Below are 104,973 nucleotides of genomic sequence, written 5' to 3'. Positions count from 1 at the left end.
AGAGACAGGGCGGCGGCACTGGCGGCGGCGGAGCTATCTACTACCCATACGAAACAGTTTACGGCGATGTTTGTACAACTCAAGAAGCGACTCCTGGTTGCACATTCTTGGCGTCTGATGGAACTCGTATCACTGTAACTAGAGATCCAGACTACAACAGCCAAGGTTACGGTTCTGATGACCTTTGGTATGTAAAGTTCGATGCTAACGGTGAAGCCGCTGTTTACAACGATCTTGGTCAATTCCAATACTACGCTGACGTTTCTGAATTCGCGGGTTATGTGGGTGGCACATCTATCGGTGTAGGTACAACTGGTTTCTTCTGGGAAGACATCCGTAACGGTACATACTGGTTAGGTAAAAACGGTGTTCTATACAATGCGAACACAGGTGAGTCTAACTACGGTCAAGCTATCAATGACAAAACTTCTTCTTCAGCTTCTGATACAAACTTTGCGGCTTTGAACTCTGACGCGAACAAACAACTTGTTAAAAGAGCTTCTGAGAAATTGATGAAAGAATACGGCTTCAAACAAGACAAAGCGGTAGCGGTAGCTTCTGCATTGAACTCTTGGGCGGTTGCAGCTGCGGAACGCGGTACAACTTCTGAAAAAGACATGGACAAAACTTTCAAAGCTGTTTTCGGTGTTCAGTTCTCTGACGCTTTGGCAGCAGCAAAAGATTTGGCTTTGGGTGACTCTGCAGGAATGCAAGACATCACAAACAGATCTGCTTCTGAACTTGGTTTGAAACCTCACCAAGCTCAAAAGTTCATGAAGGGCATGTACAAAAAAGCTCTTGCTAACTGGGGTTACGACGTAGACTCTTTCGGTTGGTAATTCCTGGCCGATAATAGAGTTTCAAAAGCCCGCGCTTCTAAGCGTGGGCTTTTTTATTTTAAGCCACCTGCTTAGCCGAAAAAAGGGACGCCAGGCTTTTGAGGCAATCTTGATCCAAAAGACTTTGTTTGGTTTCATGTAATCGGGCGATAGCCGCGGCTCCATCCAAGGGCACTTCATTATCTGGATTCTTCAGCGTCAGGGTGCAAAACGCATCTGCCGCAGAGATAATTCTTGTGAGCGGATGGATCTTCTTCTTATCGATTCGACGGGGATAGCCCGTTCCCATCAGATCCTCGTGATGCTCGTAAGTCATTTGAATAACATCAGTAGGGATGCCTTTAATGGACTCTAGGATTTCTTTTCCCCGAGCCGGGTGCGATTCAATCAGCATGCGTTCTTCTTTGCTGAGTTTAAAACGACTTTTTTGTAGAACATCCTGAGGCAGTTCTTTAAATCCAATATTGTGAAACAAGCCCGCCATCGCCAGCTTAAAAAGAGTTTGGGGAGAGTTGATTCCCATTTTTTTTGCGATCATCACCGAGTACATGCTAACACCTAAACTGTGCGAATAGAGGTAATCGTTATGATCATTCAATTGATCTAAAACGGTCATTGCGTCTTCGGACTCGGTGATGACCGAAACACTCGATGAAAGAAAGTCTTTGGCATTATTGAATAAAGCTTTATCTGTGCCCTGTACAAAGGCCTGCTGTACAATCAAGCCCCCGGTGTACTTTACGAAACGCAACTTTTTTGAATCGTCGACTTTTTCACTCGCGCTGACCACTCTGGATATGTGGACCGTAAAACCCACGATACTTGAAAAGTCGGCCTGCTTTACGTATAAGAAGTTAACACCTTTTTCTTTAAAGACGCGCAGTTTTTCTTCTGCGATCTTTCCACCATGATGGGCGATCTTGATGTATTTGTTGGAAGCGACTTTGACGAAGATACCGAACTGCGTGTTTCTTTCCGTAAGAAAGTCTTCGACAGGTAAAGAACAAAAGTCTTCATCTTTACCGTCATCAATCTTCCATTGAGAAGCGCCTGCTAACAAATTATTCAGCTTAGAAAGAAGCTCCGCGGACTTAAAAGGTTTAGGGATGAAGTCTTTGGCCCCCAGTTCGTGTGCGCGTTTCGTCTCTAAAATCTCTGAAAAACCAGTCATTAGTACAACTGGAATCTTTGGCCTGTGTTCGCGAACCCACTCTAAAAGCTGGATGCCGGTCATTTTTGGCATTTTGATATCTGTAAGAATGGCATCAGGATCTAGATTTTCATTTAATAGGTTTTGCGCGTGAAGTCCGTTTTCGGCTTCGTGCACTTCATAAGTCTTACCGAGGAAGTCCTTAACGGCCGACCGAAAGAATTCATCGTCTTCAACTAAAAGAATTTTCTTCATCATATAATACCTTCTAAAGAAAGATCTTCGATTTGAAGATTCTGCCGTTTAGGAATTTCAATTACAAAGCTCGTGTTCACATGTCCCGGATCAATAAAGAGTCTTCCGTTATGTCCCTTGGCGATTCCCATCGAAATACTTAGGCCAATACCCGTGCCTTTTCCTACATCTTTCGTCGTGAAAAAGGGCTGAAATATCTTGTCTAAAACCAACGGGTCAATCCCCGGGCCAGAATCTGTCACCCTCATTTGAACGAAATCAGGCGTTTGCGAGACGTTGAGTTCGATCCATTTCTGATCTAGTTTGCCAACAGCATCTAACGCATTTCCCATTAAATTCAGAAGAACTTGAGTGATTTCCACGGGACGGCATTCGATTGGAATTGTTTCGGCGGGAATTTCCCAACGAAGTTCGACTCCTTCGGTGTTAAAACGGTCTCCGCATAAAATCATCGCATCTTCGATTGCTTCTTGAACAGAGTAGGGCTGGAAAGGATCCGTCTCGCCAGAGCGAGCGAACGTTCGGAGTCCTTTAATAATTTTAGAGATGCGGTCGATGGTTGCGTCTGATTTATGGAGGTAACCTATAAGAGTCGAATTATCGGCTTTGTTGTTTTCAATTTCGTAAAGCGCTTCTGATAAGAACATTTTAATGGCCGCTAACGGCGTATTGATTTCGTGAGCCATGCCGGCAACCATTTCACCCAGCGCCGACATTTTCGCCGACTGCAAAGCAATGGTCTTTTGTTCTTGCAGCTCTTGAGATTTGCTTTCAAGTACAGCGATCGTTTGAGCGGCGTGTTTTTGGCTCTCTAGATAAAGATGGCACAGTGAAATAGCGACGATAGAGCAAAGTGCAACCAAAAGACAAATGACGTCAAATAAATGGTTTAAAAACGACTCCTTGTGAAACAGGCTTGCCGTGAGTATCGTAAAAATGAACAGTGCAACAACAGTGATTAAAGCATTAGGATGAATACGACGAAGCTGTGGAACTATGGATCTCACTGGGTTCACATCCGAAAGAAACTCTTTCATCTGGGTATAACCTCTGTCATAACTTTTCGGATTGTTTAGTTTGTTCTCAATACGATTTCGTAACTGATCCCATTTGTAATGTTATTACGAGTTTATTCTATATACCTTACTACAAGTGAAACCGATAAGAATCAGGTAGGATTTTTTACCTTTTGAAAGTGAATCAAATGCTTCCACCCAAAGATGATCCCCGCTGGCGAAGTCTTGTTGTCGATCAAAACGAAGTCCCGTTACAGGCTCTTGCTAGCAAAATGATTCTGACCCGTGTGAGGCGCTTGGTCCAAGGAAACCCGTCTTCCGATAAAATCGGTGAAGCAGTGACTATTGCCTATGAATTTTTTAAGAAAAATGAACACGCAGTTTCTGAAGACATCCAATGTATCTTTGGAAAAGGAAGTTAATTTGAAGACACTCTTTAATGTAAAAGAAGTTAGCGCCATGATCCAGGAAGGCAAAAAGCTTCTTCTTGCGGGAAACGATTCGTTAATGAGTCAGCTTCCTCGCGGTGCTTGGGTTGGTGGAACCATCCCGTACTTCATGTCGGAGTGGGGAGGCATCGATACGTCTGATATGATTCAGGTCGTTGAGTTGCCGGATTTTGTTTCGAGTCAGACTTTGATCAGTTATGGCGCGAAAGAGATTCAACATATTCCTAAAGATTATAAAGACAATGGTGTTTCTTTTATTATTATTCCCGCTTTTTCGGAAGTGCATAAGGTATTTGCCAAAGAATGCATGAACTTTTCGGGCCTCTTTGACAGCCCCTTGTTAGGATGGGTGAGCGGCTATCATTTACAGCAAGACTCAAAGAAGGTCGCTAAAGTTTATGATGGCTTCACGGGACAAGCCTATTCTGATCGAGCTGTTGTTCTTCATTTAGGTCTGGCTAAACACAAGTATGGCAAAGTGAATATTTTGAATCTGTTTAAACAAGGATACGGGGACGTCGTTCGTTTTCAATCCACAGGCTTTGAGGCAACGACCTGCCTGGTGAACGGGGAAAGTAAAAACTTATTTGAATATATTAAAGAACGTGGGATTGACACGCAATTGCCCTTGGTAGCGAACTATTCAGGGGCCATGATCAACGTCAGCGTAATGTCACTGAATGAAGCGAACAAGTCCGTTCAGTTTTATGCTCCGGTTTTTTCGGATGTCGACTATAAGTTTGCGAATCCAGTTATGGATTATGAAGCCGAGTTTGAAAAAGTTATCAAGAACTCGGATATGAAAAATCCTACATTCACGTGTAACTGTATTCTAAATTTTCTATACGCGAATTTAGAAGGCAAGAAGACAGCAGATATCGTAGGCCCGATGACCTTCGGTGAAATTGCCTATATGCTTTTAAATCAGACAATGGTGTACCTGACGTTCGAAGACCGTTAGCGGGCTGTGCCAATCCTTCGGGCTTCGAACTTCTCTTTAGTTGTTGTTTGTTTTTGAAGCTGATAATTTGCGCACCCATGTCACCAGCTTTATTATCCGTCCGTCATCCCGTTTTTATTATGTCTATCGTTATTCTCATGCTGACGCTGGGAATGATTTCGCTCAAAGGTCTTCCGATCGATCTTTATCCTGATGTGAGCTTACCAACGGTCGTCGTACAAACAACTTATGCCGGTGCGGGCCCTCAGGAAATTGAGACGGAAGTTTCTAAAATTCTTGAGGATGAAGTTTCAACGATTTCCGGCGTTCAAAAAGTGTCCTCTCAAAACATGGAGAGCGTCAGCATTTTGACAATCGAGTTTTCGTTAAAGACGAATCTGAACTTCGCTGAACAAGAAGTGCGCGCCAAAGTATCAAATGCTTTGCGCGAACTTCCAGATGATATTGATGCGCCCGTGATTCGGAAGATCAGTCCTTCCGATGCGCCGATCATGTATATTTCCCTGCAGGCGGATATGGACGACGCAAAACTTTACGATTTAGCGAAAGAGGTGATCTCTCCGCAGTTCGAGCAGGTTTATCAAGTCGGTCAAGTGGATATCTTAGGCGGCCGTAAAAGAGAAATTCATGTTTCTTTGGATCGTGATCGTCTTAATGGCACTGATATTTCGGCAACGGCCGTCGCTGAGGCTTTGCGCAGTGGGGGACGCAACGTCCCGGCAGGGAAGATCGATGTAGGTCCCACCCAATATTCATTTAGAACTTTAGCGCAGTACCAATCCATCGAAGAGATCGGTTCATCTGTTCTTCGTCTGGCCGACGTTTATCATCCGATCACAATTGCTTCTGTGGGTAAGATTGAAGACACATTAGAAGATGAAAAAACGCGCAGCCGCTTGAACGGCAAAAAGGCGATTAACTTTAGTATCTATCGGCAATCAGGTGCGAACTCGGTGAAAGTGGCGGATGACGTTGCCGCCAAAGTTAAAAAGATCAATGCGGATTTCAAAGCCAAAGGCATGAATGCCGAAATGAAGATCGTTCAGGATACCAGCCGTAAGATTCGTGCGAACGTATTTGACGTTTATGAGTCAATCTTCTTCGGGGTCCTACTGACGGTCTTAGTGGTTTATTTCTTCTTGGGAAGTATGAAGTCCACCTTGATTACAGGCTTCGCTCTTCCGAACTCGCTCTTAGGGGCGTGTATCGTCATGGGCATCTTTGGCTTTTCTATCAACATCATGAGCTTGCTTGCGATGAGCTTAGTTGTGGGGCTTTTGGTCGATGACGCCATCGTGGTGCGCGAAAATATCTTCCGTAAACTAGAGGCAGGGCTTTCACCTAAAAAAGCCGCGATCGTGGGTACAAACGAAGTGACCTTGGCCGTTATTGCCACAACACTGGCAATTCTTGCTGTGTTTGGGCCCATCGGAAACTTGCAAGGCATCGTCGGGCAGTTCTTCAAACAGTTCGGTTTGACGATTTGTTTTGCGATGATTGTATCCTTGTTCGACGGTTTGTTTGTGGCGCCGGTGCTATCGGCCTATGTGGCAGGGGAGCATTCACACAAGCCACCGACGTCTCGTTTTGGTCGCTGGAATCAGAAACTACTTAAAGACTTCGATCGTTTTCAAACTTGGCTAGAGAAAATTTATGTCATCACATTGCGCTGGGCTTTGAATCATCCGATCAAAACGATATTAGGTTCGGTGTTTATTTTCTTCTTCTCTTTATTTATCGCGACGAAAGTTCCGTTTACATTCTTGCCGCCGCAAGACAACGGCGAGTTTTACGTGATGTTCGAGCTTCCTCCAGGGGCGAGTTTGGACGGGACGGATGAAGTTGCTAAAGAAATTGAAGCTCGCACGCGCAAGTTTAAAGAAATCGAGGATGTATTAGTTTTCGTGGGCTCAGCAAATGGAGAAGCGCATAAAGGTAGTGTCTACGTTCATCTTGTTCCTTCTAAACAAAGAAATAAGAACACCACACAGATGAAGGATGAGCTTCGCAAGGCTTACACCGGATTAGAAAAATACAATATCATCGTGACGGACAACCCGGGCCAACAAAGCAGCCGGGCCTTCAACTTAAACGTTGTTGGTCAAAACATGGATGAACTGATTCAGTATTCTGAAAAGTTATTAGCAAAGCTCAAAGAAAATCCAAGTTTGCAACAAGTGGATAGCAGCTACCGTGCGGGTAAGCCAGAGTATCAAGTAAAACTGAAGGGCGACGTCGCCAAAGCGTCCGGAGTGACGGTTACGGGCATTGGTATGGAGCTTCGTACATTGATTGAAGGTCTTACGCCTGCAATCTATCGTGAAAACGGCGTGAACTATGATGTGCGGGTGCGTTTAAAGCCTGACCAACGGGATCTTCGTGAAGAGTTCGCCCACTTGCGAGTACCCAACTTAAGCGGCCGTTTGGTACCACTGCAAAATGTGGCTTCTTTAAAGGAAGCTCAGGGGCCGTCAGTTATTCTACGCGAAAATCGCAACCGCTATATTCAGATCTCTGCCGATCTTACTCCTGGCGGTAAAGGTTTGGGTGGCGTGATGGCGGAAGTCAACGCCTTAGGGCAAGGCGAACTCAAAGCTCCTCCGGGTGTGACATTTAGTTTTGTCGGGGAAGCCGAGCGTTTCGCAGAATTGATGACCAATATTATGGTTTCTATGGGACTTGGTGTGATGTTCATCTATCTGGTTTTGGCGAGCTTGTATGGATCATTCATTACGCCTTTCACTATTATGGCCGTGATTCCGCTGGCAGCTTGTGGCGCCTTCTTTTCGCTCTTCATTACACGTTCTAGCTTCGACTTGTTTTCGATGATTGGTTGCGTGATGTTGATGGGTCTTGCGACGAAGAACTCGATCTTGTTGATCGACTCAACAATGGAGCGTCAAAAAGAAGGTCAGTCTCGTTACGATGCTTTGATCAAAGCCGGTGAAACGCGCCTTCGTCCGATCATCATGACGAGCTTGGCGCTGATCGCGGGGATGGTGCCCGTGGCGATTGGTCTGAATGAGGCTTCAAAGTCTCGTACATCACTAGGTATTGTCGTTATTGGTGGAACGATCAGTTCAACACTGTTAACTCTTTACGTGATTCCGGCCGTGCACTTATACATTGACCGATTCCAGGTCTGGTTCATGGGTAAATACCGTAAGATCTTCGGACACGATGAAACGGTGGTTTAAAGAAAAAGGAGCAGATGTCTGCTCCTTTTTTTGTTTTTATAAACCTGCATCCTTCAACAACGTTTCATCACTCCAACCGTAGGTCTGCATTTGATGATTCCAGCAAGCTTGATGAAGAAGAGCGGCTTCCTGCCAGGTGCTGGCACTTCGCAAAGCGCCTTTTAGATACCAGTAAACGCGAGCTCTCTCGAGGTAAGTAAGATCGCAAAAACCCGTATCGACGTAGCAGCTCACATGGCTGTGCATGGCCTGTTTATGAAGATCATTGCACGAGGCTTCTTGCGAGACCTGCTGAACGCGTTCTTGCAGGCACAGACGCACATCCTTCAGCCACACTTGAGTGCGTGGGTAAAACTGCTGTTGATCTTTTAAGAAACTCTCACAATAAGGATGACCGAAGTTCATCCAGTAACCTTCAGCCCCACATTGTCGTTCTTGTTCTTTGCATTGATACAAATCACAAGAGTTTTCACTCGGAAAGCAGTTCCCTTGTGCAACTGAAGTCAGTGGAAAAAGCAGCGCTAAAAAAATCAGATAACGTGTCATGCCCGCAATCTAAAGAGAGCGAGCTGTCTTGTCTATCAGACCGGGAAGGACTTCGAATTATTTTACCGATCGTCGTTTTTCTAACAGTAAACTACGTAAGTTTACCGAGAAATCAGGGAAATTTCTGAGTAAAAATCAAAAGCGGAAATTCCTTCGCGTTATTGATTCACCAATTGTCTTTCCTGCAAAGACTGCAACGTGCCCCAAGGACCCGCAATAGGAAGTGCATCCAAAAATCGCTGCCATCCGGTGCGTGTGATATTAGACTGTGAATCGATAAATGAAAAGGCACTTGTCGAACAGTTATTTGAAAACAACGCATACACATCTTGCATGCGTTGCGTGTCGCTTTGTTGAACGCCCTTCAAAAAAATCTTCCCTGCGGTTTCAGTTGGAATTTTAAGCTCCACAAGTTTCAAGGGATGGGCATATTCGGCGATCCAGCGAGCGAATTCATCACCCGTGACCAAGCGGTGAGCCAATAAGAAGTTTCCGAAATAAGCTTCCATCAAAGTATACGGATGATCTTTGGGTGGTACGCCTTCTGAAGACAGAACCAAAGAACGGATGGGAATCGCCGCTTTCTGCTGATTTACCTGACTGAGTAAAATAATGTCGGGGGCCTTTTCATCCAAAGTGAATTTCAAAACGACGTGGGAAACACCTGGCAAAAACTCCTCAAAACCCATTTCGACCTTGGCGAGGTTTTGCAGGGGGATGCTCGCTTTATAGTAGCCACCTAAATGCAAAATATTCCCAACAATGAGATGGGAAGAACTTTCTAAAATACGGGCAGGTCGAAAACGACAAGAGTCGATGCATTGGCCCTGGAATTTTCCGTAGTTAAAACTTTGGGGTTCTTCTAGTGGGTCTTCGATTTCAGAGGAACAAGCGCAGGACTTATTTGGTGCCGTCAAAGAAAGAGTTTGAGCAAATGCGAGCGGCGAAAATAGGAGCAAGAAGAAAAGCAATCCAGAGGGCTTCATGCGACATCCTTTTTTTAGAATCAAATACTAAAAAAAAGAGGGCTCTACAAGAGCCCTCAACGCATGATTCGGTTAAGATTTTATTAGAAGTAGGCAATAATGCCGGCAGTAAAGGCTAAGCCCGTGATCGTGGCATCCCCACCCACGCCGCCAGAAACTTTTTGATAGATATAACCACCATCAAGACGGAAGCCCACGCCTGTTCCTGTCGGGAACCACTTTGCAAAAGGGCCCACAAAGAAATCCATGACATCAATTTTGCTTCCAGTGCCGCTATCACGTTGTCCCATAGTGGCATAACCACCCAAGCCATAAATAAAAGCTTCGCCCGGAGTATTGGCAATCATATTGTAATCACCGAATCCGCCGAACTTATAAGTCGTCGTAGTGACACTGCCGATTGCCGTTGATGAATAGCTAACCATAGGTCCAACTTCGAAAGTGCCGTAGTTCCAACCAAACTTTGCCAACAAGTTGATGTCCGTTTCGTTTTCCGCTCCAGAAGTGTCGGCTTTGGTATTTTCGAAATTAAAGCTCAAGCCTACTAAGTATCTACGTGATGTCGAAACGGCGGAGGATTCACCAAATTCGTCTGGAGCCAGCTCATAGACGTTTCCAGGTTGCAAAGAGCCGCCAGAAAACTCAATCACGGCTTGATTGCCTTTCACTTTACGGACTTTAATTTTTTGCGCAAATGAGGCCGACGAAAAAGTCAGAATAGATACAACAAGGAGCCACTTTTTCATAAAAACCCTTCCCAGATTCAAAGCTGTTTCAATGTGATTCACTTTCATTGAAAAGTCTTTCAATCACGCAACAAACTGTCAACCGGAAGTTGACTCAAGATAAGACGATAAAATTTCTCTTATTTAAGTTTTACGTCTTAATTTCCGAAAAATGAAAGGTAAGGGGAGAAGGGAGCCATATGTCGTCTTCCTGGGGTGACATTCCGCCGTGGGCTTATGAAGCTGCACAGGCCTTAATGCAATCATTGAAAGCTGTAGACCCAGCGACGTATGCGCATTGTTGCAGAGTCGGTGAGATGTCGCGCAAACTCGCGCGTGATGCCGGCTTAAACGAATATCAGCAAAAGCTTGCTGAGTTTTCGGGCCTTTTCCACGACATCGGTAAAATCGGTGTTCCTCAAAGTATTATCGCTAAACCTGGTAAGCTTGATGATCAAGAGCATTTGGTCATGCAGAGTCATCCGGTGATGAGTGAAGAGATCATTAAACCATTAGCCAGACATCCCTTCTTTTCTGAAATCCTTCCTGCGATTCGTGGTCACCATGAACGTGTGGATGGAACAGGGTATCCCGATAAAAAGCGGGGAGACGAAGTTCCGTTGCTTGCGCGCATTATTTTGGTTGTCGACACTTATGATGCCATGTCGGAAACCCGTGCTTATCGCAAGGGCCTTCCTTTGGACGTGGTCTATGCAGAGTTGAAACGTTGTTCGGGCACTCAATTTGACCCGCAACTAGTTCAGACATTCTTGCAGGCCCACAAACATTGGGGCCAGCAAGAGGCGGATAAAGAGACGTTTGATAAGCTTATCAAACGTGTTGCTTAGTTGACCTTGTTTGTACTTTCAAAAATCTTGTCGGCGGATTTCGCGACAAATCCTTGATACAACTTACCGTTCGCAAGTGGATAGCGCTTTGCGAACTCGTAATAGCAGCCAGGAATATTGTGAGTGCTGCCGTCGTCAAACTTCACAGGAATTTCTGACGCCATTGTAGAGCTTTGCTCTAGGTAGTCCGCAGGAGTTCCCTTCACTTCACCGCCAGCCTTATTCAAGGTGTAGCCTTTGCTCTTGATGAAATCATTCAACTGGACGATGTCCTCAAACTTTTTAAGTTTGTTGATATTCACCGTGAAGTGATTCGGACGGAAGCCATAGGCCGCCACCCAAGAAGCGTATTCACTTTCTTTGGCCAACTGCGAATACAATTCAAAAGAAGTCTTCCAAGGACGTCCGCACATAGGGAAGGATTCGCTCTGGATTAAAGAATCCGGCAATTGTTCGACCAGTTTATTCACAGTTTCGCGAATGAACGGAGAAACTTTTTCAAGCTCAAGTTCGCTGATGAAGATTTTAGGCATGTCCTCATTGGGGTGCTCATAGTGTTTTGCGTAAAGCTTTTTTTCAACGAAAGTGTATTCACCCTTTTCGACATAACCATATTTTTTAAAGTGCTGAGCCAAAGACTCGATGCCTAAGCGGGGATGATTGAAGGTGCGAAGGGCAATGTGGTCATTAAGCACATTTTCGCCTTCTTGAGTGAAAATGTCATGAATACGTTTTGCGGCAGGGTTGAGTTCACAATAGTCGACCCACATTTTTTGAAGCAGAGTTTCTAGACTCATCATAACTTGTTCTCCTGATAAACGAAGGTTACTCTTCTTAGAATCGAGGTGCAACGCTCGTTCAATGGCTTCGAGCGTTAATCATGGAGGCTTATGACCACACTTCCTGAAATTCAGCAAATTGAAAAACGAATCCAGGATTTGGGGACGGCCGTCAAATCAGAAATTCTTGCCTACAGCGAAGATCAGTCTTTGCGTTTTCCAATTTATAAAATCACTTTTGGCAGTGAAGATCCCCAAGCTCCGGTCCTTGGATTTGTGGGCGGCGTCCACGGCCTAGAGCGTATCGGTGCCCAGGTGTGCGTGGCATTGATGAATTCTTTGGCGGAACTTGCGGTCTGGGATCAAACTCTGCAAAGCACCTTAAAAAATATTCGTGTGTTTTTCATCCCGACCGTGAATCCCATCGGCATATATCGCAAAACAAGATCCAACCCCCGCGGAGTAGACTTGATGCGAAACGCCCCCGTTGATGGTGAGCAGCCGGCTCGCTGGGTGGGCGGTCATCGTGTCAGTTCTCGTTTGCCTTGGTATCGCGGAGTTGAAGGCGCACCGATGGAAGTGGAAGCGCAAGCGATGGTGCAAGCCGTGCAAGAAGAGATTAAACACAGCCCTTTGGCACTCACTTTGGATTTGCACTCGGGCTTCGGTTTTCAAGATCGACTTTGGTTTCCCTATGCGAAAACAGTGAAGCCATTTCCGGATTTACCGATGACCTATTCCCTTAAAAATTTGTTGGACCGCACATACCCCCATCATTTTTATCGTGTCGAACCTCAGGCGCAAAGTTACACGACTCATGGGGACTTGTGGGATTATATTTACGACGAACACTTAAAAACTGCTGCCGGCCATCAGAAATATCTGCCGTTATGTCTAGAGATGGGTTCGTGGATGTGGGTAAAAAAGAACCCATGGCAAATCTTCCGTTCTGACGGGCCTTTTAATCCTTTGAAAGGACATCGTCATCGTCGCACTCTTCGTCGACACAATACCTTGATGGAGTTTTTGATCCGCGCAGTGGCTTCTCCGCAGGCGTGGGCTAATATGAATGGCGAACAAGAAAAAGAATGGGCGTTGAAAGCTCAGGAGCTTTGGTATGGCACAAAATAGAAATTGGATTTTATTGCGTGGCTTGGCTCGCGGAGTAGGGCACTGGGGATCTTTCGTCGACAAAATGAAAACGAAATTTCCGCAGGACAAAATCGAACTGATTGATCTTCCCGGAAATGGCACGCGCTATAGTGAAAAAAGTCCGTTAAAAATTTCCGAATACGTGAAAGATCTGCGGGCGCGTTCTGAGTTTGTAAAAAAAGGCGAGTCCTTTAATATTCTTTCTGTTTCTTTGGGTGCCATGGTGACTGTTGAGTGGATGCGAGAGTTTCCGCACGAAGTGAAGAAATCCTACTTGTTCTGTACCAGTTCGTCGGCGCATTCGCCATTTTATCACCGTTTTTATCCCATGAATTTCTTGCGTGCTTCAAAACTTCTGGCGGCTTCGAACAATGAGGCCTTGTGGGAAAAAACTATTCTGGAGATGGTGACCAACAGTCATGAACGTCGTGAGGCTGAAATGTTATCACTGATGGCTTTCACCAAAAACAATCCCATGAATATGGAAAACGTCTTCCGCCAGCTGTTGGCGGCTTCAAAGTACAAATTCCCCAAAGAGGCTCCCGGAGATATTCATCTTTTCGGAAGTCATGGCGATCGGCTGGTATCCCCGCAATGCACTTTGCGGATCGGCGAGAAGTGGGGTCTAAAACCCACAATGCATCCTTGGGCCGGGCATGATATTCCCATTGACGACCCGCATTGGATTCTAGAACACTTACTCTAAATCGAGGCCGTTCCTGGTATTTTTTTAGGGGTAAGATTTTCAATTAAGGCGACGTTTTTTTACCCTGAGATCCTCTATATTCGAGAAGAACCCCCTCGACACTGGGCTCCGTTGACTCTTGAGCCCTTTTCTTATTCTCTATCGACTGGACTAAAAGCCAGAGGCGGACGTGAGGGTAAGAAGCTACCTTGCTGCGGTGCTGACGAGCGTTGCGGTAAACACACATGCGAAAACTCAGACCCTGAACTTGAAGAATCTTCAAGCTGAGGGAGTCAGCTCTATTGAAGAGCCGAAGCGTTCCACGCCTGCGCAAGTCTATGGTCAAATCCGCATGGAGGGAATGCAGTACCTCACACCCATTCCTGAAACTCCGAACCTCACATACAGTCAGCTTCTTTCCGCGCGACTTTCCGCCCTTAAAGAGACCTCTTGGGTCGACATGGTAGCCGATATCTCTGGCGGTACTTTTTTCAGTCGTGGACAGTCTCATTTCGTCGTGCATGAAGCTTACATCGCCAATCACGGAAACACGCCGTTGAAGGTCTATGCCGGTCGCAAAAAAAACGGCTGGAGTGAAATGGATCGCCGCTGGCAAATGGGGTTGTGGCAGCCGAAGTTTGCCATCGACACTCTTCGTCCCGACGAGCAAGGTTTGACCGGTCTTTTTGCAGATTACAATATGCGTGGCTGGGAAGTCGTGGCGTTTGCAACGCCTGTGTTTATTCCTAGCATGGGGCCTGACATCCGTGAGGAGGGTGGGGGCTTGGTGGCCGACAGCCGCTGGTACCGGGCTCCTTCCAGAGATTTTGCTTTAAATAACCGCGTAAACAAGATCGTCTATGAGCTCGATATTCCGGAAACTGCAAAGCTCGTAGGTAATGGCGCTGTCGCTATGATGGGACGCCTTGGAAGTAAAGATCGCGGTCCTTGGGTTGTTGCCAGTGCCGGTCATCTTCCCGTCAACGAACTGATTCTAAAACGTAAAATTCAAATGGACGCCTCAGAAGGCGGCGTGGATGTGACGGTTTCACCAGATCTGACATATCACGATCTTTACTCAGTCGATATGGGGTACGCCTTCGAGAATGTGAAGACCTCTGTTTCTTATCTTCAAGATGAACCTACGGAAAAACGTCCCGACGCCGATTGGGCGATCCAAAAGCTTATGCCTTTGAAAGCTTATTCTGCGGCGATTGATTTTTCATTGAACAATATTCTGACTCGCACTTTGGCTTTCCAACTTGAATACTTGAAAGTCGAAGGTGGGGGCATTGTGGATATCCGCAGCGATGGAAAGCCCGATGACTTCACGCTGTTCGACGCTCGTTTGAAATTCACCAATGCTCTTTCATTCCGTGTGGAAGGCCAGTTGGCTTCGATCTTCCGTCGTCCATTTGTGACTCGTTTTAAATATCTCTATGACTATGACCAACGGGGTTCTTTGTTGAATACCGAGTTCCTTTATTATCCCAATCAGAAGTGGGCCGTTGTCCTTGGTGGAGACGTACTGGGAGTGCAGGATGAAAATCACAATCCTTCAAGCTTCCTGAACCAGTACCGCGCCAATGACCGTGTCTACGGGGGCATGACTTATGTTTTCTAAAAAATGTGTGCAGCTTATCACTGTGGCCGTTATGGCAGCAGGGGCCTTTGTTGGCTGTGACTCAAAAGTCGGTGAAGCGCCACCTCCGCCAGAGAGTCACGAATTGGGCGGCACGAAGTGCTTAACGGAAGTGAAGCCTGTCGTAAAAAACTTTATCGACGGAACGGCGACGAAGGCTGAAGTTGCTGCGGGTTGGGATTGTGCTGAAACCGCGATTGAAACTTTCAAAAGATATGTGCGCGGGAACTCTTCAGATCGCTACACGTCTCAAGAGCTTGCGACGTTTTTAGAAAAAAACTTCCTTGATGCTTCCAAAAACGAAACCATTCCTGTCGGCCTGCAAGTCGAAGTGATGAAACTGAAGCAGATCTTCGTCGGCGGAAGTGCTGAGTATATTTCAAAAGGTGAGATCGATAAGATCATTAAGCTTTTTGGAAGTTTCCGTGAAATGACGGTGAATTTAACTCCGTACATGCGGGTGCTGTCGTTGAATTGGACAGTATCTGAAGCGAACAACATCCAATCAGACGTTCGTTATTTCGAAGATGCGAATAAAGAAATTCAAAGTGCTGCCCGCACATTGGCTTCGTTGATCGAATCCAATGGTCGTAGTTATAAGCTTGCGGACTTCGTTGTTTTGATGGAGCAAATGGGTGTCTTCTTTAATGAAAAGTGGGACTTCCCAAAGACCATCGCGAAGTACATGCCCGTCGTTCTAAAAGTTAAAAAGGCCTTGGCTGGTGGCGATGAAAACTATGTAGCGCCCAGCGAATGGCGTCGTTTTGCTTTATTGGGCGCGCGTGGTTATATCCAATATCTTCGTTATTACTACTTCATCAAGTCAGTGCCTGAAACGGGGACGGGGTACCGTCTTTCTTATCTTTCCAGAACGGTCGAAGACGTCTTGTCCGTATTTCAGGATCTGGTCGCTGAAAAACCCGAAGGCGTGGTCTCTCGTGACGAGGTCAATGATCTTTTAAAAACCCTGCAAGTGGTGTGGCCCGACTTCAAAGTATCAAACAATCTGGTTTTTGAAGCGATGAAAGTGAAGCAGCTCTTCTTTGGTGGAAGTGTCGATTCCTTTACGACAACGGATTTTGAAACGGCCCGCCTGAAAGTCAGCCGCATTAAAATTCTCATCGAGCGGTTCCTGCCTTATTACTCTATTTATGGACGTGAGTGGGAGCCTGAGCTTTACGAAAATGAAGAAGCGCAGAAGCTTTTCATGGAGTCTCAATTCGTTCTCGAATCCACGGTGCGCGAAGCCGGGGTGCTATTTGAGGGGGCTTATGACCTTCAAGATCTCGTACCTTTGATTCGCGAAATAGAAGCACTATATCCGCCAAAGGGTGAAAGTTACGCAGACATGATCAAGGACTACATGCCAATGATCATCGACGTGAAAAACATGATCCTGGGTGGAAACGATTCTTCTTTAAGAAAAGCCAACTGGAGCGTTCTTCTTGGATTTGCCGCGCGGTTTTACTCTGACTTCCTTTATTACGATTATTTCTTGAAAGAGCAGTCGTTCCAGAAGCCGTTGACGATCAGCTATCTTTCCATTTTTGCAAATCAAAGTATCAACATCGCTCGTGATCTTTTAGCCGCAAAAAAAGAAACTCAGTTTTCTCGTGCCGAGATTAATAAAATAATCCAGCACATGTCCAATTTAGGAGTTTTGCCAGAAGGTCTGAAGCCGAAGTCCATCGATCAAGTCGTGGGCGTTGTTTTGAACAATATCTTGACTGCCCCAGAGCGCCGCTTGGAAGGCCATGTCCCCGATGCGTTGAACTTATCTTCTTTGGAAGTTCTGCGTAACGAACTTCAAGTGTGGTTGGACACCGAGCTTTTCATCGCTCAAACGACTGAAAATTGGCGCGAAGATGAGGGCTATTCAGCGAAAGAGCTTCAAGAGGTTTTAAAGAAGGCCTCCGTCTCTACGATGTCGAGACAGCCCTTGGCTTCAGGTCTTTATGAGCTTCTTTTGACTGTGCAAAGTCCGGTGCCGCTGACAGTGGACAATGAGTCGCGCGTTTTGATCTCGAACAAGCTGCAACAGAAGTACACGGCGAAAACGCTTCGCCAATTGAATCTATATCGTGCGATCAGTCGATTGGCTGTTCGTTCATTTGCAGGGACGGCGGATCGAGTGAACACCTATAAGGGTGTGAACCTTGAAGAAGTGCAAGGCGCCTTTATGGCTTTGCGTCCAGTGTTGGTGGAGGCGGGAATCCTCGACTCTAAAAATACGACGTTTGCATCTTCACGTTTCCGTGAAGCAAATATTTTCGTTCCTCATTCCGATGGCAGCACGTTGGCTTCTTATGCTGAATTGACAGACCTCATCGGCATGATTTGGTCAGGTTTAAACATCAATTCGATGTTGCGTGAAGAGCTTATAAAGAAATGCTTTAACGGAAATACCGATGTGAAAAACGATGCGCTTGTCAGCTTAAGCTGTGCTCGAGCGTCTTATAAAGATTCTTTGCCTGCGGCTGCGATCTCCATGCCTGAATATGTGAAGTTTCAAAAGGCTGCGGATAAAGACTCATGGGCTATTTACATGAACAATATCTTTAAGGCTGCGGGCTATGTTCCCAACGATAAGAACATGGCGCTGCTTGAGGATATTTCGCTGGCTCCGCACGTGATTCAGTATATCGAAATGATTTATGCGCGTTTTGATAAAAACAAAGACGGCGTGATCAATACACCGGAATCTTTGAACGCCTTCCCCGCATTTAAGGGCATCCTGCTAGAGCTAGCTAAAGAACAGATTGAAAGTGGAACGATCAAAGAAGCCGATCTTCTGGATCTGTTCACTTACATCCTTCGCTATGGAAAACCGCCAGAGACGATCAAAGAAAAGCTTCGCTTCGTCTTAAGCTGGAAGGGGAAACGTGAAAAATGGGATGTCTGGGCGGATCGTGTTCAGTTGTCAGAAATTTTAGGTTATATCGCGGATCAGGTTACTAAGTCCGCGAAGGCGAATAAAACGACAGAAGGTGGTTTGGTTAATCCAATACTTTCTGTAAATCAACCCGTGCAGCAGTCACAGTAGAGTTTTGAATAATCAAACCCACGAAGCCGCCACCACCTGTTTGCGTTGGCAGAGAAGATACCAGGTCGCCCGAGCGATCGGTATCAACATCGGCAGCCGTCGGGGAATAAGTAATCTGATCACGACGCCAGATCAAAACGCGCGCTTTTGAGTTCACATTGTGAACTTCGACAATCAAATCCAAAGCCGTTGGAACCAAAAAGGTCAAACGAGAAGAAGACACCATCGAAGAGTTTCCGTTAATGGAAATCTGCGCGGTCACGCTAGCGCCTGAGCGGGTGAAAGTCACTGCCACACCATTCGTGCTAGGAATCGCGGCATTAGACGAATAGAATACCGTCGATACCCAGCTGCTTGAGACATTGTCTAAGGATGTTTTTAAGGCCAGAGAACGGCTTGAAGAAACGGGAAGAACCGTTGTAAAACGAATCGTACCGATACCTTGAATCTTGTTGGCATCGTATTCCTGAAAAGAACCACTGATAGCCGTATTAGAATCAATACCGGACACATCGGTGACTTCAGCAGGCGAACAAGCAGCGATCGTTAGAAAACTTAAAGCTAGAAACGATTTTAGAATGAGTTTTTCCACATCATTGACTCTACTGGAATGGGTTTCTTGTCATTATACTTCGCTGAAGGCTTAACGTTGTAAGACGTTAAAATATCGCCCTTCACTTCAAAGTATATCAACTGCCCAATCGGCATGCCAGTATAAACACGAACCGGCTGTTTTACCGAAATTTCCAGAGTCCAATAATTGCAGAAACCAACGTCGCCCTTACCCGCCGTAGCGTGGATATCAATACCTAGGCGACCGACACTCGATTTACCTTCTAAAAATGGGACATGCTTCAGAGTCTCAGTATACTCCAAAGTCACGCCAAGATAGAGGGTGTCAGGCATAAGGACATAACCCTCTTCAGGAATTTCAAAGGTGCGAATCTTGTTATGCTTTCTTGCGTCCAGCGTCTTCTCTTCATAGACAGCGAGTGTTTTACCCAAGTGAACATCATAAGAGTTCGTTCCTAGGCACTCTCTGCGGAAGGGCTCTACTTTAATAGACCCTTGTTCCATACATTCGAGAATCTGCTGATCCGTAAGAATCATTACTTAGTTTCTCTGTGAACTGTGTGACGTTTCAAGTTTGGATTGTATTTCTTCTTTTCAAGACGACCTGGAGTCTTAGTTTTGTTCTTAGTCGTAGTGTAACGAGAAACAGGTTTGCCTTCAGCGCGAGCTTCAGTGCACTCAAGAGTGATGATGATTCTTCCTGACTTTTTTGCCATTGCAATGCCCCTTAATAGAACCTTTTAAATCATTTGTACTGCCATGCGTAATATGGAAAAAATGACAATACCTTTTCAAAGGGGCTCAAGGTATCAAAAGAAAAAGGAAACTTCAACAGGCAAATTCACGTCTATTGACGATCTTCGAGGAGTATTTATGAAGACTTGGAGCCTTTTTCTGATCTCCATCCTGATGTCGGCCTGCGCCCATGCCCAATCTGAAGGCATTTTGCGGGGAAGCGACCTAGCTCCCATGACTTTGCAAGAATCTGTGGCTTCGGTCCGCCCTGGCAGCATTGTTGTTATCGGAGAAAACCACGGATTTGTTCAACACCGTGACCAACAGGTCGCTGTTATGCAGGCCCTGCGGACTCAAGGTTTGAAGGTCTCTGTGGGACTGGAATTTTTTACATATACTCATCAGCACTTAGTTGATGCCTACCGAGCAGGAACAGTGACCGAGCCCGAGTTTCTAAAAGCTATTCAGTGGGGAAGCCCCTCTTATGATTATTATCGCTCTCAGGCTTTATTTCCGAACTTAACGGAAGGCGCTTTAACTTTGGCTTTAAATGCTCCGCGCAGTGTGACGAGCTCTGCGGCAAAGAAAGGCCTTGAAGGACTTTCAGCGGACGAGAAGGCGATGCTGCCTCCAAACTTCACTTTGGGGCGTGATAGTTACAAACGTCGCTTCTTAAGCATGATGCCTCATTTGCCAACGCCAGAAGCAGGGGAGCGCTATTTCGCCGCTCAGTCCATTTGGGATGATACGATGGCCTGGAAAGCGGCCGACTTTATAAAGACTCATCCCGATCAAGTCCTGGTGATTGTCGTTGGCGAATTTCACGTCCAATACGGCGGAGGCCTTCCCGACCGTTTGCGTGCTCGCTTGCCGAACACACCTATTGTGACATTCTCCCAGATCAATACTCTGGGAATGGAAGAGGACGAGATCGCGGTTGAAATCCAACCGTCAGTTCAAGACGGACCTCGTGCAGATTACCTGTGGCTTGCACCAGCACAAAGTCTAGGGTTGTAAAGATTCTTTGAGATTCCTGTGAGCTTTTCTAAAATGGGAAGAGCTTTACAGGAGTCCCAACTATGTTTCCTCTTGAAACCCGCATTTTAGTTATCGACGACATGCCGTCCATTCGTGATCTCGTGAAGAATACACTAAAAGCGATGGGCTATAAAAACATCCAAGAAGCTGGAGACGGCGAAGAAGGTTTGAAACTTCTTTTACAACACAACTCTCCAGGAACTCAATTTCAACTGGTTATTTCTGACTGGAATATGCCGAAGATGAAAGGTCTTGATCTGCTGAAGCAAGTTCGTGCGACAGCAGAGTGGGCGAATCTTCCGTTTGTTCTTTTGACGTCGGAATCAGAACGCGATCAAGTGACAGAAGCCGTTCTTGCCGGTGTTTCTCAATACATCGTGAAACCGTTTTCAGCGAAGATTTTCGAAGATAAGCTGAAAGCGGCTTATGCTAAGCACAACAAAGCTTAAATTCTTTAAGACCTCAAGCGACCTTGAGGTCTTTTAGTTTTCTTTTCGAGGAAAACTCCCAACATTTTTTCCCCAATCCGGGGGAAATGTCTCATAATAACTTCATGAAAAAACTGTTCTCATTTTTCGTGGGCTTTTTTGCATTTTCAAATTCCTTTGCTCAAGACTGGCGAACGGCTACCCGTGATAGCGCCGGCATTGCGCCAGATCCTCACTCTGAAAAACGTGCGGTGGTGCAAGTGTATGCCGCTCGCACCGTGGATTGGCGCGGTTATTTTGCCGTGCACTCTTGGATTGCGACGAAAGCAAAAAATGCGAACGAGTATACGACTTATCATGTGATTGGCTGGCGCGTGCGTCGCGGGCAAGAAGCGGTCGTCGTACAAAAAGATATTCCGGATCGCCACTGGTTTGGGGCGCGCCCTGAATTGCTGGAAGATCTGCGCGGAGAAGAAGCGGAAAAAGCGATTCCACAAATTGCCAACTTAGCCGCGAACTATGCATATAAAAACACGTACCGAGCTTACCCGGGCCCCAACAGCAACACTTTTATCTCGCACATTATTCGCAATGTGCCGGAATTGAAAGTAGAGCTTCCACCGACCGCTATTGGAAAAGACTGGATTAATCAAGGTGACGTCGTGGGTTGGAGTGAAGCCAAAACCGGTGTGCAATTTTCGTTGTTCGGCCTATTTGGTTTTACCGTCGGCTTGAATGAAGGTGTGGAGTTGAATCTTTTAGGACTTAACTTCGGCGTCGATTTTCTTCGTCCCGCTTTAAAACTTCCTATGGTGGGAAGGGTGGGGATGAAGGACAAGGCCTTTTAATAATCCGCAATTTTCGGCCCGTCTTAAAGCGGGCCCGACTCGTCTTTCTTCAGAAATATTCTATGTTTTCACTCAGAAAATTTTGAAAAATTTGAATGCCTCCCATGGGTGGTGCAGGATGGGCTCAACCATCTCTCGCAAAGGAGGATGATATGAAATTACTAACAGTCTTAGTGGCTACGGCCATGATGGTTTCGGGCTCTGCCTTTGCAGCCGGCTCCGGTTCGGGCTCAAGCTCAAGTACCGGTTCGTCGACGGGCACAGGTTCAGGCGCTCATACTGATACGGCAACATCAGGATCGGGAACAGGCACGTCTGATTCCGCTGACATGTCGTCAAGTTCATCACCATCTGGCTCTGTGGCGTCGGAAATTGAACGCCAAGAGCGAGATAAAAAGAAAGCCAAAAAAAGCTCTAACAGAGCGGATGCAAGTGGTTACGAAAGTGAATCCACAGGCAGCATGAACAGAGGTACTTCAGATTCAACAGGATCTGCCACGGGTTCTGGCACTAGAACGGATTCTAGCGGCTCTGGAACTATGGGCACAGAAGGCACAACTGAGTAACTCACACTCAGATACGAGACCGAGCAATAAAACGAACTTGCTTTGGGCCTGGCTCAAAGCAAGTTCTCTGTCACTCTTAAAGGAGTTTGTATGAAGACAGCAATCACGGCCGCGGTGACGGCGTTGTTATGTTCATCGGGATGGGCCATCGACGAAGGTGCATCTTCTTCATCAACGACACAGACGGAAGCCACTCGTTCGTCAGAGGCGAAAAATAAACCTAAAAAAGGCTATGACGCTCGTACGACGAAGACTCAAGCAGAAACGGATCCCAACAGTCCAAGTTCTTCAGGACATGAAAGAGATTCTATTGGCGAAAGTCGCCAGACAGGAACTGGCACCGCCGGTGGAGGCTATCAAGATCCCACAACGCCAGATGCAAAATCCAAAACAGCTAAGAAGAAAAAGAAAGTTCCTGGTCCCACCACTTCACGTGCAGAAAGTTTCGACGAGAAAAATAAAACACCCGCTGAAACCGGCACCGGAATGGGACGCGAAAAAGGAAACACGGGCAACATGGGTTCAGAAGGTACTGTTGAATAGAACTTCGTAGGCGGAGCAGTAAAATGACAAAAACAAGGGCCGCAACAAATGGCGGCATTGGAAATGCATTTAGACTGACATACAAATAGCACCTCTTAAGGAGGTGTTCTTTGTTTAAGTCTTTTCTTTTTTTATCTACTATAATCGCATCCATTTCGGCTCACGGCCATGTCTCTTTCGAAGTTCCGAGTGCAGCGGCGGGTAGCTACTATAAAGCAGTGGCGCGTGTTCCTCATGGTTGTGAGGGCTCACCCACGACGGCGGTCCATATCTCGATTCCTAAAGGATTTGTAACTCCGAAACCTATGCCTAAGCCAGGCTGGAATGTCGAGACTGTTCAAAATGATTTGGGACAAATTGAAGAGATTCGCTTTTCTGGTGGACGCTTGGCCGATGCTCATTACGATGAATTTGTTTTTCGTGGAAAAATCATGGCGGCAGCAGGAAGCACTCTTTATTTCAAAGTTCTTCAAACCTGTGAAAGCGGACAAATTAATTGGGCGGACGTTCCTGTACTGGGTCAAGACGAACATTCGTTACTGGCACCCGCGCCGTCATTGAAAATCACCCCAGCGACCGGCGCTCATTAAAATTGGCTCGTGCTGAAAACAAAAAAGGCATCCGTGCGGATGCCTTTTTGTATTTGATAGTAAGAACTTTTTAAGCTGCTGCTGGAGTTTTGCGAGTGTCTTTTTTGAACTCCGTGATGTAGGGAACTTCGACAAAGAGGGTAGAGCCCACTCCCACTTTCGATTCCACCCACACGCGACCTTGCAGATCTTCTGCCGCGACTTTAATAGCGTCCATGCCCACACCGCGACCGGAAATATCTGTCACTTGTTCGCGAGTTGAAAACTGGCTATCAAAGATGTGCTGAATGACTTGTTCATCGGTTTTGTTCTTCGTATCCACTAAGCGCTTCGCCAATTTTTCACGAATCTTTTGTGGATCAATGCCGGCACCGTCATCTTGAATTTTGATCAAGAATTTCGGTTGAAGAGGGTGAGGTTGAATTTCAAAACTCACTTCGACCTGGCCCTCTGCAGGTTTGCCGGCGTCAATACGCGCATCGGGAATTTCGATTCCATGATCCACAGCATTTCTGAAAGCATGAACCAGAGTAGCAAAGAGCGAGTTGTAAATTTCAGGAATGACCATAACGTTGCCATTGTTGATCTTCAATGGCGCCATCATCTTATCGATTTTTTCGGCCAAGCGGAGCATCACATCGTTGTAAGGTTCAACGAAACGAGATACAGGCTCCATCGCCAGTTCTAAAAGAAGTTCCTGCGCGACGTGTCCGCCCCCAGGCAATGAACCGACTTTACGAGCAATATCATTCAACTTACTGATGGCAATTTCAATTTGACGTTCTTCAGGAAGGGCCGAAGACCCCAAGATTTCTTTTGTTTCGTCTAAGAACTTAAAGAAATACTCTTCGATCTCAAAACATTTTGCACGTAATGAAATAAAGGCGGGATGAGTCCAGTTGTCTTTAAGTTCAGCCAGCAACGTTTCACCTTGATGACAGGCTTCGGCCACTTCTTTAATGGAAAAGAGCGCCGCGCCTCCCTTCAGAGTATGAAGATGGCGGAACAGAGTTTCTGTATCATAAGGAGCTTGGTCCTTAGAGACCTCTTCTCGCACCGAGATCAACAGACCTTGTGCTTCTTGGATAAAGCGATGGATTTCGCGTTTCGACTTGATCATGTTGATGATCAGTTTGGCGTGTTCTTTTTCTGTCTCTGCTTGTTTTTGCGCTTCAATCAGTGAAGTGATATCGGAAGCAACAACAACGACACCTTCCATCGCTCCTTCGCTAGAACGAAGCGGGTGGTATTCTAAGGCAATATTGCGGTTTGCAGAGTGCGGGTAGGTCGTTGGACCCAACGGAGAAAGATCTTCAAATGGCAGCATCTCCATGAACAGGGTTTGCATCCACTTCTTGAAACCTTCGACTTTGTTTTCTGGAAGTTTTAAAACATCCCAAATAAGCTGACCATCAGGTTTGCATTCCACCGTGCTTTCGCAGGCTTTTGAAGAGACATCCAAGATTTTTCCATCGGCATTAAAGATAAAGAAACCTTGGCCCAAACTGTCGAGTAAGGCTGACATGGTCTGATTCAAACGGGATAATTCACGGGTGCGGTCTGCAACCATTTGTTCCAAGTTTTTACTGTAGTTTTCAAGTTGCAACTTGGCATCTTCAAGGGCTTTGATGACATCTTCTTTTTGTTCAAGTTCAGCCCGGTATTTTTTCTGCAGACGTTCTTCTAGTGTCACGTCACGCACGAAAACAATCCAGTTTTTATCACCCATTGAATCAAAAATAGGTTGCAGAGTGATTTGGATTTTTCCTTCGCCACCTTGAGAGCTTTTGAAATTCACTTCTTTGTAGGGAGTGGCATCACAGATTTCAATGAGCTTGTCTAAACCATCAATCGGCTCGCTAAAAGCAAAGAGTTCACCAAACTTCATCCCGCGTGTGATTTTGCGAATAGAAAGGCCGGCGACAATGGCTGCCGTTTCATTGCAATAGACGACCTTTTGTTCGGCATTTAGAACAAACACGGGTTCTAACAAAGTATCGAAGAGAGAGTACTGAATCTTCATTTTACAAAAGTCTCGTTCTTCTGATGGTAAAGGGTGAATTCACGTTTTGATGCCCACTCGGAAGCTTCAGAGTCTGTTTTGGACTCTGCACGCACACGCCAATAGATTTTGCCTAGCGGTACGCGGTCTTTGATAAGGTAACGATTCCCGTCGATAGATTTCGCAATTAAAGTGCGAGAGAAATCAGCCTTGTCAGAAATTTCAATACGATATGAAGAGGCCCCTTCGACTTTTTTCCATTCAAGCCAGATAAAAGGCTCCATCTCGGTTTGCAAGAAGATCGAAGCGGCATTGAAAGGTTCCATTAATGTCGGCGCCACCAACGGGGCACGGAATGTATAAAGCACTTCTTCAATATTTGAAAACTCGGTCAATGGCTGATTCGATTCATCCATCGCTTGCACGCGCACGTTGTAGCGACCTGGATCATTTAATGTCAAAACACCCGCATTGGACGAATATTCCAAAAGCTGTGGAGCAGAGAAGTCTTTATTCTTATCCACTTGAACTAAATATGATTTCGCAAATGGGACTTCGCTCCAACTTACAGGAGTTTCTTTGGGGCCCGGTGCCTGGCCCACGGCATTGATGGTTTTAAGAGGATCCAGAGTCAAACCACCCACAGAGATTTCCAAAGTGCCGGTTTCGCTGGGCTCACTGATTAAACCATTCAGTCCACGCGCATAAACACGATAGAAGTATTTACCGGGGCGATACTGAGACCACGCGGCTTGAGTTTGCGTGATGTCGTATTTTTCGGCGTCTTTAAAGCTGGCGTCCTTTGCGATTTGCAAATGATAGTTTTTTGTCTGTAAAACAGGTTTCCATGCTAACTTCGGTGCTTCTGGTGAAGCAGGGTTGCGATCTTTGCCTGTTGGAGCTTTGAATTCAATTTTCTTTGTAACCAAGACAGGGCGGTCAGGACGCTCTTCTTTATGAGCGAGCAAGTTCAAAGTGAAGGACACCGGCTCGGACCAAGGCGAAACCTTTTGGCTTTCCGTTTGTCCTTGCACGCGCACCCAATAAGTTCCTGAAGGAAGTTTGGGGGTGACCGCGGCTAAGTTCGTCGTCTGCTCTTCTTTTAGAATAGTCTGGAACTCAGGATCTTGGGACACTTGCCAAGTGAAGTTTTTAAGCACTGGTTGAGCGCGCCACTGAACTTCTGTTGTTGTCGCAAGTTCTTCCTTTGGCTTTACTTTCAATTCTAAATTGATTTGCGCTGCTTGCGTCGGGGTCACGATTTGTGGACCCGCCAGATGCGTGACCTGCACGTTCTGAACTGGAGAAACTGCACTGACCTGACCATTGTGATCGAAGGCTTTCAATCTCCAATAGTAAGCGCCCGGTTCTAAAGGTTCAGTGACCGCAGTTTTTGTTTCCGACGTGATTTTAGAAACCGCCACCGTGCTGAAATCTTGCGCTGGAGAAATTTCTAATTCATAGCGAGAGACCGGGCCTTTCGATTGCCACTCAAAGGGAAGTGGATCGTCCGGATTCATGCGCAGATAATTGACATTATTGGCTGTCGTTAAACTTAACTGAGGTTTTTCCACCTGTTTAACTTCGCCTTTTTTATCAACGGCCACGACAGTGTTTTTAGGTAAAGCCTTCACGGCTTTCTTTTTCTTATCAACGTACTTCACATCACCCGAAATAAGTTTTAAGTCGACCGTGCCGCTATGAGCTTTATTGAATTGAATTTTTGGTTTTTCCGCGGTGCCCGGAGTGGATTCAAGTTTGAATTCCTCGGTGCCAGATTTCACCGTTAAAGAAGAACCTTGTGCCAGTTCACCAACCAAGTTTCCGTAACGCAAATCCAGATTCATTTGACCGTTTTTTAGATTCAAAGTGATCAAAGAGTTGGGTTCGATGCGAATTTGAGTTCCATCTTGCAAGCGGATCGTAGCTTCAGAGCGATCTCCCGTAAAGATGGAGTCGTTTTGATAAACAGAGTCTTTGCGAGAAGCGGGAAGCCAGCTGAAGGTGTCTAAATTTTTTCGGCGCACGTCGTTTTGAGAGATCGCCACGTCACCAATCAGTTCTAATTTTCCGTTGTTAGCTTTTGGGAAGAGTAAAGAGTCGTCGTACAGAAAATACGAGAAGGCCACCAACAAAATGAGGGCTCCAACAAAGATGATTTTTTCTGTTTGTCCAAAACGTGACATAACACTCCTGCTTGAGGGCTTATCGGCGGGAAATGGCTAATCATTTACGGACCTTAGGCTAAGTTAAATCAGAATTTCTTTTCGGGTTTCCTGTTAACGGGCATACTGAACTCGTGAAAAAACGTGGCATATCAATAAGATATAAGATTCTATTGCTTCTAACTTCGCTGCCTTTGATTACATTATCGGTGTATCTGGTGCTGGCTTTACAAATTTTTGAAGACGATAAGATCGCCTATGTCTTTGATTCTTCAAGCAGTATGTCCGGAACCATGGCGGCTCAAATTAAGACACAGCTCAATGGTGTCTTAGGAACGACGAAGCCGATCTTTCAAGATTATCTGACTCAGCAAAAGTTCACGTCGATTTCGGATTCTATTTTTGCCAATGAGTTCACTCTTGAATCCATCGTAGTTTTTGGTGCCGGGGCGACAGGTTCTTACGAGAAAAAAGCTCTGCTAGAAAAAGTTCCCGGACAGACTGATGGCATTCTGACATCACTTCAGCAATACCTTCCTCAATATTTTGCCGAAGCCGATGCCAATCGTCGTGTCGTAAAAGTGCCTTATGTTGACGACCGTGTTTTTATTTTTGAAAAAGTGAGCGACGAAACAAAGACGCGCAACACGATTTTCATGGTGATCGTGCGTATGAGTGAAGCTTCCGAGATGTTCCGTGCAGCGACATCTCAGAAGATGTATTTGATCTCTCAAGACGGACTTGTTCTTTTTGGTCCCGATGGCATGCCAGGGAAACGCTTGCAATCTGTTGTAACGCCGTCATTCTTAAAAGGAAAATCGCCGATCGCTCAAGGGGCCGAGACGGACAAAGCCGTTGATGGAACAGAACTTTTGGTTTCTTATTCGCGCGCAGGCTTTGGTGATTTGATTGTTGTGACAACGGTTGAAAAAGAAAAAGCCTTGGGTGCGGTGCAAATTCTTATCCGCAAATCTTTAATCTTCTTCGGTATCTTGATTTCTTTGACGGTGATCTTAAGTCTTTTTGCCTCAAGTGGGATCACGCAAGCTTTGACTCAGCTTTTCACCGCAACAGGAAAAGTGGCTGAAGGGGATTTCAATATCCGTGTTGATGTGAAGTCCAATGATGAAGTGGGCAGCCTGGCTGAAAACTTCAACATCATGGCGGCGGAAGTATCGCGTCTGCTTGAGCAAACGGCAGAAAAAGCGCGCATGGAATCCGAGCTGCAAACGGCCAAAACGGTGCAAGAAACTCTGTTCCCAGAAACACGCGCCAAGATCGGGCCTTTAGCGATTGCGGGTTATTACGAGCCGGCCAGTGAGTGTGGTGGCGACTGGTGGCACTACTGTCAAATTGGGAATAAAATCTTTTTGTGGATCGGGGATGCCACCGGGCACGGAGCTCCGGCCGCGTTGATTACGAGTGCAGCAAAAAGTGCTTCGACGATTATTGAACGATTGAATATTTCTCCGAACAAAGCATTGGAGTTATTGAATCGTTCGATTTACGACGTTTCCAAAGGTCGCATCATGATGACTTTCTTCTTGGCGTCCTTCGATCTAGAGACAGGGGAGTTGGTTTATTGTAATGCTTCTCACGAAGCACCTTTCTTGATCAAAAAAACAGACGGCGCCCTTAAGAAAAAAGATTTAATTCCTTTAAATGAAGTGAACAATCCCAGATTGGGACAAGCGCGAGATTCTGTTTACCAGCAGACCAGTATTCAGATAGAACAAGGTGATGCCGTTTTCTTTTATACGGATGGCATCCCTGACATCCAGAATCCGGGAAAAGAAGCCTGGGGCGAACGAGAATTTATCAAAGCACTCATTGCCGCAAATAAAGATTTCCCGGGAGTGGGCGATTCGGTTGATCGCTTCGCTGTCAGCTTCCAAGAGCACCGTCAAGGGGCGCCCTTGGTCGATGATGTGACCTTTTTTGTGGTAAAAAATGAAGGTCTTAACTAAATTTATAATACGATTTGAACGTGAACGACGAGGAGAAGAGAATGGGTAAACTCGATGTAAAAATGAATAAAGCCGCCGACAAACTTGTGGTGCAAATGGCGGGGACTATTGACGAAGATGTCGACTTTTCTCAATTCAATATCGCTGGCAATCCAAGCATTGAAGTCGAATTGGGTGGTCTTAAAAGCATCAACTCTTGTGGAATCCGCGAATGGATTAAGTGGATGGGAACTGCTTCCGGCTCACAAATCGCCTTCAGCAACTGCCCTAAGGTGATCGTTGACCAAATCAACATGGTGGATGGATTCTTACCCGCGACCGGTAAAGTGAACTCTTTCTTTGTACCTTACTACAACGATGACTCCGGTTCTGAAAAGAATGTCTTGTTTCGTTATGGGACAGAGTTCAACGAAGGTGGGGTGACTCCGCCGGCGTCCGTGAAAGATGAAGAAGGCAATGAAATGGAGATGGACGTTATTGAGTCCAAATATTTCAAGTTCCTTAAGAAGTAGTCCAGCAAGTCCTAGGTCTAGAAAAGAAAGCGGGAACTGATCTTCAGTCCCGCTTTTCCTATTTTAAGCTCAATGCTTTCCTTTAAAACACCGACAAGAAAAACGTGGATTCAAGCAGTAAAAACCGTATTTTAATTCTGGAAGACGACGAGGCCATCGGAAACGCCTTAAAAGAAATTTTAAGTCGCGCCGGTCATCAAGTCTATTTGGCGACTCGTCCGGATGAAGCCAATACGATTCTATCCACGCAAAATAATTTAGATTTCCTTTTCTGTGACTGTCTTCTTCCACAAATGACCGGCTTGGATTTTATCAAGCAGGCACGTAACAATTATCCTAATGCTCGTTTCAAAGTAGTTTTGATGAGCGGTATCTACACGGATAAACAATTCATTCAAGAAGCGACACAAAGCACGCAAGCGATTGCTTTTTTGAAAAAGCCGTTTGAAATGGAGCAAGTTTTAAAGCTCGTGAAAAAAGAAGAAGCTCCTAAGCGCGAAGAGTCTTCGAGTGCTCGTAAGCTTCTTTATCAAATGTTCGCAAACCCCACGGTGACCAGCCGTCAAAAAAGAAAAGTGATTGAGTCGATTGAGGAAGTCAGCGGCTTTGATTTGCCTTTCTTGTATTCGCTTTTGGTAGAAACTAAGAGCAGTGGCTATCTGAATATCTATAATGCAGACGGATCTGTCTCTGGTATTTCATTCTGTAACGGGAATATCGTCGGTGTCGACGTGGATGATAAGACGACTTTCCTCGGAGAAATGCTTATTCAAAGTGGTTATGCGACTCCCAAAGACGTGCAAAATGCTTTGCGTGATAAAAACAATCGCCGTATCGGAAACTATCTGATTCAGAACAATCAGCTGAGCCCGCATGCGTTTGATTTGATTTTGATGGAGCAAATGAACATCCGCTTGGTGCGTACGATTGTTGATCAGAAAATCCGTGTGAACTTTGCTTCGGCGGAAGTTGAGATGAGCAATCCAAGTATTGATGCTGACACTTTGTCTTACTACCTTCATGACTGGATCGCTTCCAAGATTTCTTTGAACTGGTTGAAGTCTTTGTATGTGATGTGGTCTGGAAACGTGATCGTGAAAAGCCCGACATTTCGCGATGACCATCCTGCTTTGACAATGTCTTTGATCAAAACCTTAGAGGGTCTGCCTTTAAAGCTCAATAATCAAATGACGCTTTCGCAGCTTTTGGACGTCAAAGGCTATAGTGAAATTGCAGTGTATAAAGCCATCCACTTCCTTTTAACTAAAGGATTGGTGGTTTTTGCTCAGCGCGCAGCTTTTGCAAATCCGCAAGAGCAGTTGAAGGTTTTGAAAAAAATCTGGGCCGAACTTGATGGCAAGAATGGTTATGAAATCACTTCTTACATGGAAACCGCTGCGGGTGGGGCGTCTATGGAAGCCGCATTGGCAGAGTTCTTAACGATGTTGGGCGATCAGCCCCAGGATGCCGCTTCAGAAGCTTTTGCTGTCTGGAGTAAGATCAAAAGAACGGCCGAAGATGCCGTCACCGCGTCTCAAGATTCTAATAAGATCGATCAATACCGCCAGGCTACGCAGAAATCAGAAGCGGAGGCTAAGCTTCGCGCGACCACTTTGATGGAAGAAGTTAAAAAACAACTTCAGTATAATCAATACGCGAAAGCCTTAGAGACATTGGCCGAGATTGCAAGACTCAATCCACAAACTCAACAGCTTCACTTGTACAGCTCTTGGGCAAAGTTGGGTGCCGTGGATCCAGCAAAGAAACAATTTGTTCTTAAAGAAGTTGAGTTAGAGTTAGTTCAAGTTCCGCCAGATGAGCGCTATGACACTTTATTCCCCTTCGTGGTGGGTCTTTTCAATAAGATCAAAGGGGATGTCGTGGCCGCTAGAAAATCTTTTGAGAAGAGCGTGGCTTTGGATCCATCATTCATTCCTGCCCGTCGCGAGATTTCCCTTTTAACGGCGGCCAACAAAAAACAAGACGTCTTCAATATGGACCTGAAACAGGTTGTTTCAGGCTTCTTTAAAAAGCGTTAGAACTTCCAGAAAATTCCTGCATTTAAATCAATCTGCATTTCTTCTTTTGCGGCAGCCGGATCGTATTTGTAATCACTCAGACCTAAACCATAACGCAAATACCAGTCTGCGTTGAACTGCCAGTAAGCCAGAGCTTTCAGATTGTAGGCGGAAGAAACTTTGAAATCACTGCCTGAAGAGCCCGCAAAATATTGCAGTTTATACTCTGTCCAATGCATGAAAGGTTTCATCCAGCGATTTGGTTTTTTGAGCCAGAACGCGCCAAGACCATAAGCTGTGGCGCTGGCATTTTCACCTTGAACCATTTGCAATGGTAAAGTCAGTCCCCAAGTGGCATCAATAAGATTGAAACCTTCGTGCGCACGCCACTTTAACTCCAAGGTTGTGAAGTCGACTTTGGCAACATCGTCTTTTTCAGTGAAGTGCTGCAATCGCTCTACAGAAAGACCCCACTTAAAGCGGGACCAGTCGGCGTTGATCATTAAGAAGTTTTCAAACCACCACTGAAATTCTAAGGCACCAAAAGCGATGCCTGACGGGGTCTGGTAAGAGGCTCCCACGCCAAGTCCGAAAGGCTGGCCGCGAAACACATCATAACCAGCTACAAAGTTTTGACCGTCAGCTTGCACATTCAAATAACGGCGCGTTTCTACGCCCGCTGGAATTCCGCTGACTTTCCATTGAAATTGATTTTTCTTAAGTGGTTCTAACTGAGAAGTTCCATCATTTTCAGGAGAGCGGACTTGCACACCTTCAGGGCTGATGCCAGTAAAAGAAAGTTTTGAAGCGTAAGTGCGAGACACCGATTTTTGCGAGAGATACGGACGGTTTTTAGCTTTCGGCAGCTCACCGCGAACGTAAAACTCTTGGCGCATCGGAATATCGCCATCGCCTTTTAAGTAAAGTACGGGGCGATTTTTAGAAAGAGAAATCTGCCAGTCTGTCTCTGAAAGCTTCTTAACTTTCTTTTCGTCTACGGGTTCGGCACCGGACGCCGTCAGGATAATGCGGCTGCCATCGTCAGATACAACGGCATCTTTGAAATCGACGTCTTTTTTGCGAGTTTCAATTTCAAAGAAAGCGCCGGTTTGAGTTTGGGCTTTGAAGGCCACGTTTTCGCTGCGATCATTCAAATAAATGATGCCTTGGTTTCCAACGATCTTGCCGTTGATTTCAACTTGAGCGGCTTTCTTCGTGCTAGAGCGGGTTTTCACCACCATTTGCCCTTGTTGAGAACTTAAGTAAAGTTCCTTGGAACACATGTAGATGCGAGTTTCTTCGCTTTCACGATAAATGCAAAAACTCATGAACGGGAAGTACTTCATATCATCGACAAGCGATGCTTCGACTTCATCAGCAGAAAAAGTAGCCACTTGTGAGCGCAGATGCTCATCTTCACCCGTAGCAGGAACACCGTCGGTGATAGTGACATTTTCTTTGCTTAGTACCGTCGTGAAGATGGCTTTACCAGAGTTGTTTTTTACCGAGAGTTCGCCTTCGTTAACCAAACCCGCTGGCCAAGTGAAGCGAATGCGATAAAGACCTTTTTGAGTGGAAGGTTCAATTTGAAAGGTGATTTGAGTTGTATCGATTAAAATATCACCGATTTTTAAACGGTCTTCGTCGATCAATGTGTACTCAAATCGCTGCGGCAGAACTTGCAGATTGTTCTTATCCGCCTGGAAATACAGAGGCTTTAATTTGCTTGTGCGAGAGGGCGCTTGCGCCTGAGCCTGGATAGAATACGCCGTCATTAAAGAAAGCAAAGCGAGCAGGCATTTGGACATTACAAAAGCTCCTTTTTGATTTCGTCAGCACTCTTATGAGCCATAATAGCTTTGATCACAGATAAAGACGTTGTCATCTTTGAAAGGAAGTCTTCGTTGTGAGTGATCACCACGCGACGAGGATGTCCCTCCCACGCGTGCTTAATTTTTGAATTCAAGTCCCAAGCTTCTTGGAAAGTTTCCGTGCGAATCGTATTCGTCGTGTCGTAGAAGTCAGAGGAAGCCGTGTCTAAGTGAATCACCCAGTCATAGCGAGCAATCTCTTGTTCTTTAGAGCTTTGTACAAGTTTGAAGAATTCGTCTGCTTGCCCGGGCCAATAAGCAATGGCATCCAAGGATCCTCGGTCGCAAACGATCAAAGACTTTTGACTTAACGTCGAGATCATCTCTTCGAGTTCTTTTTGAGTGTAGTAAATCGCTTTTTGCGCATGAACGACACCTTGAGCTTCCTTAAAGCGAGGAAAGCCACCGCGATACAGAATACTTGCAGCTTCTGGAACGACTGCGCACTTTTGTCCCAACTCTTTTTTCAAAGCTTCAATCAATGTAGTCTTGCCACCCGAAGGTCCACCGGTAATTGCGATTTTGACGTATGAATTCATACGGATAGGATCGCCAATTCATAGGGCAGGGTCAAAATAAAAACTACAGCAAATAACGCAGGCGGAAGGCGATATTATAGATCATGCGGGCGAGCCAAGAGCGGGCCGCAAGATCCTTTTCAGACACAAGTTTCGCATTGGCTAAATCAGTTTCCCACTGTTGGGTCATGTTTTGAAGGCTGTCGGCATCGTTCAGCACCACTTCCACTTCAAGATCATGCAACAAACTGCGGTGATTCAGGTTGAAAGAGCCAATAAAGGCTTCGTCATCCAGAATCATTGTTTTCGCGTGCAAGATGGTCTTTTGGTATTCATAAATGGGGATGCGCTTTTGAAGCAAAAATTTAACAATGTAAAAGGCGGCCCATTTGACGACAGGAACATCCGACTTTCCTGGAATCAGAATCTTGACGTCGACTCCGCGGCGCGCGGCTTTCAGGAGGGCTCGAAGCAAAGATCTTTTTGGTAAGAAATAGGCTGTCGTAATGTAAAGTCGCTTATTCGCGGAAGCGATTCGGTGTAACAGATCCCGATACAGACGTCGTCGCGTGCGTTGCGTGGTGTTCAGGCGTAAAATCTTTTCGTGAGGCTCTACGCGAGAGCGCCAGCGACCGACCCAGTTGATAAGTCCTTTGATATAAGTACGCAGATAGCTGATTTGAAAAGCTAGAACCAAATACTTAATAGCATCGCCTTCGACCCAAGCCCCCGTGTCTCGCCAGGCGTGAGACCCCACAATGCTCGCACAGTGATCTTGAACGAAGTTGAAGCTTCCTAGATAGGCGCGTTTTTCATCGATAATTGAAATTTTTCGGTGATTGCGCCGATTCATGTGCTTCATCAAAAAACTTCCATGCAATGAATACTTCGCAAACAGACTTCGTGCCCACAAAAGTGGGTAGGGGAAGGGATGGAAAACCCGGAACTCAATGCCATGTTGAGAACACAGACGATCGAGTTGAGGAATATAGTAATACGAGCCAAAACCGTCGACCACAATCTTGACGCTGCAACCGCGAGCGCGTGCTTTGGCGAGTTCCTCAATGATTGGAGTTGTGAGTCTATCCAGAGCAAAGATGTAAGATTCGATCGTTATACTTCGTTGTGCATGACGAATATCCTCGAGAAGGCTTTGATAGTACTCATCGCCCGAATGAAATATGCGAACCTGACTCCATGACTCCATATGTCGATTGTTCAATATATTATTAAAAAAGTCGACAGCAAAGCAGGGGTGGGGGCAAACTGACTTTATGACGACGTGCAATCTATGGAATTTTAAAAAAATTTTGGCGGGAAGTTTTTTAGTCTTAGCGTCTTGCGGGGCGACATGGGCTCAAGCGGCACTTCCTAATGGAAAAACCACGGTGATTTACTTCGGTCAGCAAAAAGCGGCCGAGTTTGATAGTAAGATTAAGCCTTTCTTTGCAGAACAATCTCGTCCCTGCAAGAGCTGTGAATTGGTGAACTACACTCCTTACGATTCTACGGGAGAAGTGGACATGGAGGCGTTGAAAGAGCGCATCACCTCTTTGCCAGAAGGCACAAGTTTCGTGTTTTTTGATTTCAACATGAAAGTGAATGATTCCACGAAGGACCTTGTTCAACTTCTGAGTAAAAAATCGCAAGCGGGTTTGGTTATCGTCGGATCTGCGGGCGTTCCACCTGCGGCGGAAGCTTCAGGCCCTCTGAGTCGTACCGTGCTGGGACAAGTTCCGGGCGCTTTGATTATCGGTGAATTGGGTGAGCGTGATCGCTTGGTGCCAACAGGTTTCTATGGCCCAGAAATGTTGACGGCTCTTCGTCCTCCGAAAGATCATATCGGTCAAGGTTACAGTCCTTTGATTTTCGCCGCGAATTTGGCGGAAAATTGGCAAAAAAGATCGCCGCAAGAATGGGTGGATTATTTGCGTAATAAAAAGTCTAAGAGTCGTAAGATTTGGATGGGTTTAAACGACATGTTCTAGTCTTGAACTTGGTTTGCTTGGCGGAGCGGATTCGGGAATGAGTCGCTTCGTTCGGGCACGCCATCGTGGCTCATCAGCGCCGGCCTTGCCGGTTCGGCCATCCTGGCCCGCTGAAGGCCCTTCACTTCGGACTCATTCCCGAATCCGCTCCGCCAAGCAATCAGTTAACGCTAGGTCATTTATTCCAATCAAATATTCATGTATGTTTTTTTTATTACGCTGCATGGGCGCGTTTGTCGTGTGTATGTGTTTAGCGGCCGGGGTAGAGGACGACTCTGTTGTGGAGGCGTTGGGGGACTTTTTCTCGAATGAGGCGTAGGGCTTCTTTGTCGCTGTAGCGGCTCGAGGCGTGGATGAAGACGATTTGTTCGCTTTCGATTTCGTCCAGGCGGGGGATGATTTCGTCGATGTGGGTGTGGCCCCATTGGCGGGCTTGGTCGATGGTTTTTCTTTCGTCTAAGTAAGTGGCCTCTAAGAAGAGGATTTTTGATTTTTTAACCCAGTCTCTGGAGTCTAGGAACTCGATTTGGGTGTCGCCGGTGAAGCTGACCATCGGGATTTCATGGACTTCGTTGACGTTGATGTGTTTTCGGCGCAGCTCGATGATTTCTTCCTGGCTTAAGCCCACGTATTCTTTTTTTAGTTTTTTGACGGTTTCAAAAACGGTGTAACCGTAAGACTCAATACGGTGAGTGGTTGGGAAGACTTTCACATAGGTGTTGCCGTTGATTTGAAATTCGTCGTCGGGTTTTACGGGGATGAATTCGTAGCGATATTGGTGGCCTTCGATTTGTTCCCACAGCTTCATGATTTTATCGAGGGGTTCCACCAAAGATGGCGGCATATAGAACTTCCCGGGTTCTTGGGAGTTCATGGCTTTTTGCGAGATGATGTAGGGAACTCCCGCCGCGTGATCAAGGTGGCCGTGAGTGATAAAGTACTGCTTTAAGTTTAAAAGGTAAGGGTAGCCTTGGGCCACATCAAAGCTTAAAGAAAGCTCGGGCATAGCTATCGCTGTGCGGATGCCCGACAGCGATAGTCCGTGAAATTTGAATTTGGAATAGCTCCAGCTTTCTCCAGCTTGTACCGACATAATTACATACAGCGTGCTACAAGATCATGGCCAATCCAAGCTACAGGCGCTTTTGGTTGCCATGAATCATGAAGCATCACATAGCCGCAGGATTTAAAGACAACTTCGCTCAAAACCGCCGTGATTAAATTTTTCTCATCTTTATGCAATGAGAAAAGATGGTCTGAGCTCTTCAACATGTACTCCATTTGGTCTTGGCGAGAGTGTTGAGGCCACTTTTCGTAGTTTGTGAATTCTAAAGTCAGCGGATTTTTCAAGTAGTCATCTGTAAACGACTTGATTTGCTCAAAGGTCACATCGTCTTTCAAAAGTTTTTTGCAATCGCTCAAAACTTGTTCAGCGTGTTTTTTATCTCCAGCGTCTTTTTGGATAGCTGCAAGCAAAGGATAAAGTGATACTTCAACACCTTGGAAGACCGAGCTTGAGTTCGTCAAAATCTCTGGGCAGTTGTAAACACAGCAGTGCACACCTTGTTTGAAGAAATTTTCAGCATGTTTTTCCAAAGCCATTTTTGCCCAGCCTTGGAAGTAGCACGTGTAAGTTTGCCACTGATATTGGTTGCCGATCATGACCTCTGTGCCATGGTAGCCATACGCCGTGTAAGAAACATGAGAACCCTGAGACTCCCATTTTTTACGAAGAGGTGCCGAAAGCTCGATCAAATGACGGAAAGTTTCTGCCGTCACTTCGTTAAAGTTTCTAAGGCAGAATTGACCGATTTGAGAATCAAGCAAAGCTTGTGTCGGGATGTGACGGTCGCCCGTCCCTTTAAACGCGCGGTTTAAAAGAGGCATGATGATTTTTGTGCGAGGAACACCACCAGCCATCAAGTGCGCAAACAAAACATTCGCACCTGCAGGCACATGCTTTTCTAACTCTTTCATGAAAAGTTCGGTGTTTTTCTTAAAGCGAGCCACGCCATGAGCCTGAGACTCGTCGATGGCTTTCCAGTCCAACTCGGCCTTATCCCAATCACTCAGTTTGATATCTTTCAATTGATCACAAGGAGTCACACCATTTGCAGCCGCATCCATATCGAAACCGGCTTCCAAAGGAACATTGATGAAGGGTTGAGGAATGAGGGCCGTTTCTTCGGCTGTCAAAGCGCGCAAAGAGCCGTCTTTTTCTCGACGTCCTACAGTGGCACGGACGATGGTCATTCCACGACGTTCGGCTTCTTCGACCAAACCATTGGCGTAACCGCGGGAAAAGAGCTCGCCAAAAAGCACAAGAACATCGCCTTTTTTGTAAGCACTCAAAGCGGGTTTTTCACGAAGAGGGAAAAGTTGCGTCATAAAATACACCTCACAAAGTTAAGGGCCTATAGTCTGCTGAGCCGATGGGACGGTCAAGTTTGACTTCAATTTGGCTCGGCGGGTAATCTGTCTAGAGAGGTTTTAATGCGAGTGGTGAGCATGGTTCCGTCATGGACGGAGACATTATTAAGAGCAGGCGTCAACGTCGTTGGACGCACGCGTTTTTGTATTCATCCACCAAAGATGATCACGAATATTCCCATTGTCGGTGGCACCAAAGAAGTGTCCTGGGATTTGGTGATGGATTTAAAGCCCGATCTTGTTCTTTTAGATCAAGAGGAAAATCCTTTGGAGATGGCCGAAGAGTGCCCGGTTCCTTATTTAGCGACTCATGTTTCCTCTCTTTCAAGTTTGCAAAGTGAACTTTCAAGACTCGGTGAGCATTTTGAAAATGCCGCCTTAATGGAGTGGTCGGTAAAGTGCTTGGACATTGTCGAAGCTCCCGCCCGCCAATGGGACTTCCAAAAGATTCCTGATTTTTTAGAGTGGGTAAAACCACCATCGCGTTCTTATGACAAGGTCATGTACATGATCTGGAAAAAGCCCTGGATGGGCGTGACTCGTGAAACCTATATTGGTTCAGTCTTGGAAAAACTGGGAGCAACGTTGGTTGAGTTCCCTGAAGGGGAAAAATATCCCGTCATTGATGAAGAAGAGATGAAAGATGCGTTTTTTCTATTTTCCTCTGAGCCTTTTCCATTTCATAAAAAAATAGCCGAACTCAAAGAGCTCGGCATTGAAGGGGCTGTGGTGAACGGGGAGTCTTACTCGTGGTTCGGCATCCGCAGCCTCGAATTTTTAGAAAAGCACTTCACAACACTTTAGTTTGCTAAGAAAGTTCCTGGATAAGCAGGGCCCGACATTTGGAATAATTGCTCCATATTGCGGGCCGCTTGCACTGCCGGATCTTCTTCTTTTGTCGCCGTCGTTGGCATTTTCGCGTCGCCTTTCATCGCCAAGACAAAACGGTTGTAGTCGTTTTTAGAGCGAAGAGCGATGAAGAAGTTTCTGTTGCGAGCATCGCCATTGTCTTGCATTTGCGAGCTGTTCGACTCTTGAGCGATTAAGTAGTAATTTTCTGTGATGTCGATGGCATTCTGACGAATTTCGCCGTCACACACCATCAGACCACGTGTCGCCGCAGTTGCCATTTCTTCTTCCGACATACGCGCGTTCAAGAATGAAAGATAGTCGCGGCGGCCGGTGAACCAACCTGCGTTGGGATCTTTCATGAACAACGTCGGGTTCAAGCGCACAATCGCGCATTGCTCGTGTTTGTTCACGCGTACTTTGAAGACGTTGTGTTGAACTGTCATGGAAGTAGATGTGTTCACGCTGATCGAGTTGCTCGCGTTATTTGAATCCGACACCGACCAAGAAAGCGTGTAGTTCAAATCCACACCGACAGAGAATAAATCCAAGAATTTCTTGGAAAGACCCACTTTAGATGTGATGCTTGTCGAGCGGCTCTTTGAATTTGAGTGTGAAGTCGAAAGCGAGAAGCTTGTACCCACCGTCAAACCTTGATTGAAACCTTTTTGGAATTGAGATCCACCGACTTCTTTGACCAGGATGTGTTTTTCAGTTTGGAAGAAACGTTTCGGATCTTTGCGAACTGCATTGTAGCAATCCATACCGAATGCCATGCGTGAGTTTTCATAAATCACGCCGCCTTTATCCGCCTGCATAGTTCTAAAAAAGTCGCTCGACCAGAAGGCACAAAGCTTTTGTGCCGTCGCTGGAGAAATCGTTCCTTTTTCGATGATCTCTTGAAGGTCGGCTTTCGTCACAATGAGGCGCTCAACCAGTTTAGTTGAACCGACAAGGGCTTTTACCAAAGGCGCTTTTTCATCAGCGTTTTTCACGTTGATGATTTCAAGGTTGTTTTCCTTAGCAAACTGAGTTTTATCGGCGCGCGCTTGGATTCTTTGACGTTTTTCTGCGGCGACTTTTTGTCCTTCAGCCACGATTTTGTTGATGATGAATTTTCCATTACCCGCATTGTCGCCTTGACCATTCAGCAAGTAGGCGTTCACTGAAGAAGGCTCCATTGTGCGCAATGGACGAGAAGCCTCATCAATATTCAGAGTCACTGGACCAATGAATGTCGGTGTTTCAAGGCCTGTCGTTGTATCAATAGCTGAATCCAACGTCGTCTTGTCATCTTTCAAGCGCAGAGTGCTGCCTTCAAGAACGATTTTTTGTTCATCAACAGGATAGATTTCCACAAGCATGTTGTTGCGGTTGCCTAAAGCCTTTAGATCTTGAGTCTGGAAAGTCATTTCTGTGTTGATTTGACCACTCATCACCGTCACAAGCTTTTGTGCCGCTGTGACATAAGAGTTGTTCGAATCATAGTCGCGGTTTTGCACGACGGCCATTTTCAAAAGATAGATGCCGTCACGAAGACGTTCGGACTCGCCACGACCGTTAGCAAGGCTTGAATAAACCAAAAGACGCGGCTCCATTTTAACTTGGATCTTTTTCGTGACTGTCAGGTTCAATAAAGAATCAATGCCATAGTTGTAGGAAAGTGTGTTGTAGCTGAAACCTTCGACCAACACCTGGGTCCGTGGACGGCTTTCTTGTGTACAGCTTAAAACCAGCTTTTCACTGCGATCCACATAGCGCATATCGCGAGCTAGAACTCCCATCGATTCCCAAGGGTTGACGATGATTTCAAGCTTTTCTTTCATTCCCAAATCGGCATTTTCAATTTGCACAAAACCCTTAAGATAGCGTTGGCAATCGAAATATTTAAACGTGATGCTTTCGTCCCAGTTGATGCATGAATTATTATCTGTTTTCACCGTCACTGTTGTTGCAGGCTCAGATTCGGATTGACGATACTTCGTGACTTTGAAGGAGTGGGCGCGCGCATTCTTTTGGTCCAAACCGTTGCGCACACAAGCTTTCACTGTATAAAACACTTCGCGTGTCGCCGTTTTTTCTTGTCCCACGCGAACGAAGCGGAATTCTAACTGAGAAACTTCAATTTTCGGTTTTTGATAAGCATCCGAATCAAAAACGATTTCTGAAGAAGAGGTGGTTTCATCATCAGAAGAAGTCGATGTCGTGCCTGGTGACTCAGAAGCTTTAGATTCGCTTGTCGTTGTAGAATTCACCGGGGACTTTCTTGCAACATCCGCAATTGTCGAATTGATATAGTTTGCGATTTTAAAGTCTTTTGTTTGTGCAACCACCGTGTTTAAGCGAAGGAAAGACGCGCCCTTGATTTGGTCGTATTCACCCAAAAGGTAGATACCGTCAAAGCTTGTCAAACCTTGAGGGGCTTGCACAGGCTCTAGCTCTAGGCCCAACATCAATTGGCCGCGAGTTGGGATTGCCGGTAAAGACATCACGGACTTAATGCCCAAACTTGCGTTTTCCATCTTAACATCCATCATCGGGGATTCGCTCAAAAGACGGCGAACTTCCTTTCCACCTTGCTGATAGATGTGGATGATTTTAAGACGGGCTTTGAATGAACCAGCTTTCAAGGGATATAGCACCATCTCGCCATTCATTTTTGTCAATTGAAGGGATGGAGTTGGGCGCATTTCCACTAAAAGTTCAACGCCAGCTGTAGTTAATTTTTGTTCTGTTACGAATAAGCGACCGTCTTCCACCCACAATGGGCGAGACGTCATTTTATTGTCTGCAGAAAATCCTTTAAGAGCTTGTTTGGATTCTTCGGCGCCATTCACAAGGGCCGGAATATTTGCACCGTCATCCGGGTTTAAAACCGGTGCTAAGTTTTCGCCGTGTGACCAAGGATTGATAGCGAAAGCGACTTTTTGAATCCCTTTATGAAGACCCAAACCTTTGATTCTTCTTTCGATGCGAATGTATTGAGATTCTCCCAAGAAGTTAAAATTGATTTTTTCGGCCCAAGTCAAGCAGCCGGCTTTATCACTAGTCACTTTGACATTGTTGTCTTCAATGAGGAAATCATGTCCCGCGATCGCTTTGTCGTAAGCCACATCTTTCACGCAAGCTTGAAGATTGAAAACTTTAGAAGAAGGTAAAGCAAAGTCTCCGGAAACACGCACTTCAAGAGCCTTGGATTTATCCGCCATGGCTTGAGCCGTGAAAGTGGCCGCCGTTGAGCTGTCCATCTCTTTGTCTTTGGGAGCGGGTAAGTTACACGCAGCTAAGACAGTCGATAGTGAAAGTCCTAAGAGGGCTTTTACAAGTGTGATCTTAGATGTTTGCATAGAAAGTCTCCAGCTTAATCAACAAAGTCTTTTCGCGTGATTGGATGGCATTAGAAAACATCACCTCGGCATCAATGTACTTAATGCCTAAGTTAAAGCCTTCTTTTTTAAACGATAAATAAGTCTCTGCCGCGTAACCGATGCGGTTTGTTTCAAATCCCGAAGCATTGAAGTACGACACAGCGGCTTCTGGCGCGATAGAAAAGTAACTTCCCTCGACAACCAGATCTAAGCCCTTAGTAAAGTGGAATTCAGAACCTACGTAATAGCGGTAACCCATGTTTTCATCTGAAGGAGCTTTTTGATTCAGGACGTATTGACCACCTATAGAAAGGTCCAAAAGACTGAACACTGGAAATTCAAGAGCTGTAGAGGCTTCGATACCTTCATATTTGTGCATGAAAGCGTATTGAGCGTCCGAGATCTTATTCACTTCGTTTCCTAGCAAACGAGATTTTTCCGCAACGGCCGAAGGAAGATTATTATAGATGAAATAACCAACAGAGTTTTTCCAGTAAAGATTTCGAGCGGCTTGCCAATTTACCTGTAAAGCGGCCGTATTCAATGACGGCGTCGGCTCAAGCTCTTTCGTGTTTGTGCTAAATGAAGTGGACGTCGGAATTGCCGTTTCAACAGCCAACAATGTTTTAAAGTTTCCAGTTTTTAAAACACCTTCTGCACGGGCTGCCGGGAAAGCGATAGAGTCTAAAAGAATCGCGGTGTGCATATAGTCTTGGTCTAAAGCCCCTGCCGTCAAACGGAAGAAAGAAAACGGCGTGTATTGAGCCGCCGCTTGCTTTAAAGTGATTCTATTGTCCGGTTGATCAGCGCCATTCACGCTTTGAGTCTGTCCTGATTGCAAACGTAAGACAGGTTGAACATCTAGCAAAAGGGAAGAGCTTAGGTTGTACTTTGCTTTGATTTCAGTGCGGATATCGACGACTTTGGATTGGCTTTGGTCATCACGCACGTCAGAGCCAGAAAGGCGAATGCGCCAGTCCGCTGAAAACTTCTTATCTTGTTTTGCCTCTGGTAAAGTCAAAACGTTTTGACCCTGAGCAAACACCTGTGAGCTCAGTATCAAAATGAGACAAACTGTTGAAGTTACAAACTTATTCATGCCAACCCCTAGTAACTGCTATGGAGTATTTCAAGTTCCGTGCTCGGGCTTCGCCCAATCATTTCAAAAATACAAGACTTGGCAGATAAGGCTTGTACAGCTGCCGTGAATTGTCAGGGCCGCTTTTTGCTATGTGAGTAGCGCTTCGATTCCTATGCGGTCATCCTCGGAGACTAAGATGTCAGTAGTTTCTCGTCCTGAGACTGAGAGCTTCCTTGTTCCAAGCATGCCTCACAGGTATGTTGTTCCTATGTGGAAAGTGTTCTTCTTCTCTCTTCTAGTTAGTACGACAGCTTGGGCCCAAGAAACCTGGTTGGTTGCGACTCTAGATTGGCCTCCTTATACCTGTTCTAAGTGTCATCGCAATGGCACCGCAGCCGATGCATTACGAAGAACTATGGCAGCTCAAGGAATTATCATCGAATTTGTTTTCTATCCTTGGGTGCAGGCGCAGAAGAATGGCGGTAAAAAGAATTTTGTGGGTTATTTTCCGTCGTGGAAAGATGAAGTGTTGCCAGGCTTCACGGCCTCGCAAAGTCTTTTCTATTCGCCGGTTATTTTTCTTGAGCGCAAAGACAAGCCTCTTGTTTGGAAAGAACTGAAAGACCTTAAAGGCAAGACCTTCGCCGTTACACGTGGCTATGGCAATACGGCCGAATTCAATGCGCTTGTAAAAAATGGCGATCTGAAAACCATCACAGTTCTGAGTGAAGATTCTACGTTAAGAAAACTTGTCCAAGGCAGTGTGGATGGTGTCCTGATGGATTTAAAAGTCGCCGAACACTATTTAAAAAACGACTTTGCAGGGTACGCTGATAAGATCGCGATCAATCCAAAGATCGTCGAAAACAAAAGCCTGCACTTGGCCTTCAATCAGTACAATAAAGACAAAAAACAAAAACTCGACGGAATCACCTTAAAGGTGCCTGCTTCTTTTTAAGGTCTACAGTGCATCAATTGATGCACTGTAGACCCAAAAAAGAAGCAGGCACTATTCGAATTTTTCGATGGCGGAGAGGACGCGCAGGGTGGAGTTGCGGTTTTTACCGATCTCGTTGCGAATTTCTTCTTTGATGTGGGGGATCTGCGACTGCTGCTTCTTCATGCGTTGAAGTAGAACGACGACGTCTTCGGCGGAGTGAACCACTTGCACGATCATTCCTGATGAATAATTTTTCTTTTGATAAAACAGGGCTTCGCGATTGTTGCGGTGATGAGGCCCCACCATCACAGGCAAGCCGGCAGCTAAGGCTTCCATCACGCTGTGAACTTGTTTTTTGAAGGAGCCGCCAATAAAGGCAATATCGCCCCACGTGTAAAGCTCTGCCAAGATTCCAACTTGATCGACGATCAGAATGGAGCCTGCGGGCCACACATCCGCCTGAGAATAGCGAACATAGCGAAGTCCTAAAGCCGTCATTTGTTTTTCTAACGCTTCCAAATGGGCCGCCGTCGTTTCATGAGGTGCGATGATAATGCGTATATAGACGTTTTTTAATTTCTCTAAAGCAGGCAGTAAAATGGCTTCATCTTCCGGCCATGTAGAGCCTGCGATAAAAATAAAATCTTCAGGGCTGGGAATCAATTCACTTTTAAGAACCTTTGGATTTTCCAATCGATGAAAGACTTGGTCAAAGCGAGTATCACCACTGGCAACCACAGGCACATCAATCCCTAAATCATCTAGATTTTGAATGTCTTCGGCAGAAACGCAATGGATCTCTGCCAAGTGATTTAAAGTATAGCGAGTCAGATAGCGAGTGATCCCTTTGAGGCGTGAAGAATTATCCGCAAACGTCGCGGAAAACAAGGCTGCCGGAATGTTTTTCTTTTTTGCGACCGAGACCAAAACCGGCCACACATCAGTACGAGAAAATAACAAGACGCGTGGATTCCATTTCTCTACAAATTCGGTCAGAACAAAATCCAGATCCCATGGCAGCGCCGCCCACACATCCACGTCATGCAGACTCTCCAGAATCTTTTTTGCTGAAGGAGAAGAGTAGGTAACCAGGATCGGAGTGTTTGGATGCTGTTTTTTCAATTCACGAATCACGGGACGCGCGTACTCAATTTCTCCGCTGGCTGCGTGAATCCAGAAAGGGCGAGCCTCGGCGATGTCTTTTTCTGCGCCGGTTTTTTTTATTTTATAAAATCCATGATTTTTATCTTCGATCATCTCTCGCAGCTTACCTTGCAAGAAGGGACGGAATAGCTGCAAAAGAAAATAAGCCAAAGGAACAAGAACAAACTTGTAAAAATAAAACATCAAAGAACTCATACTGAACGACCTAACAGAATTTTGAGTTCAGCAGCAATTTGCTGAGGGGTGATATCCACCATGCATTGATGAAACTTTTCTTTATTCACGCACGGACCCTGGCCGTGTTTGCTGCAAGGACGACAAGGAAGTTGAATTTCCATGATGCGTGTCGAAGGACGGGACGGAAAGCCGAAAGGGGCAGGTCCCATCATCGCAATGGCTTTTTTGCCTAACTGTTCAGCGACGTGAAGAAGACCTGTGTCAGCACTGATCAAAGCTGCGGACTGAGCGACCACGGCGGAACTCACTTGCAAAGAGCATTTTCCTGCAAGATTCAAAGTTCTTTCTGGAGCCACATCATGAATGTCTTCAATAAAAGAGTCTTCAGGGCCGCCCAACAAAACAAATTTCTGACCCGGACAAAGAAGAATTAATTCTTTCCAGTACTCCTTTGGCCAGCGCTTTAAAAAATGGGCGGACGAAGGCGCCAAGGCTACAGACCCGGCATAATCACCCAAGACGTCATGAGCCTTGCGATGACTTTCCTCGCTAGGGAAAATCTGGGGTGCGGGTGGCGCATATTTGGAAATGCCCCAAGGCAAGAGAGGTTCTAATAAATCTCTTTGACCAGAAAAGGGCATTTCAAAAGTATTGATGCGAAGACGGAATAGTAAGAAACGTTTCCAACGACGAATCGAGCGACGGATAAAGGCTGGTCCCAACCCCACAAAACCTAAGGGGCGAAGCAGAAAACTGATCACACGAGAACGCGTGTTGTTGTGAGCATCATAAATGTGCGTGAAACCTTCTTGGCGCATTTGCGCGCATAGGTGAATCAAGCCTTTTAAGCCCGCTTTACGATCAAACTCCCAGATGCGATCAATCGCGGGATGATTGAATAATAAAGAGGCCATGTCTTTACGGGTGACCCAGTGAACTTGCGCCTCGGGATAGGTCTTTTTAATGGCCGCGGGAACACTCAAAGTCTGGACGACGTCGCCAAAGCTTGAAAAGCGAATGATTAAAAATTTAGCACTTTTAGGATCCCGTATTAACATCCCACAAATCCTAGCAAAGCCGCCGAAAAAGGTCACTTGTTTAAAAGTTTATAAAAGGCGGGTTCATAAAGTGGGCCTCGCCGGGCACAGGCTTTGATCTATATCCCTAAGAAGGAGGCCCATGGCTTTCAGAGTCCGACCCATATTAGGGGCCATTTTAACATCTTTGTTGGGGTTCATTGCGAACTTAGCGCCGGCTCATGCCCAGGTCCAAACCGAGATGAGACTATTTTCGGATTCCTTCATCAGCCCGACCTTTGAAGCCACGCAAAAAACAAACTATCAATTTGTCGGCGCTCAGTTAAAAACCGACCCATTCACTGAGGACGTCCTTAAGATGGATGTGGCAGGTGGCGTTGCTATGGGGGCCCCTCTTTTAAACTATCTGAATATCTCTGAGTTCTATGTTCAAAGTCGTCAAAACGAAAATGAAACCTACTATATTGGTCGCAAACGCATGCTGTGGAACGAGTTGGATGCGCGCTGGGATTTGGGTGTGTGGGAGCCTCTTTTTAAATGGAACCCGCTTCAGCCAGAACGTCAGGGGCTGGTCGGACTCTTCTATCAAGTCGATAAACCTTATTACACTTTGGTTCTTTTTGCGTCGCCTCTTTTCTTGCCGGATCAAGGCCCTAGTTTTGAAATTGAAAACGGCAGTTTCGTGAAGGGGAACCCTTGGTTCCGTCGTCCTCCTGAAAGCATTAAAATTTTCAGCGAAGCCACAGCTATCGATTATAACTTTGACCGTCCGAATGAAACCCAAGTCGTCTTGCAAAACTCTTTTGGAGCCAAGATTTCTTTTGGTGATCCGCAAAGCTTCCGGGCTCAGCTTAGCTATATTTATAAACCCGCCAATCAACTGGCGATCGGCTATGACGGGAACTTAGACATGGCTCAACTCAAGGGCGCTGTCGAACTTCAACCGCAGGTGTTTTATCACTCGCTGGCAGGAATGGATGTTAGCTATAAAGTGAATCAGGTGCGCATGGGTGTCAGCGGTCTTTATGATCGCCCCAATAAAGATGATATTTTCGAAGAGCAATGGACTCATCCCGTATTTGAAGATGCGGTGTTATTAAGCCCATTTGTCGAATGGACGAATGGGCGCTGGGGAGTGAATCTTCAGCATTTAGATATTATCGGCGGAGATGTGCGTGAAGAAGGGGAGCTTGCGAACCCGGATCGCGCGGCTTTAATGACACGCTATCCTTACAAACAAGCTCAGCAGATTTCTCTTATGACGAACTATGCTTTTCGTAAGAATCGTCGTCTGATCGGAAAACTCAGCTTCACTCATTCAGATAAAAACCAGTTTGACCTGGTTCGTTTAAGCGCACGCTTCCGTCTATCGGGTATTTGGTCCTTGGTGGGCGAAATGCAGATGGTGAAGGCGGGAGAATTGACGGCTTCGAATCAAAATGAAATTGCGCAATTCGTGAATAACGACCGCTTGATGTTGGGAGCCGCTTATGTTTTCTAAGAGCAAACTCAACATCGCGATGGCCGCTACTTTGGCGTTCACATCTGTGGGCTGTAGCGACTTCTTAAATGGTAAAAAAGCAGAGCCTCAGGTGATGGAGCTTTCAGATGCAAGATTTAAATGTCTGCAAAGTCTACCCAATCAACTGCAAAAATTTTCCGTGGGTGACGCTCAAGAAAAAGATATTCGTGACGGCTCTGACTGCATGATTGAAGCGCTTTTGTACTTTAATAAGCGCACCTTTGGATCTTTGCCTAATGCTTACACGGTTGAAGAAATGCGTAAATTCTTCGGAAAGTATTTCTTAAAAGAAAACAACGTGACTCCTCAGTTTGCTGCGGAACTGATGAAGATCAAACAAGCTCTTCTAGGTGGCGCAACAACGTATATCACGAAGGAAGAAATCATTCGCCTTGTGGAGATCCTGAAGGTCGTGCGCGAGGAGGCCGTTCAGTTGGCGCCGCACGTAAAAATCTTATTAAATCAAAAGACCCAAAAAGCGGCCGAGTGGGAACAGATCACTCTTGCAACCGATCAATTGCGTCTGGCTTTGCAGCGTCTTTTGGATAAAACACAGATCGCAAAATCAGAGTATAGTTTTGAAGATGCCAAAAAAGCTCTGGCAGGTTTTTCCGAGTTTATTCGAGGAGAGGCGCCTTTTGCTCCTTACGATCAGTATGGTGAATGGATTCCGGTTGTTGAATCAGTTAAAAACATCCTGATGGGTGAGCGTGCGCAATTCACAAGCAAACTTCAATGGAGCGAGAGTTTAGACACGCTGATAAACCTTTATGAGCTTGCGTTGAAGTACCACTACTCATTAAGTGATTTGAAGTTCGACGACCGCAGTAAATTGCGCCAAGCGAGCCAGTTCTTAGGTCAGTCTTTGCAGCTGATTCAGAACTCGCACAATATGAAAACAACGGGACGTATTGCTGTCCGTGACATTGACAATTTGATTGAACAGCTGACGTCTAAGTTCCCAAGTTCCATCAGTGCAAAAGCCTTAAAGAAAACGTATCGTGCCGTCCTAATTAAAGTCCTTGATCCTGAAAGAAAAGTGGATACGCGCGACCTTCAAGGCTTAGAGCGTAAGCATTTGGCGACCATTGCTCGTGAGTTCAACATTTGGCGTCTTCATCAAAGTTTTGTCGACAGCCTTCAGTACGACGAAATGGGTGGTGGCTACACACAAGGCGAACTTTACCAGGCCTACAAGAAATTCAACCGCACTTTTGTAATTGAAAAAGGTTTGGTCGACGATGCGTTCGAACAAAAGGCCCTAGAACTTGCTTGGCAAGATTACGGCGAGATTTTAAAGAAAGAAACTCCTGTCAGCTTCAATGAACAAGGGCGACTGATCATTGCTCGCAACTCTAAGAATATGAAACAAACTTGGAAGTCTTTAACGAAAGCAAACTTCGTCAGAGCCTTGGCGCGTCTTTTAACTTTAGGTTGGGGAGATAACACCAACAGCCGCATGACCTCGGCTTCGATTTCTCAACCGGGTTTGATTTCTTGGTACGATGATTTTCAAGAAATCGGTCGTGATTTAAAAGCTTTCGACCCTCGCTCAGCCAACTCCGGGGGGCGTAGCTTCCTTGAGGCGAACTTCTTTACTTTCAGCGGCAACGGCGATCAAACGATGGATCAAAGCGAAACTTATGAGTTCGTAAGCACCTTGGTGGCTGCGGGTCTTTCTTCGGCGCAAGCGGTCCAAGATCACATGGGGCTCGCAGGTTGTTTGATTGAAGAAAAAGATGTGTTCGGAAACGCTTTCATCAAAGAAGAGTGTTTTAAGTCTCAGATTAAAAAGCACTTTGATGTCTATTTTAATAATCTTCCGGGCATGGTTCAGTATGTGCGTGGGCTGCACGATGCAGACTGGGAGCAGTTTTATCGGCACCTCGCTGTGGCTTCGGAAGCTCCATCGCAAAAGCGCGGCTATGTTGAAACCGCGAATATTCGTACAATGGTCACGATTCTTCACTACATTGAAGGATTGATGGTGATGTACGATGCTGACGGCAGCAGTACGCTTTCGTTGGATGAGATTTACGCAGCCACACCGCGTTTTATGTCGTTCTTTAAGACCGTCACGGATACAAAATCCGAGACTCTTTTGGAAGAGGGTTTTGCTTATCTCGTCTTTAGAGGATCTATACCAGGAGCGGGAGGCCTTGCGCGCTTCCAATGGGATAAAATGTGGGGCATCGACGACGCTCGCCGTATGGAAATCGTCCGTATCTTTGGAACATTGAAGGATCAATTGAACAAGCCTAAAAACTAAGTTAAGGTCAATTCATGATCTTAAGGGTTCTTCTTTGTCTACTTCTTGTGACGACAGCGCAGGCACATTCTTCGATGGAGGATGAAGTTCCTATTATTTTGCGTGGACCCGCTGCGGAAGGTTCACGTGATTATCGGCCGGAAGCTCGCGCCCGCATTGAAAACATCATCGATCACAAAACCCTGAAGGCAGAATCTACTTTTAATGACTGGCATATCGGCGAGGTCCTGGCCTTAGAGTCCCACACTCCTTCTATCGGCATTATTGGCTTTGTGGAGGTCTCGGGGATCGAAAACAATCAGGACGGCACTTACACTCTGACTTGTGAACTTTTGCGCCAATCCCGTCTGAACTTCGTGCAAGTGGGCGATCAGTTGATGCACTTGGATCTCAGCACGGAAAACGAAAAGTACAAAGGCTCTACGGACCTTATCGTTAAAGAGTCTGATAAAAATATCTCATCGAAGTACAAACCTCTTTTCACTCAAGGGCTTGCTGTGGGTGAAACGGCCGAAACCCTGTGGGAAGGGGAGTACATGGTCACCTGGTTTGGTCAGTTGAGTTATGGCGCTACGGAATGGCTGACGGTCAACACGATCATTCCGGCAAACTTTATCGGCGCCTACAATGCAGCCGCAAAAGCCAATGTCTATGAGTCCTACTCTAACGTCGTTTCTACCGGCTTGAGCTTCGCGAAGATTCCAAGCGAAAGTCGTAGCACACTGAATTTGAATATTTATTGGGACTCTATTTCTTCTGAATCCGTCGTATCGCACACATTGCTGACATTGGCTCTTTTTAGTTTTGAAGACGCTGCTGATGCGACAGCCATCAAATCCTTGGGAACAAGCTCTTTACAATCGGGATATGAGTTTATTTTAGGAAACTGGGACCGCGTTCTTTTAGGTCCTTCTTACAACTTCGAAAAGAAAGCCGTCGGGGGGTATCTTACTTACCTTAAAATCTGGGATAAGTTTCATCTCAGTTTTTCGATCAACTCGACAGATATCACGTCCTTTAAACTATCGCCGACAGATGGTTACTACGCGCTCTTTGACGCCTACTGGAGATTTTAATTCATGAATCGTTTTTTCGTTTCAACTCCGTTGGATTATGAAGAGCGCACACTTGCAGAAATGAAAGAGGTCTGGCCTTATCTTTTGGGCAAAGATTCTAAGACGCACACGTTGCCATTTCCCGAAGTCGAAGTGGTGCAAGGTGGTTTAGAATTCGAAACGGACTTGTTTGCCGCTCTTCAGTTGAATTTCTTTTTGAAAACCGCGAATCGCGTCCTTTTAAGAATGGCTTCATTCAAGGCCCGCGACCTGCCAAAGTTCTATCAGAAAATGAAATCCCTGCCTTGGAGAGAGTACCTGACTTCTGCAAATGTTGAGTGGGAAGTGGCAGCACAAAAAAGTCGCTTGAACAATGAAAAGCGACTTCAAGACAGCGCTGAGTCCGCTTTAAATGAAATATTCAAAGGTGCTGCCGCCACAGATATTTGCGGATCTATCTATATTCGTATGGATGACGATCTTTGCACGATCAGTCTGGACAGTACTGGCGAGCATCTGCATAAGCGCGGATGGTCGGTCCTTAAAGGCGAAGCGCCTCTCCGAGAAACCATCGCGGCTTTTCTTTTAAAAGAGATGATGGAAGACCTGACTCCGGCTGAACTTTCTCAAGTAACATTGTTGGATCCTATGATGGGCTCCGGAACTTTATTAAGTGAGGCCCGCGCTTTATGGAGCGGCCAATTTGCAAGACCCTTTGCCTTTCAAAAATGGAAGAAAGTCCCTAAACTTTTTCTTTCCCCAAGCTTCGCATTTAACTACGAGCTGCCGGCAACCTACGGTTTTAAAAAGTTCGTAGGCTTTGACCTTAACGAAGATATGATTCCTGCCGCAGAAAAGAATTTTGCGGAAGTCGAGCGTCAGATTCAGGATGTACAAAAGTCTTTGTTTGCCCCAGCTCCCCGTGAGTTTGAAGCGCAGGACGCCCTGGATGGCACGTATAAATCCGAAGGGCCTTTGTGGTTGATTTCAAATCCTCCTTATGGAGAGCGTTTACCCACAGCTATTAAAGGGGGCCTGAAAGGGCTGGTCGAAGTTCTTTGCGATCAATATAGTCCTGATAGGCTGGGTATTCTTTACCCTGATAAGGAACGCGTCCAGAACCCGCCGGGGGGTTATAAAGTTCTTAAAGAGCTTAAAATCAACAACGGTGGACTTCGCTGCCTGTTTACTGTTTTGACACGTCTGTAAATTTTTAGGAATTGGTTAGATTTGCGGAGGGCGGCAGAGGTTCCACTAGAATCTTCCCCTGTTTCAGGATAAATTCCCGAGCCATGAAAACATCCGTCATTTTATCTGCTTTATTCGTTTCTTCTGCTCTATTAACAACGGCTTGTACGCCTCGTGATGTCTCTGTCACTGATAAGAACACGCGTGCGAAGATTCAGGCTCAAAATGCCCGTAAATCCGGAAAGCCCGTTGCCGGTGGCGGTGAGTTTAGAATTGGCGGATACTCGGGTGTGACCGTACTTGCAGATAAAGCCATCGAAGTTTTGGATGTTGTTCGTTTGGCCACTTCAGAAAATAAAGATCTTAAATCTCAATACAAAATTTCTGATAAAGTCGCTTTGAAAGACGGTGAAGGTTATTCGGTCATTTTGAATGCCGCTAACGATGTCATCTCCTACGATGTCGCGGGTGTTGAGTATAAATCGACTTTGAATAAAAAGTGGAATGTGACGGTAAAAACGGCTGAAGGCAAAATCCAGTCACTTACTGCGACTGTAGTTAACGCAAAAACTGTTATCGATAAAGAAAAAGGCGTCACGTTTTTAAATGTTTTTGAAAACGACATGAAGCTGACTTTAACTGCGGTTGAAGGTTCGGACTCTTACAAAGCATCTTTGGTTTCTAAAGGCACTGTGAACGGTCGTTTGAATAAAGCAGCCAACACAGGAAGTATGGAGACTGAATTGAGCTTTGAAGTGGATGCGGCCGGCCTTGAAAGCGGCAAAGCTTCTATCACAAAGTTTGATGGTAAATTCGTATTTACAAAGAAAGACGACACAAAAGCTAACACAAGCACTGCTAAAGGTGAGTTGAATGTCATCTTGGATCCGTTCTGTTCAACGGCAGAAGGAAAATTGGTTTTGGGTGGTTCGAAACCTAAAAACATGATTCTGACTAAGACAGAGATCGTTGTTGAAGGGACAAAGTTCAAAGCCGCGACAGCGACTTGTGGTGAGAGCCCGACAGTTGATTTCAGCCGCCTTTTCATTTGGTAAATAAAAAAATCAAAAGCTGAAATAAAAAAAAGCCGCGAAACTTCGCGGCTTTTTTATTTGTTGAAGAGGTCTTTCGATCTCCTCAGCAGGAATTAAAGAAATCTACTTCTTACCCTTGGTTTTCTTTGTTTCCTTCGCAGGTTTTGCAGGAGCTTCTTCTTTTACCGGCGTCTTTGCTTCACTTCTCTGCTTCAAACGCACATACAGTGGGAAGTGGTCGGCAACGCCTTCCATTTTGTCATAGTCCCAACGCTTAGGATATTTCCCTTTAGACAAGTGAACATCATCGTAACGAATCACATCGATCGTGTTTGGCAGCATTTGGTAACTGCCTTTGCCGTCTGCTAGCAAGGCTTTGCTGTAAATGTGTGCATCAAGGAAAGACCAAGATTTACGGTAGTTGTGAGTTCCCGGGCACTCTTTGCAGCCGACAAAGTGAGAAACGGCGCCACCTTGTTGGAAGATATCGCGGAAGATGTGATGGTTATTTTCTTCCTCATGCGTGATATTTAAGTCACCACCGAATACCACCATGGCATCAGGGCCTTTTGATTTGATAAGGTCCGTGGCGAAAGTCGCAATCTGTTGGCGCCAGTAAGTAGGATTCGCCTGAGACGGGAAGTGCGCCGCCATAAATGTGATAGGATCGCCATTTGGAGCTTTCACCGTCACTTCTAAGATGCGACGAGAACGCTCCATCCACTCGCGGTCTTTCTCTTCTTTCGGTTTCCAAGGGACCGGGTGCAGGATGGGCTTTCCAACAACAGGGAAGCGAGATAAGAACGCCAAGTTGATGCCACGCTTATCCGGGCCATCAATAATCACTTCTGTGATATAGCCAGCCTCTTTCAAATACTCTGTATTCAATTTATGAAGAACCACATCGCTTTCGATTTCCATGATCATCAAAGCATCCGGTCCTTTGCCATCAACGCCTAAAATAACTTTAGCAACGTTAGCAAGTTTCTTATTCAAAGCCTCTTCGCTCCAATCAGTGCTGAGGCACTCGCCACGGCGGTAGCTACTGTCATTATTTTTGACACAAGCTTCGCGCAGCTTAGGGTCTGCGTTTTTCGCACTCAATGGTAAATAGGTTTCATCATTGTGGCCCGGTGTTTTTACTGTGTCGAAAAGGTTCTCGACGTTGAAGGACATCACGCTGATTTCATCAGCGGCTTTTGGAGGCAGATCCCACTTTTCTTTTTTAAAGGAAACAGCACATCCAGCCAGAGCTAGAAGGGCGATACAAAGGATGAATTTTTGAATGAGTCGTAAATTTTTCATGACGTCACACTAAGGGGTTTGTGGACTCATCTCAAGTCGAAAGAGTTTTAGGATTAGGTTGAGACATACTATGTCTAAACTTTGGATATTGCGCAATGCGCAGCGCTATGGCATAAACACCCCGATCCAGACTGGAATATTAGGAGTACGTATGTTGAGAAAATCGCTCGCTTTAGCCCTTTCCTGCCTTTTTGTGGCTTCCCCCTCTTTTGCGGCGGTTTTGGATGGAGAGGACTTCGGTGCTCAGATCTCAACGGATGCGGGGCGCTTCAATGACTGGAATATGTCGTTCTTTTCGATCGCTTCAGTACAAAACATGAAGCCCGGAAAAACAGCAACCGACACACGCTCCATGGACACTTACAGCTACCTTTCATTGAACTACAAATTGGATTCCAACAGCCGTGCTTCTTTACGTGTTCCTTTTAACTTCACGACTCAAGGTCAAAACGAATACGGCGACGAAGTCACTTCTGATTTTTCTTTAAACGACATTCACTTCGTTTACTCAAATTACGACTTAGGCTACATCGGGGACGTGGATCTTTCTGGTAAAGTGAAATGGTATTTGCCAACAAGCCGTATTTCTCAGAACCAAAAAACAATCAGCAAAATCCGTCTTGAAGGTTATGCTGATTTGGCGTTGTCTCGTTCCATTCTTGTGGCTTACGTAGCGAAGCCGGACATTTACTTGCAAAGCCAAACAGCGTCTTTCAACCAAGACGTACCGCAATTCGATGACGGTGGTTACGTGTTTGACCCTCGTCAAACCACAAAGCAATTTGGTCTTGAGCACTATCTTCAATTCCAATGGGACATCAACTCGATGTTCAGTATCACAACAAAATCAGGTTTCAACGAAAGCTGGTACCACACTTCGAATGTGGAAGATCTTGAAGGAAACCACACAACAGCACTTCGTTTGGGTGCAAGCTTGTGGATCCGTCCAATGCGTGGTCTTTCATTCACATTGGGTGTTAGTAACGACACTATGTTAAACAGCTACCGTGGTCAGGACATCGCTTTCGTCCAACCGCAAAATACGCAGTATTCTTTAATGACGAACGCTTGGGTATTCTAACCACCCTTTCAGCGACGGATTTGTGAGTGGGGTAAGCCCCCTCTGCAAGCCTGTCGCTACGGTCGGCACGCCGTCCAGGCTCAGTTGCCGCCGCCTTTCAGGCGGTTCGCGCCATCGTGGCGCCGGCAAAGGCCTTCCTCCGGACTGGCTTGCAGAGGGGGCTTACCCCACTCACAAATCATTGCTAAAAATGTGATTCCGATTTCCTTAACTTAGACTAAAAGAATGCTTTTGATTTTTTATGGGATCTACGAACGAAAGCTCGTTGGCTTCGAGTTCGATTTTTTCGATGTCACTGATTTTCTTTGCGCCGTAGGCGTGATCGCCGATGATCGGATGTTTTTCGTAGCCTAGTTGTGCGCGGATTTGGTGGGTTCTTCCTGTTAGAAGATGAATTTTTAATTCGCTGCGGTTTTCTGCGAGTAATTTGATATCTAAAATTTCCAGCACGCAGTCTTGCCAGCCCTCGTGCGGTTCGTGCGAAACTGTTTTTGGTGCGCGAGGAGATGGCTCCATATAATGTGTCAGAACGCCGGTTTGCAGGCCTTGGCCTTCGACCGTGGCTTTGTAGATCTTTGTCATTTCTCTTTGTAAGAGCAGTTTATTAAACTCACTTTGAAATTTTAAACTCTTGGCGAAGACGACTAGGCCTCTCGTTGGTACGTCTAAGCGGTGAGTGACGAAAAGATCGCAGTCCAACGCCTTGCTAAGATAGAACTGCAGATGCTCTTGATCATTGTCGACGCTGGCATGTACGGGAATGCCGGAAATTTTGTTGGCGACGATGAAGTTTTCGTCGCTAAAAATCACGCGGTCATTCCAATTTATATCGAAAACGGGGAAGCGGCGGGGTTTTGTGTGTACGCGAAGATAGTCGCCGGCAGAAACCGAGAAATCTTCTTTAACTCTTTTGTGGTTCAAATAAATTGAGCCAAGACCCAACAAAAATTCGATCTCAGTCCGGTCGAGGGACAAAGTGCTCAATAAAACATCAATAAGTCTTCCGGACTGAGGACTTATTATGTGTCTTACTCCATATTCAAAACCTCTGGCACTCTGCATACTATTCCTTAACAAAGAAACTACACATAGCACGGTGTGGTAAGTGTGTTCAAGTGCGACGCTTTCCCGCATAGTGGGTGCCTCAGGAGAACTGTAATTGGAATTTGCTAACGAGCCCATATTTCAATGGATGTCGCAATTTGCCTACCAACCCGGTACGGTCTATGCGGCTTTAATTGGTATGATGATGCTTTCGGCAGTCGGTTTTCCGTTGCCGGAAGAAGTGACGTTGATCAGCGTGGGGATTCTGGCCTTTATGGGCGCGCACCCTCAGCATTTCCCGCCGCCTTATGAAGGTGCGCCGGTCGTCAGTGTGCACACAGCTTCTATTATTGCTTTCACCGCCGTTGTCGGGGCCGACTTCATAATCTATCTGATAGGGCGAGTGTTCGGGCGAAAGATGCTCTACCATCCGCGTGTTCGTAAGTTCTTTCCTGAGCACATGATGAAACGAGTGGAAGAGTGGACTCATAAATATGGTGCCTATGCGTGCGGTATCTTCCGTTTCACTCCAGGCCTTCGTTTCCCAGGGCACTTGGCCTGCGGTATGCTGCGCTATCCAGCTTGGAAGTTCCTAGTGATTGATGGCATTGCGGCTTTGATCAGTGTTCCTACACAGATCTACCTGTTGGCTCATTATGGGGAGCCCATCTTAAAATACCTTCGCCAATTCAAACTTGTGGTGTTTGCGATCATCGGTTTGTTGATTGTTTATTTTGTCGCGAAAAAACTGAGAGAAAAATGGCTTCAAAGGGCGGCGGCGAATAACGGTTAGGAATAAAAAAGGGCCTTTTGAAGGCCCTTTTTCTTTTGCAGATTATCCTGCTTTTTTGCCGTAAACAGTTTCTGGGCTGAGCTCACAGCACAAGTGCAAAGCAACGGGTTTAGAGTGAAAGACAGGTTCCACATCTTTCCAGAAAATCTTTTCGTAACCACTTTGCAAACCGAAAATCTCTTCACGGATTTTGAAAAGCAGTCCCGCCGGAGAACCCAAGAGCCAATCCATTTGCACCAAATAGAAGGCTTCTTCAAGCTCTACCGGATTTAATGAAGAGACGAAAGTTTTTGGAAGATTGTCCACCAAGTGACACGCATTGTGCGAGTACTTGTGGAAAGCTTTTTCCATCGGATTTACAAAAAGTTTATCGACACGAGTGTCTGGAGTCTTTGGACCCGAGAAAGGTTGAGAAAACTTTTTGAAATTCCAATAAAGAAGGGCATCGTTCACCACATACTCTGCACGGGGTAAATAATCTGTGATGGCATCTACTTTCACCGCCTCATGTGAAGGGTCTTCCACGTGAGCATTGTGGTCAATGGCTACAAGACTTCTCAGGTGATATAGGAACGAGTACAAAGCATGCAATTTCTCAGTGAAGGGTTTAGAGAAATTCAAGCCGAAGTTATAAAGCAAAGGCGCACCGATTTTATTTTCAAATGAAGCAAAAGTATCCAACAGCGGCCACAAAGCCGTAAGGTCTACGCCCCAAGGTTTAATAGCCATCTCGAAGTGCTCGTTAAATTGATCTTCAAACTCAGCACAGTATTCAGGATTCACAACCGCAAGATGAGATTGCAAAGCACGAACACGTTTTTGCGAACGCTCATAAAGCTCTGAGTGAGGATCCAAGGCTTTCCACGCTTCCACCGCGAAGGAATAATCAAGGTGAGGAGTCGCCACCGGGCTTTTAATGTAGTGGTTCAGTTTGACTAACGACAATCCGGTCAATGCGTCCGCATGATACTTAAACGGCGCTGTCGGAGAAAACTTCTTATAGCTTTCTTCCTGATTCCAGAATTGCACTTTTAAAGGACGCCACGTTGCACCCTTTTCCATCGTTACATCAAAACCCAGGCGTAATTTCTGCTTCATAGAAACTCCTTCACCTGGAACATATCGGCGGAATTTGAACCTTGTTCGAGTCCTGCTTTTCACGATATAACCAGGACCTATGATTGGTTTTGGATTCTGGATCGATGCTCATGGACATTTGGCCGACCCTCGTTGGGAGGGGCAGCAGGACGCTATTATCGAAGAAGCGCGCGGCCGTGGCCTGCATTTCTTCATGCAGGGCGGAGTGGGACCCGAAGACTGGAACAAACAACAAGAGCTTAAAAAGCGCCACCCGGCGCACATTGGATTGTGCTTCGGCCTGCACCCTTATTGGGTGGCGGCTCACGACGATGAGGAGTGTGAAGAGGCTTTAAATCTTTTGGCCTCCGCCTTACCGCAAGCCTTAGCCATCGGCGAGATGGGTTTGGATTTTCGCCCTCACATCATGAAGGATTCCCGCGAGCGCCAATTGGATGTTTTTGCTCAGCAGATTGAGCTTGCGCACTTTTCGCAAAAACCGATGGTTCTTCACTTAGTGCAGGCGCACGAAGAAAGTTTAAAAATTTTAGACCTGTACGGCGTTCCGAAACAAAAAGGTATGGTACATTCTTTCAACGGCAGCGGGGCGAAGGCGCAAGATTTTCTAAACAGAGGCTTGTATCTTTCCATCGGCGGGCCGGTGTGTCGCCCTGACAACAAGAAGTTGCATCAGGCCGTGAAAGAAATGCCTTTAGAGTATCTTCTGATCGAAAGTGACAGCCCGGATCAGCCTCCACCTGCCTATAAAGATGGCTTAAACCCTCCTGAGAGTATCTGGGAGGTGGCAAGAACTATAGGGGAGCTAAAATCACTTGATCCTCTAGAAATATTAGATATCACTACGGGTAATTTTCACAGACTGATAGGGAAGTAACGGAGAGACCATGAACCAAACTCCTGAACAACAAACTCCAGAAACAAATCTGCCTCAACCACCAGAAACGCAATACGTTTTGCACCGTCGTTTTGATCGCATGGGCCGTTTGGTGGGCGATGATGTGATGAAAAAACTTTTCAACACGCACGTGATGGTGATTGGTTTGGGTGGCGTCGGCTCTTGGGCTGCGGAATCATTGGCTCGTTCGGGCGTAGGCAAATTGACGATTATTGATTTCGATGAAATCTGCATCACCAACGCCAACCGTCAGCTTCACGCACTTCAAGGTCTTGTTGGAAAGAAAAAAGCCGAGGTCATGGGGGAGCGTCTTCGTAAGATCAATCCTCAAGCGACGGTGAATGTGATCCCTGAATTCTATAACGAAGAAAATTCGGAGATGATGTTGTCGCACAATCCAGATTTCATTGTCGATGCGATCGACAACATGACCGCAAAAACTCACTTACTAGCGACTTGCAAATCACGTGGTATTAAAGTGATCACTTCTGGTGGTTCGGCTGCGAAAATGGATCCACTCCGTATTAAGTTGATGGACTTGGGCGAAACTTACGCCGATCCGATGGCCGCTTCTGTGCGCAAAATTTTGCGCCAAAAGTTCAACTTTCCGGATACCAAAAAATTCGGCATTCCTTGTGTATTCTCCGACGAAATTCCACGCTTACCAGAAGAACTGAAATACGATAATGGTCAGGGCTTCAAATGTGTGTGTCCCACAAAGAGCAGTCTTCACGGTTGTGACAATCGCAATGTGATTCACGGAACGGCCAGCTTCGTAACGGGATCTTTCGGTTTAGCGATGGCTTCTTATATCGTGAACCAGATCCATGCTGATGTTAAAGCGGCCAACGCACCAACAAAAAATGTGGGTGAAGAATGATAGTTTTAGCATGGTTCACTTTGATCGGAATTATTATCCTTATTGGCTTTGCTCTGGTCGGAGCCACTTTCGTTCACTGGTATAAAGAGAAAAAGATCGCTCGCAAGGCGGCCGCAGCCGCTCAAGTGTCTGCCTCTCTCGAATAGCATTCAGCCTATTCGGTGCCATTTTTTGGCGGCCTGCCTAGATTCTTAGGCAGAGCCCTGACTTCATAAAGACTTCAGATGCTCTTTGGGATGGCATACTTATGGCTCCTTAGAAATTCATTGGAGTCGTTTATGAAAAAGCCCAGAATGGCCTTCCTTCTTTCGTCTTTTATTGTCAGCCTTTCTTTGTCATCCCAAGCGGCCATGACCTCGCTCAGCTCTGAAGACGCGGTGTTGTTCGATCGCTCCTATGCTTTTCTTAAGAATATTTATTCTGTCGATGCTCGCGGACGTATTGCTCCTAGGCCCGGTATTGAACTTTTTAAAATGCCGACGAATGATATTTACAGCACCGAATACTCTGTCGTTATTCCCGGGGTTCTTTCCTGGCAAGAGCGTGTGAAAACAACCGACCTGACTCGGCACTTCGAAAACTGTGTCGGTTTTGAGGTTTCTGAAGAAGCCTCAGTGAAAGAGTTATCTGCAGCCGAAATTTCTCGTCGTTTTTATTCTGGATTTAAAAATATCAATGCCTATTTTAACTCGGCAAAAATACATGGGACCTCTTTGTCTCTCGCTTTGGCTGAAGGGCAAAGTGCTGTCGCGACAGAAGTGATTGAGGCCACGATTGAATCGGTTGATCGTCACCAGAATGAGTTCTATCAAAAACAAATGGAAGCCTATCAAAATAAAGGTAAAGCGGCACTGGCAAAGACCTCCGACCGCGTGCCTTATTCTATCACTCACACCGTCATCTACCGTGAAACAAAAACACACAAAGTGGTGGGTGTTGAGTATTTCGAGTCTTCCTTAGAAAGCACACATGCCTTGGCGCGCACTCGACAGCGGGATTCCGCCCTTTTGACGCAGGATCAGATCCCGCAGGGGCTTGTGGCCTACGGTCGTTGCACGCTGCCAATTGCCAAGGAACAGTAGCATCATCGTATCGTCGGTCCTTGTGTATCCAGGGACGCAAGGGTATTCTGATAAGGAAAGAAGGTTTCTATGAAGCTGCGAATTCCTTATCAGGACAAAATCACTCTTGGATACTCTTTAGCACGCTCCGCTCACTTTGCAGCCCAGCAGTTTTCTCTTCCCATTTTTGAATTCTTAACGACGGGCAAACGCAAACACCGTCAATCTCTTGAACCGCAGAAAATGAAATTGGCCTATACAGAGTTGTATCGTCTTTTAAAGAAAGACGCTGAAAACATTCAGCACGGCTATTATCCGATGGATGTTTTAAAGCCTGAAAATCTGGCCGAACATTTTCGTCGTTATCCGCGGATTATCATGGATGGCTATCAGATCGCCAAACGTCGTACGGATCGAAATCAAAAAGATTTTAATGACGAAGCGAATGAATTTCTAAAAGAACTTCCTGAATACTACCAACGTAATTTTCATTTTCAAACCGGTGGTTATCTGACGAAAGAGTCTGCGGATCTCTATGAGCACCAAGTGGAGATTCTGTTTTCCGGTGCTGCGGATGCCATGCGCCGACTGATTATTCCATTAGTGAAGGATGTTTATCCGGGGCAAGGGGAAGGGCTTCACTTTTTAGAAGTCGCTGCCGGAACGGGAAGACTCACTCGTTTTATGAAGCTCGCTTTCCCGAAGGCGCGTATCACGGTTTTGGATTTAAGCTACCCTTACTTGAAAAAGGCGCAGGACAATTTGCACGATTTCGATCGCCTGGATTTTGTGCAAGGGGCGGCAGAAGATTTGCCTTTCCAAGGCGGCAAGTTCGATCTTGTTTATTCTTGCTTTTTGTTTCATGAACTTCCTTTAGAGATTCGTCGCCAAGCCGTTGCTGAAGGCCACCGTGTCCTTAAAGAAGGGGGGCTTTTTGGCTTTGTCGACTCTGTGCAAAAAGAAGATGCCAAAGACTTTGATTGGGCTTTAGAGCAATTCCCGGTGGATTTTCATGAACCTTTTTACAAGAACTACACCATGAATCCGATGGAAGGGCTGCTGTCTTACCAAGGCTTCGCGAAGATTAAAAAGGATCAAGGCTTTTTCGCCAAGGCCGTTGTCGGGCAAAAGCCATTCTCTTCTTGAGTTTTACGTTAAAAGTGCTACTTTCGGGGTCCTTTGATGGTAGCTAGAAGTCTTTAAACGGTTCACCCGGCGTGAAGCCTTTCAGCTTTCATTAAAAACACAAGGAGCTGAAATGGGACCTATTACACAGTTTATCGATCATCACTACCGCCACTTTAATGCCGCTGCATTGAAAGACGCAGCTAAAGGCTACAAAAAACACATCGATAACAAAGGCCAAATGCTTGTGACACTAGCAGGTGCTATGTCGACAGCTGAGTTGGGTCTTTCATTGGCAGAGATGATCCGCCAAGGAAAAGTTCACGCTATTTCTTGTACAGGTGCAAACCTTGAAGAAGACGTATTCAACTTGGTTGCTCACGATCACTACGAGCGCATTCCGAACTACCGTGATTTGACTCCGCAAGATGAACAAAAACTTTTGGAAAAGCACTTAAACCGTGTGACGGACACTTGCATTCCTGAAGAAGAAGCCATCCGTCGTATTGAAAACGTGGTGTTGGAATACTGGCAAGACGCTGATAAAAAAGGCGAGTCTTACTTCCCACACGAATTCATGTACAAAATCCTTCTTTCTGGAAAGCTTGAGCAGTACTACCAAATTGATCCAAAAAATTCTTGGTTGTTAGCTGCGGCTGAAAAAAATCTTCCAATGGTTGTTCCGGGTTGGGAAGACTCCACATTGGGTAACATCTTTGCTGGTCACTGCATTAAAGGTGACATCAAAAAGTCGACGACGGTTAAAGGTGGTATCGAGTACATGAAGACGTGGGCAGAGTGGTACATGGGTGCTTCTAAAGCGGCTCCTGTAGGCTTCTTCCAAATCGGTGGTGGTATCGCTGGGGACTTCCCAATTTGTGTGGTTCCGATGCTTGAGCAAGACTTGGGTCACGAAGATGTTCCTTTGTGGAGCTACTTCTGCCAAATCTCTGACTCTACGACATCTTACGGTTCATACTCTGGCGCTATTCCAAATGAGAAGATCACTTGGGGTAAATTGGCTCCAACAACTCCAAGCTACATCGTTGAATCAGATGCGACTATTTGTGCGCCTTTGATCTTCGGATATGTTTTGGGTTGGTAAGTTTTTGTACCCATAGTAAAAAGTCAGTTAAGAAAAGGGTCTCGAACAGAGACCCTTTTTATTTTTGAAACACGAGCGTTAAGATTTCGGTTTGCGAGTTGGAAGTCCGGCCCCCCCCCGTTTCACTATTCTATGCCAGTACTGGCGGGGTGGAGGGGGCGATTTTTTCAGGTGAATAACATCCAAGGTATTTTAATTTCCGGAACGGCGGAAATCAGAAAGGCTGGCTAGTACGAAGCCTGAGCGGCGCAATCTAAGATCTCTCCTTCGTGATTGGTGACGACATGAGCAGGAAAAGAAGCCTTCTTAACTTCAATCCAAGGATGGGGGATCGCTTTCAGTTCAAAGAAAAGCCGAGTTGAAAATTGGATGTAGGACTTGCCGTCTATCTTACGAATATTCTTTTTCTGTAAATAATCACCGAACCATAGTTTTTGAATTTCTACTCCCCAGGGAACGCGACCTTTCAGCTGGTCGGTGATTTCTAAAGGCGTCTCGGAAGATTCCAGAGCCAGGCCCTGATAGAAGATGTTTTGCTTTTTATTAAGTAAAAAGAGTCCACAGGCTTGTGAGTTTTCGAAAAGATCCTGGGTTTCGGATAAAAAGTGCGCGGTATTCCGATGAAACCGATAACGCTCGATGATCTCACTCCATAAAAAGGGCTGTGAAGAGTTGGCCTCTGCCAAAAGAAGAAGGCAGATAGACAAGCCCAGCGCGATGATAGCTAAACGCCAGGATTCCTTCACGGCTCATCCTGACGTTTTCCATAAGGACGAAGTATCACCTCATAGATGCCGGCATTGATTTGTTCGGTCAGTTGGGTGGGAATCAGATCCACGTGGGGTTCTTTCTTGCTGCGACCATATAGCTCTTCGATGGAAAGATTTAAAATATCGCTGATGCGAAACAGATGTTCGATCTTGCGTGGCTGTTGTCCCGCCAGCCAATGGTAAATGGTTTTTGCGGGCACGCCGGAAAGGCGAGAGAGCTGGGCCACGGTGAGCTTTCGATCATCTAAGATGCGACGTAAACTTTGAGTCAGGCTCATAGAAAAAGACCTTTCGACTAAACCAATCTTAGTTTTTAAAAACTTTCATGATTCAGGTACAAAATTCTCGTTCCAGAGAACAAGTTCTCGTGAACGGATAATTATTTCGATGTGTCTTAATCGAGCTGATAACGAGGTGAAAACATCAGCCCTACGAGTAGTCTATTTAGGCAACAGACAAAAGCCTCAAAGCCGTTTGGCAAGGTCAGTATATAAAGGCCCCTTAGAAATGCAAGCGGGGAATGCAACACTGCCAGTTAAGGCTTGCATTTGCTGAAACAAAACGAAAGCATCATTAGCATGAAAATCGAAGAGCTTTTTATCTATCCCATTAAATCCGCGCGAGCCCAAAGCGTGAAAGATATGAAAATCACATCGGAAGGCCCGGAAGGGGATCGCCAATGGATGCTCGTCGATGAAAATGGAAAATTTCTTTCGCAAAGAACGCTCCCCAAGATTGCGACGATTGAGGTCTTTCAAGATGAGGCTTCTTTAACCATCGGTTTTCAAAAAATGTTCTTTAAAATTTCAAAGAACAATTCTTTCAAAAGAAAAATCACGGTGCAGGTTTGGAATGACAGCTTTGAGGCAGCCCTAGAGCCTGATTTATACTCGCAGGGTATTTCACAATACTTGGGTGTGAACTGTAAACTTGTCCGCTATGCTCCGTTCTCGCAACGACGTGTGCGTTCTTTACAAGAAGAAACCTGGAAGCCTGAAGTGCGGTTTGCCGACGCAAGACCCTTATTATTGGTAAATACAAAAAGTCTTGAAGATCTAAATTCGCGCTTACCTGAACCTGTGAGTATCGACCGCTTTCGTCCTAATATCGTGTTTCATGGTCAGTCCGCTTTTGAGGAAGACGGATGGAGTCGCATCCGTGTCGGGGAGGTCATATTTTCCCAACCCAAAAAAAGTGCTCGCTGTGTGATGATCACCATTGATCAAATCACGGGCGAAAAGAAGGGCCCTGAGCCATTAAAAACTCTTTCGACCTATCGTAAGGAAGGAACGGGGGTCTTTTTCGGGACTCTGTGGATACCTGAAAACGAAGGTCTGATCCAAAAAACAGATACCGTACAGGTGCTGGCGTAAGGTTTTTTCAATCCTGAGCCTCCCTTTAATCAACAGGTAAAAATGACCCAGGGGCTGCCAATTTACGTCGCTGTAAAATCCGTTAGCAGCCTATAAAATCCTCATCGCATCTTAACATCGGCCTGGTCCGTGCACTCTTGCTTCCCGAATGAACGTCTCTTTCCAAGGTTGAAGCAATGTTTAAGGCAAAATTCATATTTGTTTTGTTTGTATTTGTTGTGAAGTTTGCGGTGGCGGCCACTCCGGCCTCCACTGGGTTGCACCTGTCTTTTGAGCAAAGACTGGCTTTGACTTATGCACTTTTAGCTCAGGGCGAATCGCAAGAAAATAAGCAAGAAATTCTAGAGCGCGCCAAAGCCTACTTTCAGGGCATCTATAATAAAGAAGTGGAACATGTGAAAGTGAAGAACTTTGAAGAGTTCTTGCGTCTTCATAAAGGGGCCTGGCCCAATACTCACAGCGTGAAACTAGATCTTGAAATCCTTGAAAAGCAAGGCCCTCGCGCTATGAAAATCTTTGAAGCCGAAAGCCCGCGCATTCAAAAGCAGATTGATACCTATTTAGAGTGGCAGCAAGAGCAGCTCAAAAACATGGCGCAAAAGCAAAATGGTGCTGAGTCTTTGGATATGGAGAAGCTAGCGGGTCAAGCGATGGCTCTTTTGCAAAATCCAGAAGCGCAAAAAATTGCAGAGAATTGGGTATTGCAGGAAAGTGAAGCTTTGTTGGCCGACCGTATGAAAGAGTTAGACCGCGTGGGTGAAAAAATCGCGCAAAACGGTTTCGCGCAACAACAAGATAAGACTATGCGAATCTTCATGGAGACCATGTTCAGTGAGTACTTCTCGCGCTTGTCGCCAGAATCAAAAAAGCTCATCGTGTCTTCTTACTTAGGCGGAGACCTTTTGGTCTCGGATATGAAAAAATTTGAGATCATGGTTCAAAACAGTGGTCCTCAATTGCAAAAGCTTTTGCAAGTTGTGGCTCGCCAAGCCGATCTAGGTCCCGAAATGCTCGAGGTCTTTCGTGCTCTTGAAAACTCTGTACGTCCGGTGCCTTGGGTGCAGGTAGAGCAAATCGTCAGCAAAGAACATGGCAACTACAAGTTCACTTATTTTGAAAGAAAAGCTTTGGGCGTAGGAACAATGGCGCAAGTTCATCGCGCAAAGATCATGGTCGATGGAAAACGTCATGACGTGGTTGTTCGTTTTATCAAACCCGGCATTGCTGAAAGAGTGCAAGAAGATAAAGTGATCCTGACTGAAGTCGCGAAGATTCTGGATAACAATCCTGAGTTCCGTAAAACGGGTGCGCCAAAGCTCACGCCGATTATTGAAGATATCACCGCAACGGTGACGGCAGAGCTTAGTCAAGAAGATACGATTCGCCGTCAGAAACTAGCAAAGACTCGTTACGACGGGACTATGTTGATGAAAACGCCAGAATACAAGAACTACATCGAATTCAATGTGCCTCGTATTTACGAGTCCACAGGTGAATCAAATTTGATGGTTCAGGAGATGGTGATCGGTAAAAAGCTGGATAAAGAAGTGGCGCTTTATAAAGAAGTGGCTCCTGAAATGAAAAAAGCCGTTATCGAAAATATGGCGAAACTTTGGGCGAACGAAGTGATGTTTGGTGGCGGCTTTTATCACTCGGATCTTCATCAAGGTAACTTCATGATGCATGTCACGGATCCTAAAATTCGTTTGCACATTCTTGACTTCGGTATGGGCGGAGTGATCTCTGAATCCATGCAGCGTCAAGTGATGGTGTTGGGTGCGGGAACGGAGCTTCTGAACGCCGAGCTTATTGCGCGTGCCTTCTGGAACTTAAGTGATAAGAACAGAAACACGGTGAACCAGACGCAGTTACAAAGCTTGGTGGCAGAACGCATTCGCCGAATCAAATCTGGTGCCGAAGTGAATACGTCTTTAGAGCACTGGACAGCTTTTGCGATGGATAATGGAATCAAACTTCCTTATGAGTTTGTCAGTCTGAACCGCGGTATCGTTATCGTGAACAAGCTTTTAGCGGATGCCGGAAGTAAGCTGACCGTGACGAGCATGATGAAGAGTTACGCGGTGGCGCATCCGGCCATGGTTTATCAAAAGCTGGTAGTGGAAGAAAAGATCTCTCGCACCGATCTAATGAAGTTGGGTTGGAGCGAAATGAAGGGCGTGATCTTCGGCCCAAGTGAAAAGATCACGGCTCCGGCGGCAGTGGGCTTGCGCTGCGAAGCTATTTTCCTTTAGTCCCTCTCCGCCGAATTACGAGTGAGTAATCAATAAACTATTTGATTGTTGCCAGGTGTTCCCCTCTCCACAATGGAGAAAAAAGGGGGACCCTGTCATGGCTTCATCGGCGGACGCAACCATTAGTGCAACAGAAAAACGGAACGTCTGGAAGGTCATTGCCGCTTCCAGTGCGGGTACTTTGATTGAATGGTACGACTTCTACATCTTTGGAAGTTTGGCGACCATTATCTCGGCGCAGTTTTTCCCGAAGGGGAACGAGACTGTCGCCCTATTAGGGACATTAGCAACCTTTGCGACGGGATTCATCGTCCGACCTTTCGGAGCTTTGGTTTTCGGGAGAGTCGGGGATGTTGTCGGTCGTAAGTATGCCTTCATGATCACGCTTCTTATCATGGGGCTTGCGACCACAGTGATTGGTTTACTTCCGACCTATGAAAGCATCGGAATTTTTGCTCCGATTCTGTTACTATTGCTTCGTTTGCTTCAAGGTTTGGCGTTAGGAGGGGAATATGGTGGTGCAGCCACCTATGTTGCGGAACATAGTCCTGACGGGAAGCGCGGGTTTTACACAAGCTTTATTCAGACCACAGCCACATTAGGTCTATTCGTTTCACTCGGGGTTATCTTGGTGACTCGATTAACCATGGGGGAAGAAGAGTTTGCCGACTGGGGCTGGCGTATCCCTTTCTTGTTGTCGGTGGTTCTAGTCGTTGTTTCTTACCTGATCCGTCGCCGTATGGAAGAATCTCCTGTCTTTATGCAAATGAAGGCTCAGGGAAAAACTTCGAAAAGTCCTCTGCGCGAAAGCTTCATGCAACCTGAAAATCGTCGCATGGTGATCTTAGCACTTCTGGGAGCGACGGCCGGGCAAGGTGTTGTTTGGTATACGGGTCAGTTCTATGCTCTTTATTATTTGCAGACCGTCTTGAAGGTGGAGTTTGTTCTGGCAAATCAGATTATTGCCATGGCTCTTCTTTTTGCGACTCCATTCTTCATTGTTTTTGGGGCGATGTCAGATAAAATCGGTCGCAAGAAAATCATGATGGCGGGATGTTTGATTGCCGCTTTAACTTACTATCCGATTTATCGTGCGATGGAAACTTACTCAGGTTGGGATCCTGCAAATCCCACGGCGACGGCTTTGAATCCTAACGTCGTTATGCTAACCGTCTTAGTGTTCATTCAGGTGATTTACGTAACCATGGTGTATGGTCCGATAGCGGCATTCTTAGTGGAGCTATTTCCGGTGCAAATCAGATACACGTCGATGTCCCTCCCTTATCACATCGGAAACGGTGTTTTCGGTGGGCTTGTGCCTTTTATTGGGACGGCGCTTGTGGCGTCAACGGGAAATCATTTCGCGGGGTTGATGTATCCCATCGGAATCGCCTTGATGACTTTTGTTATTGGAAGCCTTTATATCAAGGAAGATCGCAGTGTTCGCTGGCACTCGATTGCTCCGTCTCAAAATGGGAAGACGCGGCTCTAAACAAATATCGATAAATATCTGGGTATTCTCAATTTGAATCTCAGATTCGCGAGGGGCGCTCCGATAAGTCTAGTATGCGGTTAGGGGCGCCAATCCATGTATTTGTATGTCTTATGTTCGCCATGCTTTTTTCGGCATGCACGGAACGTTCATTGGAAATGGCTTTCTTAAATCCCTCCATTCTGAATAAATCTGAATTTAAAATTACGAACGAAACGAGCGGTGATCTGCTGCCGGATGCGAATGAGTCTTCAGTTCAACTCGAAGCCGAATGCAGCGCAAATATTCAATACATAGAAATTCAAAATCCCGAGACGAAAGCGTGGACGAAAAGCACAGACCTCATCGCCGGTGGTGACGCGAATTGCGCCGATGACAGTAAGATCTCTTTCAGCATTCCAAGTTCCTATGCGGCTCCTTTTATGCCGTCTGCTCCCGGGGATTTCCGTCAGCCTTTTCAAATTCGTTGGGCGGTGAAAAGTCACGAAGGCGAAATTTCTGTTTATTATAAAACTCTGAATGTTCTATTCAAAGCTCCAGAAGTTTCAGCAACATCTTCGTTGATCGGGCCGAATCAAGTTGCGAGTGGTTACACTGTCTCCGGAACATGCTCAAAGCAGGCGGGGTTTGTTGAGATCACAGACGTGTTTGAAACGAAACAAACGGTGACCTGTGATAGCGGTACTTATTCTTTAAATGCCACCTTAAAATCTTCGATAGCTTCGGGCCCGCTCACTTACAAAGTAAAGCACACAGCTTCCGCGGCCAGCCGTGCTTACGCAGAAATTGAAAAGACGGTCACCGCCGACTTTACGCCACCAGAAATTCATATCATTACTCCCGCGGCAGGTGCCATACTTACGGATGCGGATTATTCAACGGGAACTTCATTTGCCATGGAAGGAACATGCAGTGAAGACCTTATGCCGGTGAACGTGAAAGTGAATGGGATTCTTTCTACTTCTTTTACGTGCTCTGCGACGAAAGAGTTTTCAGGTGATATCATTCTTCCAGAAGGGCTTTCAGATATACAGGTTCAGCAAACCGATGCGGTAGGAAACGCAACGAGCGTCACGGTTAGCGTAACGAAAGATACCTCAGGACCGGGTGACTTCACCATTACAGGTGTTCAGTCCACAGCGGACGATAATACGATTGATAATCTTTTGACGGGCACAGTCTTGCGCGTGGATTTTTCTAACTCTCCTGATGCCGTTTCTTATGATGTCCAGATCAAAGATACGGCCGGTGCGGTAATATGCCCTTCACAAAATGTGACGACAGGCTATGCGATCTTCAATTCTTGCACGCTGACAAACGGTGTAGCTTATAAAGTTTATGCTAGCGCCAAAGATAATTTAAATCGGGTCACCACGGCGTTAAACAATGCTTATTCATTCACTGTACAGCTGCCAGTGCCAACAATTGCTAAAGTCTACAGTGATGTGACAAGTATCACTTACATATCCGGGCAAAACATTGTTCTTAATATTCAGTTCAGTCGCAGTGTCACTATTACGGGTTCTCCGAAAGTGACATTAAATACAGGAGAAAATGTTGTTTTCACTTCTGCTGCTATCGTTTCTGGTACGGATAGTAAGGTAGTTCGTTTTACTTACGTGCCCGGTATGAATATAGATGTGAATCCTTTGGAAGTGACAAGTGTCACTTTAAATGGGGGAAGCATCAAAGATTCTATCAATGGGCTTGATGCAAGCCTTGTATTGCCAACTGAAGCGTCAAATCGGTTGTCGGCCTGGAATCTAGGTATTGACTCTTTGGCTCCTGCTTCGGTGACGGGACTTTCAATTACCGCCGTTCCTAAAAGAATCGACATAACTCCTTCGATAACCTTCACGCCACCGGCTGATCCTGATGCCCTGACTTATTGGATGAAGATTTCTCGCCAAAGTGACAACCTGCAAATCATGGGATGGTCGCAAGTGGCTTCGTCCACTTCCGGGTTGCCGTTAAATGCAGCCTTGGTGGAACCAGGTGTGCAATATCGAGTTGAAGTTCAAGTGAAGGATCCCTTCTCAAACGCGAGTGGCATCACTCAAGGGTATTTCGTCTCTACCGCGTGTCCGACCAATTTTGCTTACGTGTATAACCCCACGTTTATAACACAACCTTTTTGCGTCGCCCGTTATGAAGCCAAAGGAGCGTCGCATGCGCCGCAATTCGTGTCTAGTGGGTTGCCTGTGAATGCCAATATTATGCAAGCGACGCAAGGTTGTAACAATTTAGGAGCGGGTTACAGTCTTATCAGCAATACTCATTGGAATGCCGTGGCTGACCTAATTGCGAAACGACCAGACAACTGGACAAATTTTGCTGTCGGCTCTGGTGTCCTTCATCGAGGGAACAATCAAATTATAGCTTTGAGTGAAGTGGTAGAAAGTGATCCTTGCTATCCGCAGTCCAATGCCTCTGTCTGTGCAAGTACTGGTAATAAACGTAAACACATACTGCCGTTTAATCAATCCGTCTGGGATATGGCCGGAAATGCGCTAGAACCTGTTTCCGACGCAGACTCTGTGTCAGCGGCGACGCTAGAATATGTGTCTGCTCTTGCCACCGGAAGCGTAAAGACGAAATATGGAACAACACAGTCCTGTGATCTACCGGGCAGCCCTGAATATTGCGGATTCGGAAAAGTAGATCTGTCAGTAACTTCAGTCAGCGCCATTTGGAGAGGTGGAAGTTCTGTCACAACAAGTGCCAAAGCCATTGGTGTATTTAGCACTCTTCGTTACGGAGACGCGATGACGTTATCATCAGACAGCGGATTCCGTTGCGTTTACGAGTTTTAGACTTTTAAAAATCTTCTGCTAAGAACGTGGAATCTCCACGTTAAAAGTATCGCTGCGAAAATCAGCCCAATTAAAAGACCAATCCAAATTCCCACAGGTCCTACACCTAAGTGGAAAGCCAGCAGGTACCCCAACGGCAAACCCATAACCCAATAAGCAAAAAAGGCGATAATACTTGGCCACTGCGTATCGCTCATTCCGCGCAAAGCGCCGATGGCCACAGCTTGCACTCCATCAAAGACTTCAAAGATCGCAACGACAATAAAAAACTGCGCAGCCCACGCAATAACGTCAGCGTCTTTCACGTAGAAGGTCGGAAACCATTCACGTAAAAAGAAAAATCCCAGAGCACATAAGCTCATGTAGGCGCCGCCCAGTTTTATCGCCGTGAATCCAGCAAAGCGCGCTAAGGAGTAATCTCCACGACCGAGCTCATAACCCACGCGAATGGAAGCCGCGATGCCAATACCTAAAGTGATAAGAAAGCTCGTACTTGCCAGACTGATTGTGATTTGGTGAGCAGCGAGCGGTCCGGCACCGAACCATCCCATCATCACGGCGGCCGTTGAAAAGGCCCCGACTTCAAAGATGTAAGTCAGTCCATTCGGGATACCTAAGCGGATCAGATTTTTTAAAAGATGATGATCAAAGCGGTGAGTCCAACGCTCTTGCATGTAATGCTTAAAGTGAGGATGTACGTGAACATAAAGCATCATGATAACAGCCATCACGATACGCGCTATCAGCGTCGCCCAGGCGGCGCCATCAAGTCCCATTTTAGGAAATCCATAATGCCCATGAATCAAAACATAGTTGCCGGCGATATTCAGGACTACGCCCAACATCATCACATACATGGCAACTTTTGTTTTACCGATTCCATCGGTGAACTGTTTGTAAGTCTGATAAATCAAGCTGGGAAGAATGGACCAGGTGATGATCTTAAAGAAACTGCCTCCCAGCTCCAAAACGTCGGGCGTTTGTCCAAACCAATGCAGGTTCGGCGCAAGCAGATAAAGCAAACCAATGGTGAAAGCACTCACTCCCAAGGCCACAAAAACACTGTGACGAAGTAGCACGCCTCCATAAGGATAATTTTCTTGCCCTTGCATCCGCGCAAAAAGAGCGGTGATCGGGGACAACATGCCAATACCAAAAATCAAAAAGACAATGAAAACACTGCCGGCAAAAGCCGAAGCGCTTAAAGCCAAAGGACCTAAAGCACCTACCATGATCGTATCAGCCAAGGTGATCAGATTTTGACCAACTTGTCCGATAACGATAGGGCCTGAAAGTTTGGCTAAGAGTTTACTTTCGTGGAAAAACTTAGACTGAGACAACTTCTTGAATCTCCGGGAAAAGTTCCTTCATTCGCGTTTCAATGCCGTCTTTCAACGTGATTTGCGAACTTGGACATCCGGAGCATGCACCCTTCATGTGGATGTAAAGAATATTGTTTTCGTATTTATAGAAAGCGATGTCGCCGCCGTCCAAAGCCACCACCGGGCGGATTTCACGGTTTAGAACAGACTTGATGTTGCGAACAATCGGCAAGTCGTTTTCATCGTCTTCAGGCATGGCGACAAACTCAATCACGACCGGTTCATCACGATCCATGTGTTCTTGAATCAATCCGCTTAAAGGTTGAGCAAGAAGGTCCCACTCGACCCAGTCTTGCTTCGTCACAGTGATAAAGTCAGGACCGACATAAACGGAGCTTGTCCAAGGAAAACCAAAGATTTTCGAGGCCAATGGTGAACGCTCGGCTTCTTCTGCTGTCGGGCAGTCAAACCCCTCTGAAGTCACTTGTTTGCCTAATAGGAACTTCATTTTGGCTGGATTGGGTGTATTTTCGAACGTCACTTTATTCATAAAAGACCTCTTTGCGGACAAGGCACAGTATATCACAGAGTGTTTTCTGCCAAGCGTGTTAATCCATGAGACGCGCTTGATTATCTCAAAAAATATTACTAACTTATCTCGGCTTAAGCCTCAATTTATGCGGTTTTGCAGTCTATTTTGTGAGCTTTATTTGAAGTTACGCTGATTAATCGAAAGGGAAGCAGAGATGACACCTAGAGTTAGAGAGATTTTGAGTTGGTACGGAGCTGATAATCCTGGAGTGCTAGCTAATATGGCTCGCATCATGAATCACGGTAAACTTGCAGGCACAGGTAAAATGGTGATCTTGCCGGTGGACCAAGGTTTTGAACACGGTCCGGCTCGCTCTTTCGCGAAAAATCCAGATGGTTATGATCCTGCTTACCACATTCAGCTGGCGATCGAGTCGGGTTGCAATGCTTACGCCGCTCCACTAGGCGCTATCGAAGCTGTAGCTCGTGACTTCGCTGGCGAAATCCCATTGATTCTTAAAATCAATAACTCTGACACTCTTTACACAGACAAGCGCCCGCACTCTGCATTGACGTCTTACATCGACGATGCCTTGAGATTGGGTTGCGTGGGTATTGGTTTCACAATCTACCCAGGATCTGCAGAACGCAAAGGTCAATACGAAGAAATCGCACAAGCGGCTCGTGAAGCGAAGGCGGCGGGTCTTGTTGTCGTGATCTGGTCTTACGCGCGTGGCGAACAAATCTCTAAAGAGGGTGAAACAGCTATCGACGTGATCGCGTACTCTGCACACATCGCTGCTCAATTGGGCGCTCACATCATCAAAGTAAAACCGCCAACAGCTCACATCGAACAAGCCGCAGCGGCGAAAGTTTACCAAGAACAAGGTATCAAAGTATCTTCATTGGCAGACCGCGCTCGTCACGTTGTTCAATCTTGCTTTGCAGGCAAACGCATCGTGATCTTCTCTGGTGGAGAAGCTAAAGGCACAGAAGAAATCTTAAAAGAGGTTTCGGATCTAGCTCAAGGTGGCGGTTTTGGTTCGATCATGGGCCGTAACGCCTTCCAACGTCCTAAGAAAGAAGCTCTTGAACTTCTTCACAACGTCATGGAAGCCTTCGCCGGCAAAAAACTATAGTCATCAAAGGTACCTGCTTCCCTTCGTGGGAAAAAGGTACCAGGTTCTTTTTCCTCGTAATAATTTTTGGAGCTCAATTTAATGTCCATTCATGAAAATCCACTCAGAGCAGAAAAACGTAAAAAACTTCATGCTCTTCGCGAAAAAGGCATCAATCCTTATCCGTACGTTTTTGAAAACAAAGCGAAGATCGCGGAAGTCGTAGCTGAACATGCGGCGACTTTGCAAGCCGGTGAAAAGAAGCCTGAGTTCTCTTATCGTATCGCGGGTCGTTTGATGACTTTGCGTATGATGGGGAAGGCTTCTTTTTTCAACGTGCAGGATCAAACAGGCACAGTGCAGGTTTACGTAAAAACTGAAGAGCTTGCGGAAAAAGACCGTGAAGCTTTCAATCTAGTGGATTTGGGCGATATCGTCGGTATCGAAGGTTACGTCTTTAAATCTCAAAAAGGCGAATTTTCAATCTACGTAAAAAGCTTCCAAATTTTGACGAAGACAATTGAACCTTTGCCAGAAAAATTCCACGGTGTTCAAGATATCGAAATCAAATATCGTCATCGTCACTTGGATTTGATCTCGNNAAACTCGCTCTAAGATCATCAAAGAAATCCGTCGTTTCTTAGACGACCGTGGTTTTATGGAAGTGGAAACTCCGACTTTGCAACCGGTTTACGGTGGTGCAGCGGCGACTCCATTTACAACTCATCACAAAGCTTTGGATATGAAGCTGTACATGAGAATTTCACCAGAGCTTTATTTGAAACGCCTGATCGTAGGTGGTTTTGAAAAAGTTTATGAAATCTCTAAAAACTTCCGTAACGAAGGTATCGACCGCACTCACAATCCAGAGTTCGCGTTGCTTGAGTTCTACGAAGCTTACACAGACTACAACTATCAAATGAAACAGTTTGAAGAGCTGATTTCGCAATTGGCTTTGAAAATCACGGGCAGCATGAAGGTGTCTTACCAAGGGAAAGAGATTGATTTTACTCCTCCTTGGCGCCGTCTGACTGTCTTTGATGGTGTTCGCGAATACGCGGGCATTGATCCCGATAAAGCGACGGAAGAAGAATTGTTCCAAGCCATCCGTAAAAACGGTGGCGACATCGAAAAGCCGGGTAAAAAAGGCGAGATGATCATGGAACTTTTCGAACTGACAGCAGAACAGCACTTGTGGCAACCGACCTTCGTGATGGATCACCCGGTAGAGATTTCTCCGTTGACGAAAATTCACCGTCGCGATGGCCGTTTGGTCGAGCGCTTTGAACCGTTTGCTGCGTGTATGGAAATCGGGAATGCTTATTCCGAGTTGAATGATCCAGAAGATCAATTGGCCCGTTTGAAAGAGCAAGAAGCCAATCGTGCAAATGACGAAGAAGCTCATCCGATGGATGAAGATTTCTTGTTAGCGATCGATGCGGGTATGCCGCCGACAGGTGGTGTGGGAATTGGTATCGAGCGTATTGTGATGATCATGACTGATCGTCCAAGTATCCGTGATATCATCTTCTTCCCTACAATGAGAATTACCAAGTAGGGTGCTAACCAAATGGCCGGGGCCTTTGTTGCTCGTCGTCGGCGTACTGGTAGTACGCCTTCCTCCTCGCGCAGCGGCCGCGACCATTTTGTTACGCACTTGGTGTGAAGGGGACGAGAAGCCCCTTTTTATTTTTTAAAGGACTCTTTGATGAAAAGCTTTGTTTTAACATTGATCAGTGTGGTTCTTTTTTTAGGGTGTCAGCAACAGCCTACGAAAGTGGTTTCTGAAGAACCGGTGATGGGTGAAAGTGTCACAGCGGAAAAACTCATCAAGGGCAATCCGGTGATTTTGGATGCGCGTCCTCCATTTGAATTTAATCTTGTTCATGTTCCTGGCGCTATCAATGTGCGATGGGAAGACTTCTCTTCGCAAAATCCTAAATCTCGCGGTTTGCTGCAAGGGGATTTGTTTGCTTTGGCTCGTCGTTTGTCTTTGATTGGTGTGGATCCGGACACCAAGGTTTTAGTGCTGGGAAAGGGCCCTCAAGGTGCCGGAGAAGAAGGGCGTGTTGCTTGGACTTTAAAGGTTCTGGGCGTGAAAGAAGTGTACACAGTCCTTCACAACTCTTATCGCGAAATGAATACAACCCGCGAAGTCCCTCCGGTTCAAAATAAACCTTACTGGAAACCTGTGGTTCAAGACGAATTGGCAGTGGATTTTAAGACATTTAAAAATCAGGCTTTGAATGGCGGTCATGGGATCGTGATCCTTGACGTGCGTTCTTCGCAAGAATTTGCTCTGCGTAGTTTGGCCCAAATGAGCGAAGTGAAAACGCCGGTTCTTAATATTGATTGGACCTCATTCTTTAGTGAAAAAGGTCTTCCAGACAAAAAAATTGAAAGACTTCTATCTGAAAAGAATATTGGCAAAGACACACGCATTTTAGTGATCAGCAATCACGGTGTCCGTTCGGGTGCTGCCACCTATGCTTTGCAATACCTCGGCTTTAAAAAAGCCACCAACTTTGCCGGAGGTTATGAGCAGTGGAAGTAAATCCGCAAGAGCTCATAAATATTCTAAAAGATAAGATCACTCTTTACGAGCATCTTGGTATTGAGTTTATTACTTTTCGCTCTCACGAAGTGCATTTCAAAGTGGCTTTAGAAAAAAGCAAGAATCACAAAGGCACGGCCTTCGGTGGAAGCCAGTATGCCGTCGCCGTATTGTCTGCTTATGCTTTGGTTCTGGCGGGCCTTAAAGAGCGGAACATTCCCACGGAAAACATTGTGATCGCCAAAGGGGAGATCCAATATCTTCGCCCGGTTGAAACGGACTTCGAAGTGATTTGTAAGTTTCCGTCAAAAAAAGAGGAAGAAGAGTTTTATAAAACTCTTCAAGAAAAGGGAAAAGTTCGTGGGATTATCCAGTCTCACATCGTCGCTGATGGAGGTTCGTTGAAGTCCTCTTTGAAAGGTGACTTCGTCGTTAAGCTTTGAGCTAAGATCTGCACAATCTCGGCTTTCTTCACGGGTTTGACAGCATAGGCATCACATCCCGACGTCAAAGTGCGCTCTAAATCTTCCACCACGGCGGTTGCTGTTAAAGCAATGATCGGCGTGTGCGGAATTTTCATTTCTTCCTCCCAGTGACGAATGGTCTCGGTGGCTTTATATCCTGTCATGATAGGCATTTGCATATCCATAAAAATCAGGTCGTAACGTTTGGCTTTGAATTTTTCAACCGCCTCTTGGCCGTTCACGGCTTCTTCACAATCAAAAGGAAGATTTTTTAAGTAGTGAATGATCAGAACACGGTTGTCTTCAGAGTCATCCACTAAGAGTATGCGGAAGCGCTTGTTTGGGAACAATGTATTCCAAGCTGCTGCCGGAGAAGATTTTTTTTCCAAATGAGTGGTGGTATCCGGTCGGTGAGGCAGAAGAATGCGGAAAGTCGTTCCGCGGCCAGCCAGGCTTTTCATCTCCAAGACTCCGCCCATGATCTCGACAAGATTTTTAGAAATCACAAGGCCCAATCCCGTGCCTCCATATTTTCGCGAAATGCCCACATCGGCTTGAAAGAACGGTGAAAAGAGTTTGGCTTGTTTCTCACGGGGGATACCGATACCAGTGTCTTGCACCTCAATAGAAATCTTTTCGCCCCCTTCATTCACGATTTTCACAATGACTTTCACGTTTCCTTCTGACGTGAATTTAAGAGCATTCCCGATAAGATTAAAAAGCACTTGACGCAGACGAGTGGGGTCCCCCCACTGTTGAACCGGAACAGAATTTTCCAGTTGCAGTTCAAAGTGCAGACCTTTTTCTTCGGCTTTAATTTGCAGAATTTCAAAAACACTGCGAATGGTCGCGTGTAAGTTGTAACTGACGTTTTCAACACTCAACGCTTTGGCTTCAATTTTAGAAAAGTCCAAAAGGTCATTAATAAGCGCTTTTAAGTTTTCACCCGCATGACTGAATAAAGTTAAATACCGGGCTTGGTCTTTGGATAGCTGAGTTTCCTTAAGGAGCTCTAGCATACCTAGAACAGAATTCAACGGCGTCCTGATCTCGTGGCTCATGCGAGCCAAAAACTCTGACTTCGCCTGTGAAGCATCTTCCGCCTGATCGCGAGCGGCTTTAAGTTCGGTCTCTGTTTCTCGTAGTTTGACAAGTTTGTCTGTTAAAGTAGTGATTGCCGCACCCGTTAAAAGTGAACAATAACAAAGAGTCAAAAGTGTCGCGGGTGTTTGTAAAACAAAGGGATCGTTCGCCCAAGGAAGGCTCAGAAGTTTAGGCAGTGGCACCGCCAACATCATAATGATCGTGTTCATCAAGATAGCGGCATAAAGCCCGTACCAAGCCGCAGAAAGCAAAAGCCCGATCCCGAAGACATACCAAGTTTGTGTAAAAGGCGCGGACATTCCTAAGAATACCGATCCCGTGATCCCCGCGATCCAGACCAGACGTTCTTTCTTAGTTAAGTAAGACATTCGAAGAGGGGGGCGTGTGTCGATCGGAAAAAGAGAAAGCTCCCTCTTAAATAATGAAGGTGTTAACAAAATCATCGCAGGAAGAGTAATGAAAACAGCTCCTGTCATATCTCCAATGGCGGTGACCAGGGTGTTCCACAAAAAGGCTTCGGGAGAGCTGAATTTTGTGAAAACAAAAATCGCTTGGATCAGGGCCGAGGCGACAACCGAAGGAATCAAAATTCCATACACAGAAAATAAAGTGATGTTCTTGGGGCTGGGGCGCCACGAAGAAAATGTCTTAAAGCGTTCTTTAACAAGCATCCATGCCATAAAAACTTCTAAAGTTTCAGGTATAGCGTAAACGGGATACAGGACAGGGCGGGGTAAATCTAAAAGCGGAGCCGCTAAAAGGCCGTTTAAAAATACGGCAATAAGAACTCGCGGTCCCCACCACAAGGTCATTGCCACACCTAAATTGATTGGAAAGTAAATCCAATAAACGCCTTGAATCGATGTAAAAGGCAGACTGGCCCACGTCCCCAGGGAGAGAACAATGAAAGGAAGAACCCAAGTCCACCACGGCAAACGTTTTGTATCCATAGTTCTATTCTAGGCAGAATAAGAAATACGGGCTAAGAACGACTGTGAAATGTGCTAAAGGTCAATAGTCGAAGGTTTAAAGAACGTCTCTCCACCAAAGCAGGAGCCGCTTTGGCAGCGATTAAAGCGAATGCAACCGCCTTGGGTGCGAACGCGATAGATGTCGTCCTCTAAGAAATCCTCCTGGCCTCGACTTAAGATGCCGACCAGGTTTCCTTGTCTGTCAAAAAGAGGAGATCCTGAGCTGCCAGCAAAGGTGTCGACTTCAGCTTTGAATGTCTGCTTTTCTGCAGAGTATTCTGTCACGATGCCAGCATCTTGTTTCATCGGAAGACCTAAAGGATAAGAAAGGCTCAGAACTTTTTCGCCTTTTTCTAGATTCCTTTTAGAAATTTGCACAGGCTTTACTCCAGGGACTTCACGGTCCAATTGAACGATAGCATAATCCGTCCCGCGAGAAAGACTGCTTTCCTGTTTTACGATGTTCTTGCAGTGAAAGATCTCTTCTTCTTTGAAAGTTTGAAGGGCTTTATTCAAAGTCCACGCAAAGACAAACTTCGTGTCGGTGCAAGAGTCTTTCTTTTGCACGCAGTGGGCGGCTGTAAGAACTTTATCTGGAGCGATCAAAACACCGCTGCAAAAACCTAATAGCGGTTGATCCAAAAATTTTTCGTCTTCGCACAACGGCCAACTGCGACCCAGGGTCGAAAGACGTGGTTTCCATGTGCCGTCTTTTTTTGCAAGATTATATTCTTGCACGAGCATAGCGGTGGCTTGCGCCACTTGTGAGACGTCTCCAACAGAGTCGACATCTTTACGCGTGTCTTCGCCATAAATAACACCCTGGCCGTCGTTCACAACAACATCCGAAGTGGCTGAGGGGCCTTGACCGCAAGCTGCAACCAAAAATGGTAGAAGAAGTATTAAATATTTCATTTCTTCTCCGGTTTCGGGTTGATTAGGCCTGTGACGATTCCATTGATGGAAAGATATCCATGTTCATGAGATTTAAGATTCGGGCTCATGTGCAACCAATGCACAACGGCCTTGAAGGGAGAGTAAGGATCGACGACGAAATCTCCGCAAGCTACTAAAACATCGCCTGCTCTGAACTCTGGCAAAGGCCCGAATTTAGTATTGTAGATGACTTCAATGCGATCCTCATTTGTTGAAAAATCCTCGTCCAAATCTACTTCAAAATGCACGTGCTTCTGGCGGTCTTCCATCACTTCGACGATGCGGCCTTGGATAAAGGCGCGAGCGGTAAATTTCTTTTCCATCTCATCGCGATAAGCCAAAAGGCGGCTTTCGTTAAAATCCATGCGATCTTTTTTATCCAGACATGCCGGGGTCTTGGCAAAGACAGACAAGGGAAAAGCCGCGATTAAAGTAAGGATCAAAAGCCTAGATTTCATGAAGGGCAATATAACAAAAACAGGGCGAAGCTTCGCCCTGTAACTGTGTCTTTAGGAAAAGATTTTATCGTGTCTAAGATTTCGACAGTTAGTTGGCGCCAGCATCAATCCAGCGCTTTAGATAGTCTGTTTCTTCCGGTGTTAATGGCTTGATTCCGTATTTGCCATTTTGAGGTGGCATAAAGCGTTTGTACATACCGGGGACGACGATTTGATAAAGCACGCTGTCTGCGGCGCTCTCTTTTATGAGCCGTTTTTCTTTGATGACCTGAAGGTCGTCAAGAACCGTTCGTTTGGCCGTTTCCTTAGAATGGCAGACCATGCACTTGGCATTGAAGATTTCCGCTTTTAAGTTTTCAAAGCTCAGCTCCAAAGCTTTAAAGTCTGTGGCTGGCTTTTCTTTAGGAGCTTCGGCATCCGCACACGCCGCTAAGTCTTTGACCTTCTGTACGTCTTTGCGATCATGAGTTTGATCATCCAACCAAGTTTCTAAAATCTGTTTTTCACAGGCGTTCAATGCTTTGTATCCTGCAGAGCGGGGAGGCATGGTTTCGCGTTGAACGGCGCCTAAAATAGAGTCCTTTTGTGCTAATACTTTTGCAGCTGTATCCATGGCGCGGCTGCCGCTGGCATGACACTCTTGGCATGTGCGAAGGGACGTGGCTTTCACCACCTCGAATGAAACAGATTGATCACGAAAGGCTGCAAAAGAACCTATTTGCGGAAGACCGGAACCATCCGTTTTAAATAGACCGAGCTCTTCCAGTGCATAACTGCAACCGGTCAAGCTAAGTCCCATCAATGCGCCAACAAAAAGAAGTGCCTTTTTCATAAGGCCTGGCTTTTATCAAATTTTAAGAGAGTTGTGGGGAAGTAACGAAGAACCCCAGAAATAAATTCCGGGATGTCTAAAAAGTAAACGGGACTTATTTGCCCCGTTTGTCGATTTTCATGTTTTGAAAAGGAGTGCTCGTATTTTGCGAAGCGGGTTTTCGATTGCCACCGGCTTTAAGAACGCAAGCTTGGCGGTCTTCATCGCTGGAGTCTTCAGACTCCGTACACTGAGCTAAAGCTTTGGGGTCAAAGCTTTTTCCTTTAACGCTCTCCCAGCAGTTCCAAAAGGTTTTGTCGTCTTTTTGTAAGTTGCAGACGGTAACGGCATACCAGTCGACTTCTTCATTTTCTGTGCGAGTTTTGCAGGCTTCAATGTCTTTTTCACCAATGAAGCGATCGCAGAATCCGGAAGGATTTGTAGGTTCTATGGCAAAAGCAAAAAGCGGGATGCTTGCGATCAAAACGACAGACTTTATCGCAAGTCTCATGAAGCCACCTTGATTTTAAATAGCACCGAGTACATCGCCTTAAGCATGTCCGGATCATAACGACCCGCCAGCTTTTCTTTCATCATCGTCACGGCATCAAGGGGAGTCATCGGCACGTTGTAAGAGCGTTGAGTCGTCATCGCATCGTACGTGTCGGTGATCGCCACAATACGAGCGAAGGGATGAATTTCTTCAGCGACTAACTGTTGTGGATAACCGTTGCCAGACCAAGATTCATGATGCTCAAAGCAAGCAGCCTTAATAGCATCACTGATATTGGGATGGTTATTTAAAATAACAAGTCCGTACTGGGGATGCATTTTCATCTGCTCCCATTCCGCATCCGTCAAGCCACCTTTTTTGCAAAGAATGTCTAAGCTGACGTTACGTTTTCCGATGTCGTGGAAAAGAGCGCCCACACCCAGTTCTTCTAAAGTCTTCGCATCGTATCCCAAGGCTTTACCCAAACCTAAAGAATAGATACTGACATCCAAAGAGTGGTTGTAAGTGTAGAAGTCATGTCCTGACAAAGAAATCATAAAGCCCATGGCTTCAGGGGCATTTTCCATCAAATCAATAAAATCTTTAATGATCGGACGCGAGTCATCCAATGCACGGTTCACATCTGGATTTTCAAAAAGATCTTCCATTAAAGCCACGGAAGATTCGCGCAAGATTGCGGCTTTTTCAAAAGGGTCGATCATGCTTGAGTTCATCTCTTCACGAACCCAGTCACGATACTTCTGTTTATCCTCGGCAAGCACGAAGAAAGAATCCCCTGTGTCTTTACGGTGAAGGTTTTTAATCTTCCCATCAGAAAGACGATCTCCGGCACGAAGATACAAAATATACTTCTGATCCACGAGCACGTAGATATCGAACGAAGTGACTTTATCGGGGCGGATGGTGCTTAAACGTATACGGAAATAGGATGGAGACGTCATACGAAAATTCTGCCATGGATACATTGACTTAGATAGAAATTCCTGAATAATCGAAGGCGATGGCCCTTCGTCTAGACACACAGATTCAGTACCTAAAGGGAGTCGGACCCAAGCTCGGAGATCTCTTCTCTCGCAAGGGATTAAAGACTCTAGGGGACCTCTTTGAGTTCTATCCCAGAGCCTACGAAGATCAGAGAGCCGCTCGCAACATTTCCAGTCTCAAACCAGGAGACATTGTCAGCATCAAGGCTCAAGTTGTGACAGTTCATAGTATCAACATGGGACGCTCGACACGGAAAATGTACGACGTGGTTGTTCGCGATTCCTCGGGACAAATTCACTGCAAATATTTCCGCGTTCCTTATAAGGGATACTTTGAAAGGTTTAAGCCCTTCACCGAAGTGCGCGTCGTGGGGAAAGTGATCGAATATCGTGGGCGCATTGAGTTTCATCATCCCGACATTCGCGATATTGAACCGGACGAAGAAACCCAGGATGCTTTGATTCCTCTGTATACCGAGATCGAAGGCCTTGCGACGGCAAAAATCATGAAGCTTGTTCGTGCGGCTTTTGCGCAAATGGAAGAGTGGCCCGAAGAAGCCCTGCCTAAATGGATTTTAGAAAAATATCAGCTAAAAAAGCGTCAAGATGCCCTGAAGGAAATCCATTTCCCTGAGCCCAGCCGTGCTCAGGAATATGCGGAGTTTAAAAGTGCCGCACAAAAAAGAATCATCTTTGATGAATTCTTTTGGTTAGAGCTTTACCTGGCATCACGAAAAACAGGATTTCAAAAAGAGGGTGCGCCGCAAATCAAGAACAAAGCGGAAAAGTTAAAAGCCCTGGAAGCTTCGTTGCCGTTCACGATGACCAATGCTCAAAAAAGAGTCTTTGGCGAAATCAAATCTGATATGGAAAAGACCCATCCTATGCACCGTATGGTTCAAGGGGACGTGGGGAGCGGAAAAACCCTGGTCAGCTTTATGGCGGCACTTTACGCCATAGAAAGCGGCTATCAATCCTGTTTGATGGCACCCACAGAAATCTTAGCAGAGCAGCACTTTAAAAATGCCCGTAAGGTCCTTGAGCCTTTGGGTGTCCGTTTGGCTTTGCTGGTGGGAAAATCAAAAGCCTCTGAAAGAAAGCAAATGCTAGCAGCTCTTCAGGCTGGCGAGATAGACTTGATCATCGGCACTCATGCTTTGATTGAAGATGAAGTGCAGTTTGCAAATTTAGGTCTTGTCATCATCGACGAACAGCATCGTTTTGGGGTTGAGCAAAGAGGTGTTTTAAAGAACAAAGGCAAGTCGCCCCACTTTTTAGTGATGACCGCGACACCGATCCCGCGAACTTTGGCGATGACGGTGTATGGTGATTTGGATGTCTCTATTATTGATGAAATGCCAGCAGGCAGAAGTCCGATTCAAACGCGGGTGACTTATGAAAGCAAACGACCGCAAGCTTTGCAGTTTATGTTGGATCAATTAAAAAAAGGGCGTCAGGCTTACATCGTTTATCCGCTGGTGGAAGAAAGCGAAAAGATTGATCTCAAGGATGCGGTTTCTGAATACGAAAAACTAAAAACGCAGTTTCCCGATGTTCGCTTTGGTCTTTTGCACGGAAAAATGAAACCCGATGAAAAAGATCAGGTCATGACTCAATTCCGCAATCAGGAAATCCAAGTTTTGGTTTCAACAACGGTGATCGAAGTCGGTGTTGACGTGCCAAACGCCAATATCATGATCATCGAACACGCTGAGCGCTTCGGATTGTCCCAGCTTCATCAATTGCGCGGCCGGGTCGGACGGGGAGAATTCAAAAGTTTCTGTATTCTCATCATGGGTTACGCGGTCTCAGAAGAAGGTCGCCAGCGCACCGAGATGATGGAAAAAACATCCGACGGATTTAAAATTGCCGAATTCGATCTTGAAATGCGCGGCCCGGGTGAATTCATGGGAACTCGTCAATCAGGTCTTTCCGGTTTCAAACTTGCAAACTTGGTTCGTGACATGGCGATCCTGCAGCAAGCGCGCGAAGCGGCCTTTGAAGTTTTGAAAAAAGATCCGAAGCTTGCTTATCTAGAAAATCAAAGACTGCGCGAAGAATTACTCCGCGAACATGGGCCTGCAGCGTTGGCGGGAATAGCATAAAAATAAAGTTGCGAAGAAATTTTTTTTAAGTCATTCTGATGTGGATCACAAGGATGTGTTCAGATGACAACAAGATTTTTCAGCGTAGTAACAGCTTCTCTATTTATTTCTTTATCTGCTTTGGCAGCTCCTCCCTCATATAAAGTCAGTATGCGTGTCGGTATTAAAGGTCAGTCGCCTATTTCTGTAAATACGGTGGCAAAATCCGGCAAAAAAAGTTTCGTCAGCCAGTTTTCTGATGACGGGCAAACGGAAACTTTGGTGGAAGTCTTTGCCAAGAAGTCTCAGGTGAAAAACAAAAACGGTCTTTACATGGATGTTCTCGTAACAAAACGTGTGAAGGGGCAGTCGAAAGTTACTGAGCGCGCGCAAATCTTCGCTCCAGAAAATCAAGAAATGGAGTTCGGCATGAATTCCAAAGGTAGAATGGCAGGAAACCTTTCCTTGGCCGTCATGGCACACAAACTCTAGGTCGACAGACTTAGAGTTTTCACTCAGTGCGACATAAATATTCCATTTGATACTCGACCTCGGTCGTGATGTGATTTTTCCCTATGAGGGGGTATCAGATGATTCGTCTTGTGAAAAGCATCACAACAACCACGGCGATTGCAGCTTTGACTGCGAGTGCCGCTAGTGCCGGAACTGTTTTGAAAATGAACAGCGGTGCGGTTGACACTACTAAAATCTCTAACAACTACGCAGCTTCTTGGATGATGGAAACTCAGCCAACGGAGTATATCGTTCAGTTTAAAAAGGCGATCACTGAAGCCGACAAAGCCACATTGAAGGCTCAGTTTGAAGTTTTCGGCTATCTTCCTGACGATGCTTTGGTTGTGCGCAGCACTTACGCAAAGCTTTTGAGCTTCAAAAATTCTCATCCAGAAGTTCAAGCCGTCGTTAAATATTCTGCTTCTTACAAAGTCAGCAGCTCATTTGATGTGGCGAGCGTTTTCAATAAAGACACTGTTCAATCCGTTCTTGTGAAGACATTTAAAGCATCAGATGCAGATCTTGTGGCTTCAAAAATGGCAGCCTTAAATCCTAAAGTAGAACTTCAAGTTGTTGATGGAAACTCAGTGATGGCGCTAGTTCCTCGCGGACTTGTTTCTCAGGTGGCGGCTTTAACAGGTGTTGAGCACGTTCAGCCAACTCCAGAGATTGAATCCTTCCATTTCGTGATGGATCAAGACTTGGCAGCAGATGTTCATGCAACAGCGGCGGGAGATTATTCAGATCTTACTGGTGATGAGCCAGGAACGCGCGTGATGAAATTCCAGGCGGCTTGGGCGCAGGGTTTCACAGGTCGTAACCAAATCGTATCTATGGCAGACACAGGTTTAGATTCTGGAAACGTGAATGCGATTCACGGGGATTTCGCGGGGAATGTGATCTCGGGATATCCTTTCGGTCTTTGGTCAAAAACTTGGGACGACCCCATGGGACACGGAACTCACGTAGCGGGTTCGGTGATGGGAAATGGAAAAGCTTCTGGTGGACTTCTAAAAGGTGGCGCTTATGAAGCAAAAATGGTGGCGGAAGGTATGTGGTCACCAATGCTTAAGAACTTAAGCGTTCCATCCAAACTAGGTGATTTGTTTGCAAAAGCCCAAACTGATGGCGCTAGCATTCACACAAACTCTTGGGGTGGTGCTCGTACGTTTGGTGCTTATGATAACTTTGCGGTTCAAGTAGATACTTGGTTGTACGACAACCCAGATATGCTTGTTCTTTTCGCGGCTGGTAACAGCGGTGCGGATAAAAACAAAGACGGTCGTATTGATGCAAACTCTATGGCTTCTCCAGGAACAGCGAAAAACGTTCTTACTGTCGGCGCTTCTGAAAACGTGGTTACAACAGGTGGTATCCAAGTTCCAATCAGCAAATTAAGAGCTGCTAAAGACGAATGGCCTTCAGAGCCGATTTACAGCGACTACATCTCTAACAACGAAAACGGTATTGCGATGTTCTCTTCACGTGGACCCACTTCGGATGGTCGTGTGAAACCAGATATCGTGGCTCCGGGCACAAACATCTTGAGCGTGAAGTCTCAACAAAAAGACGCTTCTGAATTATGGGGCGCTTACAATAAAGACTATGTTTGGTCGGGTGGTACTTCGATGGCGACGCCACTAACGGCGGGGGCAGCAGCCGTAGCTCGTCAGGCGTTGGTTGAAAAATTAAACATCCAGAAACCATCAGCGGCTTTGATGAAAGCGACAATGATTCACACGGCAGTGGATATGTATCCGGGTCAGTTCGGTGAAATCGGCGCTTCTCGCGGGCAAGAGATTTTGACTCGTCGTCCAAATTCGGATGAAGGTTATGGTCGCGTGGACGTTCAAAACATCGTGAATTTGGGTTCAAAAACTCAGTTCATCGACAACCGCCAAGGTGTGGCGCAAGGTCAGGAAGTTTCTTACGAGTTCACTTTGGCTCGTGAAGGAAAGCTTTACGCAAACCTTGTTTGGACCGATGCTCCGGGGTCAGCGAATGCGGCTCAAGCCCTCGTAAATGACTTAGACTTAGTTTTGACTCTTCCAAATGGTCAGACTCTCAGCATGAATGATCACGTCAATAACCTTGAAATGATTGAAAAGTCCGGTCTTCCGGCTGGATCTTATAAGCTCACTGTAAAAGGCTTTAAAGTTCCGCAAGGTAAGAATGGCTCGCAAGCTTACGCTCTTGTTTACACTGCAACAGAGCTCTAGTTTGTTAGTTTAAATAGCTGAAATGCTTAAGAAAAGGCTTGGGTAATCCCAGGCCTTTTTTGTTCTGAAAAACCCTCTGAAAATATTTCCTAACACCCCGCTCTCGTTTGATAACTTGCGTCAGATTTGATAGAACAGACGAGGTTGAAACTCTGTCCAATTAAGGGGGAGGTCGAATGCAGACGTTTAATGTTGGTGATAATGCTGTTTATCCCGGCTATGGCGTTGTAAAAGTGGTTTCTATTGAAACCAAAGAAATGTTGGGAACTAAAACAACATTCTACAACATGCAACTGGTCGACACTGGCTTAAAAATCATGATCCCTACTACGAACGTAAAATCTGCGGGTCTTCGTCCTATTATCTCTAAAGACGAAGCCAACAAAGTCGTGGGCATTCTTAAAGAAAAAGACATCAAAATCGACAATCAAACTTGGAACCGCCGTTACCGTGAGTACATGGAAAAGATCAAAACAGGTTCCGTTTTCGAAATTGCTGAAGTTTTACGCGATTTATTCCTGTTGAAAGCAGATAAAGAGCTTTCTTTCGGTGAGCGCAAGATGCTTGATTCTGCGCGCAGTCTTCTTTTGAAAGAGCTGACATTGGCGACGAGCCAAGAAGAGCTTTTCATGGAAGAAGAAGTGAAGGCCATCTTCGGAATCACAGGCTAGTCGGTCGATGAAAAGGGCCCATCTGACTGCGTTGTCGGGGGTCCTCCTTCTCTCCGCCTTGCAGCTGAACCCTTTTGATCGACCTTGAGTGGTAGACTTAGAATAAAAAACATAATAAATTCGAGGCTTGGTTTCTAACCAGGCCTTTTTTATTTGTGCCTGGGCAACTTGGAGTTCTCATGACCTCAAAAATTTCGCCTCATCCTCGTGTTCGTTTTGCACCTTCTCCGACGGGTTATTTGCACGTTGGGGGAGCTCGAACGGCTCTTTACAACTATCTTTACGCTAAGAAAAATGGCGGTGAGTTCATTCTTCGTATCGAGGACACCGATGAGGCTCGTTCCACGGAAGAATCTTTGCGTGGCGTGGTGGATGACCTGGTGTGGTTGAATCTTCTTTGGGCGGAAGGTGTGGATCCGAAAACCTTGAAAGATGTGGGACCTTTGGGGCCGTACCGTCAAAGTCAGCGCCAAGATATCTACAAAAAATATGCGGATCAGCTTTTAAACGCAGGCAAAGCTTACTACTGCTTTTTGACTGACGAAGAAATTGAAAAGCAACGTGAAGAGGCGAAGGCCGCGGGCCGTTCTCCGCATGTGAATTCTCCTTACCAAGATTGGCCTTTGCAAAAAGCTTTAGAGCATATCGAAAAAGGCAATAAAGGCGTGGTTCGTTTTAAAACCAAAGGTTTGGCGAAAGACTACACCTTGAACGACTTAGTTCGTGGCGAAGTGAAATTCCCATCAGACATGGTCGGGGACTTTGTTCTTCTGCGCTCAGACGGTATGCCAGTTTATAACTTCTGCTGTGTTGTGGATGATCACTTGATGAAGATCACGCATGTATTCCGTGCGGAAGAACATCTGCCAAACACGCTTCGTCAAATGATGATCTATGAAGGTTTGAATTGGCCACTTCCTGAATTTGGTCACATGGCTTTGATTCTAGATGAAGATCGCCAAAAGCTTTCTAAGCGTAAAGGTGCGGTTGCTTGTGGTCTTCTAAAAGAAGAAGGTTACTTAGCTTCTGCGGTTTTGAATTTCATCGCTCTTCTTGGTTGGTCTCATCCGGAAGGTAAAGAGATCATGTCGGTTGATGATATGATTCAAGCATTTGATATCTCTCGTCTGAATCCTTCAGGCGCGATCTTTGACCGCGTGAAGTTTAAATGGATGAATGCGCAACACTTGCGTGCTCTTCCGAATATGGAACTTTGGAATGCGATTCAACCGTTCTTAGCGCGTGAGAAAATGGAGCTTCCGCAAGATCCGGTATGGCAGGATAAATCCATCACGGTGTTTAAGCCGTACATGGAAATTTTGTCGGATGCGATTGAGCTTTATAAACCACTGAATGACAAATCGTACGTGATTCTTCCGGAAGCGGAAGAGGCGATGAAGTGGGAAAGCACGAAAGCAGTCTTGACGGCTTGGAAAGAACTCGTGAGCGCTCATACGTCTGACTATATGACGGAAGAAGAGTTCTTGAAAATCCAAGATGAAGTGAAAAATAAAACGGGTGCAAAGGGTAAAAACCTTTTCATGCCGATTCGTGTGGCTGTAATCGGAAAACCTCATGGCGCGGAATTAAAAATCCTGGTGCCATTGATGAAAAAAGATTCTTTGATCGCGCGTGCGGAAAAAGCTTTGGCTCAACTATAGGTGAACGATGTCTTTAAAGATTTACAACTCTCAGTCTAAGCAGCTTGAAGAATTTGTGCCTCTGACTCCGGGTCAGGTGAAAATGTATGTCTGCGGTCCGACGGTTTATAACTTTCTTCACGTCGGAAACTTCCGTGGAGTTGTTTTCTTTAACTTAGTTCGTAATTGGCTTGAGTCTTCTGGTTACAAAGTGGACTACGCACTGAACTTCACAGACGTGGACGATAAGATTATCAATCGCGCGCATGAACTGGGTATGGATCCTCATGCTTTATCTGAAAAGTACATTGTGGAGTATAAAAAAGATTTCGCTTCTTTAGGTCTTCGTCCCCATGATCACAATCCGAAGGTGACAGAACATATGGACGGCATCGTCGATATGGTGAAGACTTTGGTTGAAAAGAATATTGCCTATGAAACTCAAGGGGACGTGATGTATTCCATCGCTTCCTTCGAGGGCTACGGTAAGCTGAGTGGTCGCAACCCTGAAGAACTTCAGGCGGGCGCCCGCGTAGATATCGATGAAAAAAAGCGCAACCCGATGGATTTCGCTCTTTGGAAAGCGGCGAAGCCAGGTGAAGTGTCTTGGCCTTCTCCGTGGGGGCCAGGTCGACCCGGCTGGCATATCGAATGCTCGGCGATGATTCAAAAAATCTTTGGTGATCAGATCGATATTCACGGCGGTGGTATGGATTTGATTTTCCCGCATCATGAAAATGAAATCGCACAGAGTGAAGGATGCACCGGTAAGCACTTTGTAAAATACTGGATGCACAATAATATGCTGAACTTCGGCGGACAGAAAATGTCGAAGTCCTTAGGTAATGTTGTAACGATGCGTGAGTTCCTAGAGACGAACAACGCGGAAATCTATAAGTGGATGGTTCTTTCGGTTCACTATCGTACAATGAGTGACTTCAGTGATGCAGCTGTTGAAAGGGCTGTGTCGGGCTTAGCACGTATTTATTCTGCACTTTCTTTGGCGGATGATTATGTAGCCGAAGGTGTTGCTCCCGATGCTGGATTTGAAAAAATCACGCAAGAAGCTTGGAAGAAAGTGGAAGCGGCTTTGAATGATGATTTCGGAACACCTGAGGCTTTTGCTTCTTTGTTCGAAGTCGTTCGTCAGTTTAATTCTCAAGTTCGTCGTGGCATGAAATCAAACCCGGCGGTTCAAGGGAAGGCTGTCGCATTTAAAAACTTTGTCGCTAAACTCGGTCGTCTTTTAAGCCTGTTCCAAGAGCCTGCGGGTCCTTTCTTGATTAAGCTTGATGATATGCTACTTGCAAAAATGAACGTGAAGCGCGCGGATGTAGATGCCTTGGTTGCGGAACGCACTCAGGTGCGTGAGGCCAAGGACTTTGCAAAATCCGATGAGCTTCGTGCGAAACTGACGGGAATGGGAATTTCTGTCAGCGACACGCCGACAGGAAGTTTCTGGGAAGTAACTAAATAATCTTAAAACGCCAGCCTCGCCTGGCGTTTTTTTCAAAAAGGGCTGTGAGTTTGCAGCTCTCTGATTAATCCTCTGTAATTTCTGTGTGCCTTCTTTCCTTTGATTTTGAATCGGATAAGATCCCGTCATTCAAAATCAAAGGAGCTTTTTATGCGTCTTTTAATTGCTACTCTCTTATTGGCCTCTTCTTGGGCGCAAGCCCGCACATTACCTTCAGTTGAAGAGAAAATAAATCCCTCTTCAATCGATCAAGTGATTCGTTTGGTGGATAAAGATTCACCAGGGTCTTCAAATTTAAAGGTTTCTGTTGTCGTCACGGATTATGGAATGAGCACGGATGTATCGCCAAGACATGCGATTTATCTGACGTTAGCAAGTCTTGCGGAAATGGGAAATATCTTTGCTGATTTCAGAATTACGGAACAGGCTTATAAGTTTATTTCGGCTCAAAGAATTGCCGCTGGTATTTATGAAATCAAAGCGCAGGTGTATGATGAGACCTTCAAAGAGGTGACTTATACGATTGATGCGACAAAGATGTTCAGTGATGAACGTAAACTTCGCAATAACTGCGGAAGCGCTTTCTGTGATGGGTTCTTAACGACGACGGTGGAAGTAAAAGAGACGGCTAAATAAGTCGCTCGTGTGTTCTAAAAACTTTTCTAGTAAAAAGGGAGCTTCGTGCTCCCTTTTTATTATTCTTAAAGACCAGCGACGATAGATTGAAGATCCGGGATGTCCGCCAATTTTTTGCCTTTTACGACGGCCTTCGTACTTTTGCTAACGACGCCGAAAGGGATGTTACCCCACCATTTTTCTACGATAGAGCCATCTGCATTTTTAGTCGTCATTTTGCAGGTGTCATAAGTGCCGGCTGGAGGAGCTTCAACTTTTTCTAAGACACCTCCACTAGTCACGCAGTTAGCAAGAATCTGCTTAAAGCGCTCTGGAGAATAAAGGTCCGTCACTTCCAGATGTTCAGAAACCACGTCATTTCCCATCGTGGCTTCGTATTTGACGGTCCACTTCTTAGTTTCTTTATCGAACTTAACAACTTCTTTTACGATGCGCACAGATTTTTGAGTGCCATCACGTTGTTGAACCGTGCCTGTCCATTGAACTTTGTCTCCCACGCTGGGATATGCCCAGGCTTGCAGGGAGAACGAAGAAACCACCAAAGCGGAAAAAAGTTTATAAAGTTTCATCATGCCTCCTGTATGGGATCCAGAATGGCACGAGATTTTTAGGCGGGGAGCTATTCTTTGGTGAGATTGCAATCATACAAAGAAGGGCTCCGCATTTGGTCTGAGCCCTTATAAAACTGCAATAGATGTAAACGAAAATCGGGCTTATTCTAAGGTAAGCACGTGGGTTTTAACCTGTTCGATATCTTTGTCATCCATCCATTGTTCGCGGTATTTGCCTTCGATAAAAAGATGAACTTGATCTTTATAGAACGGGGAGAGCATATGGCCAGATATACCGATCGGATTGATGCCCCAGCTTTTTTGAGGTGAGGCGAAATCAATGATTCTGCGAGTGGATGGACCGGCTACAACTTTAAAGTCGCCACCCATGCCGCGCATTTTGTTGTTGTTGATTTCATTGTAGGCTCCGGGAATGGGGTAGGGACCTAAGTTGAAGACTTTATTTAAGGGCGCAGTTCTGCCTAAAGGATGTATGTATTCAACAGTATGTATCTCGCCCCAGGTTTTGTTTTGCACCTTTTCAATCGCTTTTTTGAAACCTGCAGTGATTACTTCAGGTCTTTTCAAGTCTTTCCACCAAGGCGCCGTTTCGTTCAAGATCGTACGACGATAGAATTGCCAAGCGTAAGGGGTGTTAAGGAAAGTTTGGCGTTCCTCTTTTGAAAGTTTCTGCAGCAGAAGTTGGATGTTGTCGCTATTCCACTGGTGGTAAAGACTTGCCGCTGTCGACGAGATATCGGATCGATGATTCCAATCTTTAAGATCTTGCAGGGCTTTTTCATATTTTTTGTTTTCTTCTGGCGATAAATGAAGATCTGCCAGCAGTTTTTCTAAGATTTCTGGGGTAAAGGCGTTGTAGTTGTCCGTTTGCAGGGCCTTAAATTCTTCTGCATTCCACACATCTTTTTCGGAAAGGGCTTTGACGATAGTTTGATAGCGGTCATCGGCTTGGAAATCTCCGCGGATGTTTGTTGGAAGACTTTCGGGGCGTGAGTTCGCAGTCACAATAAACCCTGAAGGTGGATTCACAGAATGGGGCTTCTCGTTCCACTCTAAAAGGCGAAGGTATTCATCATCGCCAGAAGCTCCATCAAGAAGCATGTCTGAATTTGGATTCTTTTTAACGGCGATATCACCGAAGATCCACCAAGCAATGTTATCGGCGTCAGCGTACATGACATTAAGTCCCGGTGCTGTTGCCGATTTTAAGGCAGACTCAAACTCGGCCATGCTTTTTGCTTCGCCCATCATGCGTAAGGCTTTCATGGGGTTGTTTTCTTTTCTATGAAAAGCCCACTTTAGCGCCAGATTTTTCTCTGTGAAGATTCCGTCCATCAAGGGTCCGTGCGGAGTTTCAATCATAGGTAAAGTGACGTCGATGCCATCCTTCACTTTGATTACTTCGTTCCACTCTTGGTAGCTGACAGGTTTCTTATTGAAGAGCACCGTTTTTTTCTCAGTGTCCAAAGTTTCGCGATAAAGATCCATGTCATCGGAAAGAGACATAGTGAAACCCCAAGCATGATGACGGTTGTGACCTAAGATCGCAAAGGGAACGAGTGGAAGATAGTGACCGTAAAGTTCAAATTCCGGTGTTTGAATATGCGCTTCCACCCAAACTGCGGGCAGTGCATAACCAATGTGGGGATCGTTGGCGAAAATACTTTTTCCTGATTGTGATCTGCTGGGGGCAATCAGCCAGGCATTACTTCCTTCAAAGTGGGGAGTAAATAGTCCTTCAGTAAGAGCTGGTAACGCAAGGCTGTTACTGACAATCTTTAGCGGCGCGGTCAAAGGGTTGTTTCTTAAAGCCTGAAACTGTTCTTCAGAAAGTTTTTTTGCCAGTTCTGACATCAAAGGATCTGCTTTTAAAGCGATGCCAAAACTATAAGCCATGTGGCCGGTCATGACGTAAGCATCCATTGGGGTGAATGGACGGGGTTTCAGCCCTAGGGTTTTCATTTCAAAAGGCAAGGGGCGAGTGGCGACGTACTGATTAACGCCGTCGAAATAGGCTTCCATCTCGCTCCACAGGCGTTCATCAAAGGTGCCTGTTTCTTTTTCGTGTTTGAGCATGCGTTCGACAGCAGGTTTAATCATGAGGCTGCGATAAAGTTTGTCGCTGGTAACGGCCACGTCTCCAAAAGCCTCACTCAATTCTCCTTGAGTCATGCGGCGTGAAAGTTCCATTTGAAAAAGACGCTCACTTGCCATGACAAAACCTAAGGCTCTTAAAGCATCGATCTTGTTTTGTGCTTTGATGTGCGGAATGCCGAAAGTGTCCCTAGTGATTGTGACCGGAGCAGAAAGACCTTCCAGTTTTAGTTGTCCGTCCATAGGCGCTACGGATTGCTTCATAAAAAAGTAGACGACAAAGACAGCTATACAGATCAGAGCGGTAAGAACGAGCAGAATTCGCTTTAAGTTTTTCATAGTAAAACTCTCGAACGGAGCTCAGCTCGAAGCAAGGGACTTTCCATGTCACTATGCAGAAATGAAGGACTGGACTTTGGATTGACGCAATGTAGACCCAAAAAAGAAGCAGGCACCTTTCAAAATTATGCTATGCTCGAAGGGATGGCCTCTGCTTATAAAAAGAACTTTCAACTAGTATCTGAGTATAAACCTTCTGGGGATCAGCCGCGTGCGATTCAGCAGATGATGGAAAACTTTGATGCTGGATTAAAACATCAGACACTCTTGGGTGTGACGGGATCGGGAAAAACTTTTTCGATGGCGCACACTATTGCGAAACTCAATCAACCGGCATTGGTGCTGGCTCCGAATAAAACTTTGGCGGCCCAGCTGTATGCGGAGTTTAAAGAACTCTTTCCGCACAATGCGGTTGAGTACTTCGTCAGCTATTACGATTATTATCAGCCGGAAGCTTATATTCCGTCGACGGATACCTACATCGAAAAAGACTCTGCGATCAACGAACAGATCGATCGTATGCGCCACTCAGCGACGCGCTCGTTGTTTGATCGTCGCGATGTGATCATCGTCAGCTCCGTTTCTTGTATTTACGGTTTGGGTTCTCCGGAAGCCTACGAAGGCATGATGATTCAAATCGTGTCGAATACCGAGATGAAGCGCGATCATTTGATTCGTGAGTTGATACGTATTCAGTATCAGCGTAACAACGTGGATTTTTCGCGCGGAACTGTGCGCGTTCGCGGCGATAATGTCGAAATCTTTCCTTCATATGAAGAAGACCGCGCCGTGCGTGTGGAATTCTTTGGCGACTTTATCGAGCGTCTTTCTTGGATTGATCCATTAACAGGTCAGGTTTTAGAAGAGCTTGATCAAATCGGTATTTATCCCGGAAGCCATCACGTCACTAGTGATGACAACTTAAAACGTGCGATTCGCACGATTCAAGATGAACTGCGTGAACGTCTGGTTGATCTGAATAAAGAGGTGAAGTTTTTAGAAGCTCAACGTCTTGAGCAAAGAACTTACTATGATATCGAGATGATGGAGCAGATGGGGTTCTGTCAGGGGATTGAAAACTACTCTCGTCACATGACAGGCCGTGGGCCGGGTGAACCACCTCCGACACTTTTAGAATACTTCCCGAAAGAATTCGTGACCTTTATCGATGAGTCCCACGTGACCGTGCCGCAAATCGGGGGGATGTATCGTGGAGACCGTGCTCGTAAAATGACTTTGGTCGAACACGGTTTCCGTTTGCCTTCGGCTTTAGACAACCGACCTTTAAACTTTCAAGAGTTTGAAACGATGATGGATAAGGTTGTCTATGTATCGGCAACGCCGGGGACTTACGAGTTGCAAAAATCTGAAGGTATTATCGTTGAGCAGATCATTCGTCCGACAGGCTTGATTGATCCTGTCGTTGAAGTGCGTCCGGTCAAACACCAGGTCGATGATTTGTTAAAAGAGATCCGTGATCGTATCAAAAAGAATGAGCGTGTGCTTATTACGACGTTGACGAAACGTTCAGCGGAAGACTTGACTGAGTATTATGAAAATTTAGGTATTAAAGTTAAATATCTGCACAGTGAAGTTCAGACGGTAGAACGTACAGAAATCTTGCGCGACTTGCGTTTGGGAGTTTTTGACGTTCTTGTGGGTATCAACTTGTTAAGAGAAGGTTTGGATATCCCAGAGGTCAGTCTTGTTGGTATCACCGATGCCGACAAAGAAGGTTTCTTGCGTTCGGAGCGTTCGTTGATTCAAACTATTGGCCGTGCGGCTCGTAACTTAAATGGGCATGTGATTCTTTACGGAGACACCATCACCGAAAGCATGGCCAAAGCCATGGGTGAAACCGAACGTCGTCGTCGCATTCAGCAAAAGTACAATGAGGATAACGGCATCACTCCGCAGTCGATTCGTAAAAGAATCAAAGAAGGACTGGGCGAAGTGTTTGACGGAACTTTGGCTGGCGGTCCTCTGCAAGGAGAAAATAAAACTGCAGCTGTGGTTACGAAGTTCTCGAGTCAGCCGGATAAACTTCAAGAAGAGATCGCTAAACTGCGCGCGAAGATGAAAAAACTTTCGGCCGAGCTGGAGTTTGAAGAAGCCGCGAAGGTTCGCGACGAAATCAAGCGTTTGCAAATCATTGAACTGAACATCCGCAGCGGAGAAGTGGAGCAAACCAGCGCAGAGGTCCTCAAAGATGGCCTTAAGTAGAAATCATCTCAAACCCTCCTCTGACTGCGTTGCTCGTCGTCGACGTACGAGATGTACGCCTTCCTCCTCGCGCCTTGCAGCGGAGGGTCTGATATGATTTCTAAGTTTGAGGAAGTGCGCGATAAAGTCAGGGAGTTCCCGGTACAAAGCGGGGTCTATCTGATGAAGGGCCACGCCGATAAGATCATCTATATCGGTAAGGCGAAGAATCTGCGCGCGCGTGTTCGAAGTTATTTTACGGACAGCAAGGATCATTCACCCAAGACGCGGTTGCTAGTTCAGAATATTCATGAAGTTGAATACATTCTAACTAAAACCGAAGTCGAAGCTTTCTTATTGGAAGCTTCGTTAATTAAAAAACACCGTCCGAAGTACAACATTCGTCTTCGTGATGACAAAGCTTATCCCTACATTCGTTTTACTTGGGCTGATGATTATCCTCGTCTTTACGTTGCTCGCAAAGTGAAGAAGGATGGGTCGCTTTATTTCGGCCCTTATACTTCTGGATTTGCTGTTCAAGGCACCATTCGTTTTTTAAATCGAACTTTTAAGATTCGTGATTGCACTGATGCGGTTTTTAAATCTCGCACGCGTCCTTGTATGACTTATCAGATTGGCCGTTGTACAGCACCTTGTGTAGATTACATCACACAGCCTGATTACCGTGAAGAAGTCGAAGGCGCGAAGTTATTTCTAAAAGGACAGAATAAGAAGGTCGTGAAATCTATCACCGAAAGAATGATGGTCGCGGCCGAAGAAGAAAAGTTTGAGGTGGCGGCTCGTCTACGCGATTCTGTACAAGCGATTAAAGCCATTTTAGAAAAACAAGCCGTTATCAATGACACGTCTGAAAAAGATCAGGATGCGGTGGGTTTCTTTGGCGATCATCGTGGTTGCTTGGTGGAAACTGTGCACGTTCGTTCAGGGCGGGTGATTGGAACTCGATCTCACTTCTTACCTCATTTTGATCCTAATGATCCGGCGGAAGACCCACGCGAATGGCTGGTGGACTTCCTGAATCAGTATTACGAAGACAACTTTATCCCGGACGAAGTCCTGTTGACCGTGGATATTGGCAATGACTTAACAAAGTTGATGGGTGAAGTCTTAAAAGAACGCTCCGGTAACAAAGTCGTTGTGCGATTTGCGACGGATGAGCGTGGTCGCAATTTGATTGATATGGCGAATGAAAATGCCAAAGCTCATTTCTTAAAATACGTCTCTAAGTCCGAAGAAAAACTTCGCGGTTTGGACGAAATCAAAGAAAAACTTTCCTTGCCAGAGCTTCCTCGCCGTATTGAGTGTTATGATATCTCGACATTCCAAGGGGCGGAGACCGTCGCTTCTCAAGTGGTCTTTGAAGATGGTGTTCCGGCGAAAGAACATTATCGTCGCTATAAAATTAAAACGGTTCAAGGCATTAACGACTTCGCCTCTATGTATGAGGTCTTGAGTCGTCGATTTAAGCATACTGAGTACGAAGATCCACAACTTATTGTGATCGATGGTGGTAAGGGGCAATTGACTCAAGCCATTCGTATTTTACAAGAGATTGGCCGTAGCGATATCCCGGTTGTGGGATTGGCGAAGGCGCGGACGGAAAGTGACTTCCAGAAGCAAGAAGTGGAGTCGACCGAGGAACGCTTCTTCCTCCCTAACAGGTCCAATCCGGTGATCTTTAAGCATAACGCGGAGGCCTTGCATATTCTGACGGGCATTCGTGATGAGGCCCATCGCTTTGCCATCACGTACCATCGTAAGCTTCGTGAAAGCAGTTCTTTGGAAAGCGAACTGGATTATGTTGTGGGATTGGGCGAAAAAAGAAAGAAAGTTCTTTTGACTCGCTTTAACTCTATTGATGAAATCAAGGGTGCCGTACCCGAAGAGATTGCAACCCTTAAAGGTTTCAACCGTGTATTGGCGGAGCGCATTCTGCTTCAATTGAATGAACCAGATGATGAAGATGCTGAGGTTGAAGAGTGAAAAGTCATGCCCTGTTAGTAGGTTTGGGAATATTCTTAAGTCGTATTGCAGGGCTGGTTCGTGAAAGAGTTTTCGCTCATTTCTTTGGAAACTCGGATGCCGGGGATGCTTTTAAAGCGGCCCTAAAAATTCCCAACTTCCTGCAAAATCTTTTTGGTGAAGGTGTGCTTTCCGCAAGCTTCATTCCAGTCTATGCTCAGCTCTTAGCAAAAAAACACGACGAAGAAGCCGCGAAGGTCGCATCTGTTATCGGCAGTCTTCTATTCCTGATGACGTCCTTCTTGGTTTTAGTGGGCGTTTTTGCAACTCCTTTCTTAATTGATCTTATTGCTCCAGGCTTCCAAGGTGAAAAGCGCGCTTTGACAATTCAGATCGTGCAGATTCTTTTCCCGGGCACGGGATTCTTGGTTATGTCGGCTTGGTGTTTGGGGATTTTAAATTCTCACCGTAAGTTTTTTCTTTCGTATGTGGCTCCCGTTATTTGGAACTTGGCAATCATCTTCACGTTGGTGATGTGGGGAAGTAAGCAGGGTCAGTATGACTTGGCGGTCACAGTTTCTTGGGGACTTGTTGCCGGAAGCTTTTTGCAGTTTGCGATTCAATTGCCTTCCGCACTTCGTCTGGGGAAAAAGATTTTTCCTTCATTGGATTTGAAATTAGACAGCGTTCGTTCCATCACGAAGAATTTTGCTCCCGTGGTTGTGTCCCGTGGTGTAGTTCAGATCAGCGCTTATATCGACAATATGTTAGCGAGCTTGCTTCCAACAGGAGCCGTTTCTGCGTTGGCCTATGCGCAAACTCTTTATCTTTTGCCCGTGAGTTTATTTGGTATGAGCGTCTCTGTGGCAGAGTTACCCGCTATGTCGCAAGCGACGGGGTCTGATTTAGAAATCAAAGAATATCTGCAAAAGCGTTTGAATCGGGGACTTGAACAAATCGCTTTTTTTGTGATTCCTTCTGCAGTCGCATTTTTCTTTTTAGGTGATTTGATTGTGGGGGCGGTTTTTCAAACAGGTGAGTTCCAGAAGGAAAACACTGATTTCGTTTGGATGGTTTTGGCTGGTTATTCTGTGGGGCTTTTAGCTACCACATTAGGGCGCTTGTATTCTTCGACTTTCTATTCATTGAAAGACACAAAAACGCCACTTCAGTTTGCGATCATCCGCGTGATCTTCACAACTATTTTGGGTGTGATCTTCGCATTCTACTTACCTGAAACCTTGGGCTTCGAACGCCAGTGGGGAACGGCCGGCTTGACGGTGTCAGCTGGATTAGCTGGTTGGATCGAATTCTACTTCCTCCGCAAATCATTGAATAAAAAAATCGGGCACACGGGATTAAAAATCCCATTCCAAATCAAAGTATGGTCCGCCGCCATTATTTCCGCATTATCAGGAGCCGCTATTGCTCGCTTCGTCCTGCAGTCCGATCTCCATGTTATCATTAGAGCCGCCATCGCTCTTTCTATCTACGGCTTACTGTACTTCGGATTAGGATACGCTTTCAAAATTGAACAAACCAAATCCGTGGCCGATAAAATCCTGCGCCGATTAGGAAGATAGATTTCACGAATCGAATGGCCGTTGCTAGTCGCTCCGATAGAAGTCGTGACAACATGATCTATGGCAAAAGATCGTAATGTCATTGCTATAGCCCGAACAAATCGTCATGTTGTAAATCTCTGTCCGATAATGCCGGCCTATTAATTTCATTTTGAGCATAGTTAAGTTTCAAGGGGATACGGCAATCTATAAAACAGTTACGAACTCAGTGGAGATTCTATGCATTGTTTCGAGGAATGCTCTTGGTTGTTCAAGGTAGGTTAACGTAACAAAACTACCGAACATCAATTTTTCTATTGAAACCCCGCTGCGATGGCGGGCTGAGGTAACTTTGGCAATGCTCCCAGTTTTTTACCGTTAAAGCGTCTTGAAAGTTCAGCAATGACGTCAGACCAATTTCCCTCCGGGCAAATATGGGACATAAGGCTGCGCGCTTTTTCTAACTCGACGAACTGCTCTTGAGTAAGTGTTAGTTCAATTCGCACTGAGCTGTCCTTTTGCGGTTTGATTTTCTCATGTGTTTCGATCGGAAGATTCATTTCCAAAGCCAAAGTCTTTTGAGTGTCGAAGGTGTTTTTATTTTCAAGCTTGCTTAAAACATCCAAGGTCTTTTGCTCTGAAATTCTTTCGCCGGATTTCTTGCTCTCATTAATACACTTCTGAACTTGCGTTAGTTGCGATAAGGTCAGCTTACCAGTTTCAATTTTCTCAGCAACGGCAGGAACCTTCTTCAAAAGACGGGCAGACTGCAATCGACGATAAGCACTGCCTTCAGAATATCCAAGGCCACGAGTAAGATAAGCATACATTCCGTCGTACCCCAGATCCGCATAAAGCTTGCGCGAATCAATCTCGGCAATATGCCACAAAACCAAATGAGTGATCTTACGCTCCGTGCGCACCAATTTTTCCATTCGAAAGATCAATTCATCATTAGAAATATTTTGAAGTGTCATAGGTACCTCTTAATCAAGGTGACTATACCACGGGATTTTTGAGGTGATTTTTCGACTTTTTCTTAACGAACACTGGTTACTTTATAGGTCGGTTAAATATCTTTATAGATGCCCGAAACTCTCTAGGTTTGATGATTTTTTGAATTGCAAGACCGGTCTTGTATTAAAAAATATTATCAAGTGAACCGAGAATTAAAGATTCAAAAAATAGCCACAAGAGAAAAGTGCATTAATTTTTGAAATCGACGCGAGGCGCCCTCGCTGCGGGGTTAGTTATAACTTCATCCTAATTTAGTGTGCAGTAAATTATTTTTCCTCTCGTGCACTTGGCTTTCTAGAAGTACAAGTACTTCTGGAGTTAAATATCCAGCAAGGGCCGAAGAGATAGATAGATAGATAGAT

General features: G+C 45.8%; 88 protein-coding genes and 1 pseudogene. 53 read left to right on the top strand and 36 right to left on the bottom strand.

Features of this window, described 5'->3' with window-relative positions:
• On the top strand, positions 1-839 hold an 839-nt coding region (locus tag AZI87_RS18220), incomplete at its 5' end, for a hypothetical protein (protein ID WP_063208608.1).
• Between the two features lie 58 nt (positions 840-897).
• Here AZI87_RS18220 and AZI87_RS14565 read toward each other — a convergent pair.
• Positions 898-2,247: an HD domain-containing phosphohydrolase gene (locus AZI87_RS14565; protein ID WP_063208606.1), complete on the bottom strand. Its 1,350-nt coding sequence runs from the start codon at positions 2,245-2,247 to the stop codon at positions 898-900.
• Positions 2,244-3,281, bottom strand: a complete 1,038-nt coding sequence (locus tag AZI87_RS14560; protein ID WP_063208605.1) for a sensor histidine kinase — start codon at positions 3,279-3,281, stop codon at positions 2,244-2,246. Before AZI87_RS14560 ends, AZI87_RS14565 begins: the two co-directional genes overlap by 4 nt.
• Positions 3,282-3,439: 158 nt before the next feature.
• On the opposite strand from AZI87_RS14560, the gene AZI87_RS14555 reads away from it, so the two are divergent.
• The 3 genes from AZI87_RS14555 (at position 3,440) to AZI87_RS14545 (ending at position 7,867) form a co-directional block, all read left to right on the top strand.
• Positions 3,440-3,682: a hypothetical protein gene (locus tag AZI87_RS14555; protein ID WP_155722582.1), complete on the top strand. Its 243-nt coding sequence runs from the start codon at positions 3,440-3,442 to the stop codon at positions 3,680-3,682.
• Between the two features lies 1 nt (position 3,683).
• Entirely contained in the window at positions 3,684-4,670 is a 987-nt protein-coding gene (locus tag AZI87_RS14550; RefSeq protein ID WP_063208601.1) for a DUF6976 family protein, read from the top strand.
• A 77-nt stretch (positions 4,671-4,747) separates the two neighbouring features.
• Positions 4,748-7,867, top strand: coding sequence for an efflux RND transporter permease subunit (locus tag AZI87_RS14545; RefSeq protein ID WP_063208599.1), 3,120 nt, complete (start codon positions 4,748-4,750; stop codon positions 7,865-7,867).
• 36 nt (positions 7,868-7,903) lie between these two features.
• Here the strand turns inward: AZI87_RS14545 and AZI87_RS14540 are convergent, their stop codons facing one another.
• The 3 genes from AZI87_RS14540 to AZI87_RS14530 all read right to left on the bottom strand — a co-directional run bounded on the left by AZI87_RS14540 (position 7,904) and on the right by AZI87_RS14530 (position 10,145).
• Positions 7,904-8,413 carry a hypothetical protein gene (locus AZI87_RS14540; protein ID WP_063208597.1) on the bottom strand — a complete coding sequence of 170 codons (510 nt, stop codon included), beginning with the start codon at positions 8,411-8,413 and terminating at the stop codon, positions 7,904-7,906.
• A gap of 158 nt (positions 8,414-8,571) precedes the next feature.
• Complete coding sequence (locus AZI87_RS14535; RefSeq protein WP_063208596.1) at positions 8,572-9,399, bottom strand: hypothetical protein; 828 nt, start codon at positions 9,397-9,399, stop codon at positions 8,572-8,574.
• Between the two features lie 83 nt (positions 9,400-9,482).
• The gene (locus AZI87_RS14530) at positions 9,483-10,145 is read right to left on the bottom strand and encodes a hypothetical protein (protein ID WP_063208638.1); all 663 of its coding nucleotides are present in this window, start codon (positions 10,143-10,145) and stop codon (positions 9,483-9,485) included.
• Between the two features lie 179 nt (positions 10,146-10,324).
• Between AZI87_RS14530 and AZI87_RS14525 the strand changes: the two genes are divergently transcribed.
• Positions 10,325-10,972, top strand: coding sequence for an HD-GYP domain-containing protein (locus AZI87_RS14525; RefSeq protein ID WP_063208594.1), 648 nt, complete (start codon positions 10,325-10,327; stop codon positions 10,970-10,972).
• On the opposite strand, the gene AZI87_RS14520 is transcribed toward AZI87_RS14525, so the two are convergent.
• On the bottom strand, positions 10,969-11,772 hold the full coding sequence (locus AZI87_RS14520) for a DUF1338 domain-containing protein (protein ID WP_063208592.1): 804 nt from the start codon (positions 11,770-11,772) through the stop codon (positions 10,969-10,971). The genes AZI87_RS14525 and AZI87_RS14520 overlap by 4 nt on opposite strands.
• Positions 11,773-11,862: 90 nt before the next feature.
• On the opposite strand from AZI87_RS14520, the gene AZI87_RS14515 reads away from it, so the two are divergent.
• The 4 genes from AZI87_RS14515 (at position 11,863) to AZI87_RS14500 (ending at position 18,273) form a co-directional block, all read left to right on the top strand.
• Positions 11,863-12,882 (top strand): M14 family zinc carboxypeptidase, encoded by a 1,020-nt coding sequence (locus AZI87_RS14515; RefSeq protein WP_063208591.1) that lies wholly within the window; start codon positions 11,863-11,865, stop codon positions 12,880-12,882.
• On the top strand, positions 12,869-13,609 hold the full coding sequence (locus AZI87_RS14510) for an alpha/beta fold hydrolase (RefSeq protein WP_063208589.1): 741 nt from the start codon (positions 12,869-12,871) through the stop codon (positions 13,607-13,609). Before AZI87_RS14515 ends, AZI87_RS14510 begins: the two co-directional genes overlap by 14 nt.
• 169 nt (positions 13,610-13,778) lie before the next feature.
• The gene (locus AZI87_RS14505) at positions 13,779-15,212 is read left to right on the top strand and encodes a transposase (RefSeq protein ID WP_155722581.1); all 1,434 of its coding nucleotides are present in this window, start codon (positions 13,779-13,781) and stop codon (positions 15,210-15,212) included.
• On the top strand, positions 15,202-18,273 hold the full coding sequence (locus AZI87_RS14500) for a hypothetical protein (RefSeq protein WP_063208587.1): 3,072 nt from the start codon (positions 15,202-15,204) through the stop codon (positions 18,271-18,273). The genes AZI87_RS14505 and AZI87_RS14500 overlap by 11 nt, the downstream gene beginning before the upstream one ends.
• Here the strand turns inward: AZI87_RS14500 and AZI87_RS14495 are convergent.
• The 3 genes from AZI87_RS14495 to rpmG are packed head-to-tail and all read right to left on the bottom strand — an operon-like array spanning position 18,227 to position 19,562.
• Positions 18,227-18,865: a hypothetical protein gene (locus tag AZI87_RS14495; RefSeq protein WP_063208585.1), complete on the bottom strand. Its 639-nt coding sequence runs from the start codon at positions 18,863-18,865 to the stop codon at positions 18,227-18,229. The two genes, AZI87_RS14500 and AZI87_RS14495, sit on opposite strands and share 47 nt — an antisense overlap.
• A complete protein-coding gene (dcd, locus tag AZI87_RS14490) occupies positions 18,847-19,383 on the bottom strand; it encodes a dCTP deaminase (RefSeq protein ID WP_063208583.1) in 537 nt (178 codons plus the stop codon). The genes AZI87_RS14495 and dcd overlap by 19 nt, the downstream gene beginning before the upstream one ends.
• Positions 19,383-19,562 (bottom strand): 50S ribosomal protein L33, encoded by a 180-nt coding sequence (rpmG, locus tag AZI87_RS14485; RefSeq protein ID WP_061836191.1) that lies wholly within the window; start codon positions 19,560-19,562, stop codon positions 19,383-19,385. The genes dcd and rpmG overlap by 1 nt, the downstream gene beginning before the upstream one ends.
• Before the next feature lie 157 nt (positions 19,563-19,719).
• On the opposite strand from rpmG, the gene AZI87_RS14480 reads away from it, so the two are divergent.
• The 6 genes from AZI87_RS14480 to AZI87_RS14455 all read left to right on the top strand — a co-directional run bounded on the left by AZI87_RS14480 (position 19,720) and on the right by AZI87_RS14455 (position 23,594).
• A complete protein-coding gene (locus AZI87_RS14480; protein ID WP_253696869.1) occupies positions 19,720-20,598 on the top strand; it encodes a ChaN family lipoprotein in 879 nt (292 codons plus the stop codon).
• A 62-nt stretch (positions 20,599-20,660) separates the two neighbouring features.
• The gene (locus tag AZI87_RS14475) at positions 20,661-21,068 is read left to right on the top strand and encodes a response regulator (protein ID WP_063208581.1); all 408 of its coding nucleotides are present in this window, start codon (positions 20,661-20,663) and stop codon (positions 21,066-21,068) included.
• A 104-nt stretch (positions 21,069-21,172) separates the two neighbouring features.
• Positions 21,173-21,895, top strand: a complete 723-nt coding sequence (locus AZI87_RS14470) for a DUF3750 domain-containing protein (RefSeq protein WP_063208632.1) — start codon at positions 21,173-21,175, stop codon at positions 21,893-21,895.
• A 152-nt stretch (positions 21,896-22,047) separates the two neighbouring features.
• The gene (locus AZI87_RS14465) at positions 22,048-22,461 is read left to right on the top strand and encodes a hypothetical protein (protein WP_063208579.1); all 414 of its coding nucleotides are present in this window, start codon (positions 22,048-22,050) and stop codon (positions 22,459-22,461) included.
• A 90-nt stretch (positions 22,462-22,551) separates the two neighbouring features.
• Positions 22,552-23,004, top strand: a complete 453-nt coding sequence (locus tag AZI87_RS14460; RefSeq protein ID WP_063208577.1) for a hypothetical protein — start codon at positions 22,552-22,554, stop codon at positions 23,002-23,004.
• A 110-nt stretch (positions 23,005-23,114) separates the two neighbouring features.
• The gene (locus AZI87_RS14455) at positions 23,115-23,594 is read left to right on the top strand and encodes a YcnI family copper-binding membrane protein (protein WP_063208575.1); all 480 of its coding nucleotides are present in this window, start codon (positions 23,115-23,117) and stop codon (positions 23,592-23,594) included.
• Positions 23,595-23,664: 70 nt separating this feature from the next.
• Here the strand turns inward: AZI87_RS14455 and AZI87_RS14450 are convergent, their stop codons facing one another.
• Both AZI87_RS14450 and AZI87_RS14445 read right to left on the bottom strand, forming a co-directional pair.
• The gene (locus AZI87_RS14450) at positions 23,665-25,617 is read right to left on the bottom strand and encodes an ATP-binding protein (RefSeq protein ID WP_063208573.1); all 1,953 of its coding nucleotides are present in this window, start codon (positions 25,615-25,617) and stop codon (positions 23,665-23,667) included.
• Entirely contained in the window at positions 25,614-27,782 is a 2,169-nt protein-coding gene (locus tag AZI87_RS14445) for a FecR domain-containing protein (protein ID WP_063208571.1), read from the bottom strand. The genes AZI87_RS14450 and AZI87_RS14445 overlap by 4 nt, the downstream gene beginning before the upstream one ends.
• Positions 27,783-27,955: 173 nt before the next feature.
• Here AZI87_RS14445 and AZI87_RS14440 point away from each other — a divergent pair, with 173 nt between their 5' ends.
• From AZI87_RS14440 to AZI87_RS14430, 3 genes are all read left to right on the top strand, one after another.
• On the top strand, positions 27,956-29,728 hold the full coding sequence (locus AZI87_RS14440; protein WP_253696866.1) for a SpoIIE family protein phosphatase: 1,773 nt from the start codon (positions 27,956-27,958) through the stop codon (positions 29,726-29,728).
• Between the two features lie 41 nt (positions 29,729-29,769).
• A complete protein-coding gene (locus AZI87_RS14435; RefSeq protein WP_063208569.1) occupies positions 29,770-30,240 on the top strand; it encodes a hypothetical protein in 471 nt (156 codons plus the stop codon).
• 104 nt (positions 30,241-30,344) lie between these two features.
• Positions 30,345-32,279, top strand: coding sequence for a response regulator (locus tag AZI87_RS14430; protein ID WP_253696864.1), 1,935 nt, complete (start codon positions 30,345-30,347; stop codon positions 32,277-32,279).
• Here AZI87_RS14430 and AZI87_RS14425 read toward each other — a convergent pair.
• From AZI87_RS14425 to AZI87_RS14415, 3 genes are read right to left on the bottom strand one after another with little or no spacing between them, the layout of a single operon-like run.
• Complete coding sequence (locus AZI87_RS14425) at positions 32,276-34,066, bottom strand: hypothetical protein (protein WP_063208568.1); 1,791 nt, start codon at positions 34,064-34,066, stop codon at positions 32,276-32,278. The two genes, AZI87_RS14430 and AZI87_RS14425, sit on opposite strands and share 4 nt — an antisense overlap.
• Positions 34,066-34,668 carry an ATP/GTP-binding protein gene (locus tag AZI87_RS14420; RefSeq protein WP_063208566.1) on the bottom strand — a complete coding sequence of 201 codons (603 nt, stop codon included), beginning with the start codon at positions 34,666-34,668 and terminating at the stop codon, positions 34,066-34,068. Before AZI87_RS14420 ends, AZI87_RS14425 begins: the two co-directional genes overlap by 1 nt.
• Before the next feature lie 43 nt (positions 34,669-34,711).
• Complete coding sequence (locus tag AZI87_RS14415) at positions 34,712-35,854, bottom strand: phospholipase D-like domain-containing protein (protein ID WP_081112238.1); 1,143 nt, start codon at positions 35,852-35,854, stop codon at positions 34,712-34,714.
• A 67-nt stretch (positions 35,855-35,921) separates the two neighbouring features.
• Here AZI87_RS14415 and AZI87_RS14410 point away from each other — a divergent pair, with 67 nt between their 5' ends.
• Positions 35,922-36,635 carry a hypothetical protein gene (locus tag AZI87_RS14410; protein WP_063208564.1) on the top strand — a complete coding sequence of 238 codons (714 nt, stop codon included), beginning with the start codon at positions 35,922-35,924 and terminating at the stop codon, positions 36,633-36,635.
• Positions 36,636-36,885: 250 nt separating this feature from the next.
• On the opposite strand, the gene AZI87_RS14405 is transcribed toward AZI87_RS14410, so the two are convergent.
• Both AZI87_RS14405 and AZI87_RS14400 read right to left on the bottom strand, forming a co-directional pair.
• Entirely contained in the window at positions 36,886-37,728 is an 843-nt protein-coding gene (locus AZI87_RS14405) for an MBL fold metallo-hydrolase (protein ID WP_063208562.1), read from the bottom strand.
• A 2-nt stretch (positions 37,729-37,730) separates the two neighbouring features.
• Positions 37,731-39,023, bottom strand: coding sequence for an enoyl ACP reductase FabMG family protein (locus tag AZI87_RS14400; RefSeq protein ID WP_063208560.1), 1,293 nt, complete (start codon positions 39,021-39,023; stop codon positions 37,731-37,733).
• 105 nt (positions 39,024-39,128) lie between these two features.
• Between AZI87_RS14400 and AZI87_RS14395 the strand changes: the two genes are divergently transcribed.
• Complete coding sequence (locus AZI87_RS14395; protein WP_253696860.1) at positions 39,129-39,869, top strand: helical backbone metal receptor; 741 nt, start codon at positions 39,129-39,131, stop codon at positions 39,867-39,869.
• Here AZI87_RS14395 and AZI87_RS14390 read toward each other — a convergent pair.
• Together AZI87_RS14390 and AZI87_RS14385 are read right to left on the bottom strand one after the other, a co-directional pair.
• The gene (locus AZI87_RS14390; RefSeq protein WP_063208558.1) at positions 39,866-43,261 is read right to left on the bottom strand and encodes a hypothetical protein; all 3,396 of its coding nucleotides are present in this window, start codon (positions 43,259-43,261) and stop codon (positions 39,866-39,868) included. The two genes, AZI87_RS14395 and AZI87_RS14390, sit on opposite strands and share 4 nt — an antisense overlap.
• Positions 43,248-44,381: a hypothetical protein gene (locus AZI87_RS14385; RefSeq protein ID WP_063208556.1), complete on the bottom strand. Its 1,134-nt coding sequence runs from the start codon at positions 44,379-44,381 to the stop codon at positions 43,248-43,250. The genes AZI87_RS14390 and AZI87_RS14385 overlap by 14 nt, the downstream gene beginning before the upstream one ends.
• A gap of 178 nt (positions 44,382-44,559) precedes the next feature.
• Here AZI87_RS14385 and AZI87_RS14380 point away from each other — a divergent pair, with 178 nt between their 5' ends.
• Positions 44,560-45,321 carry a substrate-binding periplasmic protein gene (locus tag AZI87_RS14380; RefSeq protein ID WP_063208554.1) on the top strand — a complete coding sequence of 254 codons (762 nt, stop codon included), beginning with the start codon at positions 44,560-44,562 and terminating at the stop codon, positions 45,319-45,321.
• Positions 45,322-45,372: 51 nt separating this feature from the next.
• Here the strand turns inward: AZI87_RS14380 and AZI87_RS14375 are convergent, their stop codons facing one another.
• Together AZI87_RS14375 and AZI87_RS14370 are read right to left on the bottom strand one after the other, a co-directional pair.
• A complete protein-coding gene (locus AZI87_RS14375; RefSeq protein ID WP_063208552.1) occupies positions 45,373-46,662 on the bottom strand; it encodes a 3-deoxy-D-manno-octulosonic acid transferase in 1,290 nt (429 codons plus the stop codon).
• Positions 46,659-47,702, bottom strand: a complete 1,044-nt coding sequence (locus tag AZI87_RS14370) for a glycosyltransferase family 9 protein (RefSeq protein WP_063208550.1) — start codon at positions 47,700-47,702, stop codon at positions 46,659-46,661. The genes AZI87_RS14375 and AZI87_RS14370 overlap by 4 nt, the downstream gene beginning before the upstream one ends.
• A gap of 121 nt (positions 47,703-47,823) precedes the next feature.
• Between AZI87_RS14370 and AZI87_RS14365 the strand changes: the two genes are divergently transcribed.
• From AZI87_RS14365 to AZI87_RS14345, 5 genes are all read left to right on the top strand, one after another.
• On the top strand, positions 47,824-49,182 hold the full coding sequence (locus tag AZI87_RS14365) for a hypothetical protein (RefSeq protein WP_063208548.1): 1,359 nt from the start codon (positions 47,824-47,826) through the stop codon (positions 49,180-49,182).
• Positions 49,172-51,472: a hypothetical protein gene (locus AZI87_RS14360; RefSeq protein WP_063208546.1), complete on the top strand. Its 2,301-nt coding sequence runs from the start codon at positions 49,172-49,174 to the stop codon at positions 51,470-51,472. Before AZI87_RS14365 ends, AZI87_RS14360 begins: the two co-directional genes overlap by 11 nt.
• A gap of 14 nt (positions 51,473-51,486) precedes the next feature.
• Positions 51,487-52,548, top strand: coding sequence for a hypothetical protein (locus tag AZI87_RS14355; protein ID WP_253696857.1), 1,062 nt, complete (start codon positions 51,487-51,489; stop codon positions 52,546-52,548).
• Between the two features lie 3 nt (positions 52,549-52,551).
• Positions 52,552-53,736 (top strand): THUMP domain-containing class I SAM-dependent RNA methyltransferase, encoded by a 1,185-nt coding sequence (locus AZI87_RS14350; protein ID WP_063208544.1) that lies wholly within the window; start codon positions 52,552-52,554, stop codon positions 53,734-53,736.
• Positions 53,737-53,819: 83 nt separating this feature from the next.
• A complete protein-coding gene (locus tag AZI87_RS14345) occupies positions 53,820-54,770 on the top strand; it encodes a hypothetical protein (RefSeq protein WP_063208543.1) in 951 nt (316 codons plus the stop codon).
• Between the two features lie 102 nt (positions 54,771-54,872).
• Here AZI87_RS14345 and AZI87_RS14340 read toward each other — a convergent pair whose 3' ends face one another.
• On the bottom strand, positions 54,873-56,054 hold the full coding sequence (locus tag AZI87_RS14340) for an endonuclease/exonuclease/phosphatase family protein (protein WP_063208541.1): 1,182 nt from the start codon (positions 56,052-56,054) through the stop codon (positions 54,873-54,875).
• Between the two features lie 151 nt (positions 56,055-56,205).
• Here AZI87_RS14340 and AZI87_RS14335 point away from each other — a divergent pair, with 151 nt between their 5' ends.
• Positions 56,206-57,135: a hypothetical protein gene (locus AZI87_RS14335; RefSeq protein WP_063208539.1), complete on the top strand. Its 930-nt coding sequence runs from the start codon at positions 56,206-56,208 to the stop codon at positions 57,133-57,135.
• A 207-nt stretch (positions 57,136-57,342) separates the two neighbouring features.
• On the opposite strand, the gene AZI87_RS14330 is transcribed toward AZI87_RS14335, so the two are convergent.
• Positions 57,343-58,056 carry an RluA family pseudouridine synthase gene (locus AZI87_RS14330; protein WP_253696854.1) on the bottom strand — a complete coding sequence of 238 codons (714 nt, stop codon included), beginning with the start codon at positions 58,054-58,056 and terminating at the stop codon, positions 57,343-57,345.
• Positions 58,057-58,294: 238 nt separating this feature from the next.
• Here AZI87_RS14330 and AZI87_RS14325 point away from each other — a divergent pair, with 238 nt between their 5' ends.
• A complete protein-coding gene (locus AZI87_RS14325; RefSeq protein WP_253696851.1) occupies positions 58,295-58,972 on the top strand; it encodes a DedA family protein in 678 nt (225 codons plus the stop codon).
• Positions 58,973-59,014: 42 nt separating this feature from the next.
• On the opposite strand, the gene AZI87_RS14320 is transcribed toward AZI87_RS14325, so the two are convergent.
• A complete protein-coding gene (locus AZI87_RS14320) occupies positions 59,015-60,070 on the bottom strand; it encodes a hypothetical protein (RefSeq protein ID WP_063208533.1) in 1,056 nt (351 codons plus the stop codon).
• Positions 60,071-60,149: 79 nt separating this feature from the next.
• On the opposite strand from AZI87_RS14320, the gene AZI87_RS14315 reads away from it, so the two are divergent.
• The 6 genes from AZI87_RS14315 to AZI87_RS14295 all read left to right on the top strand — a co-directional run bounded on the left by AZI87_RS14315 (position 60,150) and on the right by AZI87_RS14295 (position 65,136).
• Positions 60,150-60,944, top strand: coding sequence for a TatD family hydrolase (locus AZI87_RS14315; RefSeq protein ID WP_063208531.1), 795 nt, complete (start codon positions 60,150-60,152; stop codon positions 60,942-60,944).
• Positions 60,945-60,954: 10 nt separating this feature from the next.
• Positions 60,955-61,845, top strand: coding sequence for a tRNA threonylcarbamoyladenosine dehydratase (locus AZI87_RS14310; RefSeq protein ID WP_063208529.1), 891 nt, complete (start codon positions 60,955-60,957; stop codon positions 61,843-61,845).
• Complete coding sequence (locus tag AZI87_RS18215; protein WP_172795340.1) at positions 61,842-61,991, top strand: hypothetical protein; 150 nt, start codon at positions 61,842-61,844, stop codon at positions 61,989-61,991. The genes AZI87_RS14310 and AZI87_RS18215 overlap by 4 nt, the downstream gene beginning before the upstream one ends.
• Positions 61,992-62,123: 132 nt before the next feature.
• Positions 62,124-62,927: a hypothetical protein gene (locus AZI87_RS14305; RefSeq protein ID WP_063208527.1), complete on the top strand. Its 804-nt coding sequence runs from the start codon at positions 62,124-62,126 to the stop codon at positions 62,925-62,927.
• Between the two features lie 69 nt (positions 62,928-62,996).
• Entirely contained in the window at positions 62,997-64,052 is a 1,056-nt protein-coding gene (locus AZI87_RS14300) for a class I SAM-dependent methyltransferase (protein WP_063208525.1), read from the top strand.
• 112 nt (positions 64,053-64,164) lie between these two features.
• Positions 64,165-65,136: a deoxyhypusine synthase family protein gene (locus AZI87_RS14295; protein ID WP_063208523.1), complete on the top strand. Its 972-nt coding sequence runs from the start codon at positions 64,165-64,167 to the stop codon at positions 65,134-65,136.
• A gap of 227 nt (positions 65,137-65,363) precedes the next feature.
• On the opposite strand, the gene AZI87_RS14290 is transcribed toward AZI87_RS14295, so the two are convergent.
• Entirely contained in the window at positions 65,364-65,882 is a 519-nt protein-coding gene (locus AZI87_RS14290) for a hypothetical protein (protein WP_063208521.1), read from the bottom strand.
• Complete coding sequence (locus tag AZI87_RS14285; protein WP_063208519.1) at positions 65,879-66,184, bottom strand: helix-turn-helix domain-containing protein; 306 nt, start codon at positions 66,182-66,184, stop codon at positions 65,879-65,881. Before AZI87_RS14285 ends, AZI87_RS14290 begins: the two co-directional genes overlap by 4 nt.
• A 300-nt stretch (positions 66,185-66,484) precedes the next feature.
• Between AZI87_RS14285 and AZI87_RS14280 the strand changes: the two genes are divergently transcribed.
• The 4 genes from AZI87_RS14280 to AZI87_RS14265 all read left to right on the top strand — a co-directional run bounded on the left by AZI87_RS14280 (position 66,485) and on the right by AZI87_RS14265 (position 73,836).
• On the top strand, positions 66,485-67,279 hold the full coding sequence (locus AZI87_RS14280) for an MOSC domain-containing protein (protein WP_063208620.1): 795 nt from the start codon (positions 66,485-66,487) through the stop codon (positions 67,277-67,279).
• Positions 67,280-67,455: 176 nt separating this feature from the next.
• Entirely contained in the window at positions 67,456-69,531 is a 2,076-nt protein-coding gene (locus AZI87_RS14275; protein ID WP_063208516.1) for an AarF/UbiB family protein, read from the top strand.
• Positions 69,532-69,628: 97 nt separating this feature from the next.
• Complete coding sequence (locus tag AZI87_RS14270; RefSeq protein ID WP_063208514.1) at positions 69,629-71,023, top strand: MFS transporter; 1,395 nt, start codon at positions 69,629-69,631, stop codon at positions 71,021-71,023.
• A gap of 113 nt (positions 71,024-71,136) precedes the next feature.
• Entirely contained in the window at positions 71,137-73,836 is a 2,700-nt protein-coding gene (locus AZI87_RS14265; RefSeq protein ID WP_063208512.1) for a hypothetical protein, read from the top strand.
• On the opposite strand, the gene AZI87_RS14260 is transcribed toward AZI87_RS14265, so the two are convergent.
• Both AZI87_RS14260 and AZI87_RS14255 read right to left on the bottom strand, forming a co-directional pair.
• Positions 73,833-75,176 (bottom strand): MATE family efflux transporter, encoded by a 1,344-nt coding sequence (locus tag AZI87_RS14260; RefSeq protein WP_253696847.1) that lies wholly within the window; start codon positions 75,174-75,176, stop codon positions 73,833-73,835. The genes AZI87_RS14265 and AZI87_RS14260 overlap by 4 nt on opposite strands.
• Positions 75,163-75,708: a NifU family protein gene (locus AZI87_RS14255; protein ID WP_063208511.1), complete on the bottom strand. Its 546-nt coding sequence runs from the start codon at positions 75,706-75,708 to the stop codon at positions 75,163-75,165. Before AZI87_RS14255 ends, AZI87_RS14260 begins: the two co-directional genes overlap by 14 nt.
• A 196-nt stretch (positions 75,709-75,904) precedes the next feature.
• Between AZI87_RS14255 and AZI87_RS14250 the strand changes: the two genes are divergently transcribed.
• From AZI87_RS14250 to AZI87_RS14235, 5 genes and pseudogenes are all read left to right on the top strand, one after another.
• Positions 75,905-76,828, top strand: coding sequence for a class I fructose-bisphosphate aldolase (locus AZI87_RS14250; protein ID WP_063208509.1), 924 nt, complete (start codon positions 75,905-75,907; stop codon positions 76,826-76,828).
• 81 nt (positions 76,829-76,909) lie between these two features.
• Positions 76,910-77,407, top strand: a pseudogene (locus tag AZI87_RS18430) (OB-fold nucleic acid binding domain-containing protein); the annotation flags it as partial.
• A 2-nt stretch (positions 77,408-77,409) separates the two neighbouring features.
• Positions 77,410-78,365 (top strand): lysine--tRNA ligase (locus tag AZI87_RS14245; protein ID WP_253696844.1); only part of this gene is annotated, 956 nt, incomplete at its 5' end.
• Positions 78,366-78,515: 150 nt separating this feature from the next.
• Positions 78,516-79,361: a rhodanese-like domain-containing protein gene (locus AZI87_RS14240; RefSeq protein WP_063208507.1), complete on the top strand. Its 846-nt coding sequence runs from the start codon at positions 78,516-78,518 to the stop codon at positions 79,359-79,361.
• A complete protein-coding gene (locus AZI87_RS14235; protein ID WP_063208505.1) occupies positions 79,352-79,804 on the top strand; it encodes a YiiD C-terminal domain-containing protein in 453 nt (150 codons plus the stop codon). The genes AZI87_RS14240 and AZI87_RS14235 overlap by 10 nt, the downstream gene beginning before the upstream one ends.
• Here the strand turns inward: AZI87_RS14235 and AZI87_RS14230 are convergent.
• The 6 genes from AZI87_RS14230 to AZI87_RS14205 all read right to left on the bottom strand — a co-directional run bounded on the left by AZI87_RS14230 (position 79,738) and on the right by AZI87_RS14205 (position 85,560).
• Complete coding sequence (locus tag AZI87_RS14230; RefSeq protein ID WP_063208503.1) at positions 79,738-81,879, bottom strand: ATP-binding protein; 2,142 nt, start codon at positions 81,877-81,879, stop codon at positions 79,738-79,740. The genes AZI87_RS14235 and AZI87_RS14230 overlap by 67 nt on opposite strands.
• A 54-nt stretch (positions 81,880-81,933) precedes the next feature.
• A complete protein-coding gene (locus AZI87_RS14225; protein ID WP_063208501.1) occupies positions 81,934-82,815 on the bottom strand; it encodes a trypsin-like serine peptidase in 882 nt (293 codons plus the stop codon).
• Positions 82,812-83,294 (bottom strand): hypothetical protein, encoded by a 483-nt coding sequence (locus AZI87_RS14220; RefSeq protein WP_253696842.1) that lies wholly within the window; start codon positions 83,292-83,294, stop codon positions 82,812-82,814. Before AZI87_RS14220 ends, AZI87_RS14225 begins: the two co-directional genes overlap by 4 nt.
• An 88-nt stretch (positions 83,295-83,382) precedes the next feature.
• Positions 83,383-84,126, bottom strand: a complete 744-nt coding sequence (locus AZI87_RS14215) for a hypothetical protein (protein WP_063208499.1) — start codon at positions 84,124-84,126, stop codon at positions 83,383-83,385.
• Between the two features lie 94 nt (positions 84,127-84,220).
• Positions 84,221-84,616 (bottom strand): hypothetical protein, encoded by a 396-nt coding sequence (locus AZI87_RS14210; protein WP_063208497.1) that lies wholly within the window; start codon positions 84,614-84,616, stop codon positions 84,221-84,223.
• Positions 84,613-85,560, bottom strand: coding sequence for an HD-GYP domain-containing protein (locus tag AZI87_RS14205; protein WP_063208614.1), 948 nt, complete (start codon positions 85,558-85,560; stop codon positions 84,613-84,615). The genes AZI87_RS14210 and AZI87_RS14205 overlap by 4 nt, the downstream gene beginning before the upstream one ends.
• A 59-nt stretch (positions 85,561-85,619) precedes the next feature.
• On the opposite strand from AZI87_RS14205, the gene recG reads away from it, so the two are divergent.
• The 7 genes from recG to AZI87_RS14170 all read left to right on the top strand — a co-directional run bounded on the left by recG (position 85,620) and on the right by AZI87_RS14170 (position 94,842).
• Positions 85,620-87,707 carry an ATP-dependent DNA helicase RecG gene (gene recG / locus AZI87_RS14200; protein ID WP_063208495.1) on the top strand — a complete coding sequence of 696 codons (2,088 nt, stop codon included), beginning with the start codon at positions 85,620-85,622 and terminating at the stop codon, positions 87,705-87,707.
• A gap of 63 nt (positions 87,708-87,770) precedes the next feature.
• The gene (locus AZI87_RS14195) at positions 87,771-88,178 is read left to right on the top strand and encodes a hypothetical protein (protein WP_063208493.1); all 408 of its coding nucleotides are present in this window, start codon (positions 87,771-87,773) and stop codon (positions 88,176-88,178) included.
• A gap of 98 nt (positions 88,179-88,276) precedes the next feature.
• Entirely contained in the window at positions 88,277-90,418 is a 2,142-nt protein-coding gene (locus AZI87_RS14190; RefSeq protein WP_063208491.1) for a S8 family serine peptidase, read from the top strand.
• Between the two features lie 176 nt (positions 90,419-90,594).
• Positions 90,595-91,089 carry a CarD family transcriptional regulator gene (locus AZI87_RS14185; protein ID WP_063208489.1) on the top strand — a complete coding sequence of 165 codons (495 nt, stop codon included), beginning with the start codon at positions 90,595-90,597 and terminating at the stop codon, positions 91,087-91,089.
• 179 nt (positions 91,090-91,268) lie between these two features.
• Positions 91,269-92,750, top strand: coding sequence for a glutamate--tRNA ligase (gene gltX / locus AZI87_RS14180; protein WP_063208487.1), 1,482 nt, complete (start codon positions 91,269-91,271; stop codon positions 92,748-92,750).
• A 7-nt stretch (positions 92,751-92,757) separates the two neighbouring features.
• Positions 92,758-94,206, top strand: a complete 1,449-nt coding sequence (cysS, locus tag AZI87_RS14175) for a cysteine--tRNA ligase (RefSeq protein ID WP_063208485.1) — start codon at positions 92,758-92,760, stop codon at positions 94,204-94,206.
• Positions 94,207-94,356: 150 nt separating this feature from the next.
• On the top strand, positions 94,357-94,842 hold the full coding sequence (locus tag AZI87_RS14170) for a hypothetical protein (RefSeq protein WP_063208483.1): 486 nt from the start codon (positions 94,357-94,359) through the stop codon (positions 94,840-94,842).
• Positions 94,843-94,907: 65 nt separating this feature from the next.
• Here the strand turns inward: AZI87_RS14170 and AZI87_RS14165 are convergent, their stop codons facing one another.
• On the bottom strand, positions 94,908-95,414 hold the full coding sequence (locus AZI87_RS14165) for a DUF333 domain-containing protein (protein WP_253696840.1): 507 nt from the start codon (positions 95,412-95,414) through the stop codon (positions 94,908-94,910).
• A gap of 141 nt (positions 95,415-95,555) precedes the next feature.
• On the bottom strand, positions 95,556-97,847 hold the full coding sequence (locus tag AZI87_RS14160) for a penicillin acylase family protein (protein ID WP_253696838.1): 2,292 nt from the start codon (positions 97,845-97,847) through the stop codon (positions 95,556-95,558).
• Between the two features lie 144 nt (positions 97,848-97,991).
• Here AZI87_RS14160 and uvrB point away from each other — a divergent pair, with 144 nt between their 5' ends.
• The 3 genes from uvrB to murJ all read left to right on the top strand — a co-directional run bounded on the left by uvrB (position 97,992) and on the right by murJ (position 103,615).
• A complete protein-coding gene (uvrB, locus tag AZI87_RS14155) occupies positions 97,992-100,070 on the top strand; it encodes an excinuclease ABC subunit UvrB (protein WP_063208610.1) in 2,079 nt (692 codons plus the stop codon).
• 93 nt (positions 100,071-100,163) lie between these two features.
• On the top strand, positions 100,164-102,053 hold the full coding sequence (gene uvrC, locus AZI87_RS14150) for an excinuclease ABC subunit UvrC (RefSeq protein ID WP_063208479.1): 1,890 nt from the start codon (positions 100,164-100,166) through the stop codon (positions 102,051-102,053).
• Positions 102,050-103,615 carry a murein biosynthesis integral membrane protein MurJ gene (gene murJ / locus AZI87_RS14145; protein ID WP_063208477.1) on the top strand — a complete coding sequence of 522 codons (1,566 nt, stop codon included), beginning with the start codon at positions 102,050-102,052 and terminating at the stop codon, positions 103,613-103,615. The genes uvrC and murJ overlap by 4 nt, the downstream gene beginning before the upstream one ends.
• Before the next feature lie 293 nt (positions 103,616-103,908).
• Here murJ and AZI87_RS14140 read toward each other — a convergent pair whose 3' ends face one another.
• Positions 103,909-104,571: a hypothetical protein gene (locus AZI87_RS14140; RefSeq protein WP_063208475.1), complete on the bottom strand. Its 663-nt coding sequence runs from the start codon at positions 104,569-104,571 to the stop codon at positions 103,909-103,911.
• Between the last annotated feature and the right edge of the window lie 402 nt (positions 104,572-104,973).

The sequence above is a fragment of the Bdellovibrio bacteriovorus genome (assembly GCF_001592745.1).
Taxonomy (GTDB): Bacteria; Bdellovibrionota; Bdellovibrionia; order Bdellovibrionales; family Bdellovibrionaceae; genus Bdellovibrio; species Bdellovibrio bacteriovorus_B.
This window is presented reverse-complemented; position numbering and strand designations above follow the sequence as displayed.

What these genes read in the sequence shown, in the direction of transcription:
- AZI87_RS14340 (WP_063208541.1), bottom strand. Translation starts at nt 56,054, where the DNA reads ATGAAAAATTTACGACTCATTCAAAAATTCATCCTTTGTATCGCCCTT.
- AZI87_RS14190 (WP_063208491.1), top strand. Translation starts at nt 88,277, where the DNA reads ATGATTCGTCTTGTGAAAAGCATCACAACAACCACGGCGATTGCAGCT.
- uvrC (WP_063208479.1), top strand. Translation starts at nt 100,164, where the DNA reads ATGATTTCTAAGTTTGAGGAAGTGCGCGATAAAGTCAGGGAGTTCCCG.
- AZI87_RS14410 (WP_063208564.1), top strand. Translation starts at nt 35,922, where the DNA reads ATGACGACGTGCAATCTATGGAATTTTAAAAAAATTTTGGCGGGAAGT.
- AZI87_RS14400 (WP_063208560.1), bottom strand. Translation starts at nt 39,023, where the DNA reads ATGACGCAACTTTTCCCTCTTCGTGAAAAACCCGCTTTGAGTGCTTAC.
- rpmG (WP_061836191.1), bottom strand. Translation starts at nt 19,562, where the DNA reads ATGGCAAAAAAGTCAGGAAGAATCATCATCACTCTTGAGTGCACTGAA.
- AZI87_RS14530 (WP_063208638.1), bottom strand. Translation starts at nt 10,145, where the DNA reads ATGAAAAAGTGGCTCCTTGTTGTATCTATTCTGACTTTTTCGTCGGCC.
- AZI87_RS14350 (WP_063208544.1), top strand. Translation starts at nt 52,552, where the DNA reads ATGAATCGTTTTTTCGTTTCAACTCCGTTGGATTATGAAGAGCGCACA.
- AZI87_RS14250 (WP_063208509.1), top strand. Translation starts at nt 75,905, where the DNA reads ATGACACCTAGAGTTAGAGAGATTTTGAGTTGGTACGGAGCTGATAAT.
- AZI87_RS14185 (WP_063208489.1), top strand. Translation starts at nt 90,595, where the DNA reads ATGCAGACGTTTAATGTTGGTGATAATGCTGTTTATCCCGGCTATGGC.
- gltX (WP_063208487.1), top strand. Translation starts at nt 91,269, where the DNA reads ATGACCTCAAAAATTTCGCCTCATCCTCGTGTTCGTTTTGCACCTTCT.
- AZI87_RS14315 (WP_063208531.1), top strand. Translation starts at nt 60,150, where the DNA reads ATGATTGGTTTTGGATTCTGGATCGATGCTCATGGACATTTGGCCGAC.
- AZI87_RS14265 (WP_063208512.1), top strand. Translation starts at nt 71,137, where the DNA reads ATGTTCGCCATGCTTTTTTCGGCATGCACGGAACGTTCATTGGAAATG.
- AZI87_RS14320 (WP_063208533.1), bottom strand. Translation starts at nt 60,070, where the DNA reads ATGAAGCAGAAATTACGCCTGGGTTTTGATGTAACGATGGAAAAGGGT.
- AZI87_RS14270 (WP_063208514.1), top strand. Translation starts at nt 69,629, where the DNA reads ATGGCTTCATCGGCGGACGCAACCATTAGTGCAACAGAAAAACGGAAC.
- AZI87_RS14360 (WP_063208546.1), top strand. Translation starts at nt 49,172, where the DNA reads ATGTTTTCTAAGAGCAAACTCAACATCGCGATGGCCGCTACTTTGGCG.
- AZI87_RS14540 (WP_063208597.1), bottom strand. Translation starts at nt 8,413, where the DNA reads ATGACACGTTATCTGATTTTTTTAGCGCTGCTTTTTCCACTGACTTCA.
- AZI87_RS14395 (WP_253696860.1), top strand. Translation starts at nt 39,129, where the DNA reads ATGCGAGTGGTGAGCATGGTTCCGTCATGGACGGAGACATTATTAAGA.
- AZI87_RS14565 (WP_063208606.1), bottom strand. Translation starts at nt 2,247, where the DNA reads ATGATGAAGAAAATTCTTTTAGTTGAAGACGATGAATTCTTTCGGTCG.
- AZI87_RS14415 (WP_081112238.1), bottom strand. Translation starts at nt 35,854, where the DNA reads ATGGAGTCATGGAGTCAGGTTCGCATATTTCATTCGGGCGATGAGTAC.
- recG (WP_063208495.1), top strand. Translation starts at nt 85,620, where the DNA reads ATGGCCCTTCGTCTAGACACACAGATTCAGTACCTAAAGGGAGTCGGA.
- AZI87_RS14255 (WP_063208511.1), bottom strand. Translation starts at nt 75,708, where the DNA reads ATGAATAAAGTGACGTTCGAAAATACACCCAATCCAGCCAAAATGAAG.
- AZI87_RS14535 (WP_063208596.1), bottom strand. Translation starts at nt 9,399, where the DNA reads ATGAAGCCCTCTGGATTGCTTTTCTTCTTGCTCCTATTTTCGCCGCTC.
- AZI87_RS14170 (WP_063208483.1), top strand. Translation starts at nt 94,357, where the DNA reads ATGCGTCTTTTAATTGCTACTCTCTTATTGGCCTCTTCTTGGGCGCAA.
- AZI87_RS14450 (WP_063208573.1), bottom strand. Translation starts at nt 25,617, where the DNA reads ATGAAGATTCAGTACTCTCTCTTCGATACTTTGTTAGAACCCGTGTTT.
- AZI87_RS14445 (WP_063208571.1), bottom strand. Translation starts at nt 27,782, where the DNA reads ATGTCACGTTTTGGACAAACAGAAAAAATCATCTTTGTTGGAGCCCTC.
- AZI87_RS14425 (WP_063208568.1), bottom strand. Translation starts at nt 34,066, where the DNA reads ATGTCCAAATGCCTGCTCGCTTTGCTTTCTTTAATGACGGCGTATTCT.
- AZI87_RS14345 (WP_063208543.1), top strand. Translation starts at nt 53,820, where the DNA reads ATGAAAACATCCGTCATTTTATCTGCTTTATTCGTTTCTTCTGCTCTA.
- AZI87_RS14460 (WP_063208577.1), top strand. Translation starts at nt 22,552, where the DNA reads ATGAAGACAGCAATCACGGCCGCGGTGACGGCGTTGTTATGTTCATCG.
- AZI87_RS14140 (WP_063208475.1), bottom strand. Translation starts at nt 104,571, where the DNA reads ATGACACTTCAAAATATTTCTAATGATGAATTGATCTTTCGAATGGAA.
- AZI87_RS14195 (WP_063208493.1), top strand. Translation starts at nt 87,771, where the DNA reads ATGACAACAAGATTTTTCAGCGTAGTAACAGCTTCTCTATTTATTTCT.
- AZI87_RS18215 (WP_172795340.1), top strand. Translation starts at nt 61,842, where the DNA reads ATGATAGTTTTAGCATGGTTCACTTTGATCGGAATTATTATCCTTATT.
- AZI87_RS14500 (WP_063208587.1), top strand. Translation starts at nt 15,202, where the DNA reads ATGTTTTCTAAAAAATGTGTGCAGCTTATCACTGTGGCCGTTATGGCA.
- AZI87_RS14435 (WP_063208569.1), top strand. Translation starts at nt 29,770, where the DNA reads ATGGGTAAACTCGATGTAAAAATGAATAAAGCCGCCGACAAACTTGTG.
- AZI87_RS14545 (WP_063208599.1), top strand. Translation starts at nt 4,748, where the DNA reads ATGTCACCAGCTTTATTATCCGTCCGTCATCCCGTTTTTATTATGTCT.
- AZI87_RS14230 (WP_063208503.1), bottom strand. Translation starts at nt 81,879, where the DNA reads ATGGATACAAAACGTTTGCCGTGGTGGACTTGGGTTCTTCCTTTCATT.
- AZI87_RS14405 (WP_063208562.1), bottom strand. Translation starts at nt 37,728, where the DNA reads ATGTCGGTACAAGCTGGAGAAAGCTGGAGCTATTCCAAATTCAAATTT.
- AZI87_RS14520 (WP_063208592.1), bottom strand. Translation starts at nt 11,772, where the DNA reads ATGATGAGTCTAGAAACTCTGCTTCAAAAAATGTGGGTCGACTATTGT.
- cysS (WP_063208485.1), top strand. Translation starts at nt 92,758, where the DNA reads ATGTCTTTAAAGATTTACAACTCTCAGTCTAAGCAGCTTGAAGAATTT.
- AZI87_RS14385 (WP_063208556.1), bottom strand. Translation starts at nt 44,381, where the DNA reads ATGAATAAGTTTGTAACTTCAACAGTTTGTCTCATTTTGATACTGAGC.
- AZI87_RS14515 (WP_063208591.1), top strand. Translation starts at nt 11,863, where the DNA reads ATGACCACACTTCCTGAAATTCAGCAAATTGAAAAACGAATCCAGGAT.
- dcd (WP_063208583.1), bottom strand. Translation starts at nt 19,383, where the DNA reads ATGATTCTTACGGATCAGCAGATTCTCGAATGTATGGAACAAGGGTCT.
- AZI87_RS14160 (WP_253696838.1), bottom strand. Translation starts at nt 97,847, where the DNA reads ATGAAAAACTTAAAGCGAATTCTGCTCGTTCTTACCGCTCTGATCTGT.
- AZI87_RS14295 (WP_063208523.1), top strand. Translation starts at nt 64,165, where the DNA reads ATGGGACCTATTACACAGTTTATCGATCATCACTACCGCCACTTTAAT.
- AZI87_RS14475 (WP_063208581.1), top strand. Translation starts at nt 20,661, where the DNA reads ATGTTTCCTCTTGAAACCCGCATTTTAGTTATCGACGACATGCCGTCC.
- AZI87_RS14165 (WP_253696840.1), bottom strand. Translation starts at nt 95,414, where the DNA reads ATGATGAAACTTTATAAACTTTTTTCCGCTTTGGTGGTTTCTTCGTTC.
- AZI87_RS14220 (WP_253696842.1), bottom strand. Translation starts at nt 83,294, where the DNA reads ATGAAATCTAGGCTTTTGATCCTTACTTTAATCGCGGCTTTTCCCTTG.
- AZI87_RS14560 (WP_063208605.1), bottom strand. Translation starts at nt 3,281, where the DNA reads ATGAAAGAGTTTCTTTCGGATGTGAACCCAGTGAGATCCATAGTTCCA.
- AZI87_RS14465 (WP_063208579.1), top strand. Translation starts at nt 22,048, where the DNA reads ATGAAATTACTAACAGTCTTAGTGGCTACGGCCATGATGGTTTCGGGC.
- AZI87_RS14380 (WP_063208554.1), top strand. Translation starts at nt 44,560, where the DNA reads ATGTCAGTAGTTTCTCGTCCTGAGACTGAGAGCTTCCTTGTTCCAAGC.
- AZI87_RS14370 (WP_063208550.1), bottom strand. Translation starts at nt 47,702, where the DNA reads ATGTTAATACGGGATCCTAAAAGTGCTAAATTTTTAATCATTCGCTTT.
- AZI87_RS14480 (WP_253696869.1), top strand. Translation starts at nt 19,720, where the DNA reads ATGAAGACTTGGAGCCTTTTTCTGATCTCCATCCTGATGTCGGCCTGC.
- uvrB (WP_063208610.1), top strand. Translation starts at nt 97,992, where the DNA reads ATGGCCTCTGCTTATAAAAAGAACTTTCAACTAGTATCTGAGTATAAA.
- AZI87_RS14375 (WP_063208552.1), bottom strand. Translation starts at nt 46,662, where the DNA reads ATGAGTTCTTTGATGTTTTATTTTTACAAGTTTGTTCTTGTTCCTTTG.
- AZI87_RS14205 (WP_063208614.1), bottom strand. Translation starts at nt 85,560, where the DNA reads ATGACGTCTCCATCCTATTTCCGTATACGTTTAAGCACCATCCGCCCC.
- AZI87_RS14390 (WP_063208558.1), bottom strand. Translation starts at nt 43,261, where the DNA reads ATGCAAACATCTAAGATCACACTTGTAAAAGCCCTCTTAGGACTTTCA.
- AZI87_RS14300 (WP_063208525.1), top strand. Translation starts at nt 62,997, where the DNA reads ATGAAGCTGCGAATTCCTTATCAGGACAAAATCACTCTTGGATACTCT.
- AZI87_RS14280 (WP_063208620.1), top strand. Translation starts at nt 66,485, where the DNA reads ATGAAAATCGAAGAGCTTTTTATCTATCCCATTAAATCCGCGCGAGCC.
- AZI87_RS14240 (WP_063208507.1), top strand. Translation starts at nt 78,516, where the DNA reads ATGAAAAGCTTTGTTTTAACATTGATCAGTGTGGTTCTTTTTTTAGGG.
- AZI87_RS14310 (WP_063208529.1), top strand. Translation starts at nt 60,955, where the DNA reads ATGAACCAAACTCCTGAACAACAAACTCCAGAAACAAATCTGCCTCAA.
- AZI87_RS14215 (WP_063208499.1), bottom strand. Translation starts at nt 84,126, where the DNA reads ATGAAAAAGGCACTTCTTTTTGTTGGCGCATTGATGGGACTTAGCTTG.
- AZI87_RS14285 (WP_063208519.1), bottom strand. Translation starts at nt 66,184, where the DNA reads ATGAGCCTGACTCAAAGTTTACGTCGCATCTTAGATGATCGAAAGCTC.
- AZI87_RS14275 (WP_063208516.1), top strand. Translation starts at nt 67,456, where the DNA reads ATGTTTAAGGCAAAATTCATATTTGTTTTGTTTGTATTTGTTGTGAAG.
- AZI87_RS14420 (WP_063208566.1), bottom strand. Translation starts at nt 34,668, where the DNA reads ATGAATTCATACGTCAAAATCGCAATTACCGGTGGACCTTCGGGTGGC.
- AZI87_RS14225 (WP_063208501.1), bottom strand. Translation starts at nt 82,815, where the DNA reads ATGAAATATTTAATACTTCTTCTACCATTTTTGGTTGCAGCTTGCGGT.
- AZI87_RS14355 (WP_253696857.1), top strand. Translation starts at nt 51,487, where the DNA reads ATGATCTTAAGGGTTCTTCTTTGTCTACTTCTTGTGACGACAGCGCAG.
- AZI87_RS14305 (WP_063208527.1), top strand. Translation starts at nt 62,124, where the DNA reads ATGAAAAAGCCCAGAATGGCCTTCCTTCTTTCGTCTTTTATTGTCAGC.
- AZI87_RS14470 (WP_063208632.1), top strand. Translation starts at nt 21,173, where the DNA reads ATGAAAAAACTGTTCTCATTTTTCGTGGGCTTTTTTGCATTTTCAAAT.
- AZI87_RS14210 (WP_063208497.1), bottom strand. Translation starts at nt 84,616, where the DNA reads ATGAGACTTGCGATAAAGTCTGTCGTTTTGATCGCAAGCATCCCGCTT.
- AZI87_RS14525 (WP_063208594.1), top strand. Translation starts at nt 10,325, where the DNA reads ATGTCGTCTTCCTGGGGTGACATTCCGCCGTGGGCTTATGAAGCTGCA.
- AZI87_RS14510 (WP_063208589.1), top strand. Translation starts at nt 12,869, where the DNA reads ATGGCACAAAATAGAAATTGGATTTTATTGCGTGGCTTGGCTCGCGGA.
- AZI87_RS14335 (WP_063208539.1), top strand. Translation starts at nt 56,206, where the DNA reads ATGTTGAGAAAATCGCTCGCTTTAGCCCTTTCCTGCCTTTTTGTGGCT.
- AZI87_RS14365 (WP_063208548.1), top strand. Translation starts at nt 47,824, where the DNA reads ATGGCTTTCAGAGTCCGACCCATATTAGGGGCCATTTTAACATCTTTG.